This window comes from Streptomyces atroolivaceus, from assembly GCF_000717025.1.
In the GTDB taxonomy this organism is placed as follows: Bacteria; Actinomycetota; Actinomycetes; order Streptomycetales; family Streptomycetaceae; genus Streptomyces; species Streptomyces atroolivaceus.
The window spans coordinates 57,672-173,014 of the sequence record NZ_JNXG01000005.1; the positions used below are offsets into that span (position 1 = coordinate 57,672).

Genomic DNA, 115,343 nt, shown 5'->3' on the forward strand with positions numbered 1-115,343 from the left:
CTGGGTGGCCACCAGGTGGGCCGGATCGGTCACATGGGCGTTGGCCAGCCGGTAGCTGTCGGCGGCCCTGCGCCCCGCCATGGTGAGCCGTGCCCTGGCCGCCGCCGCGGTGGCCAGACCGGCCCAGGCCCCGATCACGAGCGCGGGCAGCACCTTCAGGAAGAAGGGGAACGGGATGCCCGCGTACCCGTCGTGCAGGGCGTACTGCCCGATGGTCAGGGCGATGCTGACCGGGAACCCCACGATGCATCCGATGCCCAGGGTGAGTGCCCAGGCGCGGCGGGCCCGGCTCTCGCCGGGTGCGACCAGCAGCCCGCGGGCGGCCAGACCGTCGCCGATCTCCTGCACGGCCGGATGCCGCATGACGGTCTCCCGCAGGGTGTGCAGGGCGCCGTTCGGGGCCACGGCCAGCTCCTGGAGCACGGCACGCTCCACCGCGTCTCGGGCATCGTCCCGCTGGACCGCGACGATGCCGGGTCCACCGACGGCCAGCCGCCCGTCCGAGTGCATGCGGGTGAGCGCGGCGTCCACCACCCTGGCGGGGCCGCCGCTGAGGAACGCCTCCTCGGAGAGGTCGTGCACATACAGGGCCGTGCCGCTGCCCCGCAGACCGGCGCGGCGCGTCGCGAGGACCAGGAGCGTCGAGGAGGCGGCCACGGCGAGAGTCAGCAGAAGAGCAAGAGCGTTCATCACGGTCACCTTCCGAGGAGCGCGTTACGGGCGGCGTGGACCAGACGGGTCACCCGGCGCGGTGGACGGGAGGCGGCGCGCTCCTGCCACCAGCGCGTCAGCTTCCGGCGGGCCGCGTCATCGGCCGGCCGGCCCGTGACGAGGAGGTGCTCGGCGAAGCCGAGCGCGTCGCGGCGGTAACCGGCGGACATCGGCCGGTTCCTGGCGTACGAGAGGAACGCCTCGCGGTAGTCGTCGCCGAGGAACCCGGGCAGCTCGGGCGCGACCTTGGCGACGACGGCGGCCCGCTTCGCGGCCAAGGCCCGGCTCTGCACCTCCAGCCGCCGGTGGTCGAAGCCGTCCGGCGCGGGAGTACCGGCCACGAGCGCGGAGAGCAGAGCGGTCTGCGCCACGGCGGTCCGCTCGCGGCCCCCGGCGGTGCGGGAGGACGGTTCCGGGGCCCGCGCGGGCCGTGGCCGCACGGCCCTGTGCCCTGAGGATGCCTCGCTCAGCGTGGCCCGGATCGCGCTCAGTTCACCCGCCAGCTCCTCGGCCGGCGGGAAGTCGTCGTCGCGCTCCAGAAGGACCCCCGGCGGGTCGACGCGGGAGCGGAGCTCGCCCAGCACGTCCAGGACGGGACGCGTCACGGGGTGGGCGTGCGTGTCGTGCCAGACGCCGTCCTTCTCGACGCCGCCCGCCACATGCACGTACGCGATGGCCTCCACCGGCAGCTCGTCCAGTGCGGTCGCGGGGTCCTCGCCGCGGTTGACGTGGTTGGTGTGCAGGTTGGCGACGTCGATCAGCAGCCGTACGCCGGTGCGCTCGACCAGCTCCGCCAGGAACTGCCCCTCGGTCATCTCCTCGTCGGGCCAGGAGATCAACGCGGCGATGTTCTCCAGGGCAAGCGGGACGGGCAGCGAGTCCTGTGCGATGCGCACGTTCTCGCACAGCACGTCCAGCGCGTCCCAGGTCCGCGGTACGGGCAGCAGATGGCCCGCTTCCAGCAGCGGCGAGGCGGTGAGCGGCCCTCCCGCGCGTACGAAGGCGATGTGCTCCGTGACCAGGGGCGTACCCAGCAGTCCGGCACGCGCGGCCAGAGCGGCGAGACGGCCGGGATCGGGGCGGTCGGCCCCGCCCAGGCCCAGCGAGACCCCGTGCGGCACGACCGTGACCCCGCGCTCCCGGAGGCGCACGAGGGACTCGGGGAGATGATCCGTGCAGAGGTTCTCCGCGACCGCCTCGACCCAGTCGATCCCCGGCAGCGCCTCGATGACGTCCGCGATCTCCGGCCGCCACCCGATGCCCGTTCCCAGCTTCATGGTGTCCCCTCCCCGTTCCGTGCAGGGGTGATGGCCCAGCCGACTGCCGGCGAACCCGGAAGCGGGGACGTTCAGAGCTTCATTTGAGGTTCCCGGACGGGTCGCCGCCGGGTGACGTCGGGCGGAGGTGGGAGGCCGGCCCCTGACGAGGCGCCCGCACGTCCGGAACCGGGCCCGGGCCTCAGGGCTGTGGCAGCGGAGCCATGGTCGGTGGCACCGGGCGGGAGGTGAACGACTGGTCGCCGCTCGGAGTCACCGGCACCGGGGCCGGCGGGACGCCGCCGCCCGGCGGCATGGGCGGGCCCGACGGACTGGCTGTGGAGGCGCCGGCCGCCTCGCGCGCCAGGCCGTCGAAGTCGACGAATCCGGTGCGCTCCAGCATCGTGATGTGGTCGAGCACCGTCTGGTTGGCGTCGGAGGCGAGCTGCCGGATCAGCGCGTTGCGCGTGGTGTGCCGGACCTGTGCGATCAGCGCGAACACCTTGCCGTGCGCGGCGCGCAGGAGGTTGGCGAACTTCTGCTCGTACTCCTGGCCACCCGTGGCGGTGAGCTCCCTGAGCCAGCCCTGCTGCTGCTCCGTCGGCTGGTTCGGGAGTTCCACCCCGAGCTTGGCGGCCACGTCGCGGGCCCGCCGGTCCAGGTCCGTGTGGCCCACCACCAGATGGTCGCCGGCGAGCTTCACCCCCTCGCTCGGCGCTCGCTCGATGGCCTGCTGTCCCGCGGGCAGTTCCCACAGCCCCGCGAGGCGCACCTTGATCAGGAAGTCCCGGTCGGTCGCCGAGAGCGGGCCCCACTGGGTGGCGACGCTCGACGCGTTCAGGTTGGCCTCGCCGGTGCCGGAGCGGTCGGCGTAGGACCACACGGGAAAGGCGAGCGCGCCGAGCGTGGCGACCAGCGCGGCGATGATGAGGGCCGTTCCGTTGATGCGTCGCAGCAAGATGTCTCCCGGGCAGGTACGTGACAGCGTCGAATCAACCGCCAACCGGCTCGTCGTTCAACCTACTTGGCGGTAATGCCGGTGCGGCAGTACCGGGAGATACGTATGTCGGCGCAGGGATGTTCAGCCGATGTCGGGCAGCGGGTCAGGTCAGCGGCGCAGGGCCGGGTGGTCGGCGACGACGGTGCAGGAGCCGGGGGCCACCTCGGTGAAGCCCGCGTCCCGCACCACCGGCAGCCCACTCGCGGTGAGTTCGCGCCAGCGGGCGGTGTCCGGGGTGGCGACGGAGAGCGGGAACCCCGCCTCGCGCCACGCCTTGCGCTCCGCGTCCGACAGTTCCCACCAGGCGAGCTGGGCGCCGTGCCCGGCCTGAGCCATCGCCTTGCCCGCCGACATGGCGACGTCCGGATTCATCCAGAGCACGGGACCGGCCGGATCGGGTGCCGCCGGAGCCTGGGGGTCGTCCAGGTCCGTGCCCGAGACCTGGAGCTTGGCCAGCTCCTTGGGCCAGCCGTCCAGGGGCACCGGAGGGAACACCCTGACCTCCGCGTGCTCGCCCGTGACCGTGATCCCGGGCAGCGTGGAGGCCTTCCGCCACTCCGCGCCGCGCGCCCGCCGGACCACCTTGCGGATACGGGCGTCCTGCCATTCGCGCACGGCCCGCGCCCACTCGCCCTCGGCCCTGCCCTCGTCCTCGCCCTGGGCGCGCGGGTCCGAGAGGATCGTGAGCACCGCACGGGCGGCGGTCACCAGGGCGTCGTTGCGCGCCGGGGGGTCGGTCTTCTCCAGGTGCACCACCAGAGGCAGGACGAACTGCGGGGCTTCGTCACGGGCCGTCGGCTCCGTACGGAACGGGCTGCCGGCGGAGGCTTCCGGTGCTGCGGGAAGGGGCTCGGGAATGCTGTCGCTGCTCACCCGACCCAGTCTGCCAGGCCCCTCCGACAACCTGTTCTTGGCGGAACGGTGGGCTCCGGGTGAGGATGCACAGCATGAAGAGCGACCTCTTTTCCAGCGAGCACATGGCGCAGCAGGCGACCGCCCCGGGGATGACCCTGCAGAACGCCAAATCCATCAAGTACGCCGTCAACGGTGAGATGCACGCGCGTCAGGGATCGATGATCGCCTTCCGGGGCAATCTCCAGTTCGACCGCAAGGGCCAGGGCATCGGCGGCATGCTCAAGCGCGCGGTGACCGGCGAGGGGCTGGCCCTGATGGCGGTCTCGGGGCAGGGCGAGGCCTGGTTCGCCCACGAGGCGGCCAACTGCTTCATCGTCGAGATGGAGCAGGGCGACGTCCTGACCGTCAACGGCCGCAACGTGCTCTGCTTCGACGCGACCCTGTCCTACGAGATCAAGACCGTGAAGGGCGCCGGAATGACCGGCGGCGGCCTCTTCAACAGCGTCTTCAGCGGGTCCGGCAAACTCGGCCTGATATGCGAGGGCCAGCCCATAGTGATCCCCGTCGGCGCGCAGCAGCCGGTGTACGTCGACACGGACGCGGTCGTCGGCTGGAGTGCCCAGCTGTCCACGTCGCTGCACCGCTCGCAGAGCTTCGGCTCGATGGTGCGCGGCGGATCCGGCGAGGCGGTCCAGCTGATGCTCCAGGGCGAGGGGTTCGTGATCGTACGCCCCAGTGAGCTCAAGCAGGAGAAGTCGTCCAGCTGATCCCGCGAGGAGTGGACCGTCGTGATCCTGCGAGGAGTGGGCCGCCGGTACGGCCTGCGTGGACCCTGGGTACTGCGCGGTCTCGACCTCGACCTGCCCGTGCACACCCTGGTCCGGGTCGAGGGCGGTAACGGGGCGGGCAAGTCGACCCTGCTGAGGCTGCTCGCCGGTGTCGACGCGCCGACCGAGGGGCGCGTCACGGGCCGGCCCCGCACGGCGTACGTCCCCGAGCGGTTCCCCGCGGCCCTGCCGTTCACCGCTGCCGGCTACCTCGTCCACCTGGGCCGCGTCCACGGACTCCCGGCGACCGAGGCCGCCGCAGGGGCCGAGGAGTGGCTGGCACGCTTCGGGGCCGCGGAGCACGCCCGTACGCCCCTCGCGGAACTCTCCAAGGGCACCAGCCAGAAGGTCGCCCTCGCCCAGGCGCTCCTCGCCGAGCCGGATCTCCTCGTCCTGGACGAGGCCTGGACGGGCCTGGACTCCGCGGCCCGCGGTGAACTCGACCGGGCGGTGGCGGAGCAGGTCGCCCGTGGTGCCACCGTGGTGTACGTCGACCATGACCCGCGACGGCTCGAAGGATCGGCCGACGCCGTGTACCGGCTGGAGGGCCGTACCCTCGTCGCGGCGAGGGCCACCCCTCCCCGCGATCCCGGCCCACGCGTCCGGATCGAGGCGACGGGCCGGGTGCCCGCCGCCCTCCCGCCGGGACTGCCCGGGGCGCCGGAGGTGGAGTACCACGCCGGAAACCCGGCCGAGGTCCGGTTCACGACCACCGCGGCCCACTCGGACCGTCTGCTCCACGCCCTCGTCACGGCCCGGCCTCCGTGGCACATCACCGGGCTCGCACAGGTCCCGGCACCGGCCCCTGCCTCCGTGACCGCCGCCTCTGACCGGGTGGCCGTTCAGCCGATGACGGCCCCGGACCCGGACCCGGGTCCGGGAACCGCCGCCGCTCCGGCCCCGGACAGGGTGTCCGGACCGGCTCGCGCGACCCGGCCGCCGGTGCGTGTCACGGTCGCGCTGATGCGCTATCAGGCCGCGCTGCTGGCACGCTCACAGCGCTGGCTCGCGCCCCTCCTCCTGTACGTGGCCGCCCTCGGCATAGGCGTGAGGGCGGGGCAGCCCCTGCTGGACTCGCTCGGCTACTCCGCCGCCGTGCTGCTCCCCGTGACGGCGTGGATCGTGCGGCTCTGCGTCGCCCAGGAGCCGCCCGCGGCGCGGGCCGTGACCGCCTCCGCCGCCGGACCGTCGCGCGCCCACCGCGCCTCGCTGCTCACCGGCCTGGTATGCGCACTCGCCCTGGGCGCCGCGGGGGCCGGGACCGTGCTGCTGATCAGCGATCCGGTCAGCACCCACCACACCGTCGCCGTCCCGCTCCTGCCCGCCGCATCCGCCGGACTGCTCGCGATTCTGTGCTGTGCCCTGGTGGGAGCGGCGGTCGGGGCACTCTGCGCCCGGCCGCTCCTGCACCGCGACGGCTGGTCGCTCGTCGCGACCGTGCTCGGCGCGCTGCTCGCCCTCGTGACCGACGGCTCACCCGCGAAGGCCGCGGTGACGGGGCTGGTCTCCGGATCGCTGACCGGCACGGTGCGGGTTCCGCTCCTGCCTTCGGCCGCGGCGGTCGTCGTCGCGGTCACGGTGGCCGCCGTCACGTCCCGGATCGCGGCTCTGCGCGAGTGAGTACGCTCGTACGTATGGACGATGCGTACTGCGAGACACCCCCGCCGACGCCGGCGCCCGAGGACGCGGGCCCTCCGTATGCCGAGTGCGTGCTGTGCCGGAAACCGACCGAATACCCGGAGTCCACGAAGGGCAGCACCCTCTGCCCGGTCTGCGCCTGGCAGGAGGCGGGACGCACCGCCTGTTCCGGCTGAGGTGAGAGCGGGGTGCGGCCGGGTCCCCTCGTCTCGTTCGGAAGGTCCTAGCCGCGCATCAGCTCGGAGACCTTGACGAAGCGGTAGCCGCGCTCGCGGAGCTCCGGGACGATCCGGCGCACGGCGTCGTCGGTGACGGGGGCCGCGCTGCGGGTGCAGTGCATGACCACCAGCGACCCCGGCTCCACCCCTGCCAGCACCTGCTCGGCGACCGCGTCCGCGTCCGTGGCGAAGGCGTCGCCGCTGACCACGTCCCACTGGACCGCGGTCACCCCGGTCGGGGCCAGGGCCTTCAGCGACTCGTCGTCGTAGCAGCCGCCGGGGAAGCGGAAGTACGGCACCACGTGGCGCGCACCCGTCCCGCGGATCGCGGTGAAGGCCCGCTCCACGTCGGCCCGCATATCGGCCTTCGCGACGGTCGGGAGCCCGTAGCAGGGGGAGGAGAAGGCGTAGTGGCTGAACGAGTGGTTGGCGATCTCGAACAGGGGATCGGTTCCGATCGCCCGTGCCTGGTCCGGATACTCCTGCGCCCACCTGCCGGTCATGAAGACCGTCGACGGAACCTGCAGCCGCCGCAGCGAAGCGATCAGCGCCGGGTTGTCGAAGCGCTCACCCTCGGCGGCGCGCGGTCCCTGGTCCGCCGTCATGTCCGCGTCGAAGGTGAGGGCCACGACCTTGTCCCCTCCGTGGGCCCCGGCGGCCTTGCTCCCGGGGCCGGAGCCGTCCACCCGCCGTTCGAAGACCGGCGTCAGTCCGCCGGGGCCCGGTGCGGGCGAGGACGGCACGCTCTCCGGAACCCGCGACGGGGACGCGGGTTCCGGAGAGGCCGTCGGAAGTACGGCGGTCCTGGCACGGGGATGCTCGGAGCTTCCGCAGCCGGCGAGCACCCCACTCGCCACCGCCAGCACGATCATCGTGCGAACAGATTTGATCACTGCGGAACGCTAGCTGATGATTAATCAGATGATACTCACGGCGCCCCGGGCTGCCGGTCGCCGGACCGGCGGATCACCCGCCTGCTCCCGCCCGGGTCAGCGCCAGGGACCCCTCACCGCGAACGTCGTCCCCGGCGTGTAGCAGTTCACGAACATCGTCCCGCCGTCCGGTGAGAACGTGACGCCCGCGAACTCGCCCCACTCCGGGTCCTCGGCCGTCCCGATGTTCTGCCGCCCCCGAGCCATCGCGTAGACCTCGCCGCGCCGCGTCACCCCGAGCACATGCTGCGCGCCGCCGCCGTCCTCGCAGACCATCAGCCCGCCCCCGGCGGCGAGACAGATGTTGTCCGGGGACTCGCCCGGCAGCTGGACGTCGCTGTCCGGTCCGAAGACGATCACCAGGGTGAGGCGTCGCCTCTTCGGTTCGTACCGCCACACCTGGCCGAAGTGGTCGGCGGCCGACCCCTCCGAGCTGTGCGCGAAGCTGGAGACGAAGTACACCGACGAACCGCCCCAGTAGCAGCCCTCCAGCTTCTGGGCGTGCGTGACGCCCTTCGGCCCGAAGTCCTGCAGCCGGATCGGTGTCCCGGTGGCCTGCGGATCCGGTACGGGTACCCACTCGATCCGGTCGAAGCTCGCGCCCGTCTCCTGGATCGCGGAGAGGTCGGCTACGCCGGGCACCCGCATCGCCTCGAGTGCGCCGCCGGCCCGCAGGGAGCCCGTGCCGCCGAGCGGCTTCTCCGGCAGGAAGCGGTAGAAGAGCCCGAACGGCTTCTCGAACGCGTCCTCCGTCTCGTACACGACGCCGTTCTTCGGGTCGACCGCGACGGCCTCGTGCTGGAAGCGGCCCATCGCGGTCAGGGGGACGGCCCCGGTGCGGCGCGGATCGGCGCCGTCCACCTCGAAGACGAAGCCGTGGTCCTTCGTGTAGCCGTTGGTGCCGGCCTTGTCCTCGGTCTCCTCGCAGGTCAGCCAGGTGTTCCAGGGGGTGGGTCCCCCCGCGCAGTTGACCGCGGTACCCGCGACGGCGACACGCTCGCCGCGCACGTTGCCGCGGCCGTCGAGTTCGATGGACGTACAACCCCCCTTTGCCGCGGGGTCGTACGTGAGCCCTTCGACCGTGGGGACACCGATCTTTCCGGTGGTGCGGTTCTCGTGGTTGCGCACGAGGTGGACCCGGCCGCCCCGGCCGGCGAAGGCGGCCATGCCGTCGTGGTTGCTGGGGACCAGGCCCTCGCCGGAGCTGAGCGGGTCGCCCTCCCGGGAGAGCACCCGGTAGCGGAAGCCCTTCGGCAGGTCGAGCAGGCCGTCGGGGTCGGGCAGGAGGGGGCCGTAACCGCTGTGGCCCCGTGCTTCGGCGGTGCCGGAGAAGAGTTCGGTGAAGGCCCCGGTGAAGGCGACCGATGCGGCGGTCGCGGCGCTGCCGGCCAGGACCTGTCGTCGTGTTGCGAGGTGTCGAGGTGCGGATGACATGAGGCAACTCCCTGTTGGCGGACAGGTGAAGTGACCCGCACGTGTGTACCACGCGGCGTGGCGCACGGGAACCGTGCGGGTCACGGTGCCCCTTGGGTCCCCGGGGCGGAAGAGGCCCCGGGGACAGGTGGGATCAGGCCAGCGACGCGGTGAGCGTGATGGTGGTGCCCGTGAGCGCCTGGCTGACCGGGCAGTTCGCCTTGGCGTCCTCGGCGGCCTTCACGAAGCCCGCCTCGTCCAGACCGGGAACCTCGCCCTCCACCGTGAGGTGGATGCCGGTGATTCCGGTACCGGGCTGGAAGGTGACCTCGGCCTGGGTGTTCAGCCGGGTGGGCGGGGTGCCCGCCGTGGCGAGGCCGTTGGACAGAGCCATCGAGAAGCAGCTGGAGTGCGCCGCCGCGATGAGCTCCTCGGGGCTGGTCTTGCCGTTCGCCTTCTCCGCGCGGGACGGCCAGGAGACCGGGTACTCCCCGATCCCCGAGGAGTCGAGGGTGACAACGCCGTTGCCCTCGAGCAGGTTGCCTTCCCAGACCGTGTGCGCCTGACGCGTGGTAGCCATGCTGGATCCCTTCAAACGGTGTGCGCGGTCATGCGGACGTACGCGGCACCCGGGGGCACCCGCACGTCCTTCAACCCCCCGAACCTACTGCGCCACCAGTCCCTTTGCGTCACGCGCCAGCGCGGTCAGCCGCGAGATGGCTCGGAAGTACTTCTTCCGGTACCCGCCGTTCAGCATCTCGTCACTGAAAAGCCGGTCGAAGGGAAGGCCGGAGGCGAGCACCGGGACCTCGCGGTCGTACAGCCGGTCCGCGAGCACCACCAGACGCAGTGCCGTCGACTGGTCGGGCACCGGCTGCACGTCGGTGAGGCAGACCGCGGCGATGCCGTCCGTCAGAGCGCCGTACCGGCTCGGGTGGACCCGGGCGAGATGGTCGAGGAGGGCCGGGAAGTCGTCTAGCGAAGCACCCGGTGTCGCGTACGCGGCCCTGGTGACCTGATCGTCGGAGTACGGGGGCGGCGCCTCGGGGAGCCCTCGGTGGCGGTAGTCCTCGCCGTCGATCCGCAGCGGCCGGAAGTGCGCGGACAGCCCCTGGATCTCGCGGAGGAAGTCCGCCGCCGCGAAACGCCCCTCCCCGAGCTTGCCGGGCAGTGTGTTCGACGTGGCGGCCAGCGCGACGCCCTCCTCGACGAGCCTGCTGAGCAGGGACGACACCAGGACGGTGTCGCCCGGGTCGTCCAGCTCGAATTCGTCGATGCAGAGCAGCCGGTGTCCGCTCAGGGTCTGCACGGTCTGCTGGAAGCCCAGCGCGCCGACCAGGTTCGTCAGCTCGACGAAGGTGCCGAAGGCCTTGAGACCGGGTGCGGCCGGGGTGGCGTGCCAGAGCGAGGCCAGCAGGTGCGTCTTGCCGACGCCGTAGCCGCCGTCGAGGTACACACCGCGCGGACCGGCCGGCGCGGCGGCCTGCTTCCTGCCGAACCGCCCGGCCGTCGCCCGCCACCACCCCCCGGAGGATGCGCTTCGCGCTCTTCCTGTCCTGCCCGAACCTGTGGCATGCGCCCCGCCGAGCCCCTCCGCGAACGAGCTGAGGACCTCGACCGCCTCGGTCTGGCTCGGCTGGTGCGGGTCGGGTACGTACGTATCGAAACGCACCGAGTCGAAGCGCGGCGGCGGCACCATCTCCGCGACCAGACGGTCGGCGGGGACGCGCGGCTCGAGGGCGCACAGGGACTGCGGGGCCGTTTCGGCTATGGGGCTCTGCCCCGGCACGGCTGTGGAGGACGACACAACTATCCACCTTAAGGGCCGTGCCAGACTGCTGGGCATGCGACGCCTGCTCCCTGTGACGGACCTGACAACCCCAGCCCCGGCCGTTGCCGCCGCCGACCGCGAGTGGACGCTCGACGAGCTGGCCGACGCCTACGCGTATCCCGGCGGCGAGCGCCCCTGGCTGCGCGCCAACATGGTCTCCACCCTGGACGGCGCCGCCCAGCACGACGGCCGCTCCCAGGGCATCTCGTGCCCCACCGACATGCGGATCTTCGGCACCCTGCGGGGTCTCGCGGACGCGGTCGTCGTCGGCGCCGAAACGGTGCGCCTGGAGGGATACCGGCCGGCGCGGGCCCGCGACGCCTTCGCCGCCAGGCGTGAGGCGGCCGGGCAGGGGCCCGCACCCGCCATCGCGGTCGTCAGCGCGAGCCTGGACCTGGACTTCTCGCTCCCGCTCTTCGTCTCGCCGCTCGTACCGACCTTCGTGATCACCGGAGCCGCGGCTCCCTCGGACCGGGTGCGGGCGGCACGGGAGGCGGGGGCCGAGGTGCTCTTCGCCGGGGACGGCGCCGCGGTCGATCCGGCCCGTGCGCTCGCGGAACTGGGCGGGCGGGGCCTCGACCGGCTCCTCACCGAAGGCGGACCGCGGCTGCTCGGCCAGTTCGTGGCCGCGGGAGTGCTGGACGAGCTCTGTCTGACCCTGTCCCCGCTGCTCACCGCCGGGGACGCTCAGCGCATCGCGGGCGGCCCCGCCATCCCTGTGCCGGAACGTTTCTCCCTCGTCTCCCTCCTGGAGGAGGGAGGATTCCTCTTCACTCGGTACGGGAAGATCTGACACATAGCGGAATCACCCGTTCCGCTTGGTCCCGGGTGGGCACACTTGGTCCAGCTACCCCGTGCAATTGCGGGGAAGGATGGTTTCAGCAACAGCGGCCGTCCCGCGGCCCACGAGATGAAGCGGAAGGGCGCCTGTCGTGTTCACAAGCGTTTTGATGATCGAGAAGCCGCTCACCCCCGAGGACGTGGAATTCGTCACCACGCTCCACGGCGAGGAGCGGATCTCGTTCGTCGTACTCATGCAGCCCCGCAGTGACCAGGCAGACGTGCTGCTGCGCGCGATCGACGACGTGGCTCTCGGCGAGCTCCGGGAAGCCGTCCGCGAAGGGGAGCAGCCGGAGGGCAAGGACGCCAGGGAGCCCGCCGAGATGGCACTGGAGTACTCGCTCCGGGAGCTGCGCGAGGCGGGCTCCGAGGCCGTCGGACAGGTGGTCGAGGACCACCCGCTGGACAAGCTGAAGACCGTGGTCGACGACTCGGGGGCGGACGAGGTCATCGTGCTGACCGCGCCGCACTACGTCGAGGAGTTCTTCCACCGCGACTGGGCGTCCAGGGCGCGCCACAAGGTCGGCGTACCGGTGCTCAAGCTCTTCGCGCACAGCGAATAGGCTGGGGCGGACCCAGAACCACGTCGCACCTCGGGAGAGACACGTATGGCACCCGGTATTCCTGCCGCCCTTGAACGGCCGCACTTCATCGGCATCGGCGGCGCCGGAATGTCGGGCATCGCGAAGATCCTCGCCCAGCGCGGCGCGAAGGTGGCGGGCAGCGACGCCAGGGAATCCGCCACGGCCGACGCCCTGCGCGCGCTGGGAGTGACCGTCCACATCGGGCACGCCGCCGGGCACCTGGCCGACGACTCCACCTCGGTGGTCGTCTCCAGCGCCATCCGCGCGGACAACCCCGAGCTGGTCCGCGCGGCCGAGCTCGGCATTCCCGTCGTGCACCGCTCCGACGCGCTCGCCTCCCTGATGGAGGGCCTGCGCGCCATCGCGGTCGCCGGCACGCACGGCAAGACCACCACCACGTCGATGCTCGCCGTGGCCCTCTCCGAGCTGGCCCTCGACCCTTCGTACGCCATCGGCGGCGACCTGGAGGGCCCCGGCACCAACGCGACGCACGGCGAGGGAGACATCTTCGTCGCCGAGGCCGACGAGAGCGACCGCAGCTTCCAGAAGTACGACCCCCAGGTCGCGATCGTCCTCAACGTCGAGCTCGACCACCACGCGAACTACGCGTCGATGGACGAGATCTACGAGTCCTTCGAGACCTTCGTCGGCAAGGTCGTCCCGGGCGGCACCCTGGTCATCGCGGCCGACCAGCCCGGCGCCGTCGAGCTGACCCGGAAGGTCCGCGAGCTCTCCTCCCTCACCGTCGTCACCTACGGCGAGTCCGAGGGCGCGGACGTACGCGTGCACAAGGTCACCCCGCGCGGTCTGACCAGCGAGGTCACGGTCGTGCTGAACGGCAGGTACCTCACCTTCACGGTCTCCGTGCCCGGCCGTCACTACGCGCACAACGCGGTCGCCGCGCTCGCCGCCGGTGTCGCGCTCGGCATCCCCGCGCACAACCTGGCCTCCGCCATCGGCAAGTACACCGGGGTGAAGCGCCGTCTCCAGCTCAAGGGCGAGGCGGCGGGGGTGCAGGTCATCGACTCGTACGCGCACCACCCCACGGAGATGACCGCCGACCTGGAGGCCATGCGCGGTGCGGCGACCGGGTCCCGCCTCCTGGTGGTCTTCCAGCCCCACCTCTTCTCCCGCACCCAGGAGCTCGGCACCGAGATGGGCCAGGCCCTCGCTCTCGCCGACGCCTCGCTGGTCCTGGACATCTACCCGGCGAGGGAGGACCCGGTCCCGGGTGTCACGAGCGCGTTGATCATCGATGCCGCGAAGGCCGCGGGCGCCGATGTCACGGCCGTCCACGACAAGGCGGAAGTTCCCGCCGCCGTCGCGGGAATGGCGAAGCCCGGCGATCTGGTTCTCACCATGGGAGCGGGCGATGTCACCGACCTCGGCCCGCAGATCCTGGACCACCTGTCGAGCTGAGGGAGCCACCGTGTCGTACGACGTCGAGAAGCCGGACGAGCAGTGGCGGGCAGAGCTGACGCCCGCCGAGTACGCGGTGCTGCGCAAGGCCGGCACCGAGCCCGCCTTCGTGGGTGAGTACACCGACACCAAGACGGCGGGTGTGTACTCCTGCCGTGCCTGCGGCGCGGAGCTGTTCCGCTCCGACACCAAGTTCGAGTCGCACTGCGGCTGGCCGTCCTTCTACGACCCGAAGGACACCGACGCGGTCGAACTGCTGCAGGACAACAGCCTGGGCATGGCCCGCACCGAGGTGCGCTGCGCCCGCTGCGGCTCGCACCTGGGGCACGTCTTCGAGGGCGAGGGCTATCAGACGCCCACGGACCAGCGTTACTGCATCAACTCGATCTCGCTGACGCTGGCGCCGGACGAGGGCTGAGCGGCCGGGCCCGAAAGAGGCCCTGACACCGGAAGCCGTGGCCGGGCCCTCGGCCACCGGACCGCCGCCCGTCAGGAGGTTCCTGACGGGCGGCGGTCCTGCGAGGCAGCCCGGCACCGCCGGTGCCGGGCTGCCGTCAGGCGGGGGACACCGGCGCGCTCACGACTTCACGAGCTCCACCGGCTCCCGCTGCACCGGGATCTCCCGCTGCAGCCGCTCGCCCTCGATGTCGAGGTCGGGCAGGACACGGTCGACCGGGCGGGGCAGCCACCAGGCGGCGCGTCCCAGAAGGTGCATGACCGCGGGCACGAGGGCCATACGGACGACGAAGGCGTCGATGAGCACGCCGATCGCCAGTGCGAAACCGATGGACTTGATGATCGGGTCGGGCATGAACACGAAGCCGCCGAAGACGGCGGTCATGATCACCGCTGCGGCCGTGACCACGCGCCCGTTGTGGCCGACACCGCTGATGACGGCCTCACGGGCGTCGGCACCGTGGACGAAGTCCTCCCGCATCCGCGAGACGAGGAAGACCTCGTAGTCCATGGCGAGTCCGAAGAGGATGCCGATCAGGAGGATGGGCAGGAAGCTGACCAGGGGCCCGGGTGTGTCGAGGCCGACCAGGTCCGCCAGGTGGCCTTCCTGGAAGATCGCGACGGTGATCCCGAAGGTGGCACCGATGGTCAGCAGGAAGCCCAGCGCGGCCTTGAGAGGCACGAGGACCGACCGGAAGACGAGCATCAGCAGCAGGACGGACAGCCCCACCACCAGCAGGAGATAGACCGGCAGCGCGCCGGCGAGCTTCTCGGAGACGTCGATGCCGACCGCCGTGGCACCGGTCAGTGCGATGGACGCGCCCTTCACGTCCTCCACCCGGTCACGGATCTCGTTGACGGTGTCCTCGGTCGCTGCGGCGGTGGGACCGGTTTCGGGGATCACGGCCAGGAGAGCGGTCGTGCCCTTCTCGTTCATCTGAGGGGCGGCGACGGCCAGCACCCCGTCGGTCTCCATGACGATCGCGGCGGTCTCCTTGGCCGCCGCGCCGGTCGCCTGCGCGGTGTCGCCGGATACGACGGCGACCAGCCGCCCGTTGAAGCCCTCGCCGAACCCCTCGGTGGTCAGGTCGTAGGCCTCGCGGTTGGGTGACCCGACCGCCTCGGTGCCGGCGTCGGGCAGGGCCAGGCGCATGTCCTGCACGGGCAGGGCGAGGGCTCCGAGGCCGAGCACCCCGATCACGAGGACGGGGATGCGCAGCCGTGCCACGATCCGGCCCCACCGGAAGCCGAAACCGGCCCCGGCCTCGACGGGAGCGGGGGCGGGTGTCCGGTCCTGGGCACGCTGCTTCCGGGGCAGGACGCGGGTGCCCGCGAAGCCGAGGACGGCAGGCAGCAGAGTGAGGGACACCAGCACCGCGAGAGCGACCGTGGCCGCGGCAGCCAGGCCCATGACCGTCAGGAAGGGCACACCGGCTACGGCGAGACCGGCCAGCGCGATGACGACGGTGGCGCCCGCGAAGACGACGGCCGAACCGGCGGTCCCGGCCGCCCTGCCGGCTGCTTCCTCCCCGTCCATGCCCTCCAGAAGGTAGTGGCGGTAACGGGAGGTGATGAACAGGGCGTAGTCGATGCCGACGGCCAGGCCCAGCATGAGCGCCAGGATGGGCGCTGTGCTGGTCAGTTCGATGGTGCTGCTCAGGGCGAACAGCCCGGCCATCCCTGCCGCGACGCCGACCAGGGCGTTCAGCAGGGTCATGCCCGCCGCGACCAGCGAACCGAAGGTGAGGACGAGCACGAGCGCGGCGACCGCGACACCGATGATCTCGGTGGAACCGACCTCCGGGACGCCCCGCATGATCTCGCCACCGTGCTCGACGCGCAGATCCGCGACGGACGCACCCGCCTCGCGGAACGCCTCGCGCTGCGCGTCGGTGATGCCGTCGACGCCCGAGTCGAACTGCACCTGGATCAGGGCGTAGCGGCCGTCCGGCGACACCGCCTTCGACGCGAAGGGGTCGACGGCGGCGAGGACACCGGGAACCTCGGCGGCCTCCTCGGTCACGGGAGCCACAGCCGGGGGAGTGAGCTTCTGGCCCTCGGGCGCGGCGACGACTATCGTCCCCGTCGCCCCGCCCGCCTGCGGGAATTCCCGGGAGAGCGAGTCCAGGGCCTTCTGCGACTCGGTGCCCGGTATGGAGAACTTACTGGTGGTGGGCCCGCTGAAGGCTGCCGCGCCGCCTCCGAGAAGTGCGAGCAGCAGGAGCCAGAGGGCGAGGACGCGTCCTCGGCGACGGAAGGACAGCCGGCCGAGCCGGTACAGCAGGATTGCCATGCGGAAGAGGCGTCTTTCTCTTGGATCTGGACGGCTTCTGTCAGCCGGTCTGATGCCCGAGGGTTCTCAGCGCCCCCTGGACCAGTTCGGCTCGCATCGTGTCGGGTTCGACATCCACGTCGGCGGCGACCGTGACAGCCACGCCGCCGATCACCATCTGCGCCCGGACGCGAGCACCCGGCTCCTCCGAACGGCCGGCCAGCGCCGCCGCGAGCTGGTCGACCGCCCGGGGGATGACGGCCAGTACCGGATGGCCGAGCATGTCGGGCAGTTCCGCAAAGATGATCTTCACTTCCAGGTGGAAGCGCATCGCGAGGCCGACGTAGCCCGTGACGGCCGGTTCGACGGCTCGACCGCCCTCGAGCACCGACAGCTCCCCGACCATGGCGGAGAGGCTCTCGGCCGGTGGGGTCAGCAGTTCGGTGAGGATCGCGTCCTTCCCGGCGAAGTGGTACAGCAGGGACGCCTTGGAGCAGCGCGCCTCGACTGCGATGTCGTGCAGCGAGGTCCCCTTGAAGCCGTGCTCGGCGAAGAGCCGCAGGGCGGAACCGAGAATCTGACGGCGCATCGCGGACGGCGGACGTGGCATGGGCCCACCGTAGCTGACCGATCGGTCAGGTCTGACCGATCGGTCAGCTGTTCTTGGTGACGCGCACCACACTCCGGCGGGGGCTGTCGTGGCCGTCGTGGCGGTGGGAAGCCCCGGCGGTGCGCCGCTCCGTCGCATTGCCCGCGCCGGAAACGGCGGATGGCCCTCCAGCGAGGCTGGAGGGCCATCCGCGGACCCGGGCCCGGGAGGGCGGCGACCGACGGTCTCGGCCGGGGAGGCCGGTTGGCGCTACTTCCCGGCAGGCTTGCCCTGCTCGAGGAACTCCCCGCCGCGGGCCACGACGACTCCGCCGTGCACGACCATGTCCCGCTGGGGCATGTCCACGACGACCTGAGGCAGACACTCGCCCCGCAGCAGGACGAAGTCGGCCGGGGAGCCCGGGCCGAGATCCGCGTGTGCGAGGCCCATGACGTCCGCGCCTCCGTGGGCGGCGACGCGGTAACAGTCCGTCAGCTCCTCGTCGAGCCGCACGTCCGTGACCCACCCCAGCAGATGGGCGCGGTGCAGCATGTCGGCATTGCCGAAGGGGCTCCAGGAGTCGCGTACGCCGTCGGAGCCGAGTCCGACCCGCACCCCGTGCTCGCGCAGCCGGGAGACCGGCAGCACCAGGGAGTCGGAGGGCGCCACCGTGGTGAGGGCGATGTCGAGTTCACCCAGCTCGGCGGCGAGGGGGCCGAGTTCGCCGTCCGTCAGGCCCGTCAGGCAGAAGACGTGGCTGACGGTGACCTTGCCGGCGAGGGACAGGGCGCGCGTGCGGGCGATGATGCCGCGCAGCGCCTCGAGCCCTTGCGCCCCCCGGTCGTGCAGGTGGATGTCCACGCCGATGCCGTGGCGGTCCGCGATGCCGAAGACCAGATCGAGCTGCTCGTCCAGGGCCTGGTCGAAACCGCTCGGGTCGATGCCTCCGATCATGTCGACGGTGCCCGAGCGCGCAGCCTCCTCCAGCAGCTCCGCCGTGCCCGGGGTGCGGATGACGCCGTGCTGGGGAAAGGCCACGATCTGGACGTCCAGGGCGTGGCGCAGCCGCCCGCGGGCCTCCGCCAGGCCCTCCACTCCGGCCAGGTCGTAGGCGGGAGCCACATCGGCGTGGGCGCGCATCGCCCGTGTCCCGCGCGCGACTGCGTGGGTCATCAGGCCGTACGCGCGTTCCGCGACGGGGCGGCGCTGACTGTGGAACAGCTCCACGTCCTGGGCGACGTAGTCGGCGATTCCGCCCGCCGGCCGGCGGGACACCCAGCGCCCGCCCCAGGTCGTCTTGTCGGGGTGGATGTGAGCGTCCACGAGGGACGGCAGTGCGATCCGGCCGCCACCGTCGACGACCCTCGCGCCGCGTGGTGCAGGACCGCGCGACACGCGGCCGTCGACCACCACCAGGTCCGAGGGACCGGGAGCGCCGGGCAGGCGTACGTCGCGGAAGACCACGGTCCCGGCGCCGGACTGCGCGGCGGCGGAGGCGGCCGGATCCGCCTGAGTGGCTTCGGCTCGGGCGGCCGGGGCGCCCACCGCTGCGGTGGTCGTGGCCGTGGTGCCGGCCAGTGCGGCGGCACCGGCCAGCACGGTGCGGCGGGAGAAGGTGCCGGGGGCGGGTGAGGACGGCTGCATGGGGACTCCTGCTGCGGGGTCGGCGCGGGGTGGGGGAATGGGGGGACGGCCGGGGGAGTGGTCGGGGCCCGCCCGGGCCCCTCGGGTCAGAGCGCGATCCCCGCCCGGACCACCCGTACCGGACGCTCGAGCACCGTGACGTCGGCCAGCGGATCGCCGTCCACGAGGATCGCGTCGCCCGCGAAACCGCGGGTGAGGCGGCCCGCCGTGCGCTCCAGTCCGAGGAGACGGGCCGCGCCGGTCGTGGCGGTGCGGATGGCGTCGAGCGCGGGCAGTCCTGCCGCGCGCATCAGCCCCACCTCCCGGCCGATGGGCCGCACCGTGCCGCCGGAAGAGTCCGTTCCGGCCGCGAGCGGGACCCCGAGTTCGTGCGCGGCGAGGACCGCCCTCTTCAGGACGGGCAGGTAGGTGCGCCCCCGTTCGGCGAGGACCGGGTCCGTGGACTGCGCCAGACCGGCGATCGCGGTGAGGGTGGGCGTGAAGTACGTGCCCCTGCGGCGCATCTCGCTCAGGGTGCGTTCGCCGACGAAGGCGCCGTGTTCCAGGGAGCGGATGCCGGCGGTGACGGCGTCGTGGCAGCCCTGCTCGCTGTAGCTGTGGCAGAGGACGCCCTTGCCCCGCCGCCGGGCCGCGGTGACGATCTCGGAGAGCTGCTCGTGGGAGTACACCTGGACGAGCGGATCCTGTTCGGGCAGGCCGGCACGCTCGTTGACACGTGTCTTGATGACGTCCGCACCCCGGGCGATGTTCACCTCCACCACGCGGCGCAGCGCCTCGGCCGAGCGGACGCCGTCCTTGAGCCGCGCGAGCGGGGTGAGGTCGGGGTCGGCGAGCACGGTCTCGCCGAGGTCCGGGGTGACGAAGATGCCGGCGGCGGTGAGCCGGGGCGCCAGTTCAGGGCTGTGGCGGGCGAGTTCCCGGACGGCGACGTCCTGGTAGAACGACGTCGATCCGCTGCGCGCGCTGGTCGCGCCCCGGCGGAGGGCGTCACGGGCCTCGGCGGCCGTACTCAGGTGGATGTGCGCGTCGACCAGGCCGGGGAGGACCCAGCGGCCGTCCGCGTCCAGGACGTCCGCGTCCCGCGGCACGGTGACGCTGCCGCGCGGGCCGGACGCGTGCACCGTCCCGTTCCTGATGACGACGACGCCGTTCTCGGTGACCTCGCCGGTCGCAGGGTCGAGCAGGGTGCCGCCCCGGATGACGAGGCTGCCGCCCCGCGTCGCCCCGCCGGAGGTGTTCCGGGCGGCATGCGGCGGTGTGTCACGGCCTGCGGGACCGGCCGCCGCCGGGGTCGCCGCGGCCATGGTTCCGGCGAGGGCGGCCGCACCGGCGAGAACTCCGCGCCGGGTCAGCCTGCCGGAGGGCGGGGGGAGGGCTTCGACGCACATGAGGGCTCCTTGGGGGAGTGGGCCAGGGCTCCCCATTTTGTATACCAAGCGTGAGCCGGTGGGCAAGGATCGCGTCGTCGAACAGCCTGGATATGTGCCTTTGGGTCTTTGGTTCCCAGGGTTGACCGGGCCGGGTTATAGCTTGGTATACAAGCTGGGCTCAGGCGTCGCCGAACAGGGAGCGCAGGGCGACGGTCCTGCTGTCGCGCACGTGCAGCAGCGTGCTCGCCGCGGCCGCCTCCATGTCGCCGGCGGAGATGTGCCGGTACATCTCCGCGTGCTGGGCCCGCATGTGCGCGGGCTCCTCGCGCATGCCGAAGAGCAGCCGGAGCTGCCAGCTCAGCTGTTCCATGGTGCGCGCGAGGAGGGGGTTGCCCGACATGGCCACGACTCCCTCGTGGAAGGCCGTATGGGCGGCGACCTCGCGCGTCCCCTCGTCCGACGCGGCGGCCGACTCCGCCTGGCGGAGTGTCGCTTCCAGGGCGGCCAGTCGCCCGGTGTCGCCCGCCGCCACGGCGCGCGCCGCGAGCCTCGACGCCTGGACCGCCAACGGCTCCCAGACCTCGTAGAGGTGCTCCACGTCGGCGTACTCGAGGCGCCGCACGCGTACGCCGCTGTGGGGGAGCAGCTCCAGGAGCCCTTCGGCGACCAGTGCCCGCAGAGCTTCACGTACGGGCACGCGGGACATGCTGAGCTCCTCGGCGACCTCCCGCTCGACGAGGCGGTCGCCCTGCGCGTACCGCCGGTCGACGATGCGCTGCAGCACGGCCTCACGCGCGCGGGTGCTGAGTGAGGCGGAGCCTGCCGGCGCCGGGACGGGCGTGTGCGAGCCGCTGTCGTCGGCGGCTGATCCGCTCCCGCTCCTGTCCCCCACCGTCTCCGCCTTCATCCGTCCCTCGTCCCGTCGTGCCAGGGGCGTGCTCCCGGGCGTGCTCCGAAGCGGCCTCCGGCGAAGGATAGGGGAATCAGTCCTCGTCGGACCCGGACTCCGCGGCCGCCTCGGCCCGCAGCAACGGATGCACCACCCCGGGGAACACCCGGGCACGCACGACCTCCTCGGCCGCACCGCCCTGCACCACGGTCTCCGCCACGCCCCACGGGCGCCCTGCCAGGTGAACGGTCAGCGTGTACGAGGACGAGCAGCCCATGCACTCGTAGCGGTCCGCCCAGGTCTCCACGTCCGTGACGCTGCCCGGGTAACGCTTCACATGCCGGTGCCGCGCGTGACAGCGGTCGCACGTCTCGCCCGGCTCGCACGTGCCGCCGCAGGGGCACGGGACGTCCAGCGAGTCCGCGGGCCGCCACCGCTGGACGAGCAGGGCCTCGCGGGTCGCGCCCATGTCCTTCATCGCCTTCAGATTCCGCGCGGCGACGTTGTAGGACTCGCCGGTCGCGGCCATCCGGTCCCGGATCACGTCCTTGCGTCCGCGGTTCGTCGTCATGTGTTCCTCCTGGGTGTACGCAGCCCGCCAGGAGGCCCACGAAATCTTCCTCCCTACGGTACCTGCCGCTCCACACCCGCGGTCCCGGCTCCGCCCCGCGGTCCGTCCTCCCTGCCGCGCGCCGTCGCCGTCCGGGCCGGCCACGAGGTCCCCGAATCCCCTGCGCCGCGAGTGCGGCCACCCGTCCGAGAATCGAACCCCTTGGCTGATCCTCGTCACTTGATTGCACGACGGCGCGCCGTGATCGAGCCGATTCGGCTTGTTTCTCTCATCGGCTCCGGGGGTTGTGTGAAGCGGTGGTGAATTGAATCTTCATACGCTGATGGGAAAGTCCTCTGACCACGTCGAATCATTTATTGCCGATCCGGCCAGGCGGCATCACGAGATGACTGAATCACTGTCTTGACCGGTTCTCGTGGCGCGATACACACTCACAAGGCACTCATGCATCAGGAGCCACCGGCGCAGACGGATGCGGATGGCCCTGCGAGACCAGATATCGCACGGGGTGAACGACGGGGGATGCACGCGGGGGATCGTGTGTGCGTATTCGGCGTATGCGCGCAATTCCTTCATCTCTCCTCATCTTCTGGTGCGCGAAGGGAATGGAGGGGGAATGCCGACGCACATGGGCTATCCCGGTGTTTACATCGAAGAACTTCCCAGCAGCGTCCGTACGATCGCCTCGGTCACCACCTCGGTGACCGCGTTCGTGGGGCACACGCGCCGGGGTCCGCTCAACCGGCCGGTGCGAGTCACCAGCTTCGCGGACTTCGAGCGCCGGTTCGGCGGACTCACCGCGCGGAGCGCCCTCAGCTACGCGGTGCACCAGTTCTTCGGCAACGGCGGCGCGCTCGCGGTGATCGTCCGTGTGGCCAAGGCCGGTACCGGTCAGGACGCCTGCGTCACGCTTCGCTCCACGGAGGGGCGCAGCGAGTGCCCGGTGCTGGAGGTGCACGCGAAGGAGCCCGGGACGTGGGGCTCGGGCCTGCGGGTGGCCGTCGACCACGACACCCCCGCGTCGGACAGGACGTTCAACCTCCACATCCTCGACGCCCGCGGCGGAGCCCGGGAGTCCTTCACCGGCCTGTCCATGGACGCGGGCCACGGCCGCTACGTGGAGACGGTGGTGGACGCGGGTTCCTCCCTCGTCCGGGTCAAGGTGCTCGACGAGGACCGTCCGGACCCGTCCGGCACGGTCTCCAAACCCTTCGCGGCGCAACTGCCGGCCCTGGACGTCGAGCTGAAGGTCAAGATCGGCGAGGTGGAGCGCGAGTTCACGCTCTTCGAGCCCGACCGCGACGGTGAGCCGCCCGGTGACGTCACCGAGCTGGCTCTCCTCCTGGAGCGCAAACTGCGAGCGCTGCCCGACGCCCCCGGAAGGCACGCCTTCGCCGGGGCCGAGGTGACCGCGTTCGGCAGGCGGCTCCAGGTCGTCGCAGGGTCCGTCGATCCGGACGACGTGGTCCGATTCGTCGGCGAGTGCGCCAACGACCTGGGACTGGAGGCCTCGGTCAACCCGCCCGTCTTCCCGCTGGAGGGCGGTGCGGACGGGGACCCGCCCGGCCCGCGCGACCTCATCGGCAGCGAAGGGGGCAAGACCGGTGTGCAGGCGCTGCGCGACGTGGACGACGTCAATCTGCTGGCCCTGCCGGAGCTGTCGGCCTACGAGTCCACCGAGGACATGGTCACCGTCCTGTCGGCGGCCGGGCGACTCTGCGAAGAGCGGCGGATCTTCCTGCTCGTCGACTCCCCCTCGACGTGGGGCAGCGTCGACGCCGCGCGGGCCGGGATCGGTGCCTTCGAACCCGTGCGCAGCAATCACGCGGGGCTGTACTTCCCGCATCTGCAGCTGACCGACCCGCTGACCGGACGGTTGCGCTCCTTCCCGCCGTCGGGTGCCGTCGCAGGGGTGATCGCCCGCACCGACGGTGAACGCGGGGTGTGGAAGGCGCCGGCCGGGACCGAGGCGCGCCTCGCCGGAGTCCGCTCGCTGACCGTCAGGCTGACCGACCGGGAGAACGGGCTCCTCAACCCGCTGGGAGTGAACTGCCTGCGCACCTTCCCCGTGGTGGGGCCCCTGGTCTGGGGCGCCCGCACCCTGGAGGGCGCGGACGCGCTCGACAGCGAGTGGAAGTACGTACCTGTGCGACGGCTCGCGCTGCACGTCGAGGAGAGTCTCTACCGCGGTCTGCAATGGGTCGTCTTCGAACCCAACGACGATCAGCTGTGGCAGCAGATCCGGCTCAAGGCGTCGGCCTACCTCAACGATCTCTTCAGGCAGGGCGCGTTCAAGGGCGGCACACCGCGTGAGGCGTACTTCGTGAAGTGCGACAAGGACACCACCACCGACGCCGACATCGCACGCGGTGTGGTCAATGTCGTGATCGGAATCGCGCCGGTCAAGCCCGCGGAGTTCGTGATCGTCAGGATCCAGCAGTTCGCAGGGCAGTTCGACCTCTCGTAGTCAAGGAAAAGGAACACGAAGGAAACCGATGGCTGAGTTCCAGATAAACGCCCATCGCTTCGACCCCTACAAGAATTTCAAGTTCCTGGTCCTCTGGGACGGTCGAACGGTCGCGGGCATCAGCAAGATCAGTCCTCTGAAGCGGACCACCGAGGTGGTGAAACACCGCCACGGCGGAGATCCGAGCTCACCGCGAAAGTCGCCGGGCCGCTCCGAGTTCGAGGGCGTCACGCTCGAACGCGGAGTCACCCATGATCCCGAATTCGACCGCTGGGCCAACAAGGTCTGGCAGGTGGGTGCCGGGCTCGGTTCGGAGGTCTCGCTCCGGGACTTCCGCAAGGACATCATCATCCAGGTGCTCAACGAAGCCGGTCAGGTGGCTGTCTCGCACAAGCTCTACCGGGCCTGGGTCAGCGAGTACCAGGTCATCGGCGAGCTCGACGCGAACGCCAACGCCGTCGCCATCCAGAGCGTGAAGCTGGAGTGCGAAGGCTGGGAGCGCGACTACGAGATCCCGGAACCGGTCGAGCCGTCGTTCACCCACCCGGCCTGAACGCGTCGCCGTGATCCCCGGAACGGCCCCGGTGGGGCCCGCCGAACTGCTGGCAGCCTGGGAGGCCGGGCTCGCCCTGGGTGCGGCGGAGAGGTCGTTGCTGCTGCACCGGGCGGCCCGCCCGGGGGCCGGTACCGACGACTTGCTGTCGGTACCGGTCGGCGAGCGGGAGGCCGATCTGTACGCGCTGCGCCGTTCGCTCTTCGGCGAGCGGATGCAGGTGCGGACCGAGTGCGGCGCCTGCGGCGAGGCCATGGAGTTCGACCTCGACGCCGGGACGCTCGGCACACGCCCGGCCGCGGGGGACCGGCTGCTGCGGGTGGCCGAGGACGGCTGGGTGGTCGAGTTCCGTCTGCCCACCGTGGCCGACCTCGCGGCAGCCGGTGCCGCCGGCGACTCCGGAGCGGCGCGCCGGCGGCTGGTGGCGGGCTGCACGGTGCGGGCGCTGCGGGGCGGCGAGCCTGTCGCCCCGCAGCGACTGGCCGCACTGCTGCCCGACCGGGTGGAGCGGCTCATCGCCGAGAAGGCCGCCGAGGCGGACCCGACGGCCGACGTGACGCTGAACGTGACGTGCCCGGAGTGCGGCGAGGCCACCCCGGCCGAGCTGGACATCACCTCCTACCTGTGGACCGAACTGGACAGCTGGGCACGGGACCTGCTCCTCGACGTCCATCTGCTCGCCACCGCCTACGGGTGGAGGGAGACCGACATCCTGGCGCTCAGCCCCCTCCGGCGCCGTTACTACCTGGAGCTGTGCACCGATGGCTGACTACTTCGACCGGCTGCTCGCCCGCCACGCACCGGTGTCCGCGGCCGGCGGCGCCGGGGACTCCGGTACACGCACGCGGGTACGGCCGAGGCTGTCCGGCCCGTACGAGCGGGCCGAGGCACTGCGCCACGGCCCGCCCGGACCGGACGAGCCGGCCGCGCTGGTACCCGTCGCCCCCCGGACCGACCCCGTCGGGCCCCGGTTGGTGCGGCAGGACCGGGAGGTGCGTACCGAGCGGCACACCGTGGTGCGCACCGAGCACATCCCGCGGGCGGACGACGACGTGCGGTCGTTCCGGCCCGTGGCCGTGGAGCCGGCCACCCTGCCGCGGCCCTCGGTGACGGCGTCACCGAAGGTCCGGCCCGATCGGGAGGAAGGCGCGCGTGCGGCACGCCGGGGGCTGTCGTCGGTGCCCGACGACCCGGCGTCCGCGCCTGTCGTGGCCGCTGTGACGGCACGCGCGTCCGCCGCCCCCGCGCGTGCGGCAGCGCTCCCTGTGCCGCGCGGCTCCGACTCCGCCGCCGCCGCGCGGGGCGCGGCGCTCGGCTCGGTGGGACGGCGGGCACCGCGCCCGGCCGAACGCGTCGTGCACGTACAGATCGGCCGGCTGGAGGTCAGCGCGGGGCCCCCGCCCGGCGCGAACGGGACGCCGGCCGGCCGCCCGGCACAGCGGCCCGGCCGGCCCGCACCCGTACTGACGCTCGACGACTACCTGTCGCGCGGCGGGAAGAGGGACTGACGACATGAGCAACGCACTCGCCGTCGCCACGGTCACCCAGGCGCTCGCCCTGCTGATCGAGAGCAACCTGGGACCCGAGATGGACATCGCGGTCAAGGTGGAGACCCGTAAGCCGCCGTCGGAGCCCCCGAGCGAGCCGACCATCACCGTGTTCCTCTACCAGGTGACCCCGAACGCCGCGATGCGCAACAACGACCTCCCGACGCGCGCCACCGACGGCGCCCTGCGCAACCGGGCGTATGCGCCGCTCGACCTGCACTACGTGATCAGTGCGTACGGGGAGGAGACGGAGCTGGTCGGGCAGCGGCTGCTCGGATGCGTGATACGGACGCTGCACGAGATTCCGGTGCTGCCACGGGAACTGATCGAACTGGCCGCCGAACGCCCGCATCTGGCGGGCAGCGATCTGGCGGACTCGCTGCACAGGGTGCGCTTCACACCGACGGTCATGGACGTCGACGAGACATCGAAGCTCTGGGGAATGCTCCACCAGACCCCCTACACCCTGTCCGTCGCCTATCAGGCGTCGCTGGTGGTGATCGAGGGCCGCGAGCAGCCGGCCCCGGCGAAGCCGGTGGAACGGCACACCGTCCGGGTGGTGCCCTTCGGGGCGCCGGGAGCACCGGTGCCGCCCGGGGCGGAGGGGGAGTCAGGTGCGCCCGCGGCTCCCGCCTCAGCCGCGGCTGAGGCCAAGCCGGCTCCCTCGAAGAAGGCCGCAGCGAGGAAGGCCTCCGTGGCCAAGCCCCCGGCCAAGTCCACCAGGACCACCGCGGGGCGAGCGGCGCCGCCGCGTCCCCGCAGGACGGCCGGGAGCGGCACACCGACGCCGGACGACAAGGGCTGAGCCGGAGTGCGGGACACGGGGGGTGAGGACATGGGGACGTACGAAGGGGACGGGCGGCGGAGCGAGGGCGGCGACGCGGCAGCGCAGGGGCGGATGCTCCTGGCGGCCGTCCACGACGTGCTCGCCCGCGTCGACACCCACGCCCGACGCGCGACAGGCGGCTCGGGCCCGGCCGGTGCGGCAGACGCGGAGCGGCGACCCGCGCGCGGTGGCGACCCGGGCGGGGACACGGTCGTCCTCCCCGACGGCACGACCGGGGGCGCCCCTGCTGCTGCACCTGCGTCCGGCTCCGGTTCCGGTTCCGGCTCCGGTTCCGGTCCTGGTCCGGCCTCCGGATCCGGCCAGGGAGACACCCTGCCGGAGAGCGCCGTGCGCCCCGGCCCCGCCACTCTCGACGCCCTGGTCGCCTGCTTCGGCCTCAGTCCGTTCGAGCGCGAGATCGTCCTGCTCGCCGCGGCGGCCGAGCTCGACCCCACCACGGCCGCCCGCTGCGCCGCGGCCAGCGGGGATCCGGAGCGTACGTACCCCACCTTCTCGCTCTCCCTCGCCGCGCTCGCCGATCCGCACTGGAGCGCCCTGACCCCCGTCGCCCCTCTGAGGCGCTGGCGGATCGTCGAGCTCGACGACGAGACCCGGCTGACCACGTCCCGGCTCCGGCTCGACGAACGGATCCTGCACTTCCTGGCCGGCTCGCCCTACCTGGACGCACGGCTGCACGGGCTGCTGCGCCGGGCCACCGCGCCTGACTCGCTGCCCGCCTCCCACGACCTGACGGCGAGCCGGGTCGCGGCGGGCTGGTCGGGGCCCGGGCGCGGTGCGCCGCTCAGGGTCGAGCTGGTCGGCGGCGATCTCCGGACCCGCGTGGACATCGCCGCCGCCGCGGCCCGCCGAGCGGGCCTCGGCCTCTACGAGATGTCGGCCGCCGATCTCCCGGCCGCCCCCGCCCAGCGCGACCTGCTGGCCCGGCTGTGGCAACGCGAGGCGGTCCTGCTGCCCGCGGCGCTGCTGGTGGAGGTCGGAGACCCCGACCGCGAACAGGCCACCGCAACCGATGCGTTCGTCGAGAGCGCGGCCGTGCCGCTGGTCGTGTCGAGTGCCGATCCGCGGCAGACGGCACGCCCCCGGGGCGAGCGCGTCACCGTCCCGCCCCTGGACGCGGACGAGCAGCTCGGGGTGTGGACCGACGCGTTCGCCGCCGTCCCCGACGTGTCGGAGGCCGATCTGCGCGACCTCGTGGCCCAGTTCTCGCTCCCTCCCCATCTGGTCCGCTCCGCAGGAGCGGCCGTGGCCAGGGACCTGTCCGGCCAGGAGCGGCTGGACGCGACCGCTCTGGCCTGGCAGGCGGGTCTCACCGAGGCCCGGACGGGCATGGACGGGATGGGCCGCCGGATCGAGCCGCAGGCCGCCTGGGGCGATCTGGTGCTGGCGGAACGGCAGGTGCGGGTGCTGCGCGAGATCACCGCGCATGTGCGGCGGCGGCCGACCGTGTACCAGGAGTGGGGCTTCGCCGGGACACTGCGCAGGGGCTTGGGCGTCACCGCGCTCTTCGCGGGCGGTTCCGGCACCGGCAAGACACTCGCCGCCGAAGTGATGGCGAAGGAGCTGGGCCTGGACCTGTTCGTCATCGACCTGTCCCAGGTGGTCAGCAAGTACATCGGTGAGACCGAGAAGAACCTGCGCAGGGTCTTCGACGCCGCCGAACAGGGCGGGGCCCTGCTGCTGTTCGACGAGGCCGACGCACTGTTCGGCAAGCGCAGCGAGGTCAAGGACTCCCACGACCGGTACGCCAACCTCGAAGTCAGCTACCTGCTGATGCGGATGGAGGCGTACCGGGGCCTGGCGATCCTCACGACGAACATGAAGCAGGCGCTGGACACGGCGTTCATGCGCCGTATCCGCTTCGTCGTCGACTTCCCCTTCCCGGGCGAGAGCGAGCGTGCCGAGATCTGGCGCCGTGTGCTGCCCGCGCGTGCGCCGACGAAGGGCGTCGACCCCGCTCTGCTGGCGCGCCTGACCGTGGCGGGCGGTTCCATCCGCAACATCGCGCTCTCCGGTGCGTTCCTCGCGGCGGAGGAGGGCGACCGGCTCCAGATGCGCCACATGCTCGAGGCCGCCCGCACCGAGTACCTGAAGCTCGACCGTTCCCTGACGCCGTCGGAGGTGCACGGATGGGTCTGAACGAGCAGCAGCGGACGGTACGGGTGGACATCGGCGAGCTGGTGCTCGACGGGTTCGGCCGGGTGGATCCGGAACGCGTGTCGGAGGCGTTCCAGGCGGAGCTGGGCCGGCTCGTACGGGAACGGGGCGTGCCGCTCGCCGCCGACGGCGGACAGGCGCTGGACGCCCTGGCAGGACTGCCTCCGCTGCCCGCGTCGCTCTCCGCACGGCGCCTCGGCCAGGAGCTGGCGCGCGCGGTGCACACGGGCCTCTCGGGCGGGGGCGAGGTGAAGCGGTGAGTACGTCCCACTCGCAGGAGACACGGCCGGACCAGTCCGCCAAGCGCCGCAAGCGCAAGGAACGCGCCGCGTCCCGTGCGCCCGAGCCGAAGAACATCGTCAGCGGTGCCGGCCAGCCGCTCGACCTGAGCGTACGGCGGGAGCTGGAGGAACAGCTCGGGCACGACTTCAGCCGGGTACGGCTGCACACCGGCCCGGACGCGGGCGCGCTCACCGGGATGCTCGGCGCGGACGCGGTCGCCGTCGGACAGGACATCTTCTTCCGGGAAGGCACGTACCGCCCCGGCACGCAGGACGGTCAGCGTCTGCTGGCCCACGAACTGCTGCACACGGTGCAGAACCCGCACGGTCTGGGCGCACTGCGGGCCGGGCGCGAGCTGGGCGAGGTGAGCCTGCCGCAGCAGGCGGTGGAGCGTGAGGCGGAATCGGCGGCGCAGGAGTCCGTACGGGACGGGGAGCCCTCGGAGCGGATCGAGGGGGGCCGGGCGACGCCCGGCTGGCTGCGCTACGCGACCGTGGACGCGGACCGGAACCGGCTGGAGCAGCTGGACCCGGCGACACTGGTCGACCGGCTCGCGAACGGTCTGCTGCGCTCGCTGCGCGGCGATCCCGCCGACCTGTCCGGGCGGGTGCGTTGGGAACTCGCCCGCCTGGCACCGCAGTTGCAGGATTCCGTACTCGACCGGCTGGAGAACCGGCTGCTCACGTCCGAGTACGACCTGCTGCTCGATCTCGCCGAGGAGGCGGAGACCGGACCGGCAGGCCTCACATCGGCCGGGGTACCCGCCCCGGAGATCGACCTCTTCGAGGCACTGGGCGTGGAGCGTACCCGGTGGAAGCGGGAGCAGGGGGCGGAGACCGCATCCGCAGGCCGACGCGACGACGACGCCCGCGAGGAGCGGCGGGACGCCAGGGACCGCGACGCGCAGCAGGGCCGCGACCGCAGCAGAGCGCGTTCGGACGCCGCGGCCGAGGACCAGGAAGCGGCTCGGCGCAAGGAGCAGGAGGACGAGCGCGCGCACTCGCGCGAACAGGCGGAACAGGAACAGCAGCAGGAGGAGGAGAAGCGGTCCGCGGACCGGCAGCGCACCGACGAGGCCGCCGACGAGCGGGCACAGGGGCAGCAGGCGGGCGCCGAGGAGGCGAAGGAGGAACGCAAGGCCCAACGGGACCGCGAGGAGCAGGACCCGGAGCAGGCGAACGCTCCCGGCGCCGACAAGCGCACACGCAAGGACGGCGCGAAGAAGCCGGCGGACGGTTCGAAGCAGGAGAACCTCGACCCGAAGGCGAAGGCACAGCCCGGTCCCGTCCGTCCCGAGAAGGTCGATGAACGCGGTGACCTGCCGGACAGCGCCCTGTCCGAGCACGGCCTCCACGAGAAGGACGAGGACGAGGGCGAGCCCCGCGAGGAGGAGAAGCCACTCGGACTGGAGGCGGGCGCGGAGAACGAGATCGGCGGCGACGAGGACCTCGATGACCGCACGGGAGGTGCCGCCCGGACCGAGGAGGCATTGAAGCCGGAGGACCACCTGCCCGAGGCCGACCTCGACCTGTCCGCCGTACCGACGGCGGACGAGATGACGCCGGGAGAGGCCGAACCGGGCCTGCCCACCTTCCCGGCGCCGCCGCCGACCAAGGCCGAACGGGTCCAGCAGGAGCGCGAGAAGGAGCAGCAGGAGGAGGACGAGGACTCCGCGGCTCCCGACACGAAGGCGCCGGGTCAGGACGTCGGGCCCGTGGAGGGCGAGGCGCCTCAGCCGGAGGGCGGCCCCGCGGCCGAGGGGCAGGACCGCGCGGCGAAGGACCTGCAGCCGGAGAAGGCAACAGACCAGGAGGTCGGCCCCGACCCCGGGACCACCGACAGGGAGCCTGAGCAACCGGAGGCCGAGAAGGCCGGTCCGGCCGATGAGCAGGAGCGTGAGGCGGTCCCTTCCGAAGACGCGCGGGAGCGGAACGCCGACGATGCGGGGGACGAACAGCGTCAGCTGAGTGAACGAGGACGGCAGGAAGTCCAGCGGGGCACCACGGGTGACGGATCGGCCACCGCGGCGGCGGACGCGGCTCCCGTGGCCTTCTCCGGCCCGGCCGCAGCGCGGCCCGCGGGTGCCCAGCCCCAGGAGACGGCCGTCGAGGACCGCAACCCCTCACCTGCCGCGCGTCGTGACGCCGAGCCGCCCAGGTCGGAGCGCGAGGCCGCCGGTCCGAGGAGCCGCGTGCCCAGGGAGTCCGGTCCCGGAGTGTCACCACGCGGCGCGGTGGGCGCCTCCGAGCCCGTGGGCCCGACCGTCGCAGCCGGCCCCGGTGCCGCGCCGTCCGCCGCCCAGGCGGCCGTGAGCCCGGCGGCCGAACAGGCGGGCGGTCCCGGCGCGGGCCCCGCGGCGGAGGCATCGCTGGAGAAGGACGGCGGCGGCTGCGCCCCGCCGGAGCCCGCGGCGGAGAAGGACGAGGCGGGCGGCAGCTGCGGCGGGGGCGGAGGCACGGCGCTCGAGGAGAAGAAGGACGAGGAGCCTCCGGACGTCTCCGGCCAGGACCCCAAGGCCGCGATCGGCACGGTGAGCAAGCTGGCACCGGACCAGGCCGCCGCCGCGATGCCGGGAGTGGACGCCGCGGCCGACAGGAAGGTCGGCGAGGAGCAGCAGCGGCTCGACGCCGCCCCGCCGGAGCGGGAACGCCCTTCAGGTGCGCCGCGTACGCAGTCGGGGGCGCCCGAGGCCGCGCCGCCTGCCGCACAGGTGACCGGCAAGGTGGAGAAGCTCGGACCGAAGGACCAGGGCGACGAGCAGCAGGCCAAGGGCAGCGAGAAGGCCGCCGGGGCCAAGCCCACGGACAGTGCTCCGCCGCCGCCCATGCCCGTGGCCGCCGAGCTGAGCGCCGACGAGGCGAAGAACGTGGAGGCCGCGGCCGACGCGGTTCCGACCGTCGACCCCGAACTGCGCAACAAGACGGTCGGTCCCGCGCCGAAGATCCGGCTCGAGGGGGCGAGCGACCCCGGGCGGACGGACGACCAGGCCAAGGCGCTCAAGAACAAGCAGTCCGACATCCAGAGCACGGGGCGCGAGGACGCCGCCAAGCCGATGGGCGAGGACCAGATCTTCCCGGACGCGCCGCAGGAGCAACTCGTCGGCAAGGCGACCGGCCGTGCGGGCGCCAGGCGCGGCGCCGGCGCAGCCAAGGGCGCGCGGGCCGGACCGGGTGTGGGCGCGGTCGCCAGGCAGGAGCGTGGCGGAGAGATCCAGGGGGCGGCAGGACAGGCACAGGGTGATCTGGTCACCGAGGAGAAGAAGCACAAGGAGGGCGAGCAGCAGTCCAAGCGGGAGAAGCAGACCGAGATCGACCGTGAGGTCACGCAGAACGCGGAGAAGCAGACCGCGGAACGCGGCCGGGCAGCCGAGGAAGCGCAGCGCGAGCGCGAGGCCTGGCGCACCGAGCAGGACCAGAAGGTCGAAGAGGCGGACAGGAACTCCGAGAAGGAGCACACCGCCAAGAACAAGGAGATCGTCAAGGCCCGCGACGACAAGGACAAGGAGGTCGGCGAGAGGAAGGACAAGGACAACCAGCAGATCGACACGGAGCGCGAGAACGCGGAGAAGGAGGCGGAGAAGAAGAAGGAGGAGAAGAAGCCCTCCGGAGGGTTCTTCGGCTGGATCGCCGACAAGGTGAAGGGCTTCTTCACCGCGCTCCTGGAGGCCGTGACGGCGGTGTTCGACGCCGCACGCAAGGCCGTGAACAGCATCATCGACACGTTCAAGGACTGGGCGAACAAGGCGATCGACTTCGTGCGCGACCTCGCGATCGCGGCGATCGATGTGCTCGCGGACGCGCTGATCGCGATCGGGGACGTGCTGCTGGCGGCGTTCCCCGAGCTACGGGACAGGTTCCGCAGGGCGATCGAAGGTCTGAGGGACAAGGCGATCGCGGCGGTCAACACCTTGGCGGACGGCCTGAAGAAGGCCGTGAACGCTCTGCTGGACGCCCTGGCGGCGGGCCTGAACGCGCTGCTCGACGTCCTCGAGGCGGGGATCAAAGCCGTCATCAAGGCCTACCAGGCGGTCATCCTGGGCGCGATCAAGTTCGCCCAGGCGGCGATCGAGGCGCTGGGCAAGTTCGCCGCGCTGGTCGCGGACATCGCACCGGACCCGGGCGGCTGGATCGGCAAGGCCGGCAGCTCGGCGAAGTCCGGCGTTCAGGACCATCTGTGGGGCGCGATCAAGACGGGCGTCAAGCGGTGGTTCGACACCAAGGTCGAGGGCATCCTCGGGCTCGGCAAGGCCGTGATCGACGTCCTGGTGAAGGGCTGCGTCTCGATCAAGCAGATCGGGAAGATGGCATGGGACGCGATCATCGCCTCACTGCCGATGATGATCGCCTCGATCGTGATCGAGAAGGTCGTCTCGATGATCGTCCCCGCGGCGGGCGCGATCCTCACGATCGTGCAGGGGCTGATGGCTGCTTGGCAGAGCATCAGCTCGATCCTCTCCGCGTTCAGCAGATTCTGGGGGTACTTGAGGGCGGTGAAGGCCGGCCCTGCCGCCTGTCTCTTCGCGGAGGCGGTGGCCGCCGGCATCGTGGCGCTGCTGGACTTCATCGCGAACTTCCTGATGATCCGTCTGGCGGGTGCGACGAAGGGAGTGGGCAAGCGGCTCCAGACGATGGCCCAGAAGATCATGAAGGGCCTGAAGAGGACGGGTAAGGGCGCGAAGAAAGCCGCCGGCTCGGCCGTCAACAAGGCGCGGGACGCGATGCGGAACGCGAAGACGGCGATGACGAAGCCGCCGGTGGCGCCGAAGCCGAAGGGCAAGCCGTCGCCGAACCCGAAGGCACCGGTGAAGCCGAAGGACACGGCGACACCGAAGGGGCCGGCGAAGCCGGGGCCTTCGCCGTCCGTGACGAAGCCGAAGGACACCAGGCCGGGGCCGACGAAGGACAGGTCCCCCGAGAGTTCCCCGCGGACTCCCACGAAGAAGAAGGAGATCGAGGGCCCCAAGCCGACCAGGCCGAAGAAACCGAAGTCGCCTTCGGGCAGGGCCCTGGACAAGGCCAGATCAGCGGTGAAGTCGGCGCTGAAGAAGGTCCGCAACGCTGGAAAGACGCTGGGTAAGAAGCTCAGGAAGAGCAAGCCGGGCAAGGCGCTGAAGAGCAGCGCGTCGAAGCTGCGGAACGCGTTCACGAAGAGGCGCGACCGGTTGCGCGACAACAAGAAGATCCAGCAGGACCGCAGGAAGCAGAACCAGGACGACCGGAAGAAGAAGGAGGACTCGAAGGAGTCCAAGGAGGCCCGGCTCCGCAGGATCGTCGCAAGGATCAGGCCCCAGCTGAAAAGGCTGCTCGACAAGGGCGTCAGGCGCCCGGTGCTCAACGCGGCACTCAGCGGAATGCGTCTGTGGCACAGGCTGACACGCTTGTCCGTACAGGGCGGCGAACGCTTCGACATCGAGGCCGTGCTCAACCCGGGACAGTCGGTCGTGGCCGGCGTCAAGCTCGACCGGGACGAACTCCTCCGGTTCATCCGTGAGGTCGCGGACGACGTGCAGAACTCTCCGCGCACCCGCGCGGGCGCGCAGGGCCTCGGCTACTCGGTGGACGGAAAGCAATTGGCTCTCGGTGAGCGGGCGCAGTCCCACACGCTGGCCGCCACCTTGCGCGAGAACCAGATGAGCAACGGAAGCTACCGCAGAGTCGGGACCTCCGGCGGGGGTGCTGCCGGCCTCAGACAAGGCGTGGACTCCCCCCGCAATCAGGTCGTCTCGCAGATCGGTGCGACGGACGAGGACAGGCTCAATCACGATTACGCCAAGATGTTCGCGGGAGTGTCGCCGGACATTCAGCGGGAGCTTGCCCGGGGAATGCTCAGCGATCTGGGTGGGCGAACGGAATCGAACTCGCAGACGTCACAGAGTCAGCGTGTTTTCCTGCACACACTCGGCGCGGTGGAAGAGAACAGGTCGAGCAGTGACCTCGTGTACCGGGCAATGGCCTACAGCCTGGGCGCACGAGACCCCGAGGCGATCGCCACGGCCCAGCGGCGGCGAGGTATGGCTGGTCTCCAGCGCGTCATGATGAAACTCCCCCTGGCTCCCAAAGGTGCACAGAGCAGGGCCCGTCAGCTCAACTTCCGATACGCCTTCGAGGAAATGATGGGCAACTCGCAAGGCGTGGACTCGCAAGTCGTTGCTCGCAGAATGGCGGCGTTGGGAAGGCGGGAGGGCCTCACGCCCGGCGACCTGGAGAAACTTACGGGGATGCATTACGAGAAGCACCTCAAGTCACAGGGTGTCACCCCCGCAATGCGGAAGCAGGCGCGCGCGACGATGAACGACAAGGACCTGCCGGAGTCGGAAAGGGAAGCAGCCCGCGATCAGATGCGCAAATGGAACAGTGCCTATGCGCAGGATGCCTGGGCGCAAGCGGCTGACCGTGGGGAGGTGGCCGATACGGCGGACGCAAAGACCATGGCGCGACGGGAGGTCAGATTTCTGCAGGGCTGGGCCGCTTCTCTGGAACTGGACTTCTCCGGCGAAGGCGATCCCAAGAAGGCGCTGTTCGCCAGAATTCGGAGCGAGATCGAGCGCATTTATGATGCGTCGTAGGGTGCGCGGCGAAACCTCCGACTCGTACAGGAAGGATGCGTCAAATGTCAGTAGGCCGGTTTTCGAGCCGAAATCTCGTTGTCAAGGAGGATGCTGAACCCGAAGAGGTCCGGGCATTCGCCGACCGCAATGGCTGGGACTTCGTCGGCCAGGTGGAAAGGGATCCTGAAAAGGGAACCTTCTACGAAGTTGCATGGGATGCCGGTGATGGAGGTTCGATTCACTACGTCGTGGATGAATTCGCGGACGTCGTCTACCTGGTGGTGCGAAACAGCGACCGGATCGCCGCCGAGGAGAGGGCCGACCGCATCGCCGACCAGCTTCCCGTCTGGCGACTCGACGACATGCTGGAGGAATTCGATGCCAGTGTCTATCCGGCGGGGTGGGCCAAGGCTCTGATGCGTCTGGGAGTCGGTTCCCCACTGGTCGAGAACGCCGACGTCGTCACCCGCGTGCGGGAGTCGGTCCAGCACAAGGACGCACGAGTCCGCAGGGCAGCGCTGTGGGCGATGGTGTATGCCGAATGGCCCGTCTACCGAACCCTCCTGGCACAGATGGCGGAATCGGACGAGGACCCGCGGATCGCCGCGGAGGCAGCACAGGCCGTCACGCGATTCGATGCAGCGGAAGGAACCGGACGATGACCCGCTACGCAGACATCCCCAAGCCCATCCGCTCCGGCATAGTCGTCGTCGACCCCGAACGCGGCACTCCCCAGCGCATCATCGTCCTCCAGTTCAACCCCGACACCCTGGAGCGCAGTCTCGCGCCCCAGTCCGCCGGCGGGAGCGGTGACTCCGGGGGAGGCGGCAGCGGGGGCGGGGACCGTAACGAGGCCCTCCGTCTCAAGGGGCCCGCCGAGGAGACGTGGAAGTTCACCGCAGAGATCGATGCCACCGACCAGTTCGAGGTCGCCGCCCCCGACGGGATCCACCCCGAGCTGGCCACCCTGGAGATGCTCGTCCACCCGACCACCGCCCAGCTGCGCGAGGCCGGTCGTCTCTCCCGGAAGGGGGCCATCGAGATCAGCCCGATCGAGATGCCGCTGACCCTCTTCACCTGGGGCAGCAAGCGCGTCATGCCCGTGCGGCTCACCGAACTGTCCATCAACGAGTCCGCGTTCGACGTGAACCTCAATCCGATCAGGGCGAGCCTCGGCATCGGCATGAAGGTGCTCAGCGTCAGCGACCTGCCCGCCGGGCACCGCGGGGCCGATCTGTACATGGCGCATCTCGCGCAGAAGGAGCAGCTCGCCAGGGCCGCGCGCGGCGGCGGGCTCGGCTCGCTGGGGCCGGCCGGGGGCCACACCGTCATGGGGAGGGGCTGAGGACATGGCCGGGATCGAACCGTACGAGAACGCCCTGGACGCCGTAGCCGGCGCCCACCCCTACCCCCGCTCCAGCCGGTACCACGATGCCGGGATCGGCGTGCACCGGCTGGCCGACGGGACCGAAGTCCGTTACACGAAACGGCGGTTGCTACCACCGTTGAGCGAAACGGAACAGGAGGGCGCCCCGCACACCGTCAGCAGCGGAGAGCGGCCGGACCTGCTCGCGCAGCGGTACTTCGGCGACCCGGGGCAGTGGTGGCAGATCGCCGACGCCAATCCGGTGCTGGACCCGCACGAGCTGACCGAGGAGGCGGGCCGCACCATCGCCGTCCCGCACGCCGGGGGCTTCCCGGGGACGGGAGGACGGTATGTCTGACCAGCCCGTGGGTAACGGGCCCATCCACATCACCCTGCAGACGGGACCCCGGCTGACCAGGCCCGTTCCGCCCGAGGTCACCGAGGCACTGCTGTCCGCCCAGATCACCGCCACCGCGGGTGAACGCAGCGGGTTCCAGATGGCGTTCGACCTCACCAAGCAGGGTGCGCTGTCCCGGCGGCTGCTGCCCGAGGGGTTCTTCGACCCCAAGACCCGGGTGATCCTCTCCGTGAGCGTGAAGGGCACGGCCTGGGTGCTGCTCGACGGACTGATCGTGCGCCAGGAGGTCGGCGCGAGCAATCAGCCGGGGCACTCCACCCTCACGGTGACCGGTGAGGACCTGACCCTCCTCATGGACCTGGAGGAGCGCACCGACCGGTACCCGAACCTGCGGCCCTCCGGGCGCGTCGCCCGCATCCTCGCCAAGTACGCGGACTACGGCATCGAGGCCCGTGTCTTCCAGGAGCAGATCGAGCAGCCGCCACGCGAACAGCTGAGGGTCGACTACCAGTCGGGCACCGACCTGAGTTACGTGAACGACCTGGCCCGGGCCAACGGATACACGTTCTACCTCGAGCCGGGACCCCGTCCCGGTCACTCCACCGCCGTCTGGGGCCCGGAGGCCCGCCTCGGGCAGCGGCAGCACGCGCTCAACGTGAACATGGACGTCAACTCGACCGTCGACCAGCTGACGTTCGCGTACGACGGGACGGCCAGGGAGGAACCGCAGGCCCGGGTGCAGGACCCGGCCACCCGGGACAGCCGGCTGCTGCCGCAGCCCGACATCGGGCCGCTGCGCCCCCCGCTCGGACGCCGGGCCACCCCCGCACTCAAGCGGCGCACCTTGTCCGGCACGGCCAAGAAGGAGTCGGCGCAGGCGCAGGCGGAACTGCTGGCGCGGGCCGCGCTGTCCGCCGACGCCATCTCGGGGTCCGGGTCGCTGGACGTGAACCGGCACGGGTACATCCTGCGGCCGCGCGAGCTGGTCGGGGTCCGCGGGGCCGGGGTGACCTACGACGGCGACTACTTCGTCAAGTCCGTCACCCACACCCTCAGGCCCGGCTCGTACCAGCAGAACTTCACGCTCTCGCGCGAGGGCCTCATCGCCCGGAGCGACACCGTACGACCGTGACGGCCGCGACAGCGGGAGCGGAAACGAACCAGGAGAACTTCGCATGGCTGCAGGACCGAACAACCGGTTTCTCGGCAAGTTCCGAGGGCGGGTGGTGAGCAACGACGATCCGCTGAGGACCGGGCGGGTCACGGTCAAGGTGCCGGACGTCCTGGGCGACGAGACGTCCACCTGGGCCATGCCCTGCCTGCCGTTCACGGGGCCGCAGTCGGGGCAGTACGCCGTCCCCGCCGAAGGTGCGGGCGTGTGGGTGGAGTTCGAGCAGGGAGACGTCAGCTTCCCCATCTGGACCGGCTGTTGGTACGGCGACGCCTCCGAGCTCCCGCCCGACGCGCTGACCGGGGGACCTGCCCACCAGAACGTGGTGATCCAGACCTCCGACCGGCACAAGTTCGTCATGGGTGACGTGCCGGACGGCGGCGACGGCATCCGTCTCCAGGCCGCGACCGGGGCGTACATCCAGGTGGACGAGAAGGGCGTGACGATCGGCGACGGCCAGGGCGCCTCGATCGTGCTGGCGGATGGCGAGGTCAACATCAACGACGGCCGGCTGATCGTGGCCAAGAAGCAGTGAAGCAGTGAAGCAGTGAAGCATCAGGCAGCAGGGCAGTAACAGACAACGGGGAGAGAAGACTTGTCCACCAGCTCAGGGACCATCGTCAGCGCCGCAGCGACCCTCCACTGCCCGCACGGCGGCCGGGCCTCCGCCGCGTCCGCGCACGCGGCCGTGCGCATGGACGGGCTGCCCGTGCACACCGCCTCCGACAGCTTCCTGGTGACCGGGTGCCCGCACACCGTCGACGGGGTGCCGCATCCGTGCACCACCGTCCGGTGGAGCCCGCAGCCGGACGGCGTGAGAGTCGACGGCGTACCCGTCCTGTTGCACACGAGTGCGGCGCAGTGCTTCAGCGCGGCGCTCGTGCCGCAGGGGCCGCTCCTCGTAACCGCCGCCCGCCAGGGGGCGACATGCCGATGAGGACCGTACGCAGCGACATCGCGTTCCCGTTCCGCGGCGACCGGCGCGGGCGGACGGCGCATGCCCGGTACGACGAGCATGTGCGGGACCTGGTCGAGCAGTTGCTGTTCACCAGCCCCGGTGAACGGCTGATGCGCCCCGACTTCGGCTGCGGGCTGCTGGATCTGGTGTTCACACCGAACAGCCCCGAGCTGGCTTCGGCGCTGGAGCTGTCCGTGCAGGCCTCGCTGCAGCGCTGGCTGGGTGAGCTGATCGATGTGGAAGCCCTGGACGTGGTGAGCGAGGAGAACGTGGTCCGGGTGCATCTCAGCTACGTGGTGCGCTCCACCGGGACCCGGCGTGACGACGTGTTCGAAGGGAGCGGGCCCGCATGAGCGGCACGGGCAGGGAAGTGGTCTGCCGGACGGACGGCAGGCGCGGCAAGGTACGCGCGGCGCGGCTCCACGGCGTGGACGCGGTCGACGCCGGGGACGACGGGGTGACGCTGACCGTCACCTTCCTGGGCAAGGCACCGCACGGACTGTGCGCGGAGAACATCCGCATCGACGGCGGGCGCCGCGTCACGCACATCGAGGCGGTCGAGGTGACCGTGGAGCGGGAGGAGGACCCGGAACTCGACGACCGGCTGCTCGTGACGCTCGACCGCACCGGGGACACCTCGCGCTACCGGCTGTCGGTGGTGGAGGCCGATCCGTACGGGCGGCCGGGCACGGAGCCCTACCCCGGCTTCGACCAGCGGTACTTCCGAGCGGAGTTCGAGTTCCGGCCGGACTGCCCCGCGCCCTTCGACTGCGTGGACGGCACGGCGGGCCGCGACCCCGGGCCCCGGGCCGAGCCACCCGTCATCGACTACACGGCGCGCGACTTCGACTCGGTTCGCCGGCTCATCCTGGACCGGCTCGCACTGACCACCCCCGACTGGGTGGAGCGCAACCCCGCCGACCTCGGTGTCACGCTCGTCGAACTCCTGGCGTACACGGCCGACCGGATCAGCTACCAGCAGGACGCGGTGGCGACGGAGGCGTACCTCGACACCGCCCGCAGGCGGGTGTCGGTACGCCGTCACGTACGGCTGATCGACTACCCGATGCATGACGGGTGCAATGCCAGGGCCCTGGTCACCGTCGAGGTGACGAAGCGGCTGACGCTGCTGCCCGGCACCTTCCGCTTCGCCGCCGTCGACGTCCGCACGCCGGGTCCGCGCGACCGGCCCGCGGCCGGGACCGTCGTCGAGGACCGCGAGCTGGCGGTGTGGGCCGAGCGCGGTGCGGTGGAGGTGTTCGAGCCGGTGGTGGACTCCGAGCCGGCCGAACTGCGGCCGGCGCACAACACCATCCGCTTCTGGACCTGGGGCGACGAGGTGTGCGCCCTGCCCAGGGGAGCGGTGTCCGCGACACTGAGGGACGGGTGGACCGACAGGAAACGCACGACGCGGACGCTGGCCCTGTCGCCCGGTGACCTGCTGGTGTTCGAGGAGGTGCGCGGGCGGCGTTCGGGTACGCCGGGCGACGCGGACCCCGCGCACCGGCAGGCGGTTCGGCTGACGTCGGTCACCCCGGGGGTGGACGAGCTGGCCGGCCAGCCGGTGCTGGAGGTCACCTGGGCCCGCGAGGACGCGCTCGCCTTCCCCCTGTGCCTCTCGACGCGCGGCGGCCCGGACTGCGCACCGGTGGAGGACGTCACCGTCGCCCGGGGCAACGTGGTCCTCGTCGATCACGGCAGGTCGCTGACGTTCGGCGGTGCTCTGCCGGAGACGGTGACCGTGCCTCCGGAGCCCGCCGTCCCCGGCTCCTGCGAGCCGTCCGGTTCCGGCTGCGGGGAGGCCGGCGCGGGCAACGCACCGGCCCGGCTCCTGGGCGAACGCCTGGAACAGACGCGGCGCGGACGGCTGCTCACCCCGGCGCAGGTGAGGGAGCTGTCGGAGCGGGTGGGAGACGATGAGGTGACGCGTGCCGGCATCGGCCTGGAGCTCGCGGGGCGGCGGCGCGAGAAGGTCGTACCGGGTACGGCCTACGAGCAGGCCGAGGCGCTGGCGACGCTCCTCGCGCAGGTCACCTACCCGGGCATCAGGCCCCGGTTCCGGCCGGTGCTCCAGCGCTCACCCGTCGTCCAGGCGGCGCCCTTCCCCCTGCCGGAGCACGTCTCGGCCGGGCAGGCGGACCGGCTGGCCGCCGTGCCCGGGCGGGTCCGGGAGCGACTGGTGGAGCTGTGGCGCAGCGCCCGCGACCGCGACGGGCTGGGCGAGGCGGAGATCGACGAGCTGACCGTGCTCTTCGGACTGCGGATACTGGAACACCTGGAGCTGCACCTCCACCCCGTACGCGCGCTACGGGAACTGCTGCACCGCAGCGACCGGTTGCTGGCACCGAAGCTCCGCAGGCTCCAGGTGCTCACCGCACGTGCCCGGGCGGGCGCGGTGCTCGACGCCGGCATCGCCTGGGAGATCGCGCAGACCTGGGGCCCCGGCCACGCGGCCGGACTGCATCCGGGCGAGCCGGTGCTGCGGGGTCCCGCCGCAGCCCTCGTCCAGGATCCGCGGGCCGCGCTGCCGGCGGTGAGGGCCGTGGACGGCGACGAGGAGTGGACCGCGCGGCGGGATCTGCTCGCCGCCGGTCACCGGGACCGGTATTTCGTCGGTGAGCTGGAGGACGACGGCCGTATCGCGCTGCGGTTCGGCGACGGGCGGCACGGTGCCCAACCCCGGCCCGGTGCCCGGCTGGAGCTGCACTACCGGCTCGGCGGCGGCACGGCGGGCAACGTCGGCGCGGAGGCCGTCAACCACCTGGTGCTGCACCGCGACCCGGGGGCCGAGGACGCCGGGGAGCCGCTGCCGGTCGCCGGGGTACGCAATCCGCTGCCGGCGGCCGGCGGAACGGACCCCGAACCCCTCGAACAGGTCAGGCAGCTGGCCCCGCTCGACCTGAGGCGCACCGCGCGGCGCGCGGTGACCGCCGAGGACTACGCGGCGCTGGCCTCCGCCCTGCCGGGGGTGCAGCGGGCGGCGGCGGAGATCCGCTGGACGGGGAGTGTGCAGGAGGCCCATGTCGCCGTCGACGTACTGGGGGCCGGGGACCCGGAGCCCGCGCTGCTCGACTCGGTGGCGTACGCACTGGAGCGCTACCGGCGCATCGGCCACGACCTGGTCGTCGGCCCCGCGAGCAACGTACCGCTGGACATCGCCCTGTCGGTGTGTGCGGCACCCGGCCATCAGCACGGGCAGATCCTGGCCGAGCTGTACCGGCTGCTGGGCAGCGGTCGGCTGCGCGACGGTCGGCTCGGCTTCTTCCATCCCGACGCCCTCGTCTTCGGGGAACCGGTGCGGCTCAGCCGGCTGGTGGCCACCGCGGCCGCTGTGCAGGGGGTGGAGAGCGTGAGGGTGACCCGGCTCCGCCGGCTGTTCGACGGTGGCGACGCGGACGGCACCGCCCTGGAGACGGGCGTGCTGCGGCTCGGCGCGCTGGAGGTCGCACGCTGCGACAACGACCCCGACCGCCCCGACAACGGGCGGCTGACCATCGAACTCGCCGGAGGTACCCGATGAGCGGCGCGGGCGGCTGCGGCTGCGGCTGCGGTGGACACGACGAACGCCGGGCCCCCGAGGCCCTGTACAACCCGCCGGGGCGCACCGCTCTCGACCACCGGGCCGGGGACCACGGATCGTTCCTGGCCGCCATGGTGGACCGGCTCGCCTCCCCGGCCTATCCGGCGCTGCGTGGGCTGACGGTCCGCACCCCGGACGATCCGGCGGTCGGACTGCTTGACTCCTGGGCCGTCGTCGGTGACCTGCTGACGTTCCACTCCGAGCGGATCATGGACGAGGCGTACCTGCGCACCGCGAACGAGCACCGCTCGCTGGCGCTGCTCGGGCGCCTGGTGGGGCACCGGCCGAGGCCGGGCGTCGCCGCCGGCACACATCTCGCGTACACCCTGGACAGGGACCCGCGGGGCGTGGACGTGGAGGTGGTCGTCCCGCGCGGGGCGCGCAGCAACAGCGTTCCGCTCACTTCCGAGGAGGAGTCGCAGGTCTTCGAGACGGACGCCGATCTCGCCGCCCGCGCCTCGTGGAACGAACTGCCGGTGCGCCGCCGCAGGCCCGCGCTGCTGACCGAGCGGGATCTGACCCGGCGCTCCGAGATCCAGGTGTCGGGCACCACGACCGGTCTGCACGCCGGCGACCGGCTGCTGTTCGTCCTCAGGGGACGAGGCGGTGACGGCGACCCGGGACAGCGGCTGCTGCGCACCGTGGCCCGGCTGGGTGTCGACCGGGAGGAGGACGTGACCGCGATCGGTCTCCAGCAGTCCGCCCCGCCGTCGCTCGGTGAACTGGTGGAGCTGCTGCGCGAGTGGATCACCGAGGACGAACGGGCGGTCGAGGACGGCGAACCCACGCCGGACAACCCCAATCCGCGTCCGGTCAGCAGGTTCATCGCCGATTTCGACGCACACGTGCTCGCCCCCCTGCGGGCCGGTCTGGACTCCGTCACCTCACCGGCCGCCCTCGTGGCACGGCTGACGGAGCCGCACGAGCGGCTGGCCGAGGCCCAGGCCGTCGCCCGTGAGCACGCCGATGTCGCCGCCTGGTTCGAGCAGTTGGAGGCGATGGTCGGCGAAATGATCGCCCAGGCGGCCGAGCTGGAGCCCTCCCGGCCGGCGCCCGCGACGCCGCGCGCCGCCACGCCGGCGTCCGGGGCGCTGCAGGCGCTCGGCGCGGTGCTCCCCGCGTTGCGCGGCGGGGGCGTAGGGCCCTCCCGGAGCGGGCCCGGGCCGGCGCAGGCCCGTGCGCCGCTGCCGGCTCCGGGAACCGACCTGGGCGCACGGCTGCTGGCGGCGCTCGACCCCCGGATCGCCGACGGGCTGTACCCGGCGTGGCGGCGGTCCGCCCCGACCGCACCACCGCTCCTGCACGAGGTGCAGGCGATGCGGGTGACAGCAGCCCCGTTCGGGGCGATGGCCCCCCTGAGGCCGGTGCAGGACGAGCGGGGGCGGGTGATCAGACAGGCGGACTGGCCGTTGAGCGGCTCGGCCCTGACGACGATGCGGGTGGTGTTCGACACTGCGGGCAAGGTTCCGGTGCGTGCCGAGTTCCAGCACACCGAGACGGGTTCGTCCGTCCAGCACGCGGAGAACCTGCCGTCGGAGGCGACGTTCGATCTGGGGCCCGGCCGGGTCGCGGTGATGACCCGGACCGCTCAGGACCACGATCTGAGCTGGCTGAACAGGCGCCCCGCCGACTCGCAGGAGCCGGGCGTCACCGCCCAGTTCCTCGACGGCCTGCCCGAGCGGACGCTGTTCGTGTCACGGCCCGCGGACGACGGCCGCGTCCACGTCGCCGTGCACAACGGTGAGCCGAGGAGCTGGCGCCTCGCGCCCGGTGACCACCGGCAGCTCAGGCACGAGGGCTACGAGCTGACCGTCCGTTACACGGTCGGCAGCGAACCCGCGAACGTGGTGATCGGCGTCGCCACGGTGCCGGAGCCCGCGAACCGTCACGTGATCGCCCTGGACTCCGTGCAGGACTCGGTCACCGCCGGCAGCTGGGTCGTGATCGAGCGCCCCCGCAAGGGCGCCGCGGGCCCGGACGGCATCCCGGGAGATCCGGCGCTCAGGTCCGTCACCACCAGGGTCACCTCCCTGCGCACCGCCGTGTACACCGACTTCGGCATCACCGGCCGCGGCACGGAGCTGACCCTGGCCGACCCCTGGCTCGACGAGCACGACGTGCTGCTCTCCACCATCCGTGACGCCGTCGTGCATGCGGGCGGGCAGGCGCTGCGCCTCGCCGACGAGCCGCTCGGCGAGGACGTGCACGGCAACGAACTGGAACTGGCCGAGCTGTACGACGGGCTGCGCCCGGGACGGCAGCTGATCGTCTCGGGGGAGCGCACCGACGTCCCCGCCGCGCCGGCCACCGAGCTGGTGACGATCGCGGGCGTCGAGCAGGTGCTCGACCCCCTGCTGCCCGGCGACCACGTGCACACGAGGCTCACCCTGACGACCGGCCTGGCCCACCGCTACCGGCGCTCCACCGTACGCGTACGCGGCAACGTGGTGGCGGCCAGTCACGGCGAGAGCAGGGAGGAACCGGTCGGCAGCGGGAACGCGGACCTCGCCAACCAGACGTTCGCGCTCTGGCAGGCGCCGCTGACCTGGATGCCCGCCGACAACCCGCTGGGCGCGGCCCCGGTCCTCGACATACGGGTCGACGGGCTGCTCTGGCACAGGGTGGACAGCCTCGCCGGCCGTGGCCCGCGCGAGCGGGTCTACGTCTGCGGTGCGGCGGGCGGCCGGACGACGGTGACCTTCGGCGACGGGGTGCACGGCGCCCGGCTGCCCACCGGCCACGAGAACGTCCGGGCCCGCTACCGCTTCGGCACAGGCAGGGCCGCCAACGTCCGGGCCGACCGCGTCACCCAGGCGGTCACCCGGCCGCTGGGCGTCACCGGGGTCACCAACCCCCGGCCCGCGACGGGCGGCGCGGACGCGGACGGTCCCGGCCGGACCCGGTCCGCGATCCCGCTCGCCGTGTCCGCCCTCGACCGGCTGGTGTCGGTCGCCGACTACGAGGACTTCGCCCGCTCCCGGGCCGGGATCGGGCAGGCGGCGGCGCGCGAGATCTTCGACGGCAGGCGCCGGCTGGTGCACGTCACCGTCGCAGGGGTCCAGGACATTCCGATCGCCGGGGACTCCGACGTGCTCACCGCGCTGCGCTCCTCACTCGCCCGGTACGGCGACTCCCGGCTGCCGGTACGGGTGCAGACGCGCGACCTGGTGCTGCTCCTCCTCGCCGCGAGGGTGAAGGTGGCCCGGGACCACAGCTGGCAGGCCGTCGAACCGAGACTGCGCCAGGCCCTGCTGACCCGTTTCGGCAGCTCCCGGCGTCAGCTGGGCAGCCCCGCCCACCTGTCGGACGTCCTGGCGGCGGCCCACTCCGTGCCAGGGGTCGACCACGTGGACGTGGACGTCTTCGGCGGAGTGCCGGCGTCTCTCACCCCGGACGGTCTGCCCGACCTCGCGGACGCGCTCGCCGAGCCACGGACCACGGTCCCGGCACGGCTCGCCGCCTACGACGAGGACGTGCACCGGGTGACCGCGCCGGAGGGCGAGACGCTCACCTCGGTCGCCGCCCGGTACGGCATCGCGCTCGCCGAACTCCTGCGCCTCAACCCGGACATCACCGACACCAGGCGTCTGGCGAAGGGCCGGGCGGTGTGCGTCTTCCGCGGGATCCGGCCCGCCCAGCTGGTCCTGCTGTCACCTGATGTCCCGGACACGCTGACTCTCACGGAGGTCACCGCATGAACACCCAGGAAGGGAGCGTCGCATGAGCAGGGAACCGGACGGACTCGCGGAGCTGCTCCCGCAGTGGCACCGGCTGCGGGACACGGAGGGCGGGGAGCCGCTGCGGGCACTGCTCGCGGTGATCGCCGAGCAGGTGGACCGGGTACGCGACGGAGTCGACCAGAGCTACGAGAACCTGTTCGTGGAGACGGCCGCGCCCTGGGTGCTGCCCTACCTCGGCGACCTGGTGGGCTACCGGCCGCTGCCCGGGTACGAGCGGGTCCAGGCCGCCGGGCTCGGGGACGCGGACGACGTGGACGCCCGCTCCCGGCTCGCCGAGGCACTCGCCCCCCGCCGCGACGTCGCGGCCACGGTCGCCAACCGCCGCCGCAAGGGCACCCTCGCCCTGCTGGAGGAGCTGGCCCAGGACGTCGCCGGATGGCCGGCCAGGGCCGTGGAGTTCTCCCGGCTCGTCTCCCACCAGCAGCCGGTCCGGCTGTACGGGACGGGGACGGAGGCCGCCGACCTGCGCAGACTGGGCCGCGGCAGGCTGGCCGACGTACGCGAGGGGGGCCGTCTCGACCTGGCGGGCGGGCCGTTCGACACGGCGGCGCGGTCCGTCGACGTGCGCAGAGCGGGTTCGCCACGCCGCAGGGGCGGCCACTCGCCCGCCGGGGTCGGCCTGTTCGTCTGGCGGCTGAAGCCCTGCCGGGTGAGCCGGGCACCGGCGTACTGCGTCGACCGGGCCCGCAGCCTGTACACGTTCTCGATCCTCGGCAACGACACCGCGCTGGTGACCCGGCCGGTGCCGGAACCCTCCACCACACACATCGCGACGATCGACAACGTGCCCGCGTCCATCAGCCGGCGGCAGCTCGCGGACCGGCCGGCCGACCACTACGGGCCGGGCAAGAGCTTCACCGTCTGGCGTGACGGGCAGGACGAGCCCGTGCCGCTGTCGGACATCGTCGTGGCGGACCTGTCCGGCTGGCGCTACCGCCCCAGGCTCGGTCAGGTGGCGGTCGACCCGGTGCTGGGCCGGATCGCCTTCGGGTCCCGTTCGGCGCCCCGCCGAGGGGTCTGGGTCACCTATCACCACGCCTTCGGCGACGACACGGGCGGCGGCGAGTACCCGCGCGAGCGCGTCACCCCACCCGCCGCGCGGACCTACCGGGTGGGCCCCGGCCAGGCCCACCAGAAGATCATGGGCGCGTACGAGCAGTGGCGCACCGACCGGCGGGCGGGGCACTGCGGCGCCGAGGGGATCATCGAGATCACCCACAGCGGCGCCTACCAGGAGCAGCTCGATTTCGACCTCGGCCGCGGCGACCGCCTGGAGCTGCGGGCGGCCGAGGGCTGCCGTCCGGTGATCCGGCTGCTCGACTGGTACAGCAACCGCCCCGACGCGCTCAACATCCGGGCTCAGGAAGGCACGCAGGACGACGCCGACGCTCCCAGGATCGTGCTGGACGGTCTGCTGGTCACCGGACGCGGACTCCACGTCAGCGGCCCCGTCGGCGCGGTCGTCCTACGGCACTGCACGCTGGTGCCCGGCTGGTCGTTGGAGGCGGACTGCGGTCCGCACTCGCCCGAGGAGCCGAGCCTGGTCCTGGACAGGACCACCGCCTGCGTGTCCATCGACCGCAGCATCCTCGGCACCATCGAGGTGATCGGCGAGGAGGTGAGCACCGACCCCCTGGCGATCCACATCCGCGACAGCATCCTGGACGCCACCGGCCACGGCCTGCCGGCGCTGTCCGCCCCGGACTGCCGTCACGCGCACGCCGTGCTGCACGCGCACCGCACCACGGTCATCGGTGAGGTCCACACCCACGCGGTAGGGATCGCCGAGAACAGCGTCTTCACCGGGCGGCTGAGGGTGGCCCGGCGTGGCATCGGCTGTCTGCGGTTCTCCTACGTGCCGCCCGGCTCACGCACCCCGCGGCGCCACCGCTGTCAGCCGGACCTCGTGGGCGCCGAGCGGGCCGGGGCGGTACGCCCGCTGCTGAGCAGCGAACGGTACGGCACTCCGGAGTACGGGCGGCTCGCCGACGGCGGACCGTGGCAGATCCGGCGGGGCGCCGACGACGGATCCGAGATGGGGGTCTTCCACCGGCTCCACGAACCGCAGCGCGAGGACAGCCTGCGGGCCAGGCTCGCCGAGTACACCCCGGCCGGCACGGACGCCGGGATCCTCCCCGTGACCTGACCTGACCTGACCTGACCTGACCTGACCGCGACGGGCCGCCCGCCCCGGCCCGCCCGCCCCGATCTCTTCCGAACCGACGTACTTCCGAGGGGGCCCCCTTCCCATGCACGCAGATCTCTCCCGCGACACCTTCCGGCCCGAGCGCCGCTACTCGGCGGTCCTCGCCCAGCAGGGCCGGGTCCAGCTGGACGCCGACGCCAACGAACAGGCCGCGATCCAGCTCCACCTGGCCCGGACCACCACGGCCGACCTGATCGGACAGCACGGCGGTCCGCGCGGCGCGACCGGATTCGAGGTCGGCTTCCTGGGCGGCAGCCGGGAGCTCGACGACCTCTCGCTCGGCGGCGGCCGCTACTACGTCGACGGGATCCTGCTGGACGCGACCCGCCCTGAGCCCGGCGTCCCGGCGGACGAGGACGCCGGCGACGACGCGGAGACCCCGGCGACCTGGACCTACTGGGACCAGCCGGACGGCTACCGCGACCCGGAGCGCCCCGGCGACAGGCTGCCCACCCGATTCCCGTACCTCGTCCGCCTCAAGGTGTGGGAGCGTTCGGTGACCGCGGCCGAGGACCCGTCGCTGCGTGAGGTGGCGCTCGGGCCGGCGATGCCGGACACGGCGGCCCGGGTCAGGACCGTCTGGCAGGTACTGCCGCTGCCCGGGTCCCAGCTGGAGCTGGAGGACGGGGCGACCAAGGACCAGGTCCGCGAGGCGTTCGCGCGATGGGCAGCGGCGCAGGAGCCGACCGCGCGGATGGCGGCGCGCAGCGAGCGCCCCGAACACGCGGACGAGGACCCCTGCCTGGTGGATCCCGAAGCCCGCTACCGGGGCCCGGAGAACCAGATGTACCGCGTGGAGATCCACGAGGGCGGCCCGGCGGAGGAGGCGACGTTCAAATGGTCGCGGGAGAACGGCTCCGTCACCCTCCCGGTGGACGGGATCGACGGGACCTGGGTCGAGCTGGCCTCGCTCGGCAACGACGACAAGCTCGGCCTGGACGTGGGCGACCAGGTGGAGTTCGTGGACACCGGCTACACCAGCCGGGGCGAGCCGCTGCCGCTGCTGCGGATCGAGGAGATCGACCTGCCGGGACGGCGCGTCCGGCTCTCGGACGAGCCGCACCCGTCGGTCGGGCGGAGCCCCGGACTCCACCCGTTCCTGCGGCGCTGGGACCAACGGCCCGGCTCCCGGCACCGGGGCGCCACCGGCCGTACGAAGCAGACCACGGGGAAGCCGCGGGGTGGCGCACTCCGGATCGAGGAGGGCGGCTGGCTGCCCCTGGAGGACGGTGTGTTCGTGTACTTCGAGCCCGGCAGGACGTACCGGTCCGGTGACTACTGGACCGTACCGGCCCGTACGGCGACGGGCGGCGTCGAGTGGCCGACGGACGCCGCACGCCGCCCGCTGCTGCAGTCCCCGAAGGGCATCGGCGTGCACCACGCACCGCTGGCCTGGGTGCTGGGGGAGGGATCGGTCGCGGACCTGCGCATGACGTTCGCGCCCCTGGCCACCGTCATCCCCGCGGCCGACGAGCGGGCGCTCGCCGCCGAGGCCGAGGCGGAAGCGGAGGCCGAGGCCGCGGAGACCAGCGGTTCGGAGGGCCGGAAGGCGGGGCAGGACGACGAGGGACAGCCCGAGAACTGACGCACCACCTGGGTAAAGGAGCACCACGATGGCAACGCCTCTGTCCGCCGACAAACTGCTCAAGGCCCTGCGGGACGAGGGCCTGCACGTCGTCGAGCACCGGAGCTGGCGTACGCACAACCGCAACCACAAGGGACCATGGGGTCCTGTGTACGGCGTGATGATCCATCACACCGTGACCTCGGGCACGAAGAGCTCCGTGGAGCTCTGCTACAACGGCCATTCCAGTCTGCCGGGCCCGCTGTGCCACGGGGTGATCGCCAAGGACGGCACGGTCCACCTGGTCGGCCACGGCCGTGCCAACCACGCCGGACTCGGCGACGACGACGTGCTGCGCGCGGTGATCAACGAAACGGCACTGCCCGCCGACAACGAGGCCAACACCGACGGCAACCGGTCGTTCTACGGCTTCGAGTGCGTCAACCTCGGTGACGGCAAGGACCCGTGGCCCGCTGCCCAGCTGGCGGCCATCGAGAAGGCGGCGGCCGCGATATGCCGGGCGCACGGCTGGAACCAGCGCTCGGTGATCGGCCACAAGGAGTGGCAGCCGGGGAAGATCGACCCGCGCGGGTTCACGATGGACTCGATGCGCGGCAGGGTGAAGACCCGGCTCGGAGACGGGCCGGACGGTCCGTCGAAGCCGCCCGCCCCCAAACCCCCGGCGAAGTACGAGCCGTTCCCGGGAGCGGCCTACTTCCGGGCCGGGCGGCGCAGTGCCGTCATCACCGCGATGGGAAGGAGACTCGTGTCCGAGGGCTGCGGACGGTACGAGGTCGGCCCGGGCCCCGACTGGTCGGAGGCCGACCGCAAGTCCTACGCCGCCTGGCAGCGCAAGCTGGGCTACTCGGGGAGCGGCGCTGACGGCATCCCGGGCAAGGCCAGCTGGGACAAGCTCAAGGTGCCCAACGTCTGAGCGCGGTCACACCGGCGCGGCGGTCCTCCCCCCGACGGGGAAGGAGGACCGCCGCGCCCGTACCTCCGTCACCCCCGGCGCACCCGTCCCACGATCCTTCTGCCGAGGCGCCCGATGGAGCGGGACGGCCGGTTCCAGGCGCGGAACGCGTCGAGGGTGCGACTGCTTCCCCCGTGCTCCACGGCCTGCTCCACCGCGGCGAGACCCTCGGGGGACAGGGCGCGCACCACGGGGCGCAGCACATCCTCCAGCAGGGCGGTCCGGGTCCGGGTCCAGTCCTCGCCCGCGTGCGGGTGGGCGTTCCACACGGTGAAGCAGTCCGCCACGTACGCGGGGTCCGCGCGCAGCAGCGCCAGGACCTCGTCGCGGCGGCCCGACCTGCCGTAGGCCGCGATCAGTCCCTCGTCCTCGCTGTGGACGAACGCGTACAGCTCCTCCTCGGGCCGGCCGGGAGCGAGCAGCCGCCCGGCCAGAGCCCCGATAGCGTGCTCCAGGGCCAGGAGAGGCGCCTCGGCCGGTCCGGCTCGTCCGCGCAGCGTCCGGACGCGGTCCGTCCAGCCGGGTTCCCCGGTCCCCGAGCGCATGTCCCGCGCGAAGTCCAGCAGCATCAGGCAGGCGCGCGTCCGGTCGTCGAGCTCCTGCGGGAAGCCGCGCAGCAGGTCGTGGGCGAGCTCGGGGGCGTCTTCGTCACCGGCGGGCGCGGCGAGCGCGGCGCCGACCAGGTGCGTCCAGGTGCCGGCCGTCCGGTGGGCGTCCGACGTGGTCTCGCCCAGCAGTGACCGGGCCTCACCCGCCGTGGGGGTGTCCTCACCCCATACGAGGCCGACAGCGGTCCGCAGCACGAGCGGCTCGGCGAACGGGGACATGCCCGCCGCGCGCAGCACCGTGTGCAGGACCCCCACCCGGTCCGCGCCCCGCGCCTTCGCACCGGGTGCCTCGGCACACATCCGCAGATGCGGCAGCACCTGCGTCCCGGTGAACGGCAGAGTCACCCGGATCAGCAGCCGCTCCGTGTCCGCGGGGTGGTCCGGGGCGAGCCGGTCCAGCTCACCCAGGAGCGCCGTACGTACGTCGAACTGCTCGTCCAGCAGGTCCGCCAGCGCGCGGCACGCGCCCGCCTCGGGGTCCTGCAGCAGCGCGCGGGCCAGTCGGCCCACGACGTCGGGAAGCGGCTCGGCGCGGTCGACGCCGAGCAGCCGGGCGATCCGCAGCAGCTGCACCGTCCGGGCGACACCCCGGGGCACCCCGGCGGTGAGCTCGGCCAGCAGCTCGTCAGCGAGCTCCTCGACCAGCGCGGCGAGCGCGCGCTCTCCCTCGGGCTCCTCGAACGCCGAACGCGTGGGCGGCTCCAGGCTCACGTCGCCACCCCGTACCGCCTCCCTCACCAGCAGTGCGGCCAGCGGTGCGGTCACGGACGCGGGGCAGCGGCCGTCGAGCGCCGTCAGCAGCCGGAGCGCCGCGGCGCACTCCGCGGCCGTACGGTCGTCGGCGGGCGCCGTCAGCGCGTCGGTCAGCTGCCGGGTGCGCTTCTCGTCCAGCGCGTAGGGACGCTCGGCGGCCCAGTCGGCCGCCGCGGCCCGCTCACCGGACCCGAGCGCGATGCCGGCGCCGAGCGCCGTGACCGCGAGCGGCCCAGCGGCGAACGGTTCGCCCGGCAGATCCGCCGCCTCCGGGAAGAGCTGGGGGGACCGACTGCGCCAGATCCGGGCGGCGGTTCCCGCCCAGGCGTCGTCCACGGTCCCGGACGGGCGCGGACCTGACGCGGCGTGCACGCGGAAGCGGGGGTCGCGGGCGTCGGGCGCGTCCTCGGGAAGGACACCGATGACCTGGTGCGCGCCGCGTCCGGGATGCCGGGTGTACGTGGTGAAGGTCAGCCGCTCGGCATGCTCCGGAGGCAGCACGGCGGTGGCCAGGGCGACCCAGCGGGCCACATCCGCGCTCTGCCGCTCCACGAGCACGACCGGGGGCGCGGACGGGTCCTCGCTCGCGCGGCGCAGGTCGCTGAGAACCGCCGCGAGCCACGGACCGCGGGACACCGCGAAGTCACCGAGGCCCTCCCGGGTGAGCCCGTGCGAGGGGCCGTGCGCGGTGGACATCGAGGTCAGGGGATCGTGCGGCAGGCGGTCCGGTGTCGCGGAGAGCCAGCCCGCGGCCCCCCACGCGGCGACCGGGAGCACCCGGCCGGGTATCGGTGTCCCGGGCGGGAGGTGCACGGCGTGGGCGTGGAATCCGCCCGCGCCCGTGGCCACCGTACGGCTGAGGAGGTGGCTGCCGTCGGAGAGCGCGGCATAGCCGAACGCCACGGGAAGCGCGCGGAGTTGGGCGTCGGAGAGCCGCTCAGGAGTGCCTGCCGGTGCCTCGTACGCCAGAAGCGGTGCGGCCTCGGCACGCACCGGCCCGGGTATCACCGGGTCGACGGCGGTGAACCGGCCGCCGGTCTCCCCGTCGCCGGCCGCTGCGGAGGTGTAGTGCAACTGCGGGAGGCTCATGCGTAGGCCCTCATCGTCCCTGCCACGTGCGTCCCCGTCACACGCACCGGCCGCCGCTCGCCGCCCTGTCGGTGCGGCCCGGCCCGGCGGAGCGACGACCCCGGCGGGGAGCTTTCCGCAGTCGTGCGGGCGACGCTATCAAGCCCTGACTGTCCGTTGGGCCGCACGCCGCACGAGGTGGCTCCAGGTTGGCCGTACGACCGAGGTGACGTTTTCCGCGGGAGTGGTGGAGTACGAGGACCCGGGTGGCGCCGCCGGCTGGCGGAGATGCTGCCCAGGGGCGAACTCGTGGAGATCGCCGACAGCTTCACCCTCATCCCCGAGGACCAGCCCCAGCGGCTGTGCGAGGCCGTCAGGGCGTTCGTACCGCGGTCCTGAACGCGGCCGGGCCGGGTGCGGGAGAGGCGCGCACGCGTCTCCCGCTCCCGGCCCGGCCGCCCCGGGGCCTCAGCCCGCCACGGCCCCGGGGCGGCCGCGCATGCCGAACGCTGCCAGCAGGGCGCCGGCGGCGCACAGGACCGCGGTGACGATCACGGCGGAGTGCACACCGTTCATGAACGCGTTTCCGCTGCCCTCGATCACCGCTGCCTTCAGCTGCGCCGGCATGTCGGCCGACACGGGCGAGACACCCATGGCCACCGCGTCCTTGGCCTCCCCGAAGCCGGCCGCCGCGCCGGCCGGGACACCGGCGGAGGTCAGCTCACCGGTGAGGGTGGAGCCCACCTTGCCGCTGATCAGGGAGACCAGGACCGACGTGCCGAGCGCACCGCCGATCTGCAGCGAGGTGGCCTGCAGGCCGCCCGCCACGCCGCCGTCCTTCCGCGGCGCGTTGCCGACGATGGCGTCGGAGGACGCCGACATCACCATGCCGACGCCCAGACCGATGGCGAGGAACGGCGGCCACATCGCGGAGAACGCGGAACCGGCGTCCCAGGTCAGCATCCACAGGGAGGCCGCCGCCTGGAGGACCATGCCGACCGGCATGGTCAGCCGCGGGCCGAAGCGCTGGGTCAGGGCGGCGCCGAGCGGCGCCGCGACCACCGTGGCCAGGCTGAACGGCAGGGTGCGGACACCGGCTTCGACCGGGGTGAAGCCACGCACGTTCTGCAGGTACAGCATCACGAAGAAGATGACACCGAGCATCACGAAGAAGTTGATCGCGGTGACGATCGTGCCGATGGTCAGCGAACGGTTGCGGAAGAGGCGCATCGGCAGCAGCGGGTGCTCCTGGCGCGTCTCGTACCAGCAGAAGACGGCCAGCACGGCCAGGCCCGCGGCGATCGATCCCAGGGTTCCGCCCGAGGCCCAGCCCCAGGTCTCCCCCTTGACGACGCCGAAGATCAGGGCGACCAGGCCGACGGAGAGCAGGAGCACGCCGGGCACGTCGAAGCGGTGGTTCCCGGTGGAGTCCTTGCTCTTCGGGAGGACGAACAGGCTGAAGACCAGCGCGAAGACGCCGATGGGGGCGTTGATGTAGAACACCGACTCCCAGTTGACGTGTTCGATGAGCAGACCGCCGACGATCGGGCCGAGTGCGGTGGAGCAGGACGCCACCATGGCCCAGAGGCCCACGGCCATGCCGAACTTCTGGGGCGGGAACACCGCGCGCAGGAGGCCGAGGGTGTTGGGGATCAGCAGTGCACCGAAGAGGCCCTGGACGGCACGGAAGGCGATGACGCCCTCGATGGAACCGGAGAGGGCGATCGCGACCGAGGCCAGGGTGAAGCCGACGGTGCCGACCATGTAGACGGTGTGCCGGCCGAGGCGGTCACCGAGCTTGCCGCCGAGGATCAGCAGGGCCGCCATGGCGATCAGATAGGCGTTGGTGACCCACTGCAGGTCGGCGGTGGACGCGTCCAGGTCCCGGCCGATCTCCGGGTTGGCGATCGCGACGACCGAACCGTCGAGGTTGACCATGAACAGGCCGATGGCCACGGCGATCAGCGTCAGCCAGGGATTGGCACGCCTGCTCCTCGGCACGTCGGGTGGACTGCTGTGGGGCAGGGAGGAGGTGTCCACGGTGGTGGAGGACATGCGGAAGCCTTGTCTGTGAAACGTGGGGTGAAGAGGTGCCTCGGCCGCGGGGACGGCGGCGAGGGCTCGGGCACGGGGCGGAATCCCGCCGTCGCCGCACACCGAGCACCGGTCCTGCCGGTCGCGGCCGTAACCGGTGCCGGGGTCAGCCGATGGGGGAGTGCAGGTGCCCGTTCAGTGACGTCAAGGCGCCCAGGGCCGCACCGAGGGCGTCGAGCTCTCCCTCGGTGAGCGTCCGCAGGGCGCGTGCCAGGTGTGCTTCCTTGATCGTCCGCGCCTCGGCGAGCCGCTCCCGGGCCGTGGCCGTCGGGTGCAGATGGGCGATCCGCCTGTCGGCCGTGTCCTGCCTGCGCTCGAGCAGCCCTCGGTCGGTGAGCTGGGAGACGAGGGCGCTGACGTTGTTCGGCTTCATCAGCAGGGCCTCGGCCGCCTCGCGGACGGTGATGCCCTCGCGCTCCTCGACGAGGAACAGCAGGGCCATCTGCCCGTCGGGGAGCCGGGGGTGCGGGAACTCGTGCGCGACCTTCCGCTCCAGACCCCGGTGCAGCGCAGGCAGGGACGCCACGAGCGCGGAGACTACGCGGTCGAGGTCCTGGTCGGGCGCGGTGGGATCGGGCACCTCCCCAGCATAGGTACCGATAAATAGCTATGTCAACATACCTAAAGATGGTGTGAAGTCGAGGGGTGTCACGGGTGGTATATGTGCCCCAGGAGAGCCCCGAGGCGCCGCGAAGGCGGTCGAGAGAAGGACCGATGGACAAGCCGACGCACTTGATCGAGTTCGAGACCATGCTGCTCGGCCGGCATCTGCTGAGCGCCCCCCGGTCGAGGCGCGGCGGCGGACACCTCGACCGCAGCGCGTACACCCTGCTGAGCCGGATCCGTATGGAGGGGCCGATGTCCATCGGCCAGCTCAGCGATGCCTTCGGCCTCGACGCGTCCACCCTGAACAGGCAGACCGCCGCCATGCTGCGGGCGGGCCTCGCCGAACGGATCCCGGATCCCGACGGGGGCATCGCGCGCAAGTTCCGCATCACACGTGCGGGCGAACTCAGCCTCGACGCGGAACGTGCGCGGAACATCGGCGGCCTCGAGCGGGTCATGGCCGACTGGTCGCCCGACGAGGTCGCCGTCTTCGCCACGTACCTCAAGCGCCTCAACAGCGACATCGAGAACCTCGACGGACGTCCCTGGCCCCGGCCCTGAGGCATGGCACGCGGGCACCGCCCCGGTGCCTCGGTCCGAGCGCGGCCGAAGTGCGGGCCGGGCGAGGCCTGAAGAGGATCTACGGCGCCGCTTAAGAAATCCTCGATGGACCTGAAGGCCGGTGTGCGGCACATTTCTCGGTGGCGGCAGAGAGCGCGGTGACAGGCCCCATGCCCTGTCCCGTCCGCCGTGTCCCCGCCATCCCGGGCCGCAGGCCGACTTCGGCATGCGCCGGCCCGGGTCGTTCGCACGTACCAGGTACAGGGAGCCGCAGCCGTGAAGGCACTCGTCAAGCACAAGGCCGAGCCGGGACTGTGGCTGATGGACGTACCGGAGCCGGAGACCGGCCCCGGAGACGTGCTGATCAAGGTCCTGCGCACCGGGATCTGCGGCACCGACCTGCACATCCGCGACTACGACGGCTGGGCTCAGCAGGCGGTGCGCACGCCGCTCGTCCTGGGCCACGAGTTCGTCGGCGAGGTCGCCGGGATCGGCGCGGACGTCGTCGACATCAAGATCGGCGACCGGGTCAGCGGCGAGGGCCACCTCGTCTGCGGGAAGTGCCGCAACTGTCTCGCGGGGCGCCGGCACCTGTGCCGCTCCACCCTCGGACTCGGTGTCGGCCGGGACGGGGCGTTCGCCGAGTACCTGGCGCTGCCCGCGTCGAACGTCTGGGTCCACCGGGACAAGGTCGACCTCGACATCGCCGCGATCTTCGACCCGTTCGGCAACGCCGTGCACACCGCGCTGTCCTTCCCGCTGGTCGGCGAGGACGTGCTGATCACCGGTGCGGGCCCGATCGGCATCATGGCGGCCGCCGTCGCCCGCCACGCGGGAGCCCGCAACGTCGTCATCACCGACGTGAGTGAGGCCCGGCTCGAGCTGGCCAGGAAGGTCGGGGTGGACCTCGCCCTGAACGTCGGCGGCGCGACCATCGCCGACGGCCAGCGCCGGCTCGGGCTGCGCGAGGGCTTCGACATCGGCCTGGAGATGTCCGGACGCCCCGAGGCCATGCAGGACATGATCGCGAACATGACGCACGGCGGCCGCATCGCGATGCTCGGCCTGCCGTCCGCCGGATTCCCCGTCGACTGGTCCCGGATCGTCACCTCCATGCTCACGATCAAGGGCATCTACGGCCGCGAGATGTACGAGACCTGGTACGCCATGTCCGTACTCCTGGAGGGCGGGCTCGACCTCGCCCCGGTGATCACCGGCCGGTACGGCTACCGCGACTTCGAGGCCGCGTTCGACGACGCCGCGAGCGGTCTCGGCGGCAAGGTCCTGCTCGACTGGGCCGCCTGAAGCTCCTCGTACGCACCCGTATCCACCTGGGAGACACCCTTCATGTTCGATTCCGTACGCGACGACCTGCGCACCACCCTCGACGAGATCCGCGACGCCGGACTCCAGAAGCCCGAGCGGGTCATCGGCACCCCGCAGTCCGCGACCGTCACCGTCACCTCCGGCAGCCGCGCGGGTGAGGTGCTCAACTTCTGCGCCAACAACTACCTGGGCCTCGCCGACCACCCCGAGGTCGTCGCCGCCGCCCACGAGGCGCTGGACCGCTGGGGCTACGGGCTGGCGTCCGTCCGCTTCATCTGCGGCACCCAGGAGGTCCACAAGGAGCTGGAGCAGCGCCTGTCGTCCTTCCTCGGGCAGGAGGACACGATCCTCTACTCCTCCTGCTTCGACGCCAACGGCGGAGTCTTCGAGACCCTTCTCGGTCCCGAGGACGCGGTGATCTCCGACGCCCTCAACCACGCCTCCATCATCGACGGCATCCGCCTCTCCAAGGCGAAGCGCTACCGCTACGCCAACCGCGACATGGCCGACCTGGAGCAGCAGCTCAAGGAGGCCTCCGGGGCCCGCCGCCGGCTCGTCGTCACCGACGGCGTCTTCTCCATGGACGGCTACGTCGCCCCGCTGGCCGAGATCTGCGACCTCGCCGACCGCTACGGCGCCATGGTGATGGTCGACGACTCGCACGCCGTCGGATTCGTGGGAGCGGGCGGCCGGGGCACCCCCGAGCTCCACGGGGTCATGGACCGCGTCGACATCATCACCGGCACGCTCGGCAAAGCACTGGGCGGTGCGTCCGGCGGTTACGTGGCCGCGCGCGCGGAGATCGTCGCGCTGCTGCGCCAGCGCTCGCGCCCGTACCTCTTCTCCAACTCGCTCGCTCCGGTCATCGCCGCCGCCTCCCTCAAGGTCATCGACCTGCTGGAGTCCGCGGGCGACCTGCGTGAGCAGCTCAACTCCAACACCGCGCTCTTCCGCTCCCGGATGACGGAGGAAGGCTTCGACATCCTGCCCGGTGACCACGCCATCGCCCCCGTGATGATCGGGGACGCGGCGGAGGCGGGCCGGATGGCGGAGCTGCTCCTGGAGCGCGGGGTGTACGTGATCGGGTTCTCCTACCCGGTCGTCCCGCAGGGGGCCGCGCGCATCCGCGTCCAGCTCTCGGCGGCGCACTCCACCGACGACGTCAACCGCGCCGTGGACGCGTTCGTCGACGCGCGCGCCGCGCTGGAGGCATAGGCGCGCCCCGCGAGCTGGGACAATGAGCGCATGATCGATGCACGGCGGCTGCGCATCCTCCGTGCCGTGGCCGACCACCGCACGGTGACCGCCGCGGCCGCCGCGCTGTACCTGACCCCCTCCGCGGTCTCCCAGCAGCTCGCTGCCCTGGAGCAGGAGACCGGCCACCGGCTGGTCGAGCGCGGGGCGCGGGGTGCCCGGCTGACCGCGGCGGGGGAGATCCTGCTGACCCACGCCAACGCGGTCCTCGCCCAGCTCGAGCGGGCGGAGGCGGAGCTCGCCGACTACAGCGCCGGCGTCGCGGGGACGGTCACCGTCGCCGCGTTCGCCACGGGCATCGGGCTCGTCCTCGCGCCCGCGATCGCCGAGCTCACCCGTACCGCACCGGGTATCCGGGTGCGGGTGCAGGACGCCGAGGGCGACGCGAGCGTGCCCATGGTGCTGGACCGCCAGGTCGATGTGGCGGTCGCCGTCGAATACCGGGGCGCGCCCGGCGACGACGACCGGCGGCTGACCCGGGTGCCGCTGTACTCCGAGCCCTTCGACGCGGTGCTGCCGGTCGGTCACCGGCTCGCGGGCCAGGAGCACGTGGCCGTAGCCGATCTCGCCAAGGACACGTGGATCGGTCCGTACCCCGGCAATCCCTGCCACGACGTGGTGGTCCTGGCCTGCGAGTACGCCGGATTCGAGCCCCTGCTGGAGCACTCGTCGGACGACTTCCACGCCGTGGTCGCCCTGGCCGGGGCGGGTGCAGGGGTGGCGCTGGTGCCCCGCTCGGCGCTGCGTGGCACGGAGCGCGACCGGGTCGTCGTGCGGCCGGTGGAGGGCGTCGCCCCGACCCGGCGGGTCTTCGCCGCGGTACGGCAGGGAGGCGAGGGACACCCGCTGATCAAGCCGGTCCTGGAAGCGCTGCGGGTGGCCGCCGGGCCTGCGTAGACCGGGCGGTGACCGTTCGGGAAGGGCGATGCTCAGGCCGGCTGCAACAGGTCCCACCGGTTGCCGTAGAGGTCCTCGAACACCGCCACGGAGCCGTACACCTCGTGCCGCGGTTCCTCCAGGAAGCGGACCCCGGCGGCCCGCATCCGCTCGTGGTCGCCCGCGAAGTCCTCCGTGTGCAGGAAGAAGCCGACCCTGCCGCCCGTCTGCGCCCCGACGCTCGCGCGCTGCGCCTCGTCCTTGGCGCGCGCCAGCAGCAGGCCCGCGCCCGTGGAGCCTCGCGGCCGTACGACGACCCAGCGGGAGCCGTCGCCCCGGTCCGTGTCCTCCATCAGCTCGAATCCGAGGGCACCGGTGTAGAAGGAGACGGCCTCGTCGTAGTCGTGGACGACCAGGGTGGCCAGGGCGATGTGGGACATGGGGATCCTCGTCCTCGGCGTGCGGACACGGTGAGCGTTATACGTAACACTAACGCCTGCCCGGCTGGTGCGGGGACAATGCCCGCCATGGAGACCAGCGACCTCGCCGTGCTCACGGACCGCGCCCGCGGGCTCGCCGCCGCCGGCGGCCCCCGCATCCTCGGCATCGCGGGAGCGCCCGGCGCCGGGAAATCCACCCTGGCCGCCCGGATCGTCGAGCGGCTCGAAGGCCGCGCGGTCCTCGTCCCGATGGACGGCTTCCACCTGGCCGGTGCGGAGCTGGAGCGCCTCGGCCGGGCCGACCGCAAGGGCGCCCCCGACACCTTCGACGCCGCCGGATACGCGGCCTTGCTCCGTCGGCTGCGCCACCCCGAAGGCCCGGACCCGGTGTACGCGCCCGCCTTCGACCGGGCCCTGGAGGAGCCGGTCGCCGGGTCGGTGTGTGTCCCCGTGGACACCCCCCTCGTCGTGACCGAGGGCAACTACCTTCTGCTGGACGAGGGGCCCTGGGCGCCGGTGCGCGGACTGCTGGACGAGGTGTGGTTCGTGGACGCCGATCCGGCGCTGCGGGTGAGCAGGCTCGTCGACCGGCACGTGCGGTTCGGCAAGCCCCGCCCGTACGCCGAGCGCTGGGTCGCCGGGTCCGACGAGCGCAACGCCCGGCTGGTCGAGCCGCACCGCGACCGCGCCGACCTCGTCGTACGTCTTCGCTGAACAGGGTGCGGCACGCCCCGAACCGCTCGCGTCCACCCGCGAGGACGGGCAGGATGCCGATAGCCGCGTCGCCCCGCCAGGAGGTACTCATGCCCAGCAACGACCAGCCCGTGCCCTTCACCGCCGACGACTACCGGGCCAGGATGACCCGCGCGGCCGAGTCCGCCGATGCCGCGGGCCTGGCCGGTGTCCTCGTGGCCCCGGGGCCCGACATGGTCCACCTCACCGGCTACCGGCCGACCGCGGACACCGAGCGCCTCACCCTGCTCGTCCTCAGGGCGGGCCACGAGCCCGTCCTCGTGGTCCCCGCCCTCGAAGCGGCGGACGCCGCGCGCGCGGTGGGCGCCCCCGCGCTCACCCTGCGGGACTGGACCGACGCCGCGAACCCGTACACCCTGACCGCCGGTCTGCTCCATGCCAAGGGCCGCTTCGGGATCAGCGACAACGCCTGGGCGCTGCACCTGCTGGCGCTGCGCAAGCTCCTCCCCGACACCTCCTACGCCTCGCTCACCGAGGCGCTGCCGATGCTGCGCGCCGTCAAGGACACGGCCGAACTGGAACGGCTCGCCGCCGCGGGGGCCGCCGCCGACGCGACGTACGAGGAGATCCTGAAGGTCCGCTTCTCCGGCCGCCGGGAGAGCGACGTGGCCGCCGACCTGGCCGCACTCCTCACCGAACACGGGCACTCCCAGGTCGACTTCACCGTCGTCGGCTCCGGTCCCAACGGCGCGAACCCGCACCACGAGGCGGGCGCCCGCACCATCGAGCAGGGCGACATGGTCGTCCTGGACTTCGGCGGACTGATGCACGGCTACGGATCCGACACCTCCCGGACGGTCCACGTCGGCGAACCCACCGCCGAGGAGCAGCGGGTCCACGACGTCGTACGGGAGGCACAGGACGCCGGCTGCAAGGCCGTCCGGCCCGGAGCCGCGTGCCAGGACGTCGACCGGGCGGCCCGCGCCGTCATCACCGAATTCGGCTACGGCGAACGGTTCATCCACCGCACGGGCCACGGCATCGGCGTGACCACCCATGAACCGCCCTACATGATCGAGGGCGAGGAGCAGCCGCTCGTGCCCGGGATGTGCTTCTCCGTGGAGCCGGGCATCTATCTGCCCGGACGCTTCGGCGTCCGCATCGAGGACATCGTCACGGTCACGGGGAACGGGGGCAGGCGGCTGAACACCACCGCTCGCGAACTGGCGGTCGTCGAGTAGGGCCCGCCCTCAGTCCTGCGGCTCGCGGTCGCGGAACCGGTGCAGTACGTCGTAGGGGTAGGGCAGTGGCCGTTCGCTCGCCCCGTCCAGACGCGCCGCCTGGTCCGGCGTCAGCTCCCAGCCCGTGGCGCCGAGGCTGTCGGTCAGCTGCCCGGACGTGCGCGCCCCGACGATCGGTGCCGTGACGCCTGGGCGTCCGAGCAGCCAGCGCAGGGCCACCTGCGCCGGCGTGCGCCCGGCCTCGTCCGCGACCGCGACGACCGCCTCGACGACCCGCCACGTCTCCTCGTTGTCCCTTTCCCGCCAGGCCTCGCGGCCCAGCTCCGTCTGGTAGCGGGCCTCGCGGGTGCCGGGCTCGGCGGCGGTCATTCCCCGCCGGTACTTTCCCGTCAGCCAGCCGCCCTGGAGCGGGCTCCAGGGGATGACGCCGATGCCCTCCGCCAGACTCACGGGGACGAGCTCCCACTCGACCTCGCGCGCCAGCAGGTTGTAGAGCGGCTGGAGGCTGACGTAGGGCTCCCAGCCGTTGCGGTGCGCCAGGTCCTGGGAGCGCTGGAGCTGGGACGCGGACAGGTTGCTCGCACCCAGATAACGCACCTTGCCCGCCTTGACCAGCGTGTCGAGCGTGGAGAGCGTCTCCTCCACCGGTGTCGTCGCGTCCCACACATGTGTCTGATAGAGGTCGACGTAGTCCGTGCCGAGCCGGCGCAGGCTCTCCTCGACGGCCCGCACGATGTGCTTGCGGCTCAGCCCGCCCGCGTTCGGCGCCTCGCCCATCGTGCCGAACACCTTGGTAGCGATGACGAGTCCGTCCCTGTGGCGGCCCTTCAGCCAGCGGCCGACGATCTCCTCGGAGACGCCCTTGTTGTAGACGTCCGCGGTGTCGATGAACGTCCCGCCGGCCTCCGTGAAGGTGTCGAGTACGCGGTGTGCCTCGGTCTCGTCGGTGTCCTGGCCGAACGTCATGGTGCCGAGGCACAGTTCGCTGACACGCAGGCCTGAACGGCCCAGAAAACGCTGCTTCATGATTTCCCTCTGTCCGGTCTCCAGCACTCGCCGTGACTGTAGGAGTTGAAGTGCACACGAAGGCAAGGGAGTTGTTCAGTCGTCGGCGAGTACGACACACGATTCCGGCGGCAGGTGCAGCACTCCGTCGGCACCGGGAGCCTCGGCCGGCTCCCAGGCGGCCAGTACCCTTCCCCCTCCGGCCCGGTGACGACCGGCGCCCAGCGGAATGGCGGCGGGCTTCCCGGAAAGGTTGACCGCGATCCGAAGGTCGCCGCGTCGGCAGGCGATCCAGCGGGCTTCCTCGTCGAAGGCCGTCCTCACCGAGGCCAGGTCCGGATCGGAGAGGTCCGGCAGGGCGCGGCGCAGGGTGATCAGCTCGCGGTGCCAGGCGCGCAGCCGGCCGTGGGGCTCGCGCTCCGGCTCGCTCCAGTCGAGGCAGGAGCGGTTCCTGGTGGCCGGGTCCTGCGGATCGGGGATGTCCCCCTCGGCCCACCCGTGTGCCGCGAACTCCCTCCGCCTGCCGTCACGCACGGCGCGGGCGAGCTCCGGGTCGGTGTGGTCGGTGAAGAACTGCCACGGGGTGCGGGCTCCCCACTCCTCGCCCATGAAGAGCATCGGGGTGAACGGCCCGGTGAGGACGAGGGCCGCCGCGCACGCCTGGAGCCCGGGGGAGAGCCCGGCGGCGAGCCGGTCGCCGAGGGCGCGGTTGCCGATCTGGTCGTGGGTCTGGGCGTAGCCGACGAAACGGTGGGCGGGCGTCCGGGTGACGTCGACGGGGCGGCCGTGCGTGCGGCTCCGGAAGCTGGAGTACGTACCGTCGTGGAAGAACGCCCTGGTCACGGTCTTGGCGAGGGCGGCAAGCGGGGCTGTCGCGAAGTCGGCGTAGTAGCCCTGGGACTCCCCGGTGAGCGCGGTGTGCAGGGCATGGTGGAAGTCGTCGTTCCACTGGGCGTGCAGCCCGATGCCGCCCTCCGGGCGCGGAGTCGTCGTACGGGGGTCGCAGAGGTCGGACTCCGCGATCAGGCCGAGGGGCCGGCCGAGCTCCGAGGCGAGGGTGTCGACGGCTGTGGAGAGCTCCTCCAGGAAGGTGAGTGCCCGCCCGTCGGCGAGCGCGTGGACGGCGTCCAGCCGCAGGCCGTCCAGGCGGTAGTCCCGCAGCCAGGCGAGCGCACTGCCCAGCAGATAGGCGCGGACCTCGTCCGATCCGGGGGCGTCGAGGTTGACGGCCGAGCCCCAGGGGGTGTGGTGCGTGTCCGTGAAGTACGGGCCGAAGGCCGGGAGGTGGTTGCCCGAGGGCCCCAGGTGGTTGTGGACCACGTCCAGGAGGACGGCGAGACCCAGCCCGTGCGCCGTGTCGACAAAGCGCTTCAATCCGTCCGGACCGCCGTAGGGCTCGTGCACCGCCCAGAGGGACACTCCTTCGTACCCCCACCCGTGTGTTCCCGGGAAGGGGCAGACGGGCATGAGCTCCACATGGGTGATGCCGAGGTCCACGAGGTGGCCGAGCCGTTCGGCGGCGGCGTCGAAGGTGCCCGCCTCCGTGAACGTACCGACGTGCAGTTCGTACAGGACCGCGCCCGGCAGCCCGCGCCCGGCCCAGGCGGTACGCCAGTCGTACGCGGCGTGGTCGACGACGGCACTCTCGCCGTCGGGCCCGTCCGGCTGGCGGCGGGAGCGCGGATCGGGCAGCACGGGCCCGTCGTCGAGCGAGAAGCCGTAACGGTCACCGTCCGCCGCCTCGGCCTCCGCCGTCCACCAGCCCGCGCGCAGCGGGTCGCGCTCCATCGGCAGGCGCCCGCCCGCCACGCACAGCAGGGCCGACCCGGCCTCAGGGGCCCACACCTCGAACTGCATCCATCACTCCTCGTCCATGAACCGGATGCCTCGCCGGAGGCTCCATGATCGGCGGAATTCGCACGCACGGCCCCGGGACACTGGAGCGAGCCCGTAAGTGGCGATTAAGGTCTGGTCCTGATCATTGCCCTACCGGCTTCGGCTCATTCGTGAGGAGCCCGGGCAGTAACACGAGGTCCCTCTTACGGCTGCTGGAGGCCGAGATGACCGTGCCGACCTTCCCACCCGGCTTCCTGTGGGGCGCCTCCGCCTCCGCTTTCCAGACGGAGGGGGCCTTCGACGCCGACGGCAAAGGGCCCTCCGGCTGGGACGCGTTCGCCGCCCAGCCCGGCCGGATCAAGGACGGCACCGACACCACCCGGGGCACCGGCTTCCACGAGCACTACCGTGAGGACGTCGCCCTGCTCGCCGGGCTCGGCGCGGACGCCTTCCGCTTCTCCATCAGCTGGCCCCGGGTCGTGCCCGGTGGCAGCGGCTCGCTCAACCCCGCAGGACTGGACTTCTACGACCGGCTCGTCGACGAACTCTGCGCCCACGGCATCATCCCGGCCCCGACCCTCTACCACTGGGACACCCCGCTCCCGCTGGACGAGGCGGGCGGCTGGCTCAACCGGGACACCGCCTACCGCTTCGCCGAGTACGCGGGCATCGTGGCCGAACGCCTCGCCGACCGGGTCCCCATGTGGATCACCATCAACGAGCCGGCCGAGGTCACGATGCTCGGCTACGCGCTCGGCGAGCACGCCCCCGGCCGCACGCTCCTCTTCGACGCGCTCCCGGCCGCCCACCACCAGCTGCTCGCCCACGGGCTGGCCGTACGGGCCCTGCGCGCCGCAGGCGCCGGCAACATCGGCGTCGCGCTCTCGCACACCCCCGTCTGGACGGCGGGGGACTCCGACGAGGACCGCATGGGAGCGCAGATCTACGACACCCTGACCAACTGGCTGTTCGCCGACCCGGTCCTCACCGGCCGCTATCCCGACGAAGGCTTCGCCGCACTGATGCCGGGGCCGGTCGAGGACGACCTCAAGGTCATCTCCGTGCCTCTCGACTGGTACGGCGTCAACTACTACAACCCGACGCTCGTGGGCGCCCCCAGGCCCGGAGCGCTCGACTCCTTCTCCGGTTACTCGATGCCGGCCGGTCTCCCCTTCGGGATCAGGGAGATCGAGGGCTACGACACCACCGACTTCGGCTGGCCCGTCGTCCCCCAGGGGCTCGCCGAGACGCTCGGTCAGCTGAGGGACCGCTTCGGCGACCGGCTGCCGCCCGTCTACATCACGGAGAACGGCTGCGCCGTCGACGAGCCCGTCGCCGACGGCCGTCGCATCGCCTTCCTGGAAGGGCACCTGGAGGCGCTGCGTACGGCCATCGACGCGGGCGTCGACGTGCGTGGCTACTTCACCTGGTCACTGACCGACAACGTCGAATGGACCGAGGGTGCCAGCAAGCGGTTCGGCCTGGTCCACATCGACTACGAGACCCTGCGGCGGACCCCGAAGGAGTCCTACGCCTGGTACCGCGACGTGATCCGCGCCCAGCGCACGGGAGGCACCCACGAACCGGCGCTCACACCAGGTGAACGCGCTCCTGGGTGATGCGGTGGCCCGCCCGGGCGAACGCGGTGGCCATCGGCACGTTGCCCCGGTCCGTAGCGCCCGCGACGGCCGTGGCACCCTCACCGGCGAGGAAGCGGGTGCACTCGACGAGCAGGTCGTAGCCGTAGCCGTGCCCCCGTGCCTCGGGGACCACGCCGATGAAGCCGATGCACGGGCCGCCCGGATTGCGGGCGGGCACATGGATGCCCGCGAGTGCGCCGTCGGGGGTGTGGGCGAGCTGCCACCAGGAGCGGGGCGAGGGGCACCAGTTGAAGAAGTCCAGTTCCTCCTGGGCGGCCTGCTCCAGACCGCCCGGGCCCTCGATGGCGCGCCGGGCGTGGGCGTCCAGCGTCTCGGAGTGGACCCGGCGCAGCACATCGAGGATCACCGCGTCGTCCGGCTCCTCGCGGAAGACCAGCCGCCCGGGCCGTTCGGGCAGGCCGTCCGCGGGCGTCCACTCGTAGCGGTAACGCTCGACCAGCGGCTTCATCCCGGCCGCCTCCGCCGCCGCGATCCGCGCGGAGGCCGCCGCGCGCACCTCGGGCACCTCCCGCCAGCCCGGCGGCACGATCAGTTCGTACTCGACGGACCACGGGGCACGGCGGAGCAGTTCGGCGCCCGCCGCGTCCTCGCCGTCGGCGAAGTCGAAGTGGTTGAGCAAGACGGGTTCGGTGTCCTCGGGCCCGCCCCACCAGGCTGCCCGGGCGACGACGACGCCGTCGCGCAGGGCCACCCAGGTCCACTCGGGGCGGTACTCACCGCCTTCCTGCACGGTGGCGTAGCGGTGGCCGAACGCGGCACGGCCGACGAGCGAGGGGCCCTGCAGGGAATCGAAGAGATGTCCGTCGCTCCTGGTGAGCGGACGGATGACCGGAACGGTCATGGCGGTGTCCTCCGGGACTCGGTGACGCGATGCGAGCGCCCCCGGTCAGACCGGGTCCGACACCGTCCTGCGGACGGGGCGGGAGCGCGTGAACGTGGTGCTGCGGGTGCTGCCGAGGTCACGCACGTGTCTCGCCTCCTTCCCTGTCCGGGTGGATGTCCGGGAGCCGACGCTACGGGCTCCGGCACGTCACGTCCACCGGTTTACGGCTGGTCCCACACCATGTCGAAAGCACGCTCGAAGTTGACGTAGCCGAGCCGCTCGAAGGACTTCGCCATCGGGACGTTGCCGAGGTCGGTCGCGGCCCTGATGCGTTCCACGTCCTGCGCCGCGAGCACGCGGGTGCCCTCGGCCAGGATGTCGTCGATGTAGCCGCGCCCCCGGTGCACCGGCAGTACGCCGATGTAGGCGATCATCGGGTGGTAGTTGTTGCGCGCCGGAATGACGAAGCCCACCGGCTCCCCGCCGGGCAGCTCGGCGATCCGCCACCACTCCTGCGGCGTCCTGAGGCCGGCGAACTCCTCGTCGTACTGCTTCTCCGCGGCATCGCGGGCACTCAGCCCGGACGCCAGGTCCTGCTGTCCGTGCGCGTCCAGCGTGCCCTCCATCACCGGGGTCATCAGCGCGACGAGGTCCTCGCGTCCGGTGACCGGGCGGAACACCAGCCGGCCGGTGTCCTCGGGCACCGGCGTCCCCGCCCGCCACTCCAGGCGCAGCCGCTCGACCAGCATCCGGGCGCCGCTCGCCTCCATGACCCGTGTCCGGGCCTCCACGGCATCGCGGGCGACGGGGTCCTCGCGCCAGTCCGGCGGGACGAACCGGCCGTACTCCGGCCGGGCGGCCCCGGCGGGGACGACCGCGGCCGTCGCCTTCTCCAGCAACTCCAGCCCGATCGCGCCGCGTTCCGGCTCCGGCAGGGTGTCGTCCAGGTCGAAGAAGTCCAGGAACTGAGGACTGCCGCCTTCCTCCCCCGTCCACCAGGAGAGCCGGCCGACGACTCGCCGGCCGCGCAGGGCCACCCACATCCAGTCGGGGCGACGGCGCCCTGTGGCGAGGTCGTCGGCGAGCTCGTGGTCGAGCACGTAGGAAAGGCGGCAGAAGAGACCGAGTTCGTCCGCCCCGGTGAGCGGACGGATGGTCAGTTCCGATGGTGCAGGAATCACGGAGTCTCCTCGACGGGGTGCCGCGCGCGGTGGCGGCGGCCCGTGACGATAGCAACCGCACGGCGCCCAGCGGGCGGTATTTCCCCACTGCCACGCAGGTCAGGCGGGCCGGAAACGGGCATCGTCTGGACACCCCGGGCCTGTCGGGCCGACAATCGGTGCTGTGACGTCCTCCTTCGAGCCCTACACGTATCCCGCGCGGCTGTCGGACGCCCAGCGCGACCGTGTTCTCGGTGTGCTCAGAGACGGCGCCGCGCAGGGCAAGCTCTCCCATGACACCTTCCTGCGGCGCATGGAACTGGCCCTGACGGCCCGGCGCCCGGAAGAACTGGCGGCGCTCACCTCCGACCTGGAGTCCGGCGGGCGCTGGTCCCGCGGCCTGTTCCGCGCGGTGGGCGGGGTCTCCGCCTTCCCGGCCCGGGTGCGCAGGGCATGGCAGTCCGAGCGGCTTCCCCGGCTCCTGCTGCCCGTGCCCGGTCCGCACCCGCTGCGCATAGGCCGAGACCCGGGCAACGGACTCCGGCTCAGCCACGAGACGGTTTCGCGGCTGCACGCCGAGCTGACCGCGCACGGCAGCCGGTGGATCCTGCGCGACCTGGGCTCGACGAACGGCACGTGCGTCAACGGCCAGCGGGTCGTCGGATCGGTCGTGGTCCGCGACGGCGACCAGGTCAGCTTCGGCCGGATGACCTTCCGGCTCACGGCGTCGCTGCCGGTACCCCCGGTCTGAGGACGAGCCGCGTCCGCACCCCGGCCGGTGCGGACGAAGCGCCGTTCCTCGCGACCGGCCCGGCACGGCAAGGGCCGCGGTGCCGTCCCGGACGACGCCCCGTCAGGACGTCGCCGGTCACGGCACCGGCGCGTCAGCCGGCCAGGGTGAACGCCTGAGCGGCGGAACCGTCGCACGGCTGCTGGGAGAGCCTGGCGCCGTCGGCGGTCGACGATCCCTCCACCGTCAGGCACTTGCCGCTGTGACGGGCGGTGAAACGGTACTGCCCGCCGCCGCCGGCGGACTCGGGCTTCCACTGCTGGTTGCTTCCGCCCCCGTATGTCCACAGGTGGACCCTGGTGCCGTTGCCGGTGGCACCCGCACCGCCGTCGACGTCCCACGCCTTGGCGTTGTGCCGGTTGACGACCTGGTAGGTGCCGTCGCCGGCGGGGCGGAACTGCCAGCTCTGGTTGGCGCCGGTTCCACAGGCCCATTGCTGGAGCGGGGTGCCGTCGGCGGTACCCCAGTCGGCGGCGTCCAGGCACGCACCGCTGTTGCTGTTCCTCACCTGGTACCAGGTGCTCGGGTCGATCGAGCCGGCGGGCGGGTCGGTGGTGCCGCCCGTGCCGTCCCAGACGAAGGTGGCGACCGCGCCGGCGGGCAGGGTGTAGGCGAGGGACCTGCCGCTGTCGGTCAGTGAGAGCCGCTGTGCACCGGAAGCCGTGTTGACCACGTAGGCGGCGCGGCTGCCGTCGGGGTTCTGGAAGGCGACGTTCTGCACGCCGCCGCCGCCCTGGCTGGTGGAGCCGATGCGGGTGGCACCGGCCTTGACGAACTTGCTGACGTGGCCGAGGACGTAGTACTCGGCGTTGCGGCTGACGTTGCCGTCTCCGATCTCGACGACACCGTTGCACCGGTTGCCGCAGCCACCCTGGTGGGGCCCGCCGTTCCGGTCGAGGGCGAGATTCCAGTTGATGACGGTCTCACCGCCGTTGCGCATGTTCTGCACGACGAGGTTCTCGGCGTGCCACCGCAGTGTGTCGGCGAAGGTCGTGCCCGGGGTGGCGCTGTCGGTGCCCGAGCACTCGGTGAAGAAGACGCGCTTGCCCGCGTCGACGACCCGCTGCTGGGCCGAGGGGGCTCCGCCGTAACAGTGGAAGGCGGCGCCGATCACCCGGTTGATGCCCCGGGTCCCGTCGAAGACCTCGACCGGGTAGTTCGGATGGTCCCAGTTGTGGTCGTACGCCAGGAGGCTGGTGGGCAGACCGGCAGCGGTGAGAGTCCGGTCGAGCACCTTGAAGAACTCCGCCTGCTGGGCCGACGTCATGGTCATCGACGGATACGAGGCCGCGAACTCCGGTTCGTTCTGCGCGGTCAGATCGGTCAGGACGATGCCTTCCTGGCCGTACGCCCGGATGGCCTTGACCAGGTAGTCGGCGTAGTCCTGGTGGCTCTCGGTCCTCAGACTGCCGCCGACGAGTGAGTTGTTGGTCTTCATCCAGGCGGGCGGGGACCAGGGAGAGCCCATGAAGCGGATGGCGGGGTTGATGCCGGTGGCCTGCTTCAGCACCGGGATGATCTCGCTCCTGTCGCGGGCGATGGAGAAGACGCCGCGGGTGTCCTCGTAGCTGTGGAAGCCGCCGGCGGCGTTGAAGTCGGAGTCACCCAACGGCTGACGCAGGTAGTTGAGGCCGATGCCGTCGCTGGTGGAGAACAGCGATCTCATCAGCTCGTCGCGCTTGTCCTGGGGAAGGCTCCGGATGAGGTGCGCGGAGGCTCCGGTCACCGAGGCGCCGGCACCGGTGAACCTCTGGCCCTTGCTGCCGGCGTCGATGCGTATGTCGACGGGCTGGGGCGTGGAGGTGAAGGGAAGGCTGCCGTCGGCGGCCAGTTTCCTGCTGCCGTCCGGAGTGGTGATCCATACCTGGGCGGTGGGGCCGGCGGCCTGGGCGGCGTCGGTGCCGGGCAGGCCGAGGCCGGCGAGGGCCAGGGCCAGCGCGGCGCCTGCGGCTCCTGTCCACCGGCGGCGGGCGGGACTGAGTGGTGACATGGTGCGGCTCCTTCGGTTCGTACCTGTGCGGGTGGTCCGCGGCCGCACCCCGCCGTGTTGCTCGGCGAGGCGCGGCCGGGCGGCTTACCTGAAGGGGTGGTGCGCACGGCGGCCGGTGGCCCGTCGGTCTCACCCGGGCCGGTGGTCGCGATACCGGCGGTCAACTGCCGCCTGGATAAGGGGAGTCCGGGCGACGTCGATATGAAAACACACTCACTGAGTGGTTAGTAAGTGATGTGAGTCACTTGTTCTGCGGCGCGTGGAAGGACCGAGGACCGTGAGAGCGAGCGCGATTAGGCTGCGGCAGGTGAGTAACCCTTCAGCAGGCACACCCGCCCACAAGGCCCGTCCCCGCACCCCGCGCAGTGCGGAGGCCAAGCAGCGGCAGCAGCGCATCCTGCACATCGCGATGGACACCTTCGGCGCCCGCGGCTACAACAACGCCTCGCTCGCCGAGATCGCGGACCAGGCCGGTCTGACCCAGGCGGGCGTCCTGCACTACTTCCGGTCCAAGGCACTCCTGCTCACCAGCGTCCTCGAGCTGCGCGACCAGACGGACATCGAGCAGCTCGGAGCCGACCGGCCGCGAGGGCTCGAATTCCTGCGCCACCTGGTGGACACCGCTCTGCGCAACGCCGAACGGGAAGGCATCGTTCGGCTGTACGCCGTGCTGTCGGCCGAGTCCGTCACCGAAGACCACCCCGCCCAGACCTACTTCCGCGACCGGTACAGCGGACTGCGCGCATTCGTCGCCGATGCCCTGCGCGAGGCATGCGACCTGCCCGCCGACCGCGCGGAGCAGGCCGAGACCGCCGCCAACGCCGTCATCGCCGTCATGGACGGACTGCAGGTGCAGTGGCTGCTGTCCCCGGACGCCGTGGACATGGCAGCCTCGACCGACCTCGTGGTCAGCTCGCTGCTGACCACTCTCGCTCCCCACAGGTTCGGCCCCTCCGCGGAGCGCTGACCGCCGCCTCGCCGGGCGGGCCCCTCGTACCGCGCAGGCCGGCCTCGCGGAACGCGGGAGCCGGGACGGCCCCTCAGCCGCGGCCGGAAGCCACTCCCACCCGCGACAGAAGCGCCACCGGCCGGTCCGCGAAGAGCCGCGCCACGGTGACCACGTGCCCCGTGAACTCCCGGCCGGGCGACAACAGGTCCGTCCACGGGCCCTCGTCGGGCAGTGTCAGCTCGGTGTCGCGCCAGCCGCCGTCCTCGTCGAGCCTCAGCGACAGCCGCGTCACCGCGGTCACCACCTCGCCGGACCGGCAGAACGCCAGACAGTGCGCGGCCGCGGGGCCCCGCGCCGCCAAGGGGGCGTAGGTGCCCGACTCGCCGAAGAGTTCCGGCCGTTCCCGACGCAGGCGCAGCGCGGCCGTGGTCAGCGCGGCCTTCTCGTCGCCGCCTCCGGCGGGCCTGCTGAACGGCCGCCGGTTGTCCGGGTCGACCAGCGCGATGTACTCCCGCTCCGAGCCCTGGTACAGGTCGGGCACGCCGGGCATCGTCAGATGCACCAGCGCGGCACCCAGGATGTTGGCCCGGACGAACGGGGCGACCGTGTCCGCGAACTCGGTCATCATCGACCGCGTCCCGCCCCCGTCACTGCCCGGCCCGGCCGCAACGAAGTCGGTCACGGCCCGCTCGTACACCGGATCCGGCTCGGTCCAGCTGGTGAACAGACCGGCCTCACGCACGGACTTCAGCAGCGCGGGCTCCAGCCTGCCCGCCATCTCGCGCGCCGGAAGACCCGCGCAGCCGAACGCCGCCTGCCAGGACTGCCAGGCCAGCTGGGGGTCCGGGGCAGGCACCGAAACCGTCCGGGAGAGCTGCGCCACCAGCGAGGACCACCGCTCGGGGCACTCGGACAGGACCGCGATCCGGGCCCGTACGTCCCCGCTGCGCTTGGTGTCGTGAGTGGTCAGCACCGTGCCGGTGGCCGGCCAGTCCCTGGCCACACGGGCGCAGAAGGCGTGGAACTCCTCCGGGCTCACCGCAGGCCGTCCCGGATCACCGCCCACCTCGGTCGCCGAGATCAAGGGGACGTAGCGGTAGAACGCGGTGTCCTCCACCGACTTGGCGTGCAGCGCGGACGCCGTCTGCGCGAACCGGGCGCAGAACGCCGCGTGCTGCGGTCCGTCGCCGAGACGGCCCAGCGCCAGATCCCGCACCACGTCGACGGCGTCCGCCTCCTGTGGGACGGAGAACACCGCTCTGGCGTCCCGGACCGCCTCGGCGGGGAGCGTCGACTCGGCGATCTCGGTGAGCGGGCCGCCCGCCGTCACGTACGGCCGGTAGACGGGCACCCGCACCAGCAGCTCGCGCACCGCCGTGCGGAGTGCCCACGGCGCGTGGTCGTGCAGTGCGGGGTCCCCGGCACACGCTTCGACGGCGAGGCGGGTCAGCCACTCCGTCTCGGCTGCCAACTCATGGGTGACCACGCGGTACGCCGCACGGCGCACGGTCGCGGTCCAGTAGCCGCCACGGTCCCCGGGAGGACCGGCGAAGTCCCGGTACCGGCCGAGCAGGTCCGCCGCGCCCATCGGGTCGGTGAACAGGCCGTCGATCCGGTGGAGCGCGTCGTAGCCGGTCGTCCCCGCGACCGCCCAGCCGGCCGGCAGCGCCTCGGAACCGGTCAGGATCTTCTCGACGACCGTCCACCGTCCACCGGTGGCGTCGCTGAGCCGCCCGAGATACGCGGCCGGATCGGCCAGCCCGTCCGGGTGGTCGACGCGCAGCCCGTCGACGACTCCGTCGCGGACCAGTTCGAGAATCTTGCCGTGGGTGGCGGCGAAGACCTCGGGGTGCTCCACCCGCACACCGATCAGATCGGAGATGGTGAAGAACCGCCGGTAGTTCAGCTCCGTCCTGGCCAGTCGCCACCACGCGAGCCGGTAGTGCTGGGCCGCCAGGAGCCCGTGCAGCGGGAGGTTCTCCGTCCCCGCGCGGAGGGGGAGCTCCAGATCGCCGTAGCGGAGCACGGGTGTGCCGTCCTCCCTGGTGCCCGGCTCGAAGCCGCCGCTCTCCTCGCCCACGCGCCCCGCCAGCACGGGGAGCAGCACCTTCCCGCCGCCGGCCGCCCAGTCGATGTCGAACCAGCGGGCGTACGGGGATTCCGGGCCCTCGCGCAGCACCTCCCACAGCGGCACGTTGTGCCGGGGCGCGGCGGCCATGTGGTTCGGCACGATGTCCAGGACGATCCGGAGGCCGTGGGCGTGTGCCGTGCCGGCCAGCTCCCGCAGGCCCTCCTCGCCACCGAACTCGGCCCGCACCGTGGTGTGGTCGACGACGTCGTAACCGTGCCCGGAACCGGGCACGGCCTCCAGCACGGGGGACAGGTGCAGGTGGGAGACGCCGAGCTCGGCGAGGTACGGCACGGCGTCCGCGGCGGCGGCGAACGGGAAGTCCGGCTGGAGCTGCAGCCGGTACGTGGCGGTGGGCGTCATGGACTCGTACGTACCCAGCCGGACGCCTCTCTCCCACCTTCTCCGCGACCCGGCCCCGCCCCCGGGGGCCGCACGGCCGGTGCCCGTCACCCCTTCGGCCTACGCCGGACGCTTGAGCACGGTCAGACTGCGCCCGACCAGCGTCACCCGCTCGCCCGCGGACACCTTGGGTCCCGCGCCGGGCGGTACCCCGTCCGGGATCGCGGTGTCCACGACGACCTGCCACTGCCTGCCGTGGTTCATCGGGACGGTGAACTCCAGGCTCTCGGCGGCCGCGTTGAACATGAGCAGGAAGGAGTCGTCGGCGATCCGCTCGCCGCGAGGGCCCGGTTCGGAGATCGCGTGACCGTTCAGGAAGACCGTCATGGCCTTGGCGTGCGCGGCCTGCCAGTCCCGCTGGGTCATCTCCTCGCCCCGGGGGGTGAACCACGCGATGTCGGAGAGTTCGTCGTGGGTGCCCTCCACCGGACGGCCGTGGAAGAAGCGCCGGCGCCGGAAGACGGGGTGGTCGCGCCGCAGCCACACCATCGCCCGGGTGAACTCCAGCAGGCTCGTGTCCGTGCCGCCGCCGTCCTCGTCGCCGTCCTCGGCGTGCGACGCGGCGGCCGGATCGGGCCAGTGGACCCAGGAGAGCTCGTTGTCCTGGCAGTAGCCGTTGTTGTTGCCCCGCTGCGTCCGCGCGAACTCGTCGCCGTGGCTCAGCATGGGCACGCCCTGGGAGAGCATCAACGTGGCGATGAAGTTGCGCATCTGACGGCTGCGCAGCTCCAGGATCTCCTTGTCGTCGGTCTCTCCTTCCGCGCCGCAGTTCCACGAACGGTTGTGGCTCTCGCCGTCCCGGTTGCCCTCGCCGTTGGCGTCGTTGCGCTTCTCGTTGTACGAGACCAGATCGTGCAGTGTGAAACCGTCGTGGCAGGTGGTGAAGTTGATCGAGGCCAGCGGGCGTCGGCCGTCGTCCTGGTAGAGGTCCGAGGAGCCCGTGAGGCGCCCGGCGAACTCCGCGAGGGTCCGGGGCTCGCCCCGCCACAGATCCCGCACCGTGTCCCGGTACTTGCCGTTCCACTCGGTCCACAGCGGCGGGAAGTTGCCCACCTGGTAGCCGCCCTCACCCACGTCCCAGGGTTCGGCGATCAGTTTGACCTGGCTGACCACCGGGTCCTGCTGCACGAGGTCGAAGAACGACGACAGCCGGTCCACCTCGTGGAACTGGCGCGCGAGCGTCGCGGCCAGGTCGAAACGGAAACCGTCCACGTGCATCTCGGTCACCCAGTACCGCAGCGAGTCCATGATCAGCTGAAGGACGTGAGGCGACCGCATCAGCAGGGAGTTCCCGGTGCCGGTGGTGTCCATGTAGTACTTCTGGTCGTCGGCCAGCCGGTAGTACGAGGCGTTGTCGAGGCCGCGGAACGAGAGGGTCGGGCCGAGGTGGTTGCCCTCGGCGGTGTGGTTGTAGACGACGTCGAGGATCACCTCGATGCCGGCCTGGTGCAGCGCCTTCACCGCCTGCTTGAACTCCAGCACCTGTTCGCCGCGGTCGCCCCAGGAGGCGTACGCGTTGTGCGGGGCGAAGAATCCGATGGTGTTGTAGCCCCAGTAGTTGGCCAGCCCGGCGTCGGCGAGCCGGTGGTCCTGGACGAACTGGTGCACCGGCATCAGCTCGATCGCGGTGACACCCAGCTCCGTCAGGTGGGCGATGATCTCGGGGTGCGCGAGGCCCGCGTAGGTGCCGCGCAGCTCCTCGGGCAGGCCCGGGTGAAGCATCGTCAGGCCCTTGACGTGTGCCTCGTAGATCACCGTGCGGTGGTAGTCCGTACGCGGGCGGCGGTCGTCCCCCCAGTCGAAGTACGGATTGACCACGACCGAGCTCATCGTGTGGGGCGCCGAGTCGAGGTCGTTGCGCTCGTCCGGCTTGCCGAACGGATAGCCGTACACCGCCTCGCCCCACTGGATCTTCCCCGAGATCGCACGCGCGTACGGATCGAGGAGCAGTTTCGCCGAATTGCAGCGCTGCCCGCGCTGCGGTTCGTAGGGCCCGTGCACACGGAAGCCGTAGCGCTGCCCCGGCATCACCCCGGGCAGATAGGCATGACGGACGAAGGCGTCGGTCTCACGGAGTTCCACCGCCGTTTCCGAACCGTCGTCGTGCAACAGGCACAACTCGATCCGGTCGGCGGCCTCCGAGAAGACCGCGAAGTTGGTTCCGGCGCCGTCGTACGTGGCGCCGAGGGGATACGCGTGTCCCGGCCAGACCTGCATAGATAGGACTCTTCCACTTCTGATCCGGGTGCTGGGGGTTTTCGCCCCGATACTCCCCGAAAGACGGTCCTGTACCTAGTATGTCGACCGGTGCGGCCGGGTTCCGTCATGTCTTCTGCCGGGCCGGTCAACCTGGGGCACCTCGGTGTCGCCCGGACAGGGGCCCGGGCCTCCGGGCGGATCCTCCGTCCGGTATGCGGCGTGCGAGAGGGTGCGCAATCACTATGAACCATCTCACTCCACCTGATCTCACCGCAAGGAACGGGCCCGGCGCATAGGGGAGTTGAGTGAGGAGCCTGTGCATCCGGCTGCACCGGCTCCCGCTGCCGGAGTACCCTTCCTTGATCGTTGGTGGGGGAGTGGAAGGCGGTACACGGGTGAGCTCGGGAGGGTTCGAGCTGCCCCCAGGTGACGCAGGTCACGAGGGGGAACCGACCGATGCCCCGCCGGGGGCCGTCTCCCTCGCGCAGCCCATGGAGATCGGTGCTGAGCTGGACTGGGGAGCGGACGCCTGGAACGAGGTCCGCACACGGGCCCAGCGGGCCGGGCGTGCGTACATCTGGCTGAATCTGGTGGAACAGCGGCTGCGTGCCGTGGTCTCCGCCGTGATCCGGCCGATCTACGAACCGGTGCACGGTGAGGACTGGGTGGTGGCCGCCGCGGGACCCGCGGGGCAGGAGTGGGTGCAGCGCGCCGTCGCGGTCCGGGAGGTCTCGCGCCGCAAGGGCTACCTGCTCGATCCCGCCGACGACAACGTCCTCAGCTTCCTCACGCTGCCGCAGCTCCGTGAGCTGATGGTCCAGCACTGGCCCTGTTTCGAACCGTACTTCGACGACCGCCGCGAGGTGGAGCTCGCCCTGGACGAGCTGGAGGTCGCGCGCAACGTCGTCTCCCGCAACCGTGCGCTGAACGAGGCGGTCCTGGCACAGGCCGAACGGGCCTCCGGGCGGCTCCTGGAGATCCTGGGCAGCGGGGCAGCGGTCCCGTCCGCCGACCGGCTGCCGGTGGACGCCGTGGAGGAGCTCGTCGGTGACCGCTACGCGGACGTGGTGTCCGTCCACCCGGACCGGGTGCGGCTCCAGCGGCAGCTGCCCGCCGAGGACCTGTTCGGCGGGGCGCGCCGGCTGGACGCGATCGGTATAGGGCTCAATCTCCTCACGCAGAACTTCTCCGGGCGCCGGCTGGTCCGGCTCGCCGAGTCGGGCTGCCGGGTCCGGCTGCTGTTCATCAACCCGGCCAGCAGCGCGGTGAAGCGCCGGGAGCGCGAACTGGGGCTCAAGAAGGGTGAACTGAGCCGCTCCGTGGAGATGAACATCCTCCACATGCGCCGGGTCCGCTCCAAGCTCCGCGACCCCGGGGCCTTCCAGATCCACGTCTTCGACGAGACCCCGCGCTTCACGGCCTATCTCGTCGACGGCGACGGCCCCGACGCGGTCGGCGTCGTCCAGCCCTATCTGCGGCGCGCACGAGGTATGGAGGCACCCGTTCTGGTGCTGCGCGGCGGAGGGCGTGCGGTGGTCAGAGCGGGGCAGGACAGTGAACACGGCCTCTTCGAGACGTACCGCGAGGAGTTCGAGTCGGTCTGGACGGACTCCAGGCCCGTCTCCTGACGCCCCTGCCGGCGTTGTCAGTGGTGCGTGCGAAGGTGGTCACCACTTGGGGGAACGCACCACAGAAGGAGTTGCGGGATGAGCTGGCACCAGGAGTGCCCGGTCGGCTTCGGCCCGGGGACGAGCCACACGGAACCGCTGGAGGGCCGGAGCGCCACCGGCGCCGCCGTCGAGGCGGGGGGCGCCCGATGAGCTGGGTCAGCGGGCCGTTGACGGCGTTCGACCTGGAGACCACGGGCACGGACGTCGAGACCGACCGCATCGTGACGGCGGCGGTCGTCCGGCTGGAGGCGGACGGATCCGTGTCGGAGGAGCGGACCTGGCTGCTGAACCCCGGTGTGGCGATACCGGAACAGGCCTCTGCGATCCACGGCATCTCGACCGAACGCGCCCGCGAGCACGGGGTGCCGGCGGCATCGGCGGTCGAGGAGATCGCACGGACCGTCGCCGACGGGCTGCGCGCGGGGGTGCCCCTGGTGGTGATGAACGCACGATACGACTTGTCCCTGCTCGACCGTGAGTGCCGGCGGTACGCGGTGGAGTCGGTCAGCGAGCGACTGGGCGACGTACCTTCCCCCGTCATCGACCCCTTGGTGATCGACAAGCACGTCGACAAGTACCGGAAGGGGAAGCGGGCGCTCCACGCACTCTGCGCCCACTACGGGGTGTCACTCGACGACGCTCACGATGCCAGGGCGGACGCCGTCGCCGCTGCCCGGGTGGTCCGGCGCATGGGCGAGAAGCACGAGCCGGTCGGCGTGATGCCGTTGCAGGACCTGCACGGCCTCCAGACGCGCGCGGCAGCAGAGCAGTCGCTCTCCCTGCAGGCCTATCTGCGGCGCACCGGGGACCCGGCGGCGGTCGTCGAACCGGCCTGGCCGCTCATCCCCCGGAGGCGCGAGCCGCAGGCGGGAGAGGGCGACTCCGAAGTGTCAGTTCGGAGCCGGTGAGGCCGTCTCGTCGGCCTCGAAGTCGTAGTGGATCTGCTCCCCGTCGACGGATGTGACGGTGGCCGGGACGCCCAGGGTGCTGCCGTCGCCCGCGGTGAGCGTGCACCGGGTTTCGGCGCCGACCTTTCCGGCGAGATCCTCCGGGCACGTGATGTCCGGCTTCGGCCGGCCCGTCGTGGAAGCGAGCTTGTCGGCGAGCCACGCGGCCAGTTCGTCCGATGACAGCTCCGGCCCGGTCTTTCCGGCACTGACCGATGCCGAGCTCCATTTCGGATGATCAAGGCGGTCGCCGAAGCATACGTGCGGCCGGATTCCGCGGAGGGCGGCCGGTCCACCTCCCGCAGCAGGCGGAGGCCTGCCGGGCACGTCCTCGTCCGGGCAGGAGTCCGGAGGGGCGGGTGTTCCCGCGACAGGGGGGAGGGGCCGTGGTGAGGGCGGCGAGCCATGGGCCCGCGGACGTCACAGCTTACCGAAGATCACTCCGCGCCAGGTCCAGCCCGCATCGAGGGCGGCGTTCCGCAGGGGGCCGGTCAACTGCGCGCTGTCGAAGCTGAACGTCTCCGTCGCTTCGAGGCGGCCGTTCTCCCCGCGTTGGAGCGACCAGCGGCGGGAGACGTTCCTGCCCGCGCCGCGCGAGTACTCCGCCGAGGCCCGGAGCCGCGGGGGATTCCCGACACGGGTGACCTCCCACTGCTCCTCGACGGCACGCACCTCAGGGACCTCCTCGGCCAGCCGCATCCGGATCCGGATGGCGTGCGTCAGCTGGGACCCGATGAAGAAGGTCTCCCAGGCGGGCTCGGCGATCCGCCACTCCGCCACCAGATCGGCGTCAAGCGCCGCGCCGTCGCTGATGACGTACGGGACGTCCGGCCGGTTGAGGCCGAGCACGGCCGTTCGCAACTCTTCGGCTGAGCGTGGCGCGACCCCGGCCTCGGGGCGCTCGGTTCCGGTCAGCATGTCGAAGAATCCCATGAGGTCAACCTATGAGGGGCCGGATTGCGGGTGCAAGGAAGGCCGTCCCGCTGGGGCGTCCAGGAAGCCGCTCCGGTGTCCGGGTGGGCCGTGCGGGGTCCAGGAAGCCGCGCCGGTGTCCGGGCGGATGTGCGCGCGGAGTCCCGGGGATCCTCCCGGCCGCGGGGGCCCGGGGACACGGTCGCCTTCGGGATCGGAGGCGTCCGAAGGCGTCGACCGGCCTCCTCCGGCCCCCGTGTGCAACCCCCGTCGGCCTCGCCCCTGTTCGGTTTCTCGGTCGAGGGGCATGGTGCGAAGACCACAGCGCCCCGCGCGGGCGGCCCCCGGGCCTCGCCGGTGCGCCCTCGCCCGGGCAGGGGCGCACACCCACAGGCACGGCCGGAAGGGCGGACGGTGACGATCGAGCGACCCTGGATTCAGCGGGACGGCGGAGCCACCCCGCCGGCCCGTCGACTCCGCCCTGCCGGGAAGCGCCGTTCAGAAGGGGTACCAGCGCACCTCCGGGTCGTCCTGGCGCAGTGATGCCACCCTGCGCCGGAATTCCGCCAGTGCCTTGGGGTTCGCCGAGGCGTGCTGGGAGACCCAGGCGCAGCTGGCCGTCTCTCGGGCCCCGCGCAGCACCGCGCACCCCTCCCAGGTGCGTACGTCCCATCCATACGCTTCGGTGAACGCGTCGTACGCGGGGGCGGGCAGACCGTACCGGTCGCGGGAGAGCGCGAGGACGACCAGATCGTGCTCGCGCAGATCGGCGGAGAAGGTCTCCAGGTCGACCAGGACCGGTCCGTCCGGGCCGACATGGACGTTGCGGGGGAGCGCGTCGCCGTGGATGGGGCCCGGCGGCAGGTGCGGGGCGAGCGCCGCGGCGGCCTTCGCGAAGCCGTCGCGCCGTCCGCGCAGGTAGTCCGCGTCGGCCGGGTCGATCGCGTCGCCCGCGAGCCGCAGCCAGCGCTCGACGCCGCCGAGCAGCTCACGGCGCGGCAGCGTGAAGCCGTCCGGCGCGGGCAGCATGTGCACCTGGGTGAGGAGCGGGGCCAGATCGCGCGGTTCTGACGGGCGCACGGCCGCGGGCAGCCGGTGCCACAGGGTCACCGGATGGCCCTCCACCAGACGGGCCAGGGGTTCGGCGGCCCGCACCGCGGGTACGTCCGAGGCGGCGAGCCACCGGGCGACGGCCACCTCGCGCTCGGCGCGCTCCCGCAGCTCCGGGTGGTGCGTGGCGTCCCGGCCGATCTTGACCACCAGGTCGCCGGCGGCGAACACCGCGTTCTCGCCCAGTGCGAGGAGCTCCGCGCCGCCGGGCAGTCCGGCGGCGGTCAGTACCTCGCGTGCGCGCATCTCGTCCATGGCCCGATTTTCTCATCTCCGCAGGCCACCTTGACGAACGGGCGAGGCGTCAGCACGATGACGGGAGCCGCCCGGGCGGCCATACCGGGATGAAACCGATCCGAGGAAGTAAAGGGGTCGAATTCATGACACTGGCGACCGCGACGACGCGGTCCGGGCCCAAGGCCCCACAGGGCGGACGAGGGGGAGGGCGGCGCCGGGACGGGGCCGCCTGGTTCCTGGTGCTGCCCGCGCTGATCCCGATCCTGATCCTGAGCGTCGGCCCCCTGCTGTACGGCATCGTGCTGGCCTTCACCGACGCGCAGTCGGGCCGCACCCGCTCCACCCAGTGGATCGGCGCCCTCAACTTCCAGGACCTGCTGCACGACGGCCTGTTCTGGGACTCGTTCCGGATCGGCCTGCTGTGGGCGGTCGGGGTCACGGTCCCGCAGTTCGTCCTCGCCCTCGGCCTGGCCCTGCTGCTCAACGCGAACCTGAGGATGCGCTGGCTCGCCCGGGCGCTGGCGATCATTCCCTGGGCCATGCCCGAGGTCGTCGTCGGCATCATGTGGCGGCTGGTCTACAACCCCGACGCCGGCATCCTCAACGAGACCATCCGCGACCTCGGACTCGGTGACGGCAGGGACTGGCTGACCGGACTCGCCACCGCGCTGCCCGCCGTGATAGTCGTCGGCGTCTGGGCCGGCATGCCGCAGACCACCGTGGCGCTGCTGGCCGGGCTGCAGAACACCCCGCACGAACTCCACGAGGCGGCCGCCCTCGACGGAGCCGGTGCCTGGCGCCGCTTCCGTACCGTCACCTGGCCCGCCATCAGGCCTGTGGCACTCGCGATCAGCGCCCTCAACTTCATCTGGAACTTCAACTCCTTCGCCCTGGTCTACGTCCTGACCAGCGGCGGCCCGGGGGGCCGAACCCGGCTCCCCATGCTCTTCGCCTACGAAGAGGCGTTCCGTTACGGTCAGTTCGGTTACGCCGCCGCCATGGGGTGCGTGATGGTCGCCGTCATCTCGGTGCTCCTCGCCGTCTACCTCGTCGGCCGGCTCAGGGGAGGCGAGGACGCATGAGTCTCCGTACGGGCAGAACCGCACGCGCCGGGCAGTACGCCGCCCTCCTCTGCTACCTGGTCTTCCTGGCGTTCCCCTTCCTCTGGCTGATCTCCACCGCCTTCAAGCCGGCGCGTGAGCTCGGCTCTCTGCACCCCACGTGGATCCCCGAGGACCCGACGCTGGGCAACTTCCGCCAGGCCTTCGACGAACAGCCGCTGCTCCGGGCCGCCGCCAACTCGCTCACCGCCGCGCTCTGCGCCGCTCTGATCGCGGTCGTCATCGCCACGCCCATGGCCTATGTGATGGCCCGTCACCGGGGGCGGCTGTCCACCGCAGCCACCGGGTGGGTCGTGGTCAGCCAGGCGTTCCCCTTCGTCCTCGTGATCATTCCGCTGTTCCTGGTCCTGAAGTACCTGCACCTGATCAACTCGCTCTGGGGGCTGGTCCTGGTGTACGTCGTGTGGTCGCTGCCCTTCGCCCTCTGGATGCTGGCCGGCTACGTACGGGCGGTGCCGCCCGAACTGGAGGAGGCCGCCGCCGTCGACGGGGCCGGGAAGGCGCGGATCCTCGTGTCGGTCACCGCGCCGCTGCTCGCCCCCGGGATCGTCGCCACCGCGCTCTTCGCGTTCATCACCGCATGGAACGAGTTCTTCTTCGCGCTCGTCCTGCTCAAGACTCCGGAGAAGCAGACCTTGCCGGTCGTACTCACCCACTTCCTGGGCGCGGAGGGCGTGGCCGACCTCGGGCCGCTCGCCGCCGCCGCGTTCCTCGCCACCCTGCCCTCGCTCGTGCTCTTCGCGGTCATCCAGAAGCGCATCACGGGCGGTCTCACGGCCGGGGCGGTGAAGCACTGATGCGCCGCCTGCCCCTGCTCGCCGCCGCGGTGACCACCGCATTCGCCCTTCTGCTGACCGGCTGCTCGGGGGAGGGCGACCGCGGTACGGACGGCGTGATCCGGCTCAGCTTCCAGTCGCTGGCCTGGCAGAAGGAGTCCGTCGACGCCAACAGACAGCTCGTACGCGAGTGGAACGCCACCCACCCCGGCATCCAGGTGGACTACGTCCAGGGCAGCTGGGACAACGTCCACGACCAGCTGCTCACCTCCTTCGAGGGCGGTGAGGCGCCCGACATCATCCACGACGCCTCCGACGACCTGGCGGACTTCGCGTACGGCGGCTACCTCGCCGATCTGCGGACCCTGCTTCCGGGCAGGCTGACCCGGGACATCCCGCAGCAGTCCTGGGCGACCACCACCTTCGACGACGGTGTCTACGGGGTCCCCTTCCTCCAGGAGCCCAAGGTCCTGATAGCGAACACGAAGATCCTCGAGTCCTCGGGCGTACGGATCCCGACCCCCGAGAAGCCCTGGAGCTGGCCCGAATTCCGCCAGGTCACCGAGAAGCTGACGAAGAAGGGGACGTACGGGGTCGCCTGGCCACTCAAGGAGCCCGTCTCCGTCACCCTCAATCTGGGCCTCTCCGCCGGGGGGCAGCTCTTCCACCGCGGCGCGGACGGCAAGGTGACCATCCGCTTCGACGAGGGTGACCGGGTCATGCCCGGCGCGGTCCGCGACCAGGTCAACTCCGACCGCAGCGCGGCTCGTTCCGCGCTCGGTATGGGAGGCTCGGACACGCTCCCCGGCTTTTTCGGCGGTAAGTACGCCATGGTCCCGCTGGGATTCTCCTACCGCCAGCAGGTCGTCGAGCAGGCCCCCGAAGGCTTCGAGTGGACGGTGCTGCCCACGCCGGCCGGCAGCGGCGGGCTCGCGCAGGGGGTCAGTCCGCAGACGCTCTCGGTCGCGGAGGAGAGCCCGCACAAGAAGGAGGCCGTGCAGTTCATCGACTTCCTGTTGCGGCCCGCGAACATGGTCAGGCTGGCCAGGGGTGACTGGATGCTGCCGACCGGCACCGAAGCGCTGGCGGACCCGGCGCTGCACACCCGGGAGAACGGCTGGGCGACGGGTACCGCTCTCGCCCGCGCGCTTCGTCCCGCCCCCGCGCAGTCGGTCCGCGGCTATCCCGAGTGGAAGGACAAGGTCGCCACCCCTGCCCTCCAGGAGTACTACAGCGGGGCCATCGGCACGGATGAACTGAAGAAACGCCTGGTCGACGACGGGAATCGGGTCCTGGCCCGCTACCAGCGCTGATCCGGACGGCCGAGGATCCCGAAATTCGCTGGACGAGACGTATCGTCTCGTTTACCGTAGCGGCATGACCTCGATCCCGCGCGCCCACATCGCCATGTTCTCCATCGCCGCCCACGGGCACGTGAACCCGAGCCTCGAAGTGATCCGGGAGCTCGTCGCCCGTGGGCACCGCGTCAGCTACGCCATCCCGGCCTCCTTCGCCGAGAAGGTGGCCGCCACCGGAGCGGAGCCGGTGATCTACACCTCAACGCTGCCCACCGACCCGGAGGACTGGGGCAGCGAACCCATCGACTACATCGAGCCGTTCCTCGATGACGCCGTCCAGGCACTCCCTCAGCTCGTCGCCGCCTTCGAGGGCGACGAACCGGACCTCGTCCTGCACGACATCACCGCCTACCCCGCGCGCGTACTCGCCCACCGCTGGGGCGTGCCGGCCGTCCAGCTCTGGCCCAACCTGGTCCCCTGGGAGGGCTACGAGGAAGAGGTGGGGGAGCCGATGAACGCCGAACTGAAGAAGACCGGGCAGGGCCGGGCGTACTTCGAGCGCTTCGCTGCCTGGCTCGCGGAGAACGGCCTCGGCGACCTCTCGGCGGACGACTTCGTGGCCCGGCCGCGCCGCGGCCTGGTGCTGATCCCCGAGGCGCTCCAGCCGAACGCCGACCGTGTCGACCACGGCAGGTTCACTTTCGTCGGCGCCTGCCAGGGCGACCGCGCCGACCAGGGGGAGTGGAAGAGGCCGGCCGGCGCCGGGAAGGTCCTGCTGGTCTCGCTCGGCTCCTCGTACACCGACGAGCCCGCCTTCTACCGCGAGTGCGTCAAGGCCTTCGGTGACCTGCCGGGCTGGCACGTGGTGCTGCAGATCGGCGCACACGTGGACCCGTCCGCACTCGGGGACGTGCCCGACAACGTGGAGGTGCACTCCTGGGTCCCGCAGCTGGCCGTGCTGAGGCAGGCGGACGCCTTCATCACGCACGCGGGCGCGGGCGGCAGCCAGGAGGGGCTCGCGACCGGCACCCCGATGGTGGCGGTCCCGCAGGCCGTCGACCAGTTCGGCAACGCGGACATGCTCCAGGCCCTCGGCGTCGCCCGGCACCTGCCGAAGGAGGAGGCCGACGCCGTCTCGCTGCGCGCCGCGGTCCTCGCCCTGGTGGACGATCCGGACGTGGCCGCGAGGCTGGCGGGGATCCGGGAGCGGATGGCGGGGGAGGGCGGCACGGCGCGGGCGGCCGACCTCATCGAGGCCGAACTGCCCGCCTGAAAGGGCTGCTCCCCGCCCGGGCCCGCCCCGGCCCGCCCCGGCCCGCCCCGGCCCGCCCCGGTCCGCCCCGGCCGTCATCCGGAAGCCGGTGTGGTGGAGCGCCGCGGTCAGCCGGCCGTGCCGGGAGGGCGGCGGGTCGACCCGTCCGGAGCGGATTCCCCCAGCCGGGGGCCCGCTGGTGTCCCCGCCGATCACGGTGTGGCCTGTCGCGTGGAGGGGCGGCGCGGTGGGCAGTCCGACGGGCCGAGGCCCACGGCCGCGACCGTGGTGCGGCGCCCGCGCTGTGCCTGCGAGGGCGGACTCGCGGCCGTCGTGGGCTCCGGGGGGCGGGCGGCCCGGGCCGGCGGGCCCCGTCGTCCACGATTCGTCATCCGTGGTTCGCGCACAGGCGGGCCCCCGCCGCCTGACGCCCCGTCATCGCTGGTTCGCCCACAGGTGGTGTGCCGGTCGAGTCAGGTTCACCCCTCCGGAACTCATGTACGCCCCTACGTTCGGGCGGAGTTCAGGGACTGCCCGACTTGCAGGGGAGTGCACGGGTTTTCTGTGACGGATCTTTGCCGACTGCGTGACGGCTGCATGAAGGTCTTGATCTGGGCGCGTCAATCGAGCAGTGTTTCGAGGCAGCCCCCGGAGATCTTCCGGCCGAGGGCCAATCCCCCCACAAAGAATGACGAGGAGACCCCTCTTCATGGCAATTCACAAGCGCGCACGCTCGGTCAGGCTCACCGCCGCGATAACCGCGGTGGCAGCGGCCGCCGGTGTCACCCTGCTCGCCACCCCGTTCGCCGGAGCCGCCCCGGCACCCGCGACGGGTACCGTCTACGGCGCGGACGCGGCGACAGCCGTCTCCGGCAGCTACATCGTGATGCTGGACCAGAAGGCGGACAAGGCCGACCTGGCCGAGGAGTACGGCGGCACGCTCCGGCGGAACTACAAGTCGGCCATCAACGGCTTCTCCGCCAGCGGGCTTTCGGAGACCGAGGCCAAGCGGCTCGCCGCCGACCCGGCTGTCTCCAAGGTCGTGCAGAACAAGAAGTTCCACATCGACGCCACTCAGGACGACCCGCCGTCCTGGGGTCTGGACCGGGTCGACCAGGCCGGGACCGCCGGAGACGGCGCGTACACCTACCCGGACGCCGCGGGCGGGGACGTGACGGCGTACGTCATCGACACCGGTGTCCGCGTCACCCACAACGACTTCGAGGGCCGGGCCACTTCGGGCTTCGACGCCGTGGACAACGACGACGACGCCGACGACGGCAACGGACACGGCACCCATGTGGCCGGGACCATCGCGGGTGCGTCCCACGGGGTGGCCAAGAAGGCGAAGATCGTAGCGGTCCGTGTGCTGGACGACGCGGGCTCCGGCACCACCGAGCAGGTCGTCGCGGGCATCGACTGGGTCACCGCCAACCACGAGGGCCCGTCCGTCGCCAACATGAGCCTCGGCGGGTCCGCCGACCCCGCCCTCGACGCCGCGGTGCAGAAGGCCATCGCCTCCGGTGTCACCTTCGCGGTCGCCGCGGGCAACGAGGCGAGCGACGCGGGCGAGGGATCCCCCTCCCGTGTACCCGAGGCCATCACCGTCGCCTCGTCGACGGTGGACGACGAGCAGTCGTCGTTCTCCAACTTCGGCTCCGTCGTGGACATCTACGCTCCCGGCTCGGACATCACGTCGGCCTGGAACGACGGCGACGACGCCACGAGCACCATCTCCGGCACGTCCATGGCGACCCCGCACGTCGTGGGTGCCGCCGCCGTCTACCTCGGCGGGCACCCGGACGCCACCCCCGAGGAGGTCGCCACGGCGCTCACCGGTGGAGCCACCCCGGACGCCATCTCCAACGCCACCGAGGGCACGGCGAACAAGCTCCTGAAGATCGTCGAGTAGGCCGGCCGGGCCGGGCAGAAAAGACAGGTGGCCGCCGCGCCCTCCCCCACGGGGCGCGGCGGCCACCGCTGGTCGAAGCTCTAAAGTGGGGGCCATGAGCACGATGTACGCGGCGCTGCTGCGAGGGATCAACGTCAGCGGGCACCGGCGGGTCCCGATGGCAGAACTCCGGACGCTGCTCGGAGAGCTGGGGCACGAGGCCGTCGCCACCTATCTCCAGAGCGGTAACGCCGTCTTCCGCAGTGCCTCGGGCGACGAGGGCGCCCTGGCCGCCGGGCTGGAGCGGGCGATCGAGAAGCGGTTCGGCTTCCCGGTCGACTGTCTCGTACGCTCGGGCGCCTACCTCGCGGGTGTGGCCGAAGCCTGCCCGTTCCCGGCCGCCGAGCTCGAAGGCAAGCAGGTGCACGTCACGTACTTCGACAAGGCCGTCGACGCCGCCAGGTTCGCCTCGCTCGACGCCGACGCCTACCGTCCCGAGGAGTTCCGGCTCGGGGACCGCGCCCTCTATCTGTACGCGCCCGACGGGCTCGGGCGTTCCAAGCTCGCGGTGGCGCTCGGCCGGCCCGCCCTCAACCGTGGCCTCGTCGCCACCAGCCGTAACTGGAACACCGTGGTCAAGCTTGTGGAGATGACGCGTGACTGAGCCCTCGCCCGCCGTGGCCGCGGCCATCGAAGGGGAGCTCCGCCTCCTCGATCCCGTGGTGCGGGCCTCGGCGGATGTGCTGACCACTCTGCTGCACCCCGACTTCCGGGAGATCGGCACCAGCGGCCGGCTCTGGGAGCGGGACACGATCATCGCGATGCTCACCGATCCGGACGCCCCCCGCCCCGACCCGCTCACCGCGTCCCGGATGCGGGGCGACCAGCTCGCGGCGGACCTGGTGCACCTCACCTTCGACACCGAGTCCAAGGGCCTCCGCTCGCACCGCAGTTCACTGTGGCGGCTGACCGGGAGCGGCTGGCTGCTCTACTTCCACCAGGCCACGCCCTTCATCGACGATCCGTTCGCCGAGGTCTGAGCCGACGGGCTCCCCCGCCCCGCAGCACATCCCGGATCGGCGCCGCAAGAGTGCCGCGCCGGTCTGATCCGTGCCCGGAGTCCGGCCGGTTCTCGCCGGAGGGGCTGATTCCGGCCACTGTGAGCACAGGGGCAAAACGCCGGTAAGCCGCCCGAACGGTCGGTGTGCCGACGGGTCCGGTCCGGACTGTGGACTCCCGCGCGTCTGTCCCTCCCGGGCGGCGGCAGCGTGTGTGAACGCGACGCGGTCGCGGAGCAGCCGACGTCCGCTCGCCGTTCCCGGCTTTGCTGCAATTCGCTGTCCTGTTCCGTTCGGTGGACGGATGCCGTTGTTCGGAGGCCATCCGCACGCATACCGGAGTTCACGGTCCGTTGTCCGCCGTGGTCCGGAAGACGACCTTGTCACCCGTTCCGGCGGAGTCAAGGATTCGAGGCGTGCGGTTGGCAGGTCCACGACCAGTACCCAGTGGTCGCGGACAGCCGCACACCCTCGGCCCGCCCACCCAGCGGACCGGACACCCCCCAACGACGGAGGATCCTGTGACCTTCAAGCGCTTCGCCCCTCTCGGCTCGCTCTCCAGACGTGCTCGCCTCATCGCCGCGACCTCAGGTCTGGTCACCGCCGTGGCGCTTGCGGCACCCACCGCGGTCGCTCAGGCGGCCCCGGACACCACCGTGACGAAGGCCGAACTCGCCTCGGCGAGTTCAGCCGTACACGGTGCCGACATCGCCGGCACCGCCTGGTACACCGAAGCGAGCACCGGCAAGGTCGTCGTGACCGTCGACAGCACGGTCTCCGCCGCGGAGATAGCCAAGATCAAGAAGTCGGTCACCGACTCGGGCGCCAAGGCCGACATCAACCGCACGCCGGGCACGTTCAACAAGCTCATCGCCGGCGGGCAGGCCATCTACGCCGGCGGCGGACGCTGTTCGCTCGGCTTCAACGTCCGCAGCGGCAGCACCTACTACGCGCTGACCGCCGGGCACTGCACCGCGATCGGCAGCACCTGGTACACCAACTCCAGCCAGAGCGCCACCCTCGGCACCAGGACCGGCTCCAGCTTCCCGGTCAACGACTACGGGATCATCCGGCACGCCAACGCGTCCGCCGCGGACGGCCGGGTCTACCTCTACAACGGCAGCTACCAGGAGATCACCTCCGCGGCCAACGCCCGCGTCGGCCAGGCCGTCAAGCGCAGCGGCTCCACCACCGGCGTCCACAGCGGCACCGTCACCGGTCTCAACGCGACGGTGAACTACGGAGGCGGCGACGTCGTCTACGGCATGATCCAGACCAACGTCTGCGCCGAGCCCGGCGACAGCGGCGGCTCGCTCTTCGCGGGCACCACCGCTCTCGGCCTCACCTCGGGCGGCAGCGGTAACTGCAGCTCGGGCGGCACCACCTTCTTCCAGCCCGTCACCGAGGCGCTGAGCGCCTACGGCGTCAGCGTCTTCTAGGGCCTCACGTCCCAATCGCCGACGGGCCGCGCTCCCCGAGCGCGGCCCGTTGCCGTGTCCGCTTCCCGCGGGTACGGGCACTGTGCCAGGCTCGCGGCCATGCGCTACATCATCGTGGGAACGGGCGCCGTCGGCGGCGCCATAGGCGGACGGCTCGCGGAGGCGGGCCACGACGTGGTACTCGTCGCGAGAGGAGCGCAGTACGCCGCCCTGCGCGAGGACGGGCTGCGTCTCACCACCCCCGAGGGCACACGCACCCACCACCTCCCCGTCGTCGACGGCCCGGCGGCTACGGACCTCGGTCCGGACGACGTCCTCGTCCTCGCCGTCAAGACGCAGGACGCCACCGCGGCGCTCGACGACTGGAGCTCCAGGCCCGTCGCGGGCGGCGGCACGGCGGGGGAGCGGCTGCCCCTGATCTGCGCGCAGAACGGCGTCGAGAGCGAACGCCTGGCCCTGCGCCGCTTCCGCCGCGTCTACGGCTGCTGCGTCTACCTCCCCGCCAGCTTCGTCGAGCCGGGCCGAGTCGTCGCCGCCGGAGCCCCGCTCACGGGCGTCCTGCACCTCGGCCGCTACCCGTCCGGGACCGACGACACCGTGCGCGCCGTCGCCGCCGACTGGGAGAAGGCCAAGCTGGCGGTCCCCGTCTCCCCCGACGTGATGCGCTGGAAGTACGCCAAACTGCTCTCCAACCTCGCCAACGCGATCGAGGCGGTCACCGGTGTGCTGAGCGGCCCCGACGCCTTCGCCCTCCTCGACAGGGCACGGGCGGAAGGGCGGGCGGTGCTCGCCGCTGCCGGCATCGAGGTGGCCGGCGGCGCGGAGCAGGAGGCCGCCCGCAACGGCAGGATCCACTTCGACCCGCTCGACGGGTCCGAGCGCGCCGGGGGTTCGTCCTGGCAGAGTCTCAGCCGTGGCACGGGCACCATCGAGGCCGACTACCTCAACGGTGAGATCGTCCTCCTCGGCCGGCTGCACGGAGTCCCGACACCCGTCAACGACGTACTCCGTCGAACCGCGAACGCATTCGCCAGGGAGCGGCGCGCCGCCGGGTCGATGACGGTGGCCGAACTCACGGAGCTGGCCGACGCTGCTTCGTGAACACCCCCGGCCCCGGCCGACGCTAGGCGCTCATCGCCCCGTCCACCGGGACGCGTGCTTCGTCGTAACGGGTCAGCAGCAGCCGGGCGAGTGCGGAGGAGGGGCCGAGGACCCCGGCCAGTACATCGGCACGGGCCTCCCCGGCGCCCGCGGCGATACGGTCGGGGAGCCGCCCGGGGGCGATGACGTAAGGGGCCACCGCGACCCGTCCTACGCCGTCGGCCCGCAGGGCGCGCACCACGTCCGCGGTGCGGGGGAGGGATGCGGAGGCGAACGCAGGCCGCACGGCGCACCAACCGGTGTGCCGCAGCTCCCGCGCGATTTCAGCGATCACTGCGATCGCCTCCGGGTCTGTGGAGCCCGCCGAGGCCAGGACCAGCCCGGTCGAGCCCTTGTCGCCGGGGGACACCCCGGCCTCGTACAGCCGCTGTTCCACCGCCGTGTTCAGCAGCGGGGACGGACCCAGGACGTCCGCCTGGGTGATCCGCAGCCGCGGGAGCCGCGCGCGGGCCTCGCGCAGCACCGAGGGGATGTCCGACTTGGCGTGGAAGGCCCGGGTCAGCAGCAGGGGGAGCGCGACGACCTCGTCCGTCCCCTCCGCGGCCAGGCGCTCCAGCACCCGGGGCACGGAAGGGGCGTTGAACTCCAGGAAGCCCGTCTCCACGCGCAGCCCCGGCCGCAGCGACCGGACACGCGCCGTGAGCGCGTGCACGGTCGCCGCGTGCCGGGGGTCACGGCTGCCGTGCGCGATGACGAGGAGTACCGGGGCGGCCATGGAGACTCAGCTCTTGACGAGGAGACCGCGGCTGCGCAGCACCCGCCGCTCCAGCGGGCTGAAGATCAGCAGGTCGATCGCGATGCCGACGAACAGGATGAGGAGGATCGCCAGGAAGATCCCCGGCATGTCGAAGTTGTTCCGGCCGTTCTCCAGCAACTGGCCGAGCCCCAGGCCGAGATCGGGGGAGGAAGCGATGATCTCGGCGGCCATGAGCGAACGCCAGGAGAACGCCCAGCCCTGCTTGAGGCCCGCCAGGTAGCCGGGCAGCGCCGCCGGCAGGACGATGTGGATCGTCCCGCGCAGGCCGGTGGCACCGATCGTGCGGCCCGCGCGCAGGAACAACGGCGGAACCTGGTCGACACCGGAGACCAGACCGTTCGCCACGGACGGGACCGCGCCCAGCAGGATCACCGCGTACATCGTCTTGTCGTCGAGACCGAGCCAGATGATGGCCGGCGCCACCCACGCCACGGACGGCAGGGACTGCAGTCCGGACAGGATCGGGCCGATCGCCGCCCGGACCACCTTCACCCGTGCCACCAGCAGCCCCAGCGGGGTGCCGATCGCCACGGCCATCACGAAGCCGAGGAGACCGCGCGACACACTGGTCCAGATGACCTCCAGAAGTGTGCCCTGCAGCCACATGTCGGTCAGGCTGTCCCGGACGGCCAGCGGCGGCGGCAGCTTGTAGTCGTCGGTGACCTTCGCCCAGACCAGCAACTGCCAGACCAGGATGACCAGGACGACCGCGACGACGGGCGGCAGGACCTTGTTGAGCAGGATCTCGCGTGTCGGTGTCCGGCGCACCTGTACGGCGTCGAGCGCGTCCAGACCCGCTTCGAGTCCCGCCAGGTCGTCGGCCTTCGTATCAGTGCTGGCCATGTCGGCGGATCTCCCCACGCAGTTGTTCGGTGATCTCGACGGACAGCTCCGCCACGGCGGTGTCCTCGATGCGGCGGGGCTGCTCGATGTCGACCTTCCACTCCCGGGCGATCCGGCCCGGACGCGACGAGAGGAGGATGACGCGCTGGGCGAGCCGCACCGCCTCGCGCACGTTGTGGGTGACGAAGAGGACGGAGGCGTTCGTCTCGCGCCAGATCCGGGTCAGTTCATCGTGCAGGACATCGCGCGTGATGGCGTCGAGTGCGGCGAACGGCTCGTCCATCAGCAGCAGTTGACTGTCCTGTGCGAGCGCGCGGGCCATCGCCACGCGCTGGCGCATCCCGCCGGAGAGCTCGTGCACCCGCTTGCCGTACGCCCCGCCGAGGCGTACGAGTTCGAGCAGCCGCTCCGCCTCCGGGCGGCGGTCCGACTTCGGTACCCCGCGCATCCGCAGGGCCAGTTCGATGTTCTTGCCCGCGGTCAGCCACGGGAAGAGGGCGTGCTCCTGGAACATCAGGGCCGGCCGCCCGCCGGGGGTCTCGATGGACCCCGCGGACGGGCGGTCGAGTCCGGCCACCAGGTTGAGCAGCGTCGACTTGCCGCACCCGGATGCTCCCAGGAGGGTGACGAACTCGCCCGGAGCGACATCGAGCGAGATGTCGTCCAGGACGAGCTGCTGCCCCGTGGGTCCGGCGAAGGACTTGGAGACGCGGGTGATACGAGCGGCGTGCTCGACCGCTGCACGGTCCTCGGCCTTGGTGAGGGTGGTGGTCGCCATGGTCGTCACCTCCTGGGAATTCAGGTTCCTGGTGCGGTCGGGTGGGCTACTTGACGCCGAGACCGGCGTCGGCGACCTCGGGCTGTCCTGCGGCCTTGAGGATCTTGTTCAGCGGCTTCAGGTCGTAGATGCCGTCGAGGTCGGGCTTCTCCAGCAGTCCGGCCTCGACCGCGTGGTCCGCCTGCGCCTGGAGCGTGGCGGCCAGCGGGTCGTCCGTGATCTGGATGGACTCCCACGCCGGGTCGAGGACCTCGGCGGGCAGCGCCTTGCCGCTCAGCTCCTTGAGCGCGGCGTTGGCCGAGGCCTTCGCCTTGTCCGGGTTGGCGTTGATCCACTTGTTGGTGTTCACGGTGCCGCGCAGCACGGCGTCCACGACGTCCGGGTGCTCGGCGAGGAACTTCTGCGACACGATGATGTTGGTGATGACGAACTTGTCGTCCGGCCACAGCGTCGACTCGTCGAGCAGGACCTTGCCGCCCTCGGCGACCAGCTTCGACGCGGTCGGCTCCGGGACCCAGGCGCCGTCCAGGGAACCGGCCTTGAAGGCGTCCGGGGTCACCTTGTTGTCCGAACGGACCACGGAGACGTCGCCCTTGCCGCTCTGGGCGTCGACCTTCCAGCCCTTCTCGGATATCCAGTTGAGGAACGCCACGTCCTGCGTGTTGCCGAGCTGGGGGGTGGCGATCTTCTTGCCCTTGAGGTCGTCCAGGGTCTTGATCTTCTGCGGGTTCACGACGAGCTTCACTCCGCCGGAGGCCGAGCCGCCGAGGATCCGCAGGCTCTGGCCCTTGGACTTGCTGTAGCCGTTGATCGAGGGGGAGGGGCCGATGAAGCCGATGTCGATCGAACCCGCGTTGAGCGCCTCGATCTCGGAGGGCCCGGCGTTGAACGTCGAGGGCTTCACCGTGGTGCCGCCCAGCTCCTTGGCGATCAGGCCTTCCTGGATGCCGACCAGTGCGGTGGCGTGCGTGAGGTTCGGGAAGTAACCGATCTTCACGGTGTCCGCCGAGAGCTTCTTCCCGTCGGCGGAGACGTTCGACTTCTCGGCGTCGTCGTCCTTCGACTCGGAGCCGTAGCCGCAGGCGGTGAGTGCGACGGCGAGCAGCGGCAGGGCGGCGGCGGCGGCGAGGCTGCGGCGGAGGGTGGTACGGGTGGCAGGCACGGGAGGCTTTCCTCTCGGTGGCCCGGTGCTCACGTCCCCCCGGGGTCGGGTGGCGCGGCCGGGCGATCGGCGTGTCTTCGTCTGAACTGGCGGTGCGAGCGGGCGCGCAGGCAGTGCGCGTACGTCATCACGCACATCGCCCGACCCCGCCCTGGCCGCTGCCGAGGGCGCCGCTGCCGACCCGGCCGCCCTCCTTCGCGAAGGTCGAGAAGAAGTCCCTGGTCATCAGAAGTCCCACTCCGCGTCCTCGGCGGTGGTGTCCGCCTCCGTCTCCTCGCCGTCCACGGCGGCGAACGAGGCGCCCGCCATGCCGGCGGTGAGGGTCGTTCCGTCGGCGGGGTCGATCAGCAGGAACGAGCCGGTGCGCCGCGAGGCCGCGTACGAGTCGAGCGCCAGGGGCTCGGCGGTGCGGACGACGACCCGGCCGATGTCGTTGGCCACCAGCTGCCCGGGGGCCGGGTGCTGGGAGAGGTCGTCCAGCGTGAGCCGCGAGGGGATGTCCTTGACGATCGCCTTGACGGTGCGGGTGGTGTGCTTGAGCAGCACCCGCTGGCCCACCGTGAGCGGCTGGTCGGCCACGTGGCAGACGGTCGCCTCGACGTCCTGCGTGGTGGCGGGAGCGTCGTCCGCCGGGGCGATCAGGTCGCCCCGCGAGATGTCGATGTCGTCGGCCAGCCGGATCGTCACCGACTGCGGGGCCCAGGCGATGTCGACGCTCTCGCCGAGCGCGTCGATCCCCTCGATCGTGGTGGTGCGTCCGGACGGCAGCACGGAGACGGTCTCGCCGACCCGGAACACCCCGGCGGCGATCTGACCGGCGTACCCCCGGTAGTCCGGGTGCTCGGCGCTCTGCGGACGGATCACGTACTGCACCGGGAAGCGCGCGTGGCAGGCGGTGAGGTCGTGGCTGACCGGCACCGTCTCCAGGTGCTCCAGGACCGTCGGTCCGCCGTACCAGTCCATGTGGGCGGACGGTTCCACGACGTTGTCGCCGGCCAGTGCGGAGATCGGGATCGCGGTGATCTCGGGGACGCCGAGCGAGGCTGCGTACGCGGTGAACTCCTCGGCTATGGCGGCGAAGACGGGCTCCGCGTAGTCCACGAGGTCCATCTTGTTGACGGCGAGGACCACGTGGGGGACGCGCAGGAGGGCGGCGACGGCGGCGTGGCGGCGGGTCTGTTCGACCACTCCGTTGCGGGCGTCGACGAGGACGACGGCCAGCTCGGCGGTGGAGGCACCGGTGACCATGTTGCGCGTGTACTGCACATGACCGGGGGTGTCGGCGAGGATGAACCGGCGGCGGGGGGTGGCGAAGTAGCGGTAGGCCACGTCGATGGTGATGCCCTGCTCGCGTTCGGCCCGCAGCCCGTCGGTCAGCAGCGCCAGGTCGGGCGCCTCCTGGCCGCGGTTGGTGGAGGCCAGCGCGACGGCTTCCAGCTGGTCGGTGAGGACCGACTTGGAGTCGTGCAGCAGGCGTCCGACCAGGGTGGACTTGCCGTCGTCGACGGAACCGGCGGTGGCGAACCGCAGCAGGGTGGTGGCCGAGAGCTGCTCGGTCGTGGTGATGCTCATGTCTAGAAGTACCCCTCGCGCTTGCGGTCTTCCATCGCGGCCTCGGACATCTTGTCGTCGGCGCGGGTCGCGCCCCGCTCGGTGAGGCGGGAGGCGGCGATCTCGGTGATCACGGCGTCCAGGGTGGTGGCGTCGGAATCGACGGCGCCGGTGCAGGACATGTCGCCGACGGTGCGGTAGCGGACCTGGCGGATCTCGGTCCTCTCGTGCTCCTTGGGACCGCCCCAGTCGCCGGCGGTCAGCCACATGCCGGAACGGCTGAAGACCTCGCGCTCGTGGGCGAAGTAGATCTCCGGGAGCTCGATGCCCTCACGCTCGATGTACTGCCAGACGTCGAGCTCGGTCCAGTTGGAGATGGGGAAGACACGGACGTGCTCGCCGGGGGCGTGACGGCCGTTGTAGAGCTGCCACAGCTCGGGGCGCTGACGGCGGGGGTCCCACTGGGAGAACTCGTCGCGCAGCGAGAAGACCCGCTCCTTGGCCCGGGCCTTCTCCTCGTCACGCCGTCCGCCGCCGAACACGGCGTCGAAGCGGTGCTGCTGGATGGCCTCGGTGAGCGGGACCGTCTGCAGGGGGTTGCGGGTGCCGTCGGGGCGCTCACGGAGCTTGCCCGCGTCGATGTACTCCTGGACGGAGGCGACGTGCAGGCGCAGCCCGTGCTTCTCGACGGTGCGGTCGCGGTACTCGAGGACCTCGGGGAAGTTGTGTCCGGTGTCCACGTGCAGCAGCGTGAAGGGGATCGGCGCGGGAGCGAACGCCTTCAGCGCGAGGTGCAGCATCAGGATCGAGTCCTTGCCGCCGGAGAAGAGGATCACCGGCCGCTCGAACTCCCCCGCCACCTCACGGAAGATGTGCACCGCCTCCGACTCCAGGGAGTCCAGGTGGCTCAGCGCGTACGGGTTGACAGTGCCTTCCGGCACGGTGGCGACAGTGCTCACGCCAGGCCCCTCTCGGTGAGCAGCGCACGAAGCGCCGCTGCGGACTCCTGCACGGTCTGCTGGTGCGACTCGATCCGCAGATCCGGCGACTCGGGGGCCTCGTAGGGGTCGTCCACCCCGGTGAGACCACTGATCTCGCCCGCCGCCTGCTTGGCGTACAGCCCCTTCACATCGCGCTCGGAGCAGACCTCGACCGGGGTCGCGACGTGCACCTCCAGATACGCGGTGCCCTCCTGCTGATGACGCTTGCGTACCGCGTCACGGCTGTCGGCATACGGAGCGATGACCGGGACGAGCACCTTCACACCGTTGGCGGCCAGCAGCTCGGCGACGAAGCCGATCCGCTGGACGTTGGTGTGCCGGTCCTCGCGGGAGAAGCCGAGGCCCGCGGAGAGGAACTCCCGGATCTCGTCACCGTCGAGCACCTCGACCCGGTGTCCGTCGGCACGCAGCCGGCCGGCCAGCTCGTAGGCGATGGTGGTCTTGCCCGCGCTCGGCAGACCGGTGAGCCAGACGGTGGCTCCCGTCTCCGTCACGCTCATCGATATCTCCTGATCAGTCGTCATCAGCCGTGCAGCCCGCATTCGGTCTTGCCCCGCCCGGCCCAGCGGCCGGCCCGTGCGTCCTCGCCCTCCAGCACCCGGCGGGTGCAGGGCGCGCAGCCGACGGAGGCGTAACCGTCCATCAGCAGCGGGTTGGTCAGTACGCCGTGTTCGGCGACGTACGCGTCCACGTCGTCCTGGGTCCAGCGGGCGATCGGTGAGACCTTGACCTTGCGGCGCTTCTCGTCCCAGCCCACGACCGGGGTGTTCGCCCGGGTGGGGGACTCGTCGCGGCGCAGACCGGTCGCCCAGGCCGCGTACGCCGTCAGCCCCTCCTCCAGCGGCTTGACCTTGCGCAGCGCGCAGCACAGGTCGGGGTCGCGGTCGTGCAGCTTCGGCCCGTACTCGGCGTCCTGCTCGGCCACCGACTGACGCGGCGTCAGCGTGATGAGGTTGACGTCCATCACGGCGTCCACCGCGTCCCGCGTGCCGATGGTCTCCTCGAAGTGGTAGCCGGTGTCCAGGAAGACCACGTCGACACCGGGGAAGACCCGGGAGGCCAGGTGCGCGACGACCGCGTCCTCCATGGAGGAGGTGACGCAGAAGCGCTTGCCGAAGGTGTCGGCCGCCCACTTCAGGATGTCGCTCGCGGAGGCGTCCTCCAGATCGCGCCCCGCCCGCACCGCCAGCTCCTTCAGAGCCTCGTCGGTGAGCTCGGCTGCTTGCAGAGTGTCCGTCATGTCCCGTCCCCTTCGGCGTCGTCGCGCTGGAGTCCCTGGGACAGCAGGCCCAGGAACTTCAGCTGGAACGCGCGGTTGCAGGAAGCACATTCCCAGGCTCCGTGACCGGCCTCGTGGGGGCGCAGGTCCTCGTCGCCGCAGTACGGGCAGTAGAACGGCGCGGCTCGCTCGCTCATGACAGCGACTCCGCACTGGCCCGGGCGGCCCAGGTCGCGAAGCGCTCGCCGTCCTCGCGCTCCTCCTGGAACCTGCCGAGCACCCGCTCGACGTAGTCCGGGAGTTCGGCCGATGTGACCTTCAGGCCACGGACCTTGCGGCCGAAGCCGGCTTCCAGGCCGAGTGCGCCGCCGAGGTGCACCTGGTAGCCCTCGACCTGGTTGCCGTCACCGTCCAGCATGAGCTGGCCCTTGAGGCCGATGTCCGCCGTCTGGATGCGGGCGCAGGCGTTGGGGCAGCCGTTGATGTTGATGGAGAGCGGCTCCTCGAACTCCGGCATGCGGCGCTCCAGTTCGTCGATGAGCGCGGCTCCGCGCGCCTTCGTCTCGACGATCGCCAGCTTGCAGAACTCGATGCCGGTGCAGGCCATCGTGCCGCGCCGGAAGGGGGAGGCCTTGACCTGGAGGTCCAGCGCTTCCAGCCCGGCGGACAGGGAGTCGACCTGGTCCTGCTCCACGTCCAGGATGAGCATCTTCTGCTCGACGGTGGTGCGCACCCGGCCCGAGCCGTGTGCCTCGGCCAGATCGGCGATCTTGGCCAGGGTGGAGCCGTCCACCCGGCCGACGCGCGGGGCGAAGCCCACGTAGAAGCGGCCGTCCTGCTGCGGGTGCACACCGATGTGGTCGCGCCAGCGGGAGGAGGGCTGCGCGGGCGGCGGGCCGTCCAGCATCGGGCGCTTGAGGTACTCGTCCTCGAGCACCTGGCGGAACTTCTCCGGGCCCCAGTCGGCCATCAGGAACTTCAGGCGGGCACGGGTACGCAGCCGGCGGTAGCCGTAGTCGCGGAAGATCCCGACGACACCGGCCCAGACGTCGGGGACCTCGTCCAGCGGCACCCAGGCGCCCAGACGCTCGGCGAACCGCGGGTTGGTGGACAGCCCGCCGCCGACCCACAGGTCGAAGCCGGGGCCGTGCTCGGGGTGGTCGACGCCCACGAACGCGATGTCGTTGATCTCGTGCACCACGTCCTGGACCGGCGAGCCGGAGATCGCGGTCTTGAACTTGCGTGGCAGGTTGGAGAATTCCTTGCTGCCGATGTACCGCTCGTGGATCTCGTCGACCGCGGACGTGCCGTCGATGATCTCGTCGGCCGCGATGCCGGCCACGGGCGAACCGATGATCACGCGGGGGCAGTCACCGCAGGCCTCGGTGGTCGAGAGCCCGACGGCCTCGAGCTTCTCCCAGATCGCCGGGACGTCCTCGATGCGGATCCAGTGCAGCTGGACGTTCTGCCGGTCGGTGACGTCGGCGGTGCCCCGCGCGTACTCCTGCGAGATCTCGCCGATGACGCGCAGCTGGGCGGTGGTCAGCCTCCCGCCGTCGATGCGCACGCGCAGCATGAAGTAGCGGTCGTCCAGCTCCTCCGGCTCCAGCACCGCGGTCTTGCCGCCGTCGATGCCTGCCCGGCGCTGGGTGTACAGACCCCACCAGCGCATACGTCCGCGCAGGTCGTTGGGATCGATCGAGTCGAATCCGCGCTTCGAGTAGAGCGTCTCAATGCGTGTCCGCACGTTGAGACTGTCGTCGTCCTTCTTGAACTGCTCGTTCCCGTTCAGCGGGGTGAAGTGACCCATGGCCCACTGACCTTCACCACGGTGACGTCCGGCCTTGCGGCGGGGCGTGGCGGTAGCAGGCTTCTCGGGGCTGGCGGCCATGGCAATACGTCCTTCGGGACTGCAGGAGGGCGGCTCTGAACTGCACACTCGCGTGAGGCGCGGCGGTGCGCAGGGGTGGAGCGGAACATCAGGAGATCGCGGTGCTGGAGATCCTCAGCGGACCGGACAGATGGCGCTGGACATGCGGCCGAGGTCGACGTGCCGCCGACTCACCAAGGCAATTCCAGTTCCAGACATGACGGAAGCGTGTCACGCGGATCTCGGGCCAGTCCACCACGATCCAACATGTGGACGAGATGGTCCCGAAATATGAGACCTTGTGGCGTCGGTCACTCCCGCCCTGTCGACAAGGCGACAATGCCGTGTGGGCAAAGCGGTCCAAGGGCGTGCGATCAGGCGTGCGCACCGGGCCAGGGGCCGGGGGCTGCGACCTCGGGCTCCTGCTCGGTCTTCGTGTCGAACAGCCGGAATCCGCGCCGCAGGTAGTTGTCCATCGCGTGCGGGCCGTCGTCCGAGCAGGTGTGCAGCCACACCCGTGTGGTCGGGGTCCGCTCCGGGTGCCGCTCAGCGAGGTCCCAGGCCCGCGCCACGCCGTAGGACAGCAGGTGCCCGCCGATCCGGCGTCCCCGGAACGCGGGGATCAGGCCGAAGTAGGAGATCTCGACCGCCCCGTCCTCCTGGGGGCCGAGTTCGATGAACCCGGCGGGGGTCCCTTTCTCGTAGGCCACCCACGTCTCGGCCCCCGGCCGCTCCAGGATCTCCCGCCACTGCGCGTAGGTGAGGCCCAGCCGGTCGGTCCACCGGATGTCACCGCCCACCGCCGTGTACAGGAACCGGCTGAACTCAGGCAGCGGCGTCTCCGACCGTACGACCGTCACCGGGCCCTCGGGGGCGGCGGCGGGGCTCAGGTCGGCGGGCGATGTCTGCTCCAGGTACCAGACGGTCACCTCGGAGAGGGGAGCGGTGGTGTGCGTGGCGTTGCTCATGGCGTCAGAGAATCACGGCTCCGCCCGCCGGCCGAAGGCGGGTCAGGCCGTCCCCGCCGGCGTCCGCGTCCTGAGCACCACCGGAGCCGTCGAGCGGGGCAGCAGGTCGGCCGGTACGTCAGGGTGGACCACCTCCACGGCGACCCCCTCGCGGAACCGGTACGGCCGGTGCTCCAGAACCTCCGCGAGATGGCGGCGCATCCGGGATATCTCGGCCCGGACCGTCACCGTCCTGGTCGCGTCGTCGAACACGTCCTCCGCCAGCTCCGCCGCGGTGCGCCCCTCCCTGTGCAGGGCCAGCGCGTACAGCAGCTCGGCGTGGCGGGGCGAGAGCCGGCGCGTCCAGCTGCCCACCGGACCCGCCACGTGGACCGCGAGCCCCCGTTCCCGGCTCAGGTCCAGCACCACCCTGCGCGGCGAGCGCTCCTGCCCGCCCTCAGCGACCTGTACCAGCCAGCCGCCGGGCAGCGGCTCCACCCTGCACATCCCGAGCGAGGCCAGCCACACCGCTCCCGGCGCCAGCGACTTCGGCAGCGGCAGCCGGTCCACGGGCGGCATCCCGCTGACGGCGGCCAGCCAGCCGTGGGTGTCCACCACCAGCGCGCGGCCGCCCAGCCGGCACAGGAGCGGAGCGGCCACCGCGCGCAGCCGCTCGATCGCCACCAGGTGTCTGCTGCGCAGCTCGCTCTCCGCCAGCGCCGCCACCGATCCGACCAGCGCCAGTGTGGCCGGGTGGAAGGTGGACGCGGGCCCGCTGATGTCGACGATGCCCATCAGCCGGCCGTCCCGGGGGTCGCGCACCGGGGCCGCCGCACAGGTCCAGCCGTGCAGGGCGCGGATGAAGTGCTCGGCGGAGTGGACCTTGATGGGCGTGCGCGCCGCGAGCGCCGTACCGATGGCGTTCGTCCCCGTCGCCGACTCCGCCCAGGCGGCCCCCTCCTCCAGACAGATGTCCTTGGCCCGGCGCATCACGGCAGCATGCCCCTGACGCCACAGGACCCGGCCCTCGGTGTCGGTGACGACCATGATCTGCTGCGAGGCGTCCGCGATGGTGGCCAGCCCCTCCCGCAGCAGCGGCATGACCTCACCGAGCGCCGTGCCCCTGCGCCGGTGCTCGATCTCGTCCGTCTCCAGCAGCCTGCTCTCCGGTGACTGCTCCGGGTCGATCCCGCTGCGCAGCACGCGGTCCCAGGACGCGTCGATCTCCGCGCGGGGGGCCGCCGCCGTACGCTCACCCGCCAGCCTGGCCTCCCGCGCGCGGTGGACCAGGCGCTCGGCCACCGCGGGTCGCGAGGCGGTTCCCGGCCGCTCCGGCGCGGCAGGGCGTGAATCCATGACGGTCCCCCCAACAAGGCGTGGGCCCGGTCCGGGACGGAGAAACCCGGCCCGGAGGACCCATCCTGCCGTGCAAGGGTGCCCGTGACTCGCACTCCACGCAATGGTTGCAACCCTTTGCAACTCTGGTGACGGATCACAGGCCGTACGAGAGTGGCGGAACACCGTGAGGGGGTCCTCGACCTGCCGCGCGGTGGTGCAGAAGCGTGGAGGGTGGTGCCGTGTCGGCGCAGCACCACCCTCCGTCGTTCGTGTCCTAGCCTTCCTGTGCCCGCGCCCGCTCCACGACCGTGGCCAGATCCAGACTGTGCGGCAGCGTCCCGAAGGCGGAGCCCCAGTCCCCTCCCAGCCGTGACGCGCAGAAGGCGTCCGCCACTTCCGGCGGTGCCCAGCGCAGCAGCAGCGAGCCCTGCAGCACCAGGGCCATCCGTTCCACCAGCCGCCTCGCCCGTGCCTCGACGGCGTCCAGATCCGCCAGTTCCGTCAACAGGTCCTTGATCGCGGCGTCGAGCCGGTGGTCCGCGCCCCGCGCCTTACCGACCTCCCGCAGGAAGGCGTCGAGCGCCTGCGGCTCACGCTGCAGTGCCCGCAGCACATCGAGCGCCTGGACGTTGCCCGAGCCCTCCCAGATCGAGTTGAGCGGGGCCTCGCGCAGCAGCCGGGGCATCCCGGACTCCTCGACGTACCCGTTGCCGCCGAGACACTCCAGGGCCTCACCGACCACCGGGGTGCACCGCTTCGTCACCCAGTACTTGGCGGCCGGCACCGCGATCCGCAGGAAGGCCCGCTCCTCCTCCGTGTCCGCGTCGTACGCGGCGGCCAGCCGCAGCGCGAGCGTCGTGGCCGCCTCCGACTCCAGGGCCAGGTCGGCCAGCACGTTGCGCATGAGCGGCTTCTCGATCAGCAGCCCGCCGAACGTGCTGCGGTAGGCGCAGTGGTGGATCGCCTGCGCCACCGCCTGGCGCATCAGTGCCGCCGAACCGACCACACAGTCCAGCCGGGTGGCCGCCACCATCTCGATGATGGTGCGCACCCCGCGCCCCTCCTCGCCGACCCGGCGGGCCCACGTCCCGTCGAACTCCACCTCGCCGGAGGCGTTGGACCTGTTGCCCAGCTTGTCCTTGAGCCGCTGGATCGCGAACACGTTGCGGGCGCCGTCCGGCAGGACCCTCGGTACGAGGAAGCAGCTCAGACCGCCCGGCGCCTGCGCCAGCACCAGGAAACCGTCGGACATGGGCGCCGAACAGAACCACTTGTGGCCGGTGAGGAGGTACTCCCCGTCCCCGGCCAGGGGTTCGGCGCGGGTGGTGTTGGACCGCACGTCGGTGCCGCCCTGCTTCTCCGTCATGCCCATCCCGAAGAGCGCGCCGGCCTTCTGGGAGGCGGGCCGCAGCCCCTCCTCGTACACGTGGGAGGTCAGCAGCGGCTCCCACTCCGCCGCCAGCGCCGGATCCGTGCGCAGCGCCGGGACCGCCGCGTGCGTCATCGACAGCGGGCATCCGTGGCCCGCCTCGGCCTGGGTCCACACCAGGAAGCCGGCCGCCCGCCGGACGTGCCCGTCCGGCCTGCCCCAGGCGTCGGTCAGCCCGGCCGAGACGGCGTGCCCCAGGAGCCGGTGCCAGGCCGGGTGGAACTCGACCTCGTCGAGGCGGTGCCCGTAGCGGTCGTGCGTACGCAGTGCCGGCGGGTTGTCGTTCGCCTGCGCACCCCACGCCTGCGCCTGGGCGGAACCGGCGGACCGGCCCAGCGAGCCGAGTTCCCCCCGGACCTCGTCGAGGATTCCGGGCGTGACGTGCCGTTCGACGGCCTCCGTCAGCGCCCGGTCGGCCGCGAAGACGTCATAGCCGACCAGCGGCGGAACCTGGTTGGTCACTGTGTGAGTGCTAGGTGCCATGCCGATACGGTAAGGACGTGCAGGCAGCAAAAGAAACACCCGAGCGGCCACCGGGTCGGCTCCACCGGGCTCGAGTCCTCTACCGCAACGTATCGAAGCGGCAGATGGCGTGGCAGTTGCTCAAGGACACGGTCAATTCGTGCATCGAGTACCGCATCCTGGGCCTCGCCGCCGAGGCGGCGTTCTTCACCTTGCTGTCCCTGCCTCCCCTGCTGCTCGGTCTGATCGGGCTCCTCGGCTACGTGGACGACTGGACGGCCACCACCACGGTCGCCTCCATCGAGCGCAACATCCTCGGTGCCGTGCAGACGGTCCTGTCGGAGCGGGGCGTCAACCAGATCGCCAAACCCCTCATAGCCGACGTCACCACCGGGGCGCGCCCCGATGTCATCTCCATCGGATTCGCGATCGCCCTCTGGTCCGGCTCGCGCGCGGTGAACGTCTTCATCGACACCATTACCGTGATGTACGGACTCGACGGCCACCGCGGCATCGTCAAGACCCGGCTCCTGGCGTTCCTGCTGTACGTGGTCGCGCTGCTGCTGGGCGCGGTGGTGCTCCCCCTGCTGGTGGTCGGTCCCGACCGGGTGGTGGAGTTCGTCCCCTGGGGCACCGAAGTGCTCGCGGTCATGTACTGGCCGCTGGTCATACTGCTGTCCATCGCGTTCCTGACGACGCTCTACCACGTGTCCGTCCCCGTACGTTCGCCGTGGATAGAGGATGTGCCCGGGGCGCTCATGGCGCTCGGGATGTGGGTGCTGGGGAGCTTCCTGCTCCGGATCTACCTCACGAACACGGTGGAAGGCCCCACCATCTACGGCTCGTTGGCAGCACCCATCGCCGTCCTGCTGTGGATAGGCATCTCCGCCTTCGCCGTACTCGTGGGTGCCGCCGTCAACGCGGCGATCGACCGCGTCTGGCCCTCGCTCGCCACCGCCGCGGCCCGCGCCGCCACCGAGCGGGTCCGGGCCCAGCAGGCCGCTGAGCTCGTGGCCCGTACCCAGGCGGCGAACTGGGACGCGTACGCCGAGGACGACGAGGAGGACGTGTCCATGCCCTCCGAGTTCCCGGAGCGCTGGTCGCGCTTCCTGCCACCGGACGACGTGGTGTCCCGGCTGCACGGGAACCGGGACACGAAGGACGACCGGAACCACCGGCCCGGGACGGACCGCGGGGGCCCGGAGTCCTAGTGCCCGGCGCGGCATCCCGGCCCAGCGGGTGCGGGACGCCGGGAACGGGAACTCTCCGGCACGTTGCCGCGTTGGGTTCCGAGCCCGCCCACGACGTCGTCCCTGGGAGCATCGTGCCCGAAACCGTCTCCTCGGCCTCCACCGTCCTGCCCGCCCTGCCGGCACCGAGCGTGCAGGCCGAGCGCCTGATCGAACTCGGCGTGCACGAGATCGCGGGGCTTCCCGCCGCCACGCTGCGGGCTTTCGCCGGGACCGCCGACGCCTCCGCCGACGACGGAACACTGCTCGCGGTCCACCCCGGCCGGGCCCCCGCCTCCGCCCTGACGCCACTGCTGCGCCGCGAGGGCAAGCCGGGCTTCGTCGTCACCGACATGCCCGACGTCGACCTGTTCGCCCCGCTCGACACCCTCGCGCTGCCCGACGCGCCGCTCTACCTCGTCACCGGACTCGACCGCGGGGACGGGATGGCCAACTGGAGCCCGAACGAGGCGCTGCCCGCTCTCACCGCGCAGGCCCGCACCCCGTTGCTGCTCACCGAGGGCATCACCTGGGTGCTGCAACAGCCCGCCGTCCTGGAGCGGAACCACTGCTTCATGACCATCGGCTCCCGGCTGCGCAAGGCGGACAACGCCCTGGACGCCCGCACCCCCGCGCTCTGGATCAGCAACGGCTCCGGGCGGGACGGCCGTGAGCGGCGCGACGCCCCCAAGGTCGGCTGGTGCTGGGCCGGCAACCGGCACACCTGGCTCGGCTTCGCGTCGGCAGCGGGGCGGGACGTCCGTCCGGGCCCGGCCGTGGAAGGCTGACCCTCGCCCCCTTTCCGGCATCCCGCCGCCGGGCCGGATCCTGCTTGAGCGGGACCGCGGGCAGGGCATAGCGTGGTGGGCATGGGCGACGGATACGCGGAGTGGGCGTCACGCCTCGACGGGGCGACCGTCTGGACCTGGTCCGGCCCGCGTGACCCGGCGCGGCCCGTGCTCCCCGACGGCTGCATGGACCTCCTCTGGAACGGCGGCAGGCTGATGGTGGCGGGCCCCGACACCCACGCCTTCAGCCCGGACGGGACCGTGGGCATCTGCGCCGGGGTGCGCTTCGCGCCGGGCACCGCACCGGCGCTCCTCGGCGTCCCGGCGCACGAACTGCGCGACCGGCGCGTGGCCCTCGACGCGCTCTGGCCCGGCGGGCTGGTCCGCGGACTGACCGAGCGGATCGGCGCGGCCCCCGACCCCGCCGCCGCGCTCGAGGACGTCGCCCTGCGCAGGGCGGCCGACTCCGACGCCCCCGACCCGCTGACGGTGTCCGTCGCCTCGCAGCTGCGGCAGGGACGCTCCGTGGCCGCCGTCGCGCGGGCGGTCGGCCTCGGCGCCCGCCAGCTGCACCGCCGGTCCCTGACCGCCTTCGGCTACGGGCCCAAGACACTGGCCAGGGTCCTCAGGCTGCAGCGCGCCCTGGACCTCGTACGGGCGGGAACGCCGTACGCCGAGGCCGCGTACGCGGCGGGCTGTACGGACCAGGCGCATCTGGCCCGTGAGATGCGGGACCTGGCCGGTACGACACTCGGGGGATATCTGGCCGCGACGGGCTACGCGGGGTTGGCCGCGAACAGCGAGACCGCGCAGCCGTCGGGGTCCAGGACCACGGCGTAGCGCTGCCCCCACACGGCGTCCCAGGGCTCCAGATGGCCCTGGTAGCCGGCACCGGTCAGGTCCGCGTACACCGAGTCGACCTCGCCCGGACCGTCACAGAGGAAGGCGAGCCCGAGGCGCTCACCGCCCTTCGACCCCTGCCAGTCGGGTTCGAAGGAGCGGACGACGTCCTCGGTGTCCCACATCAGGCGCTGCCCGCCGGGGAGGACCAGTTCGACATGGGGGGCCGATTCGGCGCCGGCGGGGATGTCGAGGCCGAGCCTGCGGTAGAAGGCGAGTGATGCGGCCAGGTCGGCGGTGGTGACGGAGATCGCGTCGAGTCGTGGAGTCATGGACCGACCGTATGCCGGGGGCCGTGACCGGGTCTTGTACGAAACGGTCACGGCCCGGAGCGGTCACCGCTGTACGCAGGCCGCCGGCGAGGTGCCAGGCTCCGTCAGGGGCATGCCCAGCTGAGCGCGTTCGGTGAGCCAGCGGGTCGGCCGGTGCCGCGGGTCGCCGGTGGTGGCGTGCAGGGCCCGCTGGAGGTCCAGCATCCGGGCGGCGCCGATCCGGTCGCCCCAGGCCAGCGGGCCGGCCGGATAACCGAGGCCGGCCGTCACGGCGAGGTCGATGTCCGCCGGGGCGGCCAGTGAGCGCTCCGCGATCGAAGCGGCGACCGAGACCACCGAGGCGAGCAGCCGCTGTGCCACCGAACCCGCTGTGTCCCGGACCACCGACACGGCCCACGGCTCCCCGCCGTCCGCAGCACGGGCCAGGACGGCGCGGGCGTCCCGCGCGGCGGCCGGATCGGCCGCGGGCGTCACCGCGAGTACCCGGCGACGGCCGGCCGGGGCCAGCGGGTCGACGCCGAAGGTGCGTGGGGCGGGCAGTCCCAGCGAGGCCACCGCCGCTGCGACGGTGGTGCCCCACACGGGCACGAGGACCAGGGCGCCGTCGGTGGGCTGCGGGCCGCTCTCGACCGTGGCCCCGGCGGCGGCCAGTGCGGTCCGCAGACCTGCGGCGTCCTCGCCGCCCGCGACGAACACCGGGCGGTCCGCGTCGCCCGTCACCGGCGGCTCCGGGGCCGGGAGGGCCGCCTCGGGGCCGTGGGCGAACCAGCCCTGTCCGGTCTTGCGGCCGTGCAGGCCGGCGGTCACCCGGTTCGGGGTGAGGTAGGAGGGGCGGAGCCGGTCCTCGTGGCGGAAGCCCTGCCAGATCGAGTCGATCACGGCGGCCGTGACGTCGAGCCCCGTGAGGTCCATCAGTTCGAAGGGACCCATGCGCAGCCCCAGGACGTCCCTGGCGATCCGGTCGATCCCGGCCGGATCCGCGACGGACTCCTCCAGCAGTGCCAGCGCTTCCGTCACCAGCCCACGCCCGGCGTGGTTGACCAGGAAGCCAGGGGTGTCGGCGACCGTGACCGCGCGGTGCCCGCAGCTCTCGACCAGCTCCGTGAGAGCCGGCGGGATCCCGGGACGGGTGGCGGCGCCCGGCACGACCTCGACGATCTTCATCAGCGGCACGGGGTTGAAGAAGTGCAGCCCCGCCAGCCTCCCCGGGTCCCTCAGCGAGGCGGCGATCCGGGTCACCGAAAGGGACGAGGTGTTGGTCGCGAAGACCGTGGAGTCCGGCAGGGCCTCCTCCAGCTTCCCGAAGACCTCGGCCTTGGTGTCCAGGTCCTCCCGTACGGCCTCGATGACCAGCTCGACCTCGGGGCCCGGCGCCCACGGGTCGTCCAGCGGGACCAGCCGTTCCAGGGCCGCGGCGGAGTCCCCGGCGGACATCCGGCCCTTCTGGACCGCGCGCTCCAGCATGGACCGTACGAAGTCCACGGCAGCTGTCACCGCCTCGGTCCGGACGTCACAGAGCTCGACGGTGTGCCCGGCCGAAGCGGCCCACTGGGCGATGCCCCGGCCCATGGCTCCGGCTCCGACGATCCTGATACGCATGGCGGTTACGTCCTCTCGGCAGGTGTGGTCGATGTCAGCTAAGGCAGCGCGGCCGGATGAGGCCGGTCTCAGCGAAGGTAGACCCGGCCGGGGTCGACATCCTCGCGCAGGAGGCGCAGTTCCGCCCCGGTCGGCGGGGGCACGGTCCCGACGGAACCGGCGACCCGGAGGTCCCAGCCGGTGGCCTCCCGGACCTGTTCCACCGTCACACCCGGTTGTACGGCGACGAGCCGGAGCTCCTCCCCGACGCCGGAGCGGGCCAGGATGCCCAGTTCGGTGATGACCCGGGTGACTCCCGCGCCCAGCGGCCGGATGCCCTCGGCGATCGCGCGGTCCGGGCCCGGTGTGGTGCAGAAGTCCAGGGTCTCCGTGAAGGAGCGTGGGTCGTGCCGGCGCATCACCACGAACACCTCGCGGGAGTTGGCCATCACCTCGATGGCGCCGCCCGAACCGGGAAGCCGCACCGTGGGGTTCTCCCAGTCGCCGATGACGGAGGTGTTCAGGTTCCCCCACCGGTCGATCTGCGCGGCGCCGAGGAATCCCACGTCGATGTGGCCGCCCTGGAGCACGCAGCCGAACAGCGCCGGCATCGACAGCACGGCCTCCGCGCCCGAGATGAGGACCGCGTCCGCGATGGTCTCCGGCAGATGCGAGGGGTGCGCCCCGCAGACCCCGGACTCGTACACGACCTCGATCTGCGGCGCGACCGTCAGACGGGCGAGCTCGGTGGCCAGCGTCGGCAGCCCGATGCCGGCGAACACCGTGCGGCGGGCGGCCAGTTCACGGGAAGCGACGACGGAGAGCAGCTCGGACGAGGTGGCGGCTGCCTCCGGTGCGGTGGTGGTCATGGTCCGTTCCTTCCCCGGCGGCGCGTTCACAGCCGCCGCCCGTAGTTCACCGGTTCGCTGAGCGCCTCGCCCACGGCGAGCCCCGCCCAGAAGTCCTCACCCAGCTTGTCGACGTACTCGGCGTGGTCGGCCGTCCCGTACACCCACTCCGCCAGCCACTCCCGCAGCCGCTCCGGATCCCTGCTGATGTGCGACCAGGCCCGGTAGAAGGCGTTGTCGCGGTCGTAGTACCCCTGCGCGAAGGACGGGTGCGCGCCGCGCGGGCAGACGACGACGGCGTCCACGGCGTGGGACGGGACCAGTGTGCGGTTGGGATCGGAGCGGACCACCTCGTCCTCGACGATCTCCTCGACGACGACGATCGCCTTGTCCGCCGCGTACACCGCCTCGGCCTGGATGCCGGTCAGCCCCCAGATCTGGGTGTTGCCCCGACGGTCGGCCCGCTGGGCGTGGATGATCGTCACGTCCGGGTTCACGGGCGGCACGACGTAGATCTGCTCCTGCTCGCCGTCGGGCCCGGGGTAGGGCGACGTCACCTTGCGCAGGTCGCTGTTGACGCCCGGCAGATCACTGCCGCCGTAGCTGCGCAGCGGGTAGAAGGGCAGCCGCTGGGAGCCCGCGAGGTAGCGGCAGACCATCCCGTAGTGGCTGTACTCCTCGAACGCGAGCGGAGCCGGATCGGCGCGCTCGATCCTGCGCCGCAGCTCACCGAGCGAACCGGCGGAGGAGTTGCCCACGAAGGAGGAGACCAGCCGCGAGACGCAGCCCGCGGCGATCATCTGGTCCACCACGATGTCCGCCGTCATCCGTACGACGGTGAGGTCCTTGCGGCCCTGGCGGATGATCTCGTGCCCGGCGGCGGTGGGGACGAGGTGGGTGAACCCTTCGATGCTGACGGTGGCTCCGTCGTGCACGAAGGCGGCGACGGCCTCCTTCATCGACATGACTTTGCTGGGCCCGTCGGCCGTATCCGTCCGCTCCACGGTGCTCCTCGGCGAGTGCGTGCTGGTCGCCCTTACGGTGTCAGCGGCCATTGATTGCTGTCCAATACCAAATTAAGGTCAGATCAAGACCCTTGGTTAATGAATGGAAAGCTCCGATGGAACTGCGTCATCTGACCGCGTTCACCGCCGTCGCCGAGGAACTGCACTTCGGCCGCGCCGCCAAACGGCTGCAGATGGCCCAGCCCCCGCTCAGCCAGCAGATCCGGCAGCTGGAGAAGGAGCTCGGCGTCCAGCTCTTCGAGCGCAACACCCGCTCGGTTCGGCTCACCAGCGCGGGGGAGTCCTTCCTGGAGCCCGTACGGACCGTGCTCGACGACATCGACACGGCGGTACGGGCCGCCAAGGCCGCCGGACGCGGGGAGTACGGCCGGGTCACCATCGGCTTCGCCGGCGCCTCCAGCCACGAGACGCTGCCCCTGCTGACCCGGGCGGTGCGGGCCGCCCACCCCGGGATCGAGCTGGCCATGAAGGGCCAGACGTACGCCAACGTCGCCCTCTCCCGGGTCGCCGACGGCTCCCTCGACCTGGGGTTCGTCCGGCTCCCGGTCACCCAGCCCGGGGTGGCCTACCGGGTGATCGACGAGGAGGAACTGCTGTGCGCGCTGCCCTCCGACCACCGCCTCGCCCGCCTGGAGAGCATCCCCATCGGGGTGCTCGCCGACGAACCCTTCGTCTCCTTCCCCGCGAACGCCGGCTCCACCGTGCGCGACGCGATGGTCCAGGCGTGCGAGGCCACCGGCTTCAACCCGCGCGTGGTGCAGGAGGCCCCCGACTCCTACACGATCCTGGCCCTCGTCGCCGCGGGCGTCGGAGTCACGCTCACGGTGTCCTCCGTCCGGCACATCCAGCAGAACGGGCTGGTCTACCGGTCCCTGGCCGGCCCGCCCATCCGGCGCCAGGCCGCTCTCGCCTGGCGTACGGACAACCCCTCGGCGGCCCTCCGTGCGGTCCTCGCCGTCGCCGAGGAGGCTCTGCCGACGCCGTAGACGCCCGATTGAGACGTGTGGCGTCTTGAATGTGAGGCAACTCGATATTGGACCGACTCAGTGGTCCAGTGCGAAGGTCGCCCCACACATCCGAACCCTGCCGAAAGGTGTTCCGCCGTGCCCGACCAGACCGATGTCGTCATCTGCGAGCCGCTGCGCACACCCATCGGGCGTTTCGGCGGCGCGTTCGCCCAGCAGACCCCCGCCGCACTCGCCGCACGCGTCATCGCCGAGGTCGTCGCCCGCACGGGGGTCGACCCGGACCGGGTGGACGAGGTGATCCTCGGACACGCCTACCCCTCGTCCGAGGCCCCCGCCATCGGCCGGGTCGCCGCCCTGGACGCCGGACTCCCCGAGACCGTCACCGGCATCCAGACCGACCGGCGCTGCGGCTCCGGCCTCCAGGCCGTCCTCGACGCGGCCATGCAGATCCGGGCCGGGTTCAGCGACGTCGTCATCGCGGGCGGCGTCGACGTCATGAGCGCCGCCCCCTACTACACGCACGACGGACGCTGGGGCATCAAGGGCCCCGGCCTCCAGCTCCACGACTCGCTCGCCAGGGGCCGCGTCACCGCCGGCGGCGTCCACCACCCCGTCCCCGGCGGCATGATCGAGACCGCGGAGAACCTGCGCCGCGCCTACTCCGTCAGCCGCGCCGACCAGGACGCCCTCGCCCTGCGCTCGCAGGCCCGCGCCGCGCGCGCCGTGCGGGAGGGGCGCTACGACGCGGAGACCGTCCCCGTGACCGTACGCACCAGGAAGGGCGACACGGTCGTCACCGCCGACGAGCACCCCCGCCCCGACACCACCGCCGAGCAACTCGCGGCGCTGCGCCCGATCATGGCCAAGTCGGACCCCGAGGCCACGGTCACCGCGGGCAACGCCAGCGGCCAGAACGACGCCGCTGCCGCCTGTCTCGTCACCAGCGCCGCCACCGCCGAACGGCTCGGGCTCACCCCGCTCGTCCGTCTGGTCTCGTTCGCCCGCGCGGGTGTCCCCGCCGCGACGATGGGCATCGGCCCCGTCCCGGCCACCCACGCCGCACTCGGCCGTGCCGGTCTCACCCTCGCCGACCTCGACCTGATCGAGATCAACGAGGCCTTCGCCGCCCAGGTCCTCGCCTGCACCCGGGAGCTGGGCCTCGGCGAGAAGGACCACGAGCAGCGGATCAACGTCAACGGATCCGGCGTCTCGCTCGGCCACCCGGTCGGCGCCACCGGCGCCCGCATCCTCGCCACGCTCAGCCGGGAGATGCACCGCAGCGAGGTGCGCTACGGGCTGGAGACCATGTGCATCGGCGGGGGCCAGGGCCTCGCCGCGGTCTTCGAGCGCATCGCCTCCTGACACCCCTTCACCGTCCCCTGCTCCGCCCCTTCTCCGTCCCCTTCTCCGTCCCC

The 115,343-nt window shown here is 71.8% G+C and carries 97 protein-coding genes and 1 pseudogene (1 of these 98 only partly in view); 52 read left to right on the forward strand and 46 right to left on the reverse strand.

What is annotated here, in order from left to right; genetic code table 11:
* The 4 genes from OO67_RS13525 to OO67_RS13540 form a co-directional block, all read right to left on the reverse strand.
* Positions 1 to 690 carry the 5' portion of a TIGR04222 domain-containing membrane protein gene (locus tag OO67_RS13525; protein ID WP_033300420.1) on the reverse strand. The gene continues 336 nt to the left of window position 1, outside the view, so only the first 690 of its 1,026 coding nucleotides appear in the window; its start codon is at positions 688 to 690; its stop codon lies beyond the left edge, outside the window.
* A 5-nt stretch (positions 691 to 695) separates the two neighbouring features.
* The gene (locus tag OO67_RS13530) at positions 696 to 1,988 is read right to left on the reverse strand and encodes an MbnB/TglH/ChrH family RiPP precursor modification enzyme (protein ID WP_033300097.1); all 1,293 of its coding nucleotides are present in this window, start codon (positions 1,986 to 1,988) and stop codon (positions 696 to 698) included.
* 181 nt (positions 1,989 to 2,169) lie between these two features.
* On the reverse strand, positions 2,170 to 2,922 hold the full coding sequence (locus OO67_RS13535) for a DUF4142 domain-containing protein (protein ID WP_208861014.1): 753 nt from the start codon (positions 2,920 to 2,922) through the stop codon (positions 2,170 to 2,172).
* Between the two features lie 153 nt (positions 2,923 to 3,075).
* Complete coding sequence (locus tag OO67_RS13540) at positions 3,076 to 3,840, reverse strand: peptidyl-tRNA hydrolase (protein ID WP_033300101.1); 765 nt, start codon at positions 3,838 to 3,840, stop codon at positions 3,076 to 3,078.
* Between the two features lie 74 nt (positions 3,841 to 3,914).
* Here OO67_RS13540 and OO67_RS13545 point away from each other — a divergent pair, with 74 nt between their 5' ends.
* The 3 genes and pseudogenes from OO67_RS13545 (at position 3,915) to OO67_RS13555 (ending at position 6,463) form a co-directional block, all read left to right on the forward strand.
* Positions 3,915 to 4,589: an AIM24 family protein gene (locus OO67_RS13545; protein ID WP_033300102.1), complete on the forward strand. Its 675-nt coding sequence runs from the start codon at positions 3,915 to 3,917 to the stop codon at positions 4,587 to 4,589.
* A gap of 21 nt (positions 4,590 to 4,610) precedes the next feature.
* A pseudogene (locus OO67_RS39690) lies at positions 4,611 to 5,459 on the forward strand (ATP-binding cassette domain-containing protein); the annotation flags it as partial.
* Between the two features lie 824 nt (positions 5,460 to 6,283).
* Entirely contained in the window at positions 6,284 to 6,463 is a 180-nt protein-coding gene (locus OO67_RS13555; RefSeq protein WP_033300103.1) for a hypothetical protein, read from the forward strand.
* Positions 6,464 to 6,510: 47 nt separating this feature from the next.
* Here the strand turns inward: OO67_RS13555 and OO67_RS13560 are convergent, their stop codons facing one another.
* From OO67_RS13560 to zapE, 4 genes are all read right to left on the reverse strand, one after another.
* Complete coding sequence (locus OO67_RS13560) at positions 6,511 to 7,377, reverse strand: polysaccharide deacetylase family protein (RefSeq protein ID WP_033300104.1); 867 nt, start codon at positions 7,375 to 7,377, stop codon at positions 6,511 to 6,513.
* A 117-nt stretch (positions 7,378 to 7,494) separates the two neighbouring features.
* Positions 7,495 to 8,871: an alkaline phosphatase PhoX gene (locus tag OO67_RS13565; protein ID WP_033300106.1), complete on the reverse strand. Its 1,377-nt coding sequence runs from the start codon at positions 8,869 to 8,871 to the stop codon at positions 7,495 to 7,497.
* 133 nt (positions 8,872 to 9,004) lie between these two features.
* The gene (locus OO67_RS13570; protein WP_033300108.1) at positions 9,005 to 9,430 is read right to left on the reverse strand and encodes an OsmC family protein; all 426 of its coding nucleotides are present in this window, start codon (positions 9,428 to 9,430) and stop codon (positions 9,005 to 9,007) included.
* A gap of 84 nt (positions 9,431 to 9,514) precedes the next feature.
* Complete coding sequence (gene zapE / locus OO67_RS13575; protein ID WP_033300110.1) at positions 9,515 to 10,657, reverse strand: cell division protein ZapE; 1,143 nt, start codon at positions 10,655 to 10,657, stop codon at positions 9,515 to 9,517.
* A gap of 37 nt (positions 10,658 to 10,694) precedes the next feature.
* On the opposite strand from zapE, the gene OO67_RS13580 reads away from it, so the two are divergent.
* The 4 genes from OO67_RS13580 to msrB all read left to right on the forward strand — a co-directional run bounded on the left by OO67_RS13580 (position 10,695) and on the right by msrB (position 13,942).
* Positions 10,695 to 11,474 (forward strand): pyrimidine reductase family protein, encoded by a 780-nt coding sequence (locus OO67_RS13580; protein ID WP_033300112.1) that lies wholly within the window; start codon positions 10,695 to 10,697, stop codon positions 11,472 to 11,474.
* A gap of 157 nt (positions 11,475 to 11,631) precedes the next feature.
* Positions 11,632 to 12,084 carry an indole-3-glycerol phosphate synthase gene (locus OO67_RS13585; protein ID WP_208861012.1) on the forward strand — a complete coding sequence of 151 codons (453 nt, stop codon included), beginning with the start codon at positions 11,632 to 11,634 and terminating at the stop codon, positions 12,082 to 12,084.
* 45 nt (positions 12,085 to 12,129) lie between these two features.
* Positions 12,130 to 13,524: a UDP-N-acetylmuramate--L-alanine ligase gene (gene murC / locus OO67_RS13590; protein WP_033300116.1), complete on the forward strand. Its 1,395-nt coding sequence runs from the start codon at positions 12,130 to 12,132 to the stop codon at positions 13,522 to 13,524.
* A gap of 10 nt (positions 13,525 to 13,534) precedes the next feature.
* Positions 13,535 to 13,942: a peptide-methionine (R)-S-oxide reductase MsrB gene (msrB, locus tag OO67_RS13595; RefSeq protein WP_033300118.1), complete on the forward strand. Its 408-nt coding sequence runs from the start codon at positions 13,535 to 13,537 to the stop codon at positions 13,940 to 13,942.
* A gap of 159 nt (positions 13,943 to 14,101) precedes the next feature.
* On the opposite strand, the gene OO67_RS13600 is transcribed toward msrB, so the two are convergent.
* From OO67_RS13600 to OO67_RS13625, 6 genes are all read right to left on the reverse strand, one after another.
* Positions 14,102 to 16,273 (reverse strand): MMPL family transporter, encoded by a 2,172-nt coding sequence (locus OO67_RS13600; protein WP_033300120.1) that lies wholly within the window; start codon positions 16,271 to 16,273, stop codon positions 14,102 to 14,104.
* A 40-nt stretch (positions 16,274 to 16,313) separates the two neighbouring features.
* Positions 16,314 to 16,862, reverse strand: coding sequence for a TetR/AcrR family transcriptional regulator (locus OO67_RS13605; RefSeq protein ID WP_033300122.1), 549 nt, complete (start codon positions 16,860 to 16,862; stop codon positions 16,314 to 16,316).
* Positions 16,863 to 17,111: 249 nt separating this feature from the next.
* A complete protein-coding gene (locus OO67_RS13610) occupies positions 17,112 to 18,485 on the reverse strand; it encodes an amidohydrolase (RefSeq protein ID WP_033300123.1) in 1,374 nt (457 codons plus the stop codon).
* A gap of 86 nt (positions 18,486 to 18,571) precedes the next feature.
* Positions 18,572 to 19,873 carry an amidohydrolase family protein gene (locus OO67_RS13615; RefSeq protein ID WP_033300124.1) on the reverse strand — a complete coding sequence of 434 codons (1,302 nt, stop codon included), beginning with the start codon at positions 19,871 to 19,873 and terminating at the stop codon, positions 18,572 to 18,574.
* A 160-nt stretch (positions 19,874 to 20,033) separates the two neighbouring features.
* A complete protein-coding gene (locus OO67_RS13620; protein WP_033300125.1) occupies positions 20,034 to 20,762 on the reverse strand; it encodes a GntR family transcriptional regulator in 729 nt (242 codons plus the stop codon).
* Between the two features lie 76 nt (positions 20,763 to 20,838).
* Positions 20,839 to 21,315, reverse strand: a complete 477-nt coding sequence (locus OO67_RS13625) for a hypothetical protein (protein ID WP_033300126.1) — start codon at positions 21,313 to 21,315, stop codon at positions 20,839 to 20,841.
* Between the two features lie 616 nt (positions 21,316 to 21,931).
* On the opposite strand from OO67_RS13625, the gene OO67_RS13630 reads away from it, so the two are divergent.
* The 20 genes from OO67_RS13630 to OO67_RS13725 all read left to right on the forward strand — a co-directional run bounded on the left by OO67_RS13630 (position 21,932) and on the right by OO67_RS13725 (position 51,589).
* A complete protein-coding gene (locus OO67_RS13630; protein WP_033300127.1) occupies positions 21,932 to 23,782 on the forward strand; it encodes a phage tail sheath C-terminal domain-containing protein in 1,851 nt (616 codons plus the stop codon).
* Positions 23,783 to 23,810: 28 nt separating this feature from the next.
* Positions 23,811 to 24,335, forward strand: a complete 525-nt coding sequence (locus OO67_RS13635) for a phage tail protein (RefSeq protein ID WP_033300128.1) — start codon at positions 23,811 to 23,813, stop codon at positions 24,333 to 24,335.
* 10 nt (positions 24,336 to 24,345) lie between these two features.
* Positions 24,346 to 25,104, forward strand: a complete 759-nt coding sequence (locus OO67_RS13640) for a T4 family baseplate hub assembly chaperone (RefSeq protein ID WP_244300174.1) — start codon at positions 24,346 to 24,348, stop codon at positions 25,102 to 25,104.
* Positions 25,097 to 25,843: a hypothetical protein gene (locus tag OO67_RS13645; protein WP_033300129.1), complete on the forward strand. Its 747-nt coding sequence runs from the start codon at positions 25,097 to 25,099 to the stop codon at positions 25,841 to 25,843. The genes OO67_RS13640 and OO67_RS13645 overlap by 8 nt, the downstream gene beginning before the upstream one ends.
* A 4-nt stretch (positions 25,844 to 25,847) precedes the next feature.
* Positions 25,848 to 26,687: a Pvc16 family protein gene (locus OO67_RS13650; RefSeq protein WP_033300130.1), complete on the forward strand. Its 840-nt coding sequence runs from the start codon at positions 25,848 to 25,850 to the stop codon at positions 26,685 to 26,687.
* A 30-nt stretch (positions 26,688 to 26,717) separates the two neighbouring features.
* On the forward strand, positions 26,718 to 28,865 hold the full coding sequence (locus OO67_RS13655) for an ATP-binding protein (RefSeq protein ID WP_033300423.1): 2,148 nt from the start codon (positions 26,718 to 26,720) through the stop codon (positions 28,863 to 28,865).
* Entirely contained in the window at positions 28,856 to 29,143 is a 288-nt protein-coding gene (locus OO67_RS13660; protein WP_033300131.1) for a hypothetical protein, read from the forward strand. The genes OO67_RS13655 and OO67_RS13660 overlap by 10 nt, the downstream gene beginning before the upstream one ends.
* Positions 29,140 to 35,730 (forward strand): eCIS core domain-containing protein, encoded by a 6,591-nt coding sequence (locus OO67_RS13665; protein ID WP_051709366.1) that lies wholly within the window; start codon positions 29,140 to 29,142, stop codon positions 35,728 to 35,730. The genes OO67_RS13660 and OO67_RS13665 overlap by 4 nt, the downstream gene beginning before the upstream one ends.
* Before the next feature lie 44 nt (positions 35,731 to 35,774).
* A complete protein-coding gene (locus tag OO67_RS13670; protein ID WP_157841668.1) occupies positions 35,775 to 36,374 on the forward strand; it encodes a HEAT repeat domain-containing protein in 600 nt (199 codons plus the stop codon).
* A complete protein-coding gene (locus tag OO67_RS13675) occupies positions 36,371 to 37,057 on the forward strand; it encodes a hypothetical protein (protein ID WP_033300133.1) in 687 nt (228 codons plus the stop codon). Before OO67_RS13670 ends, OO67_RS13675 begins: the two co-directional genes overlap by 4 nt.
* 4 nt (positions 37,058 to 37,061) lie before the next feature.
* On the forward strand, positions 37,062 to 37,436 hold the full coding sequence (locus tag OO67_RS13680) for a LysM peptidoglycan-binding domain-containing protein (RefSeq protein WP_033300135.1): 375 nt from the start codon (positions 37,062 to 37,064) through the stop codon (positions 37,434 to 37,436).
* Complete coding sequence (locus OO67_RS13685; protein WP_033300137.1) at positions 37,429 to 38,568, forward strand: hypothetical protein; 1,140 nt, start codon at positions 37,429 to 37,431, stop codon at positions 38,566 to 38,568. The genes OO67_RS13680 and OO67_RS13685 overlap by 8 nt, the downstream gene beginning before the upstream one ends.
* Positions 38,569 to 38,611: 43 nt before the next feature.
* Positions 38,612 to 39,142, forward strand: a complete 531-nt coding sequence (locus OO67_RS13690; protein WP_033300138.1) for a phage baseplate assembly protein V — start codon at positions 38,612 to 38,614, stop codon at positions 39,140 to 39,142.
* A 60-nt stretch (positions 39,143 to 39,202) separates the two neighbouring features.
* The gene (locus OO67_RS13695) at positions 39,203 to 39,544 is read left to right on the forward strand and encodes a hypothetical protein (RefSeq protein ID WP_033300139.1); all 342 of its coding nucleotides are present in this window, start codon (positions 39,203 to 39,205) and stop codon (positions 39,542 to 39,544) included.
* Positions 39,535 to 39,918: a GPW/gp25 family protein gene (locus OO67_RS13700; protein WP_033300141.1), complete on the forward strand. Its 384-nt coding sequence runs from the start codon at positions 39,535 to 39,537 to the stop codon at positions 39,916 to 39,918. Before OO67_RS13695 ends, OO67_RS13700 begins: the two co-directional genes overlap by 10 nt.
* Positions 39,915 to 43,085, forward strand: coding sequence for a putative baseplate assembly protein (locus OO67_RS13705; protein WP_033300142.1), 3,171 nt, complete (start codon positions 39,915 to 39,917; stop codon positions 43,083 to 43,085). Before OO67_RS13700 ends, OO67_RS13705 begins: the two co-directional genes overlap by 4 nt.
* On the forward strand, positions 43,082 to 46,843 hold the full coding sequence (locus OO67_RS13710; RefSeq protein WP_033300143.1) for a putative baseplate assembly protein: 3,762 nt from the start codon (positions 43,082 to 43,084) through the stop codon (positions 46,841 to 46,843). The genes OO67_RS13705 and OO67_RS13710 overlap by 4 nt, the downstream gene beginning before the upstream one ends.
* 22 nt (positions 46,844 to 46,865) lie before the next feature.
* Entirely contained in the window at positions 46,866 to 49,031 is a 2,166-nt protein-coding gene (locus tag OO67_RS13715; RefSeq protein ID WP_033300145.1) for a hypothetical protein, read from the forward strand.
* Between the two features lie 103 nt (positions 49,032 to 49,134).
* The gene (locus tag OO67_RS13720) at positions 49,135 to 50,676 is read left to right on the forward strand and encodes a DUF6519 domain-containing protein (RefSeq protein ID WP_033300146.1); all 1,542 of its coding nucleotides are present in this window, start codon (positions 49,135 to 49,137) and stop codon (positions 50,674 to 50,676) included.
* 28 nt (positions 50,677 to 50,704) lie between these two features.
* Positions 50,705 to 51,589, forward strand: a complete 885-nt coding sequence (locus OO67_RS13725) for a peptidoglycan-binding protein (RefSeq protein ID WP_033300147.1) — start codon at positions 50,705 to 50,707, stop codon at positions 51,587 to 51,589.
* 68 nt (positions 51,590 to 51,657) lie between these two features.
* Here OO67_RS13725 and OO67_RS13730 read toward each other — a convergent pair whose 3' ends face one another.
* The 3 genes from OO67_RS13730 to OO67_RS13740 form a co-directional block, all read right to left on the reverse strand.
* On the reverse strand, positions 51,658 to 54,078 hold the full coding sequence (locus OO67_RS13730; protein ID WP_033300149.1) for a GTPase-associated protein 1-related protein: 2,421 nt from the start codon (positions 54,076 to 54,078) through the stop codon (positions 51,658 to 51,660).
* A gap of 447 nt (positions 54,079 to 54,525) precedes the next feature.
* The gene (locus OO67_RS13735) at positions 54,526 to 56,112 is read right to left on the reverse strand and encodes an MFS transporter (protein ID WP_033300150.1); all 1,587 of its coding nucleotides are present in this window, start codon (positions 56,110 to 56,112) and stop codon (positions 54,526 to 54,528) included.
* A gap of 145 nt (positions 56,113 to 56,257) precedes the next feature.
* Positions 56,258 to 56,731: a MarR family winged helix-turn-helix transcriptional regulator gene (locus OO67_RS13740; protein ID WP_033300151.1), complete on the reverse strand. Its 474-nt coding sequence runs from the start codon at positions 56,729 to 56,731 to the stop codon at positions 56,258 to 56,260.
* A 134-nt stretch (positions 56,732 to 56,865) separates the two neighbouring features.
* Here OO67_RS13740 and OO67_RS13745 point away from each other — a divergent pair, with 134 nt between their 5' ends.
* From OO67_RS13745 to OO67_RS13760, 4 genes are all read left to right on the forward strand, one after another.
* The gene (locus OO67_RS13745; RefSeq protein WP_033300153.1) at positions 56,866 to 57,318 is read left to right on the forward strand and encodes a MarR family winged helix-turn-helix transcriptional regulator; all 453 of its coding nucleotides are present in this window, start codon (positions 56,866 to 56,868) and stop codon (positions 57,316 to 57,318) included.
* A gap of 276 nt (positions 57,319 to 57,594) precedes the next feature.
* Positions 57,595 to 58,623: an L-threonine 3-dehydrogenase gene (gene tdh / locus OO67_RS13750; RefSeq protein ID WP_033300155.1), complete on the forward strand. Its 1,029-nt coding sequence runs from the start codon at positions 57,595 to 57,597 to the stop codon at positions 58,621 to 58,623.
* A 42-nt stretch (positions 58,624 to 58,665) separates the two neighbouring features.
* Positions 58,666 to 59,859, forward strand: coding sequence for a glycine C-acetyltransferase (locus OO67_RS13755; RefSeq protein WP_033300157.1), 1,194 nt, complete (start codon positions 58,666 to 58,668; stop codon positions 59,857 to 59,859).
* Positions 59,860 to 59,889: 30 nt separating this feature from the next.
* Positions 59,890 to 60,795, forward strand: coding sequence for a LysR family transcriptional regulator (locus tag OO67_RS13760; protein WP_033300159.1), 906 nt, complete (start codon positions 59,890 to 59,892; stop codon positions 60,793 to 60,795).
* 32 nt (positions 60,796 to 60,827) lie between these two features.
* Here the strand turns inward: OO67_RS13760 and OO67_RS13765 are convergent, their stop codons facing one another.
* The gene (locus OO67_RS13765; RefSeq protein ID WP_033300161.1) at positions 60,828 to 61,214 is read right to left on the reverse strand and encodes a VOC family protein; all 387 of its coding nucleotides are present in this window, start codon (positions 61,212 to 61,214) and stop codon (positions 60,828 to 60,830) included.
* An 87-nt stretch (positions 61,215 to 61,301) separates the two neighbouring features.
* Between OO67_RS13765 and OO67_RS13770 the strand changes: the two genes are divergently transcribed.
* Both OO67_RS13770 and OO67_RS13775 read left to right on the forward strand, forming a co-directional pair.
* Positions 61,302 to 61,928, forward strand: coding sequence for a nucleoside/nucleotide kinase family protein (locus OO67_RS13770; RefSeq protein ID WP_033300163.1), 627 nt, complete (start codon positions 61,302 to 61,304; stop codon positions 61,926 to 61,928).
* 89 nt (positions 61,929 to 62,017) lie between these two features.
* Positions 62,018 to 63,148 (forward strand): aminopeptidase P family protein, encoded by a 1,131-nt coding sequence (locus tag OO67_RS13775; protein ID WP_033300164.1) that lies wholly within the window; start codon positions 62,018 to 62,020, stop codon positions 63,146 to 63,148.
* 9 nt (positions 63,149 to 63,157) lie between these two features.
* On the opposite strand, the gene OO67_RS13780 is transcribed toward OO67_RS13775, so the two are convergent.
* Entirely contained in the window at positions 63,158 to 64,174 is a 1,017-nt protein-coding gene (locus OO67_RS13780; protein ID WP_033300165.1) for an aldo/keto reductase, read from the reverse strand.
* A gap of 75 nt (positions 64,175 to 64,249) precedes the next feature.
* Positions 64,250 to 66,010 carry a malto-oligosyltrehalose trehalohydrolase gene (gene treZ, locus OO67_RS13785; RefSeq protein ID WP_033300166.1) on the reverse strand — a complete coding sequence of 587 codons (1,761 nt, stop codon included), beginning with the start codon at positions 66,008 to 66,010 and terminating at the stop codon, positions 64,250 to 64,252.
* 203 nt (positions 66,011 to 66,213) lie between these two features.
* Between treZ and OO67_RS13790 the strand changes: the two genes are divergently transcribed.
* Positions 66,214 to 67,608 (forward strand): GH1 family beta-glucosidase, encoded by a 1,395-nt coding sequence (locus OO67_RS13790; RefSeq protein ID WP_033300168.1) that lies wholly within the window; start codon positions 66,214 to 66,216, stop codon positions 67,606 to 67,608.
* Here OO67_RS13790 and OO67_RS13795 read toward each other — a convergent pair.
* Positions 67,580 to 68,491 (reverse strand): GNAT family N-acetyltransferase, encoded by a 912-nt coding sequence (locus OO67_RS13795; RefSeq protein ID WP_033300169.1) that lies wholly within the window; start codon positions 68,489 to 68,491, stop codon positions 67,580 to 67,582. The two genes, OO67_RS13790 and OO67_RS13795, sit on opposite strands and share 29 nt — an antisense overlap.
* A gap of 203 nt (positions 68,492 to 68,694) precedes the next feature.
* Positions 68,695 to 69,654, reverse strand: a complete 960-nt coding sequence (locus OO67_RS13800; RefSeq protein WP_033300170.1) for a GNAT family N-acetyltransferase — start codon at positions 69,652 to 69,654, stop codon at positions 68,695 to 68,697.
* A 163-nt stretch (positions 69,655 to 69,817) separates the two neighbouring features.
* Here OO67_RS13800 and OO67_RS13805 point away from each other — a divergent pair, with 163 nt between their 5' ends.
* On the forward strand, positions 69,818 to 70,384 hold the full coding sequence (locus OO67_RS13805; RefSeq protein WP_033300171.1) for a DUF1707 and FHA domain-containing protein: 567 nt from the start codon (positions 69,818 to 69,820) through the stop codon (positions 70,382 to 70,384).
* Between the two features lie 133 nt (positions 70,385 to 70,517).
* Here OO67_RS13805 and OO67_RS13810 read toward each other — a convergent pair whose 3' ends face one another.
* Positions 70,518 to 72,413: an RICIN domain-containing protein gene (locus OO67_RS13810; RefSeq protein WP_033300173.1), complete on the reverse strand. Its 1,896-nt coding sequence runs from the start codon at positions 72,411 to 72,413 to the stop codon at positions 70,518 to 70,520.
* Between the two features lie 307 nt (positions 72,414 to 72,720).
* Here OO67_RS13810 and OO67_RS13815 point away from each other — a divergent pair, with 307 nt between their 5' ends.
* Positions 72,721 to 73,380: a TetR/AcrR family transcriptional regulator gene (locus tag OO67_RS13815; protein ID WP_279626895.1), complete on the forward strand. Its 660-nt coding sequence runs from the start codon at positions 72,721 to 72,723 to the stop codon at positions 73,378 to 73,380.
* 73 nt (positions 73,381 to 73,453) lie between these two features.
* Here the strand turns inward: OO67_RS13815 and treY are convergent, their stop codons facing one another.
* A complete protein-coding gene (gene treY, locus OO67_RS13820; RefSeq protein ID WP_033300174.1) occupies positions 73,454 to 75,853 on the reverse strand; it encodes a malto-oligosyltrehalose synthase in 2,400 nt (799 codons plus the stop codon).
* Between the two features lie 99 nt (positions 75,854 to 75,952).
* Complete coding sequence (gene glgX / locus OO67_RS13825; protein ID WP_033300176.1) at positions 75,953 to 78,109, reverse strand: glycogen debranching protein GlgX; 2,157 nt, start codon at positions 78,107 to 78,109, stop codon at positions 75,953 to 75,955.
* A 377-nt stretch (positions 78,110 to 78,486) separates the two neighbouring features.
* On the opposite strand from glgX, the gene OO67_RS13830 reads away from it, so the two are divergent.
* The gene (locus tag OO67_RS13830) at positions 78,487 to 79,719 is read left to right on the forward strand and encodes an SAV2148 family HEPN domain-containing protein (RefSeq protein ID WP_033300178.1); all 1,233 of its coding nucleotides are present in this window, start codon (positions 78,487 to 78,489) and stop codon (positions 79,717 to 79,719) included.
* Positions 79,720 to 79,907: 188 nt separating this feature from the next.
* Complete coding sequence (locus OO67_RS13835; RefSeq protein ID WP_051709370.1) at positions 79,908 to 80,669, forward strand: 3'-5' exonuclease; 762 nt, start codon at positions 79,908 to 79,910, stop codon at positions 80,667 to 80,669.
* Here the strand turns inward: OO67_RS13835 and OO67_RS13840 are convergent.
* The 3 genes from OO67_RS13840 to OO67_RS13850 form a co-directional block, all read right to left on the reverse strand.
* Positions 80,652 to 80,981, reverse strand: a complete 330-nt coding sequence (locus OO67_RS13840) for a DUF4333 domain-containing protein (RefSeq protein ID WP_051709383.1) — start codon at positions 80,979 to 80,981, stop codon at positions 80,652 to 80,654. The two genes, OO67_RS13835 and OO67_RS13840, sit on opposite strands and share 18 nt — an antisense overlap.
* Before the next feature lie 147 nt (positions 80,982 to 81,128).
* On the reverse strand, positions 81,129 to 81,641 hold the full coding sequence (locus OO67_RS13845) for a hypothetical protein (RefSeq protein ID WP_033300180.1): 513 nt from the start codon (positions 81,639 to 81,641) through the stop codon (positions 81,129 to 81,131).
* Between the two features lie 477 nt (positions 81,642 to 82,118).
* Positions 82,119 to 82,985 (reverse strand): phosphotransferase, encoded by an 867-nt coding sequence (locus OO67_RS13850; protein ID WP_033300181.1) that lies wholly within the window; start codon positions 82,983 to 82,985, stop codon positions 82,119 to 82,121.
* Between the two features lie 125 nt (positions 82,986 to 83,110).
* Here OO67_RS13850 and OO67_RS13855 point away from each other — a divergent pair, with 125 nt between their 5' ends.
* From OO67_RS13855 to OO67_RS13895, 9 genes are all read left to right on the forward strand, one after another.
* Positions 83,111 to 84,049, forward strand: a complete 939-nt coding sequence (locus OO67_RS13855; protein ID WP_033300183.1) for a carbohydrate ABC transporter permease — start codon at positions 83,111 to 83,113, stop codon at positions 84,047 to 84,049.
* On the forward strand, positions 84,046 to 84,885 hold the full coding sequence (locus OO67_RS13860; protein ID WP_033300184.1) for a carbohydrate ABC transporter permease: 840 nt from the start codon (positions 84,046 to 84,048) through the stop codon (positions 84,883 to 84,885). Before OO67_RS13855 ends, OO67_RS13860 begins: the two co-directional genes overlap by 4 nt.
* Positions 84,885 to 86,177, forward strand: coding sequence for an ABC transporter substrate-binding protein (locus OO67_RS13865; protein WP_033300185.1), 1,293 nt, complete (start codon positions 84,885 to 84,887; stop codon positions 86,175 to 86,177). The genes OO67_RS13860 and OO67_RS13865 overlap by 1 nt, the downstream gene beginning before the upstream one ends.
* A 64-nt stretch (positions 86,178 to 86,241) precedes the next feature.
* A complete protein-coding gene (mgt, locus tag OO67_RS13870; RefSeq protein ID WP_033300186.1) occupies positions 86,242 to 87,435 on the forward strand; it encodes a macrolide-inactivating glycosyltransferase in 1,194 nt (397 codons plus the stop codon).
* A gap of 688 nt (positions 87,436 to 88,123) precedes the next feature.
* A complete protein-coding gene (locus tag OO67_RS13875) occupies positions 88,124 to 89,326 on the forward strand; it encodes a S8 family peptidase (RefSeq protein WP_033300187.1) in 1,203 nt (400 codons plus the stop codon).
* Between the two features lie 94 nt (positions 89,327 to 89,420).
* On the forward strand, positions 89,421 to 89,969 hold the full coding sequence (locus OO67_RS13880) for a DUF1697 domain-containing protein (RefSeq protein ID WP_033300189.1): 549 nt from the start codon (positions 89,421 to 89,423) through the stop codon (positions 89,967 to 89,969).
* Positions 89,962 to 90,345 (forward strand): nuclear transport factor 2 family protein, encoded by a 384-nt coding sequence (locus OO67_RS13885; protein ID WP_033300190.1) that lies wholly within the window; start codon positions 89,962 to 89,964, stop codon positions 90,343 to 90,345. The genes OO67_RS13880 and OO67_RS13885 overlap by 8 nt, the downstream gene beginning before the upstream one ends.
* A 539-nt stretch (positions 90,346 to 90,884) precedes the next feature.
* Positions 90,885 to 91,802 (forward strand): S1 family peptidase, encoded by a 918-nt coding sequence (locus OO67_RS13890; RefSeq protein ID WP_033300191.1) that lies wholly within the window; start codon positions 90,885 to 90,887, stop codon positions 91,800 to 91,802.
* A 99-nt stretch (positions 91,803 to 91,901) separates the two neighbouring features.
* Complete coding sequence (locus OO67_RS13895; protein WP_033300193.1) at positions 91,902 to 92,903, forward strand: ketopantoate reductase family protein; 1,002 nt, start codon at positions 91,902 to 91,904, stop codon at positions 92,901 to 92,903.
* A gap of 22 nt (positions 92,904 to 92,925) precedes the next feature.
* Here the strand turns inward: OO67_RS13895 and OO67_RS13900 are convergent, their stop codons facing one another.
* The 14 genes from OO67_RS13900 to OO67_RS13965 all read right to left on the reverse strand — a co-directional run bounded on the left by OO67_RS13900 (position 92,926) and on the right by OO67_RS13965 (position 106,341).
* Entirely contained in the window at positions 92,926 to 93,678 is a 753-nt protein-coding gene (locus tag OO67_RS13900) for a sirohydrochlorin chelatase (protein ID WP_033300194.1), read from the reverse strand.
* Between the two features lie 6 nt (positions 93,679 to 93,684).
* On the reverse strand, positions 93,685 to 94,563 hold the full coding sequence (locus tag OO67_RS13905) for an ABC transporter permease (RefSeq protein WP_033300195.1): 879 nt from the start codon (positions 94,561 to 94,563) through the stop codon (positions 93,685 to 93,687).
* Positions 94,550 to 95,341 (reverse strand): ABC transporter ATP-binding protein, encoded by a 792-nt coding sequence (locus tag OO67_RS13910; RefSeq protein ID WP_033300196.1) that lies wholly within the window; start codon positions 95,339 to 95,341, stop codon positions 94,550 to 94,552. The genes OO67_RS13905 and OO67_RS13910 overlap by 14 nt, the downstream gene beginning before the upstream one ends.
* A gap of 46 nt (positions 95,342 to 95,387) precedes the next feature.
* Entirely contained in the window at positions 95,388 to 96,503 is a 1,116-nt protein-coding gene (locus OO67_RS13915; RefSeq protein ID WP_033300197.1) for an aliphatic sulfonate ABC transporter substrate-binding protein, read from the reverse strand.
* Positions 96,504 to 96,728: 225 nt separating this feature from the next.
* Positions 96,729 to 98,075, reverse strand: a complete 1,347-nt coding sequence (locus OO67_RS13925) for a sulfate adenylyltransferase subunit 1 (RefSeq protein WP_033300199.1) — start codon at positions 98,073 to 98,075, stop codon at positions 96,729 to 96,731.
* Between the two features lie 2 nt (positions 98,076 to 98,077).
* Positions 98,078 to 99,013, reverse strand: coding sequence for a sulfate adenylyltransferase subunit CysD (gene cysD / locus OO67_RS13930; protein ID WP_033300200.1), 936 nt, complete (start codon positions 99,011 to 99,013; stop codon positions 98,078 to 98,080).
* Positions 99,010 to 99,579, reverse strand: a complete 570-nt coding sequence (gene cysC / locus OO67_RS13935; protein WP_078597893.1) for an adenylyl-sulfate kinase — start codon at positions 99,577 to 99,579, stop codon at positions 99,010 to 99,012. The genes cysD and cysC overlap by 4 nt, the downstream gene beginning before the upstream one ends.
* Complete coding sequence (locus tag OO67_RS13940; protein WP_033300203.1) at positions 99,579 to 100,295, reverse strand: phosphoadenylyl-sulfate reductase; 717 nt, start codon at positions 100,293 to 100,295, stop codon at positions 99,579 to 99,581. The genes cysC and OO67_RS13940 overlap by 1 nt, the downstream gene beginning before the upstream one ends.
* Complete coding sequence (locus OO67_RS13945; RefSeq protein ID WP_033300204.1) at positions 100,292 to 100,471, reverse strand: hypothetical protein; 180 nt, start codon at positions 100,469 to 100,471, stop codon at positions 100,292 to 100,294. The genes OO67_RS13940 and OO67_RS13945 overlap by 4 nt, the downstream gene beginning before the upstream one ends.
* Entirely contained in the window at positions 100,468 to 102,165 is a 1,698-nt protein-coding gene (locus OO67_RS13950; protein WP_033300206.1) for a nitrite/sulfite reductase, read from the reverse strand. The genes OO67_RS13945 and OO67_RS13950 overlap by 4 nt, the downstream gene beginning before the upstream one ends.
* Before the next feature lie 114 nt (positions 102,166 to 102,279).
* Positions 102,280 to 102,363, reverse strand: coding sequence for a putative leader peptide (locus OO67_RS40790; RefSeq protein ID WP_349817346.1), 84 nt, complete (start codon positions 102,361 to 102,363; stop codon positions 102,280 to 102,282).
* A 155-nt stretch (positions 102,364 to 102,518) separates the two neighbouring features.
* Positions 102,519 to 103,112 (reverse strand): GNAT family N-acetyltransferase, encoded by a 594-nt coding sequence (locus tag OO67_RS13955; protein ID WP_033300208.1) that lies wholly within the window; start codon positions 103,110 to 103,112, stop codon positions 102,519 to 102,521.
* A 42-nt stretch (positions 103,113 to 103,154) separates the two neighbouring features.
* The gene (locus OO67_RS13960; RefSeq protein WP_033300210.1) at positions 103,155 to 104,447 is read right to left on the reverse strand and encodes a GAF domain-containing protein; all 1,293 of its coding nucleotides are present in this window, start codon (positions 104,445 to 104,447) and stop codon (positions 103,155 to 103,157) included.
* Positions 104,448 to 104,703: 256 nt separating this feature from the next.
* Positions 104,704 to 106,341, reverse strand: a complete 1,638-nt coding sequence (locus tag OO67_RS13965; RefSeq protein WP_033300211.1) for an acyl-CoA dehydrogenase family protein — start codon at positions 106,339 to 106,341, stop codon at positions 104,704 to 104,706.
* 17 nt (positions 106,342 to 106,358) lie between these two features.
* Between OO67_RS13965 and OO67_RS13970 the strand changes: the two genes are divergently transcribed.
* The 3 genes from OO67_RS13970 to OO67_RS13980 all read left to right on the forward strand — a co-directional run bounded on the left by OO67_RS13970 (position 106,359) and on the right by OO67_RS13980 (position 109,177).
* Entirely contained in the window at positions 106,359 to 107,531 is a 1,173-nt protein-coding gene (locus OO67_RS13970) for a YihY/virulence factor BrkB family protein (protein WP_078597881.1), read from the forward strand.
* Positions 107,532 to 107,644: 113 nt separating this feature from the next.
* Complete coding sequence (locus OO67_RS13975; protein ID WP_033300430.1) at positions 107,645 to 108,337, forward strand: DUF5701 family protein; 693 nt, start codon at positions 107,645 to 107,647, stop codon at positions 108,335 to 108,337.
* 81 nt (positions 108,338 to 108,418) lie between these two features.
* On the forward strand, positions 108,419 to 109,177 hold the full coding sequence (locus OO67_RS13980) for a helix-turn-helix domain-containing protein (protein WP_033300214.1): 759 nt from the start codon (positions 108,419 to 108,421) through the stop codon (positions 109,175 to 109,177).
* Here OO67_RS13980 and OO67_RS13985 read toward each other — a convergent pair.
* From OO67_RS13985 to OO67_RS14000, 4 genes are all read right to left on the reverse strand, one after another.
* Positions 109,114 to 109,509, reverse strand: a complete 396-nt coding sequence (locus OO67_RS13985) for a VOC family protein (protein ID WP_033300215.1) — start codon at positions 109,507 to 109,509, stop codon at positions 109,114 to 109,116. The two genes, OO67_RS13980 and OO67_RS13985, sit on opposite strands and share 64 nt — an antisense overlap.
* Positions 109,510 to 109,572: 63 nt before the next feature.
* Complete coding sequence (locus tag OO67_RS13990; protein ID WP_033300217.1) at positions 109,573 to 111,108, reverse strand: 3-hydroxyacyl-CoA dehydrogenase; 1,536 nt, start codon at positions 111,106 to 111,108, stop codon at positions 109,573 to 109,575.
* 68 nt (positions 111,109 to 111,176) lie between these two features.
* Entirely contained in the window at positions 111,177 to 111,956 is a 780-nt protein-coding gene (locus OO67_RS13995) for a CoA-transferase subunit beta (protein WP_033300219.1), read from the reverse strand.
* Between the two features lie 26 nt (positions 111,957 to 111,982).
* Entirely contained in the window at positions 111,983 to 112,900 is a 918-nt protein-coding gene (locus OO67_RS14000) for a CoA transferase subunit A (RefSeq protein ID WP_208861015.1), read from the reverse strand.
* A gap of 155 nt (positions 112,901 to 113,055) precedes the next feature.
* Between OO67_RS14000 and OO67_RS14005 the strand changes: the two genes are divergently transcribed.
* Both OO67_RS14005 and OO67_RS14010 read left to right on the forward strand, forming a co-directional pair.
* Positions 113,056 to 113,946, forward strand: a complete 891-nt coding sequence (locus OO67_RS14005) for a LysR family transcriptional regulator (RefSeq protein ID WP_033300222.1) — start codon at positions 113,056 to 113,058, stop codon at positions 113,944 to 113,946.
* A 117-nt stretch (positions 113,947 to 114,063) separates the two neighbouring features.
* Entirely contained in the window at positions 114,064 to 115,290 is a 1,227-nt protein-coding gene (locus OO67_RS14010) for an acetyl-CoA C-acetyltransferase (protein WP_033300224.1), read from the forward strand.
* Positions 115,291 to 115,343 lie beyond the last annotated feature (53 nt).

Coding starts and splice junctions, on each gene's coding strand:
- OO67_RS13530 (WP_033300097.1), bottom strand. CDS start 1,988: ATGAAGCTGGGAACGGGCATCGGGTGGCGGCCGGAGATCGCGGACGTC.
- OO67_RS13545 (WP_033300102.1), top strand. CDS start 3,915: ATGAAGAGCGACCTCTTTTCCAGCGAGCACATGGCGCAGCAGGCGACC.
- OO67_RS13555 (WP_033300103.1), top strand. CDS start 6,284: ATGGACGATGCGTACTGCGAGACACCCCCGCCGACGCCGGCGCCCGAG.
- OO67_RS13560 (WP_033300104.1), bottom strand. CDS start 7,377: ATGATCGTGCTGGCGGTGGCGAGTGGGGTGCTCGCCGGCTGCGGAAGC.
- OO67_RS13565 (WP_033300106.1), bottom strand. CDS start 8,871: ATGTCATCCGCACCTCGACACCTCGCAACACGACGACAGGTCCTGGCC.
- OO67_RS13570 (WP_033300108.1), bottom strand. CDS start 9,430: ATGGCTACCACGCGTCAGGCGCACACGGTCTGGGAAGGCAACCTGCTC.
- OO67_RS13580 (WP_033300112.1), top strand. CDS start 10,695: ATGCGACGCCTGCTCCCTGTGACGGACCTGACAACCCCAGCCCCGGCC.
- OO67_RS13585 (WP_208861012.1), top strand. CDS start 11,632: ATGATCGAGAAGCCGCTCACCCCCGAGGACGTGGAATTCGTCACCACG.
- murC (WP_033300116.1), top strand. CDS start 12,130: ATGGCACCCGGTATTCCTGCCGCCCTTGAACGGCCGCACTTCATCGGC.
- OO67_RS13600 (WP_033300120.1), bottom strand. CDS start 16,273: ATGGCAATCCTGCTGTACCGGCTCGGCCGGCTGTCCTTCCGTCGCCGA.
- OO67_RS13605 (WP_033300122.1), bottom strand. CDS start 16,862: ATGCCACGTCCGCCGTCCGCGATGCGCCGTCAGATTCTCGGTTCCGCC.
- OO67_RS13610 (WP_033300123.1), bottom strand. CDS start 18,485: ATGCAGCCGTCCTCACCCGCCCCCGGCACCTTCTCCCGCCGCACCGTG.
- OO67_RS13615 (WP_033300124.1), bottom strand. CDS start 19,873: ATGTGCGTCGAAGCCCTCCCCCCGCCCTCCGGCAGGCTGACCCGGCGC.
- OO67_RS13620 (WP_033300125.1), bottom strand. CDS start 20,762: ATGAAGGCGGAGACGGTGGGGGACAGGAGCGGGAGCGGATCAGCCGCC.
- OO67_RS13625 (WP_033300126.1), bottom strand. CDS start 21,315: ATGACGACGAACCGCGGACGCAAGGACGTGATCCGGGACCGGATGGCC.
- OO67_RS13630 (WP_033300127.1), top strand. CDS start 21,932: ATGCCGACGCACATGGGCTATCCCGGTGTTTACATCGAAGAACTTCCC.
- OO67_RS13635 (WP_033300128.1), top strand. CDS start 23,811: ATGGCTGAGTTCCAGATAAACGCCCATCGCTTCGACCCCTACAAGAAT.
- OO67_RS13645 (WP_033300129.1), top strand. CDS start 25,097: ATGGCTGACTACTTCGACCGGCTGCTCGCCCGCCACGCACCGGTGTCC.
- OO67_RS13650 (WP_033300130.1), top strand. CDS start 25,848: ATGAGCAACGCACTCGCCGTCGCCACGGTCACCCAGGCGCTCGCCCTG.
- OO67_RS13655 (WP_033300423.1), top strand. CDS start 26,718: ATGGGGACGTACGAAGGGGACGGGCGGCGGAGCGAGGGCGGCGACGCG.
- OO67_RS13660 (WP_033300131.1), top strand. CDS start 28,856: ATGGGTCTGAACGAGCAGCAGCGGACGGTACGGGTGGACATCGGCGAG.
- OO67_RS13670 (WP_157841668.1), top strand. CDS start 35,775: ATGTCAGTAGGCCGGTTTTCGAGCCGAAATCTCGTTGTCAAGGAGGAT.
- OO67_RS13675 (WP_033300133.1), top strand. CDS start 36,371: ATGACCCGCTACGCAGACATCCCCAAGCCCATCCGCTCCGGCATAGTC.
- OO67_RS13680 (WP_033300135.1), top strand. CDS start 37,062: ATGGCCGGGATCGAACCGTACGAGAACGCCCTGGACGCCGTAGCCGGC.
- OO67_RS13685 (WP_033300137.1), top strand. CDS start 37,429: ATGTCTGACCAGCCCGTGGGTAACGGGCCCATCCACATCACCCTGCAG.
- OO67_RS13690 (WP_033300138.1), top strand. CDS start 38,612: ATGGCTGCAGGACCGAACAACCGGTTTCTCGGCAAGTTCCGAGGGCGG.
- OO67_RS13700 (WP_033300141.1), top strand. CDS start 39,535: ATGCCGATGAGGACCGTACGCAGCGACATCGCGTTCCCGTTCCGCGGC.
- OO67_RS13705 (WP_033300142.1), top strand. CDS start 39,915: ATGAGCGGCACGGGCAGGGAAGTGGTCTGCCGGACGGACGGCAGGCGC.
- OO67_RS13710 (WP_033300143.1), top strand. CDS start 43,082: ATGAGCGGCGCGGGCGGCTGCGGCTGCGGCTGCGGTGGACACGACGAA.
- OO67_RS13715 (WP_033300145.1), top strand. CDS start 46,866: ATGAGCAGGGAACCGGACGGACTCGCGGAGCTGCTCCCGCAGTGGCAC.
- OO67_RS13720 (WP_033300146.1), top strand. CDS start 49,135: ATGCACGCAGATCTCTCCCGCGACACCTTCCGGCCCGAGCGCCGCTAC.
- OO67_RS13725 (WP_033300147.1), top strand. CDS start 50,705: ATGGCAACGCCTCTGTCCGCCGACAAACTGCTCAAGGCCCTGCGGGAC.
- OO67_RS13730 (WP_033300149.1), bottom strand. CDS start 54,078: ATGAGCCTCCCGCAGTTGCACTACACCTCCGCAGCGGCCGGCGACGGG.
- OO67_RS13735 (WP_033300150.1), bottom strand. CDS start 56,112: ATGTCCTCCACCACCGTGGACACCTCCTCCCTGCCCCACAGCAGTCCA.
- OO67_RS13745 (WP_033300153.1), top strand. CDS start 56,866: ATGGACAAGCCGACGCACTTGATCGAGTTCGAGACCATGCTGCTCGGC.
- OO67_RS13755 (WP_033300157.1), top strand. CDS start 58,666: ATGTTCGATTCCGTACGCGACGACCTGCGCACCACCCTCGACGAGATC.
- OO67_RS13760 (WP_033300159.1), top strand. CDS start 59,890: ATGATCGATGCACGGCGGCTGCGCATCCTCCGTGCCGTGGCCGACCAC.
- OO67_RS13765 (WP_033300161.1), bottom strand. CDS start 61,214: ATGTCCCACATCGCCCTGGCCACCCTGGTCGTCCACGACTACGACGAG.
- OO67_RS13770 (WP_033300163.1), top strand. CDS start 61,302: ATGGAGACCAGCGACCTCGCCGTGCTCACGGACCGCGCCCGCGGGCTC.
- OO67_RS13775 (WP_033300164.1), top strand. CDS start 62,018: ATGCCCAGCAACGACCAGCCCGTGCCCTTCACCGCCGACGACTACCGG.
- OO67_RS13780 (WP_033300165.1), bottom strand. CDS start 64,174: ATGAAGCAGCGTTTTCTGGGCCGTTCAGGCCTGCGTGTCAGCGAACTG.
- treZ (WP_033300166.1), bottom strand. CDS start 66,010: ATGCAGTTCGAGGTGTGGGCCCCTGAGGCCGGGTCGGCCCTGCTGTGC.
- OO67_RS13790 (WP_033300168.1), top strand. CDS start 66,214: ATGACCGTGCCGACCTTCCCACCCGGCTTCCTGTGGGGCGCCTCCGCC.
- OO67_RS13795 (WP_033300169.1), bottom strand. CDS start 68,491: ATGACCGTTCCGGTCATCCGTCCGCTCACCAGGAGCGACGGACATCTC.
- OO67_RS13810 (WP_033300173.1), bottom strand. CDS start 72,413: ATGTCACCACTCAGTCCCGCCCGCCGCCGGTGGACAGGAGCCGCAGGC.
- treY (WP_033300174.1), bottom strand. CDS start 75,853: ATGACGCCCACCGCCACGTACCGGCTGCAGCTCCAGCCGGACTTCCCG.
- glgX (WP_033300176.1), bottom strand. CDS start 78,109: ATGCAGGTCTGGCCGGGACACGCGTATCCCCTCGGCGCCACGTACGAC.
- OO67_RS13835 (WP_051709370.1), top strand. CDS start 79,908: ATGAGCTGGGTCAGCGGGCCGTTGACGGCGTTCGACCTGGAGACCACG.
- OO67_RS13845 (WP_033300180.1), bottom strand. CDS start 81,641: ATGGGATTCTTCGACATGCTGACCGGAACCGAGCGCCCCGAGGCCGGG.
- OO67_RS13850 (WP_033300181.1), bottom strand. CDS start 82,985: ATGGACGAGATGCGCGCACGCGAGGTACTGACCGCCGCCGGACTGCCC.
- OO67_RS13855 (WP_033300183.1), top strand. CDS start 83,111: ATGACACTGGCGACCGCGACGACGCGGTCCGGGCCCAAGGCCCCACAG.
- OO67_RS13860 (WP_033300184.1), top strand. CDS start 84,046: ATGAGTCTCCGTACGGGCAGAACCGCACGCGCCGGGCAGTACGCCGCC.
- OO67_RS13865 (WP_033300185.1), top strand. CDS start 84,885: ATGCGCCGCCTGCCCCTGCTCGCCGCCGCGGTGACCACCGCATTCGCC.
- mgt (WP_033300186.1), top strand. CDS start 86,242: ATGACCTCGATCCCGCGCGCCCACATCGCCATGTTCTCCATCGCCGCC.
- OO67_RS13875 (WP_033300187.1), top strand. CDS start 88,124: ATGGCAATTCACAAGCGCGCACGCTCGGTCAGGCTCACCGCCGCGATA.
- OO67_RS13880 (WP_033300189.1), top strand. CDS start 89,421: ATGAGCACGATGTACGCGGCGCTGCTGCGAGGGATCAACGTCAGCGGG.
- OO67_RS13895 (WP_033300193.1), top strand. CDS start 91,902: ATGCGCTACATCATCGTGGGAACGGGCGCCGTCGGCGGCGCCATAGGC.
- OO67_RS13900 (WP_033300194.1), bottom strand. CDS start 93,678: ATGGCCGCCCCGGTACTCCTCGTCATCGCGCACGGCAGCCGTGACCCC.
- OO67_RS13905 (WP_033300195.1), bottom strand. CDS start 94,563: ATGGCCAGCACTGATACGAAGGCCGACGACCTGGCGGGACTCGAAGCG.
- OO67_RS13910 (WP_033300196.1), bottom strand. CDS start 95,341: ATGGCGACCACCACCCTCACCAAGGCCGAGGACCGTGCAGCGGTCGAG.
- OO67_RS13925 (WP_033300199.1), bottom strand. CDS start 98,075: ATGAGCATCACCACGACCGAGCAGCTCTCGGCCACCACCCTGCTGCGG.
- cysC (WP_078597893.1), bottom strand. CDS start 99,579: ATGACGACTGATCAGGAGATATCGATGAGCGTGACGGAGACGGGAGCC.
- OO67_RS13940 (WP_033300203.1), bottom strand. CDS start 100,295: ATGACGGACACTCTGCAAGCAGCCGAGCTCACCGACGAGGCTCTGAAG.
- OO67_RS13945 (WP_033300204.1), bottom strand. CDS start 100,471: ATGAGCGAGCGAGCCGCGCCGTTCTACTGCCCGTACTGCGGCGACGAG.
- OO67_RS13950 (WP_033300206.1), bottom strand. CDS start 102,165: ATGGCCGCCAGCCCCGAGAAGCCTGCTACCGCCACGCCCCGCCGCAAG.
- OO67_RS40790 (WP_349817346.1), bottom strand. CDS start 102,363: ATGTCTGGAACTGGAATTGCCTTGGTGAGTCGGCGGCACGTCGACCTC.
- OO67_RS13955 (WP_033300208.1), bottom strand. CDS start 103,112: ATGAGCAACGCCACGCACACCACCGCTCCCCTCTCCGAGGTGACCGTC.
- OO67_RS13960 (WP_033300210.1), bottom strand. CDS start 104,447: ATGGATTCACGCCCTGCCGCGCCGGAGCGGCCGGGAACCGCCTCGCGA.
- OO67_RS13965 (WP_033300211.1), bottom strand. CDS start 106,341: ATGGCACCTAGCACTCACACAGTGACCAACCAGGTTCCGCCGCTGGTC.
- OO67_RS13980 (WP_033300214.1), top strand. CDS start 108,419: ATGGGCGACGGATACGCGGAGTGGGCGTCACGCCTCGACGGGGCGACC.
- OO67_RS13985 (WP_033300215.1), bottom strand. CDS start 109,509: ATGACTCCACGACTCGACGCGATCTCCGTCACCACCGCCGACCTGGCC.
- OO67_RS13990 (WP_033300217.1), bottom strand. CDS start 111,108: ATGCGTATCAGGATCGTCGGAGCCGGAGCCATGGGCCGGGGCATCGCC.
- OO67_RS13995 (WP_033300219.1), bottom strand. CDS start 111,956: ATGACCACCACCGCACCGGAGGCAGCCGCCACCTCGTCCGAGCTGCTC.
- OO67_RS14000 (WP_208861015.1), bottom strand. CDS start 112,900: ATGTCGATGAAGGAGGCCGTCGCCGCCTTCGTGCACGACGGAGCCACC.
- OO67_RS14005 (WP_033300222.1), top strand. CDS start 113,056: ATGGAACTGCGTCATCTGACCGCGTTCACCGCCGTCGCCGAGGAACTG.